This is a genomic window from Stieleria magnilauensis, from assembly GCA_007753675.1.
Taxonomy (GTDB): Bacteria; Planctomycetota; Planctomycetia; order Pirellulales; family Pirellulaceae; genus Stieleria; species Stieleria magnilauensis.
Genome location: CP036432.1, coordinates 453,079 through 568,421 on the forward strand (window position 1 = coordinate 453,079; position 115,343 = coordinate 568,421).

The 115,343-nt window shown below is 58.2% G+C and carries 86 protein-coding genes and 1 tRNA gene (2 of these 87 only partly in view); 41 read left to right on the forward strand and 46 right to left on the reverse strand.

Annotated features, from left to right (window positions below):
• A protein-coding gene (locus TBK1r_RS01695; protein ID WP_419580862.1) for an SdrD B-like domain-containing protein crosses the window boundary here: on the forward strand, nt 1-305 show its final stretch. The gene continues 11,830 nt to the left of window position 1, outside the view; 305 of the gene's 12,135 nt are visible here — the last part of the coding sequence; its start codon lies off the left edge, out of view; its stop codon occupies nt 303-305.
• Nucleotides 306-598: 293 nt separating this feature from the next.
• On the opposite strand, the gene TBK1r_RS01700 is transcribed toward TBK1r_RS01695, so the two are convergent.
• Both TBK1r_RS01700 and TBK1r_RS01705 read right to left on the reverse strand, forming a co-directional pair.
• A complete protein-coding gene (locus TBK1r_RS01700; RefSeq protein ID WP_145207237.1) occupies nt 599-850 on the reverse strand; it encodes a hypothetical protein in 252 nt (83 codons plus the stop codon).
• Between the two features lie 134 nt (nt 851-984).
• Nucleotides 985-2,022, reverse strand: coding sequence for a DUF7305 domain-containing protein (locus tag TBK1r_RS01705; protein ID WP_145207238.1), 1,038 nt, complete (start codon nt 2,020-2,022; stop codon nt 985-987).
• 452 nt (nt 2,023-2,474) lie between these two features.
• Here TBK1r_RS01705 and TBK1r_RS01710 point away from each other — a divergent pair, with 452 nt between their 5' ends.
• Both TBK1r_RS01710 and TBK1r_RS01715 read left to right on the forward strand, forming a co-directional pair.
• Nucleotides 2,475-2,852: a TA system antitoxin ParD family protein gene (locus TBK1r_RS01710; RefSeq protein ID WP_145207239.1), complete on the forward strand. Its 378-nt coding sequence runs from the start codon at nt 2,475-2,477 to the stop codon at nt 2,850-2,852.
• Entirely contained in the window at nt 2,849-3,397 is a 549-nt protein-coding gene (locus TBK1r_RS01715; protein WP_145207240.1) for an ATPase, read from the forward strand. The genes TBK1r_RS01710 and TBK1r_RS01715 overlap by 4 nt, the downstream gene beginning before the upstream one ends.
• Nucleotides 3,398-3,572: 175 nt before the next feature.
• On the opposite strand, the gene TBK1r_RS01720 is transcribed toward TBK1r_RS01715, so the two are convergent.
• Nucleotides 3,573-5,048 (reverse strand): L-serine ammonia-lyase, encoded by a 1,476-nt coding sequence (locus tag TBK1r_RS01720; protein WP_419580863.1) that lies wholly within the window; start codon nt 5,046-5,048, stop codon nt 3,573-3,575.
• Between the two features lie 252 nt (nt 5,049-5,300).
• Here TBK1r_RS01720 and TBK1r_RS01725 point away from each other — a divergent pair.
• Nucleotides 5,301-5,373 (forward strand) — tRNA-Gly (locus TBK1r_RS01725).
• 103 nt (nt 5,374-5,476) lie between these two features.
• On the opposite strand, the gene TBK1r_RS01730 is transcribed toward TBK1r_RS01725, so the two are convergent.
• The 3 genes from TBK1r_RS01730 to TBK1r_RS01735 form a co-directional block, all read right to left on the reverse strand.
• Nucleotides 5,477-5,776 carry a hypothetical protein gene (locus tag TBK1r_RS01730; RefSeq protein ID WP_145207241.1) on the reverse strand — a complete coding sequence of 100 codons (300 nt, stop codon included), beginning with the start codon at nt 5,774-5,776 and terminating at the stop codon, nt 5,477-5,479.
• A 103-nt stretch (nt 5,777-5,879) separates the two neighbouring features.
• Nucleotides 5,880-6,014, reverse strand: coding sequence for a hypothetical protein (locus tag TBK1r_RS38130; RefSeq protein ID WP_419580864.1), 135 nt, complete (start codon nt 6,012-6,014; stop codon nt 5,880-5,882).
• Between the two features lie 12 nt (nt 6,015-6,026).
• On the reverse strand, nt 6,027-7,709 hold the full coding sequence (locus TBK1r_RS01735; protein WP_145207242.1) for an FAD-dependent oxidoreductase: 1,683 nt from the start codon (nt 7,707-7,709) through the stop codon (nt 6,027-6,029).
• Nucleotides 7,710-7,862: 153 nt separating this feature from the next.
• Between TBK1r_RS01735 and TBK1r_RS01740 the strand changes: the two genes are divergently transcribed.
• The gene (locus TBK1r_RS01740; protein WP_419580865.1) at nt 7,863-8,606 is read left to right on the forward strand and encodes a PEP-CTERM sorting domain-containing protein; all 744 of its coding nucleotides are present in this window, start codon (nt 7,863-7,865) and stop codon (nt 8,604-8,606) included.
• A gap of 150 nt (nt 8,607-8,756) precedes the next feature.
• On the opposite strand, the gene TBK1r_RS01745 is transcribed toward TBK1r_RS01740, so the two are convergent.
• The 3 genes from TBK1r_RS01745 to TBK1r_RS01755 all read right to left on the reverse strand — a co-directional run bounded on the left by TBK1r_RS01745 (nt 8,757) and on the right by TBK1r_RS01755 (nt 13,402).
• Nucleotides 8,757-9,971: an acetate/propionate family kinase gene (locus TBK1r_RS01745; protein WP_419580866.1), complete on the reverse strand. Its 1,215-nt coding sequence runs from the start codon at nt 9,969-9,971 to the stop codon at nt 8,757-8,759.
• Entirely contained in the window at nt 9,968-12,067 is a 2,100-nt protein-coding gene (gene pta / locus TBK1r_RS01750) for a phosphate acetyltransferase (protein WP_145207245.1), read from the reverse strand. Before pta ends, TBK1r_RS01745 begins: the two co-directional genes overlap by 4 nt.
• A 159-nt stretch (nt 12,068-12,226) precedes the next feature.
• Nucleotides 12,227-13,402, reverse strand: coding sequence for a Gfo/Idh/MocA family protein (locus TBK1r_RS01755; protein WP_145207246.1), 1,176 nt, complete (start codon nt 13,400-13,402; stop codon nt 12,227-12,229).
• Between the two features lie 376 nt (nt 13,403-13,778).
• Here TBK1r_RS01755 and TBK1r_RS01760 point away from each other — a divergent pair, with 376 nt between their 5' ends.
• On the forward strand, nt 13,779-14,177 hold the full coding sequence (locus TBK1r_RS01760; RefSeq protein WP_145207247.1) for a DUF5684 domain-containing protein: 399 nt from the start codon (nt 13,779-13,781) through the stop codon (nt 14,175-14,177).
• Between the two features lie 196 nt (nt 14,178-14,373).
• Here the strand turns inward: TBK1r_RS01760 and TBK1r_RS01765 are convergent, their stop codons facing one another.
• The gene (locus TBK1r_RS01765) at nt 14,374-16,470 is read right to left on the reverse strand and encodes a Na/Pi cotransporter family protein (RefSeq protein ID WP_419580868.1); all 2,097 of its coding nucleotides are present in this window, start codon (nt 16,468-16,470) and stop codon (nt 14,374-14,376) included.
• A 313-nt stretch (nt 16,471-16,783) separates the two neighbouring features.
• On the opposite strand from TBK1r_RS01765, the gene TBK1r_RS01770 reads away from it, so the two are divergent.
• Nucleotides 16,784-18,544, forward strand: a complete 1,761-nt coding sequence (locus TBK1r_RS01770) for a Na/Pi cotransporter family protein (RefSeq protein WP_419580869.1) — start codon at nt 16,784-16,786, stop codon at nt 18,542-18,544.
• Nucleotides 18,545-18,552: 8 nt separating this feature from the next.
• On the opposite strand, the gene TBK1r_RS01775 is transcribed toward TBK1r_RS01770, so the two are convergent.
• The 12 genes from TBK1r_RS01775 to TBK1r_RS01830 form a co-directional block, all read right to left on the reverse strand.
• The gene (locus tag TBK1r_RS01775; RefSeq protein WP_419580870.1) at nt 18,553-20,430 is read right to left on the reverse strand and encodes a hypothetical protein; all 1,878 of its coding nucleotides are present in this window, start codon (nt 20,428-20,430) and stop codon (nt 18,553-18,555) included.
• Between the two features lie 75 nt (nt 20,431-20,505).
• Nucleotides 20,506-21,117, reverse strand: coding sequence for a hypothetical protein (locus TBK1r_RS01780; protein ID WP_145207250.1), 612 nt, complete (start codon nt 21,115-21,117; stop codon nt 20,506-20,508).
• A gap of 2 nt (nt 21,118-21,119) precedes the next feature.
• The gene (locus tag TBK1r_RS01785) at nt 21,120-22,733 is read right to left on the reverse strand and encodes a PilN domain-containing protein (protein ID WP_419580871.1); all 1,614 of its coding nucleotides are present in this window, start codon (nt 22,731-22,733) and stop codon (nt 21,120-21,122) included.
• A gap of 10 nt (nt 22,734-22,743) precedes the next feature.
• On the reverse strand, nt 22,744-23,130 hold the full coding sequence (locus TBK1r_RS01790; RefSeq protein ID WP_145207252.1) for a hypothetical protein: 387 nt from the start codon (nt 23,128-23,130) through the stop codon (nt 22,744-22,746).
• Nucleotides 23,131-23,149: 19 nt separating this feature from the next.
• A complete protein-coding gene (locus TBK1r_RS01795; RefSeq protein WP_145207253.1) occupies nt 23,150-23,698 on the reverse strand; it encodes a hypothetical protein in 549 nt (182 codons plus the stop codon).
• Nucleotides 23,688-24,131: a hypothetical protein gene (locus TBK1r_RS01800; RefSeq protein WP_145207254.1), complete on the reverse strand. Its 444-nt coding sequence runs from the start codon at nt 24,129-24,131 to the stop codon at nt 23,688-23,690. The genes TBK1r_RS01795 and TBK1r_RS01800 overlap by 11 nt, the downstream gene beginning before the upstream one ends.
• Nucleotides 24,128-24,598 (reverse strand): GspH/FimT family pseudopilin, encoded by a 471-nt coding sequence (locus TBK1r_RS01805; RefSeq protein ID WP_419580872.1) that lies wholly within the window; start codon nt 24,596-24,598, stop codon nt 24,128-24,130. Before TBK1r_RS01805 ends, TBK1r_RS01800 begins: the two co-directional genes overlap by 4 nt.
• 26 nt (nt 24,599-24,624) lie before the next feature.
• Nucleotides 24,625-24,951, reverse strand: a complete 327-nt coding sequence (locus TBK1r_RS01810) for a type IV pilin protein (RefSeq protein ID WP_145207256.1) — start codon at nt 24,949-24,951, stop codon at nt 24,625-24,627.
• 148 nt (nt 24,952-25,099) lie between these two features.
• Complete coding sequence (locus TBK1r_RS01815; protein ID WP_145207257.1) at nt 25,100-25,444, reverse strand: prepilin-type N-terminal cleavage/methylation domain-containing protein; 345 nt, start codon at nt 25,442-25,444, stop codon at nt 25,100-25,102.
• On the reverse strand, nt 25,441-26,598 hold the full coding sequence (locus tag TBK1r_RS01820; protein ID WP_145207258.1) for a type II secretion system F family protein: 1,158 nt from the start codon (nt 26,596-26,598) through the stop codon (nt 25,441-25,443). Before TBK1r_RS01820 ends, TBK1r_RS01815 begins: the two co-directional genes overlap by 4 nt.
• 5 nt (nt 26,599-26,603) lie before the next feature.
• The gene (locus TBK1r_RS01825; protein WP_145207259.1) at nt 26,604-28,310 is read right to left on the reverse strand and encodes a GspE/PulE family protein; all 1,707 of its coding nucleotides are present in this window, start codon (nt 28,308-28,310) and stop codon (nt 26,604-26,606) included.
• Nucleotides 28,307-28,729: a response regulator gene (locus TBK1r_RS01830; protein WP_145207260.1), complete on the reverse strand. Its 423-nt coding sequence runs from the start codon at nt 28,727-28,729 to the stop codon at nt 28,307-28,309. The genes TBK1r_RS01825 and TBK1r_RS01830 overlap by 4 nt, the downstream gene beginning before the upstream one ends.
• A gap of 339 nt (nt 28,730-29,068) precedes the next feature.
• On the opposite strand from TBK1r_RS01830, the gene TBK1r_RS38135 reads away from it, so the two are divergent.
• Nucleotides 29,069-29,797: a hypothetical protein gene (locus TBK1r_RS38135; RefSeq protein ID WP_419580873.1), complete on the forward strand. Its 729-nt coding sequence runs from the start codon at nt 29,069-29,071 to the stop codon at nt 29,795-29,797.
• 52 nt (nt 29,798-29,849) lie between these two features.
• Nucleotides 29,850-32,975: a right-handed parallel beta-helix repeat-containing protein gene (locus TBK1r_RS01835; RefSeq protein WP_419580874.1), complete on the forward strand. Its 3,126-nt coding sequence runs from the start codon at nt 29,850-29,852 to the stop codon at nt 32,973-32,975.
• 165 nt (nt 32,976-33,140) lie between these two features.
• Here the strand turns inward: TBK1r_RS01835 and TBK1r_RS01840 are convergent, their stop codons facing one another.
• Nucleotides 33,141-34,430 (reverse strand): polysaccharide biosynthesis/export family protein, encoded by a 1,290-nt coding sequence (locus TBK1r_RS01840; RefSeq protein ID WP_372895840.1) that lies wholly within the window; start codon nt 34,428-34,430, stop codon nt 33,141-33,143.
• A gap of 206 nt (nt 34,431-34,636) precedes the next feature.
• Nucleotides 34,637-35,737 carry a hypothetical protein gene (locus TBK1r_RS01845; RefSeq protein WP_145207263.1) on the reverse strand — a complete coding sequence of 367 codons (1,101 nt, stop codon included), beginning with the start codon at nt 35,735-35,737 and terminating at the stop codon, nt 34,637-34,639.
• A gap of 412 nt (nt 35,738-36,149) precedes the next feature.
• Here TBK1r_RS01845 and TBK1r_RS01850 point away from each other — a divergent pair, with 412 nt between their 5' ends.
• The 19 genes from TBK1r_RS01850 (at nt 36,150) to TBK1r_RS01940 (ending at nt 61,276) form a co-directional block, all read left to right on the forward strand.
• Nucleotides 36,150-37,733 carry an MraY family glycosyltransferase gene (locus TBK1r_RS01850; RefSeq protein WP_145207264.1) on the forward strand — a complete coding sequence of 528 codons (1,584 nt, stop codon included), beginning with the start codon at nt 36,150-36,152 and terminating at the stop codon, nt 37,731-37,733.
• Between the two features lie 527 nt (nt 37,734-38,260).
• On the forward strand, nt 38,261-38,845 hold the full coding sequence (gene nusG / locus TBK1r_RS01855) for a transcription termination/antitermination protein NusG (RefSeq protein ID WP_145207265.1): 585 nt from the start codon (nt 38,261-38,263) through the stop codon (nt 38,843-38,845).
• A 44-nt stretch (nt 38,846-38,889) separates the two neighbouring features.
• Nucleotides 38,890-40,299, forward strand: a complete 1,410-nt coding sequence (locus tag TBK1r_RS01860; protein ID WP_145207266.1) for a UDP-glucose 6-dehydrogenase — start codon at nt 38,890-38,892, stop codon at nt 40,297-40,299.
• Between the two features lie 126 nt (nt 40,300-40,425).
• Nucleotides 40,426-41,394 (forward strand): GDP-L-fucose synthase family protein, encoded by a 969-nt coding sequence (locus tag TBK1r_RS01865; RefSeq protein ID WP_145207267.1) that lies wholly within the window; start codon nt 40,426-40,428, stop codon nt 41,392-41,394.
• Between the two features lie 84 nt (nt 41,395-41,478).
• Entirely contained in the window at nt 41,479-42,510 is a 1,032-nt protein-coding gene (gene gmd / locus TBK1r_RS01870) for a GDP-mannose 4,6-dehydratase (RefSeq protein ID WP_145207268.1), read from the forward strand.
• 176 nt (nt 42,511-42,686) lie between these two features.
• Entirely contained in the window at nt 42,687-45,455 is a 2,769-nt protein-coding gene (locus TBK1r_RS01875; protein WP_419580876.1) for an O-antigen ligase family protein, read from the forward strand.
• Nucleotides 45,456-45,470: 15 nt separating this feature from the next.
• Nucleotides 45,471-46,220 carry a class I SAM-dependent methyltransferase gene (locus tag TBK1r_RS01880; protein ID WP_145207270.1) on the forward strand — a complete coding sequence of 250 codons (750 nt, stop codon included), beginning with the start codon at nt 45,471-45,473 and terminating at the stop codon, nt 46,218-46,220.
• 75 nt (nt 46,221-46,295) lie between these two features.
• Nucleotides 46,296-47,399, forward strand: coding sequence for a glycosyltransferase family 4 protein (locus TBK1r_RS01885; RefSeq protein ID WP_419580877.1), 1,104 nt, complete (start codon nt 46,296-46,298; stop codon nt 47,397-47,399).
• 2 nt (nt 47,400-47,401) lie between these two features.
• Complete coding sequence (locus TBK1r_RS01890) at nt 47,402-48,694, forward strand: hypothetical protein (protein WP_145207272.1); 1,293 nt, start codon at nt 47,402-47,404, stop codon at nt 48,692-48,694.
• Between the two features lie 54 nt (nt 48,695-48,748).
• A complete protein-coding gene (locus TBK1r_RS01895) occupies nt 48,749-49,876 on the forward strand; it encodes a glycosyltransferase (protein WP_145207273.1) in 1,128 nt (375 codons plus the stop codon).
• Nucleotide 49,877: 1 nt separating this feature from the next.
• Complete coding sequence (locus tag TBK1r_RS01900) at nt 49,878-50,726, forward strand: glycosyltransferase family 2 protein (protein ID WP_145207274.1); 849 nt, start codon at nt 49,878-49,880, stop codon at nt 50,724-50,726.
• The gene (locus TBK1r_RS01905) at nt 50,723-51,811 is read left to right on the forward strand and encodes a glycosyltransferase family 4 protein (RefSeq protein ID WP_145207275.1); all 1,089 of its coding nucleotides are present in this window, start codon (nt 50,723-50,725) and stop codon (nt 51,809-51,811) included. Before TBK1r_RS01900 ends, TBK1r_RS01905 begins: the two co-directional genes overlap by 4 nt.
• A complete protein-coding gene (locus TBK1r_RS01910) occupies nt 51,808-52,578 on the forward strand; it encodes an FkbM family methyltransferase (RefSeq protein WP_145207276.1) in 771 nt (256 codons plus the stop codon). Before TBK1r_RS01905 ends, TBK1r_RS01910 begins: the two co-directional genes overlap by 4 nt.
• Before the next feature lie 76 nt (nt 52,579-52,654).
• Nucleotides 52,655-54,817, forward strand: a complete 2,163-nt coding sequence (locus TBK1r_RS01915) for a bi-domain-containing oxidoreductase (protein WP_145207277.1) — start codon at nt 52,655-52,657, stop codon at nt 54,815-54,817.
• A gap of 18 nt (nt 54,818-54,835) precedes the next feature.
• Nucleotides 54,836-56,179: a flippase gene (locus TBK1r_RS01920; RefSeq protein ID WP_145207278.1), complete on the forward strand. Its 1,344-nt coding sequence runs from the start codon at nt 54,836-54,838 to the stop codon at nt 56,177-56,179.
• On the forward strand, nt 56,176-56,934 hold the full coding sequence (locus tag TBK1r_RS01925) for an FkbM family methyltransferase (protein ID WP_145207279.1): 759 nt from the start codon (nt 56,176-56,178) through the stop codon (nt 56,932-56,934). Before TBK1r_RS01920 ends, TBK1r_RS01925 begins: the two co-directional genes overlap by 4 nt.
• A 2-nt stretch (nt 56,935-56,936) precedes the next feature.
• Nucleotides 56,937-57,872, forward strand: a complete 936-nt coding sequence (locus TBK1r_RS01930; RefSeq protein ID WP_145207280.1) for a hypothetical protein — start codon at nt 56,937-56,939, stop codon at nt 57,870-57,872.
• Between the two features lie 137 nt (nt 57,873-58,009).
• Complete coding sequence (locus tag TBK1r_RS01935; protein WP_145207281.1) at nt 58,010-59,422, forward strand: glycosyltransferase family 4 protein; 1,413 nt, start codon at nt 58,010-58,012, stop codon at nt 59,420-59,422.
• Nucleotides 59,423-59,437: 15 nt separating this feature from the next.
• Nucleotides 59,438-61,276, forward strand: a complete 1,839-nt coding sequence (locus TBK1r_RS01940; protein WP_145207282.1) for a heparinase II/III family protein — start codon at nt 59,438-59,440, stop codon at nt 61,274-61,276.
• A 146-nt stretch (nt 61,277-61,422) separates the two neighbouring features.
• Here TBK1r_RS01940 and TBK1r_RS01945 read toward each other — a convergent pair whose 3' ends face one another.
• The 4 genes from TBK1r_RS01945 to TBK1r_RS01960 all read right to left on the reverse strand — a co-directional run bounded on the left by TBK1r_RS01945 (nt 61,423) and on the right by TBK1r_RS01960 (nt 65,884).
• Nucleotides 61,423-62,586 carry an acyltransferase family protein gene (locus tag TBK1r_RS01945; protein ID WP_419580879.1) on the reverse strand — a complete coding sequence of 388 codons (1,164 nt, stop codon included), beginning with the start codon at nt 62,584-62,586 and terminating at the stop codon, nt 61,423-61,425.
• Between the two features lie 52 nt (nt 62,587-62,638).
• Nucleotides 62,639-63,214, reverse strand: coding sequence for a molybdopterin adenylyltransferase (gene mog / locus TBK1r_RS01950; protein ID WP_145207284.1), 576 nt, complete (start codon nt 63,212-63,214; stop codon nt 62,639-62,641).
• Complete coding sequence (locus TBK1r_RS01955; RefSeq protein ID WP_145207285.1) at nt 63,211-64,353, reverse strand: M24 family metallopeptidase; 1,143 nt, start codon at nt 64,351-64,353, stop codon at nt 63,211-63,213. The genes mog and TBK1r_RS01955 overlap by 4 nt, the downstream gene beginning before the upstream one ends.
• A gap of 202 nt (nt 64,354-64,555) precedes the next feature.
• The gene (locus TBK1r_RS01960; RefSeq protein ID WP_419580149.1) at nt 64,556-65,884 is read right to left on the reverse strand and encodes an IS4 family transposase; all 1,329 of its coding nucleotides are present in this window, start codon (nt 65,882-65,884) and stop codon (nt 64,556-64,558) included.
• A 225-nt stretch (nt 65,885-66,109) separates the two neighbouring features.
• Here TBK1r_RS01960 and TBK1r_RS01965 point away from each other — a divergent pair, with 225 nt between their 5' ends.
• From TBK1r_RS01965 to TBK1r_RS01975, 3 genes are all read left to right on the forward strand, one after another.
• Complete coding sequence (locus TBK1r_RS01965) at nt 66,110-67,216, forward strand: SGNH/GDSL hydrolase family protein (RefSeq protein WP_145207286.1); 1,107 nt, start codon at nt 66,110-66,112, stop codon at nt 67,214-67,216.
• 140 nt (nt 67,217-67,356) lie between these two features.
• On the forward strand, nt 67,357-68,631 hold the full coding sequence (locus TBK1r_RS01970) for an outer membrane protein assembly factor BamB family protein (RefSeq protein ID WP_473772483.1): 1,275 nt from the start codon (nt 67,357-67,359) through the stop codon (nt 68,629-68,631).
• Complete coding sequence (locus TBK1r_RS01975; protein ID WP_145207287.1) at nt 68,631-70,205, forward strand: BNR-4 repeat-containing protein; 1,575 nt, start codon at nt 68,631-68,633, stop codon at nt 70,203-70,205. The genes TBK1r_RS01970 and TBK1r_RS01975 overlap by 1 nt, the downstream gene beginning before the upstream one ends.
• A gap of 85 nt (nt 70,206-70,290) precedes the next feature.
• On the opposite strand, the gene rsmA is transcribed toward TBK1r_RS01975, so the two are convergent.
• Together rsmA and TBK1r_RS01985 are read right to left on the reverse strand one after the other, a co-directional pair.
• Nucleotides 70,291-71,202: a 16S rRNA (adenine(1518)-N(6)/adenine(1519)-N(6))-dimethyltransferase RsmA gene (gene rsmA, locus TBK1r_RS01980; protein WP_145207288.1), complete on the reverse strand. Its 912-nt coding sequence runs from the start codon at nt 71,200-71,202 to the stop codon at nt 70,291-70,293.
• Nucleotides 71,199-71,831, reverse strand: a complete 633-nt coding sequence (locus tag TBK1r_RS01985) for a riboflavin synthase (protein WP_145221928.1) — start codon at nt 71,829-71,831, stop codon at nt 71,199-71,201. The genes rsmA and TBK1r_RS01985 overlap by 4 nt, the downstream gene beginning before the upstream one ends.
• A gap of 161 nt (nt 71,832-71,992) precedes the next feature.
• On the opposite strand from TBK1r_RS01985, the gene eno reads away from it, so the two are divergent.
• Entirely contained in the window at nt 71,993-73,276 is a 1,284-nt protein-coding gene (gene eno, locus TBK1r_RS01990; protein WP_095738579.1) for a phosphopyruvate hydratase, read from the forward strand.
• A gap of 214 nt (nt 73,277-73,490) precedes the next feature.
• Here eno and TBK1r_RS01995 read toward each other — a convergent pair whose 3' ends face one another.
• Nucleotides 73,491-74,084: a hypothetical protein gene (locus tag TBK1r_RS01995; protein WP_145207289.1), complete on the reverse strand. Its 594-nt coding sequence runs from the start codon at nt 74,082-74,084 to the stop codon at nt 73,491-73,493.
• 118 nt (nt 74,085-74,202) lie between these two features.
• Nucleotides 74,203-74,901, reverse strand: a complete 699-nt coding sequence (locus TBK1r_RS02000; RefSeq protein WP_145207290.1) for an ATP-binding protein — start codon at nt 74,899-74,901, stop codon at nt 74,203-74,205.
• A gap of 417 nt (nt 74,902-75,318) precedes the next feature.
• On the opposite strand from TBK1r_RS02000, the gene TBK1r_RS02005 reads away from it, so the two are divergent.
• From TBK1r_RS02005 to TBK1r_RS02015, 3 genes are all read left to right on the forward strand, one after another.
• Entirely contained in the window at nt 75,319-77,145 is a 1,827-nt protein-coding gene (locus TBK1r_RS02005) for a cyclic nucleotide-binding domain-containing protein (RefSeq protein ID WP_145207291.1), read from the forward strand.
• A 222-nt stretch (nt 77,146-77,367) separates the two neighbouring features.
• A complete protein-coding gene (locus TBK1r_RS02010; RefSeq protein ID WP_145207292.1) occupies nt 77,368-78,198 on the forward strand; it encodes a hypothetical protein in 831 nt (276 codons plus the stop codon).
• A 21-nt stretch (nt 78,199-78,219) separates the two neighbouring features.
• On the forward strand, nt 78,220-80,256 hold the full coding sequence (locus TBK1r_RS02015) for a hypothetical protein (protein ID WP_145207293.1): 2,037 nt from the start codon (nt 78,220-78,222) through the stop codon (nt 80,254-80,256).
• Nucleotides 80,257-80,356: 100 nt separating this feature from the next.
• On the opposite strand, the gene TBK1r_RS02020 is transcribed toward TBK1r_RS02015, so the two are convergent.
• Nucleotides 80,357-81,475: a hypothetical protein gene (locus tag TBK1r_RS02020; RefSeq protein WP_145207294.1), complete on the reverse strand. Its 1,119-nt coding sequence runs from the start codon at nt 81,473-81,475 to the stop codon at nt 80,357-80,359.
• 441 nt (nt 81,476-81,916) lie between these two features.
• Here TBK1r_RS02020 and acnA point away from each other — a divergent pair, with 441 nt between their 5' ends.
• On the forward strand, nt 81,917-84,625 hold the full coding sequence (acnA, locus tag TBK1r_RS02025) for an aconitate hydratase AcnA (protein ID WP_145207295.1): 2,709 nt from the start codon (nt 81,917-81,919) through the stop codon (nt 84,623-84,625).
• A gap of 12 nt (nt 84,626-84,637) precedes the next feature.
• Complete coding sequence (locus TBK1r_RS02030) at nt 84,638-84,976, forward strand: tetratricopeptide repeat protein (protein ID WP_145207296.1); 339 nt, start codon at nt 84,638-84,640, stop codon at nt 84,974-84,976.
• Between the two features lie 123 nt (nt 84,977-85,099).
• Here TBK1r_RS02030 and TBK1r_RS02035 read toward each other — a convergent pair whose 3' ends face one another.
• The 5 genes from TBK1r_RS02035 to uvrB all read right to left on the reverse strand — a co-directional run bounded on the left by TBK1r_RS02035 (nt 85,100) and on the right by uvrB (nt 96,527).
• The gene (locus TBK1r_RS02035; RefSeq protein WP_419580880.1) at nt 85,100-87,880 is read right to left on the reverse strand and encodes a hypothetical protein; all 2,781 of its coding nucleotides are present in this window, start codon (nt 87,878-87,880) and stop codon (nt 85,100-85,102) included.
• Nucleotides 87,881-88,533: 653 nt separating this feature from the next.
• A complete protein-coding gene (locus tag TBK1r_RS02040; protein ID WP_145207138.1) occupies nt 88,534-89,928 on the reverse strand; it encodes an IS4 family transposase in 1,395 nt (464 codons plus the stop codon).
• 388 nt (nt 89,929-90,316) lie between these two features.
• The gene (locus TBK1r_RS02045) at nt 90,317-91,189 is read right to left on the reverse strand and encodes a hypothetical protein (protein ID WP_145207298.1); all 873 of its coding nucleotides are present in this window, start codon (nt 91,187-91,189) and stop codon (nt 90,317-90,319) included.
• Between the two features lie 249 nt (nt 91,190-91,438).
• A complete protein-coding gene (gene mutS, locus TBK1r_RS02050; RefSeq protein ID WP_145207299.1) occupies nt 91,439-94,078 on the reverse strand; it encodes a DNA mismatch repair protein MutS in 2,640 nt (879 codons plus the stop codon).
• Between the two features lie 307 nt (nt 94,079-94,385).
• On the reverse strand, nt 94,386-96,527 hold the full coding sequence (gene uvrB, locus TBK1r_RS02055; RefSeq protein WP_145207300.1) for an excinuclease ABC subunit UvrB: 2,142 nt from the start codon (nt 96,525-96,527) through the stop codon (nt 94,386-94,388).
• A 269-nt stretch (nt 96,528-96,796) separates the two neighbouring features.
• Between uvrB and TBK1r_RS02060 the strand changes: the two genes are divergently transcribed.
• The 3 genes from TBK1r_RS02060 (at nt 96,797) to TBK1r_RS02070 (ending at nt 102,387) form a co-directional block, all read left to right on the forward strand.
• Complete coding sequence (locus TBK1r_RS02060; protein WP_145207301.1) at nt 96,797-99,133, forward strand: GMC family oxidoreductase N-terminal domain-containing protein; 2,337 nt, start codon at nt 96,797-96,799, stop codon at nt 99,131-99,133.
• Nucleotides 99,134-99,311: 178 nt separating this feature from the next.
• Nucleotides 99,312-100,631, forward strand: a complete 1,320-nt coding sequence (locus tag TBK1r_RS02065) for an MFS transporter (RefSeq protein ID WP_145207302.1) — start codon at nt 99,312-99,314, stop codon at nt 100,629-100,631.
• Nucleotides 100,632-101,013: 382 nt separating this feature from the next.
• Nucleotides 101,014-102,387: a Gfo/Idh/MocA family protein gene (locus tag TBK1r_RS02070; RefSeq protein ID WP_145207303.1), complete on the forward strand. Its 1,374-nt coding sequence runs from the start codon at nt 101,014-101,016 to the stop codon at nt 102,385-102,387.
• Nucleotides 102,388-102,404: 17 nt separating this feature from the next.
• Here the strand turns inward: TBK1r_RS02070 and TBK1r_RS02075 are convergent, their stop codons facing one another.
• Complete coding sequence (locus tag TBK1r_RS02075; protein WP_419580881.1) at nt 102,405-104,141, reverse strand: proteasome accessory factor PafA2 family protein; 1,737 nt, start codon at nt 104,139-104,141, stop codon at nt 102,405-102,407.
• 143 nt (nt 104,142-104,284) lie between these two features.
• Complete coding sequence (locus TBK1r_RS02080) at nt 104,285-105,907, reverse strand: 30S ribosomal protein S1 (RefSeq protein ID WP_145207305.1); 1,623 nt, start codon at nt 105,905-105,907, stop codon at nt 104,285-104,287.
• Between the two features lie 117 nt (nt 105,908-106,024).
• Here TBK1r_RS02080 and TBK1r_RS02085 point away from each other — a divergent pair, with 117 nt between their 5' ends.
• Nucleotides 106,025-106,543 (forward strand): hypothetical protein, encoded by a 519-nt coding sequence (locus TBK1r_RS02085; protein ID WP_145207306.1) that lies wholly within the window; start codon nt 106,025-106,027, stop codon nt 106,541-106,543.
• Nucleotides 106,544-106,608: 65 nt separating this feature from the next.
• On the opposite strand, the gene TBK1r_RS02090 is transcribed toward TBK1r_RS02085, so the two are convergent.
• The 6 genes from TBK1r_RS02090 to TBK1r_RS02115 form a co-directional block, all read right to left on the reverse strand.
• Nucleotides 106,609-108,081: a DUF3681 domain-containing protein gene (locus TBK1r_RS02090; protein WP_145207307.1), complete on the reverse strand. Its 1,473-nt coding sequence runs from the start codon at nt 108,079-108,081 to the stop codon at nt 106,609-106,611.
• Nucleotides 108,082-108,303: 222 nt separating this feature from the next.
• Nucleotides 108,304-110,736, reverse strand: coding sequence for a dermokine domain-containing protein (locus TBK1r_RS38140; protein ID WP_419580882.1), 2,433 nt, complete (start codon nt 110,734-110,736; stop codon nt 108,304-108,306).
• A gap of 143 nt (nt 110,737-110,879) precedes the next feature.
• Nucleotides 110,880-111,908 (reverse strand): DUF4261 domain-containing protein, encoded by a 1,029-nt coding sequence (locus tag TBK1r_RS02100; protein WP_145207308.1) that lies wholly within the window; start codon nt 111,906-111,908, stop codon nt 110,880-110,882.
• A gap of 491 nt (nt 111,909-112,399) precedes the next feature.
• Nucleotides 112,400-113,341: a cysteine synthase A gene (gene cysK / locus TBK1r_RS02105; RefSeq protein ID WP_145207309.1), complete on the reverse strand. Its 942-nt coding sequence runs from the start codon at nt 113,339-113,341 to the stop codon at nt 112,400-112,402.
• Nucleotides 113,342-113,393: 52 nt separating this feature from the next.
• Entirely contained in the window at nt 113,394-114,404 is a 1,011-nt protein-coding gene (locus TBK1r_RS02110) for a 2-oxoacid:ferredoxin oxidoreductase subunit beta (RefSeq protein ID WP_145207310.1), read from the reverse strand.
• A gap of 129 nt (nt 114,405-114,533) precedes the next feature.
• On the reverse strand, nt 114,534-115,343 hold the end of the coding sequence (locus TBK1r_RS02115; protein ID WP_145207311.1) for a 2-oxoacid:acceptor oxidoreductase subunit alpha. The gene runs 1,050 nt beyond the window's last position; only the last 810 of its 1,860 coding nucleotides appear in the window; the start codon falls outside the window, past its right edge; it ends in the stop codon at nt 114,534-114,536.

A 115,343-nucleotide genomic window follows, 5' to 3' on the forward strand; every position in this document is an offset into this window, starting at 1 on the left:
CCCTTCAAGTGATCAACTACCTGGCCAGAAACCAAGGCGACGGTGAATTCATCGCTGCCATGGGAGAATCGCTTGTGTTCCTCGATGTCAACGTCGACGATCGCGTGAGCCCACTCGACGCACTCGCCGTTCTCAACGAAATCGCAAGAAGAACCTCTCCGATGACCGAGGCTGAAATGCCACCACCGCTCGCGTCCGACTGGCTACGCCCCTATCAATCACCGACCGATGACGAGGAGTTTGAGCATACGATCGGACTACTTGCGCACGAGTTGGTCCGGCGCAGCCCACTCGCACCGCTCTAGACGACTCACCAACGCAATGCGGCCCATCACAACAAGCGTCGAGTCCATTGTCGGCAGGGAGATTGGTCAAAAAATTGGGTGGTCAAAAAATGTTGGGGACCCAGAAGTCGTGGCCGCGAGCTGGCTGCATTTTTTGACCAATCAATTTTTCGACCCTTATCCCAAATGCCCTAGCCTTGCCCGCAGCTGGGCTGGGACAAGTCTGAGCCTCCTGCGATTGAACGTCGTTTCCAGGACAGGGGCGCACAACCGGTCTTCTCGTTATTTCTCATTGATGGGCAATCGACCGGCTACTAGTTCGCGATCTGTTCGAGGTAGTCGGTGCCGTGTTGCTGGTACCACTGAGCCACTGTTTCCAAGTCGCGGCAATTGATCAGCATGTCGGCTCCTGGTGCCTGCTCGGAAACAAGCATTTGCGAAAGCCACCAAGCAACCGTTTCCTCTTCCCACCAGTATTCGCTCTGCTGGTACTCCGTCGCCCACTTCAAGCCGTGTGCGCCACGCGTCTCAATGACGACGCGTACTGCGGCCAATTGAAGGGCCACCGATCACGAACGATGGTGTGCAAGCACCGTCCGAACACGAGTCCCGTGAGGGCTTCGTCGACACTATCAATCAGCGTCGTCGTTGCATCACCTTGACGATTCCACGTGTGTCCATCGACTGGACAGCGTCGCTATCACGACACCCTGCGCCGTGAACGGATCATGGTCATGCCGCCGAGCAGCAGTACCAGCGCGGCACTGGGCTCGGGAATGGCCGTCAGGCGACTGGAGGCGTAGTGTTCCAAGTAAAAGTCTCCGCTGACGTTGCGGCCGGCAATCATCGAACCATAAAAAGATTGTGTATCGACCGAGATGTTTCCGGCGGGCGTGTAGACCGTGCCGAGGAACTCGTTCAAGAACCCGCTGCCAATTTCGAAATCGCCATGGACTTCCCAGGTGACTTCACTCGCCAAGTCGACAAACGACGGGGGCGGGTTGTCGCCGGGATCGACGAATTCGGTGCCGTTGACGTAGAGCTGCAATCCGGTTCCCAGATCGACATCATCTTCGACGTAAACGTTGATCTGGCCACCGGTCAGATCGAGATACAGATCGGTCGAAATGCCGAGTGTCAGATTGCGGAGAAAATAGTCTCCACTGGTCAGGTGCAACTCTTTCAGCGACGAACCGCTGAGGTCGACCGATCGATAGCTTCCGGGGGTCAAGTTGACGACCTCTTGACCGGCCAAATTGTAATCCACTGATCCCGCGACGAAATCGGTGGTGTGCGGCATGGCGATCGAGGCAACCGTATTGCCCGCTTGCGTCACCGTTCCCGTGACCACACTGGATGCGTTGGCGGAAATGTCACGCCCGTAGGTCGCATTTCCGACGACATCGGTCCCGCTACTAAACGTGATGTCTCGATTGGCAAACAGATCGCCGTTGATATCGATCAAGCTGGCTGTGGTGACGATGTCTTCGACGGCGTAAAAATTGCCGCGGTTTCGCGTCGGACGCTGAATCCCGTAACCAAACTCGACAGAAATATTCTCGCGGGCATAAACGTCGCCCAGCACGGTGCTGTACGTATCGAGCGTCACCATCTGACCGGCGTAAATCGCGAAGTCGGTCGCTTTTGCGTCCGCCGCGACTTGCGCGGATACCGTTGTTTGTAGACAAGAAACCGTCGCACAAAGAACTGCGACGACAATCAGAGATCGTCGAAACATGAGAAAATGACTCCGAAGCAAAGTGTGAAAGGACCAGCCAACGATCGGACGCGAGTCAGAGCATAGTTGGGGCTATGATTCGGGTTTAGTCCAAAATCAGCCGGTCCAGCGCGATCAAATACTGCTTCTGGGGCCAGCGGGATTGATCAAAAGGGAGCCCGTCCGTCCGGGTAGACTGCCCGGACGAGGACTCGCGCGTCGCGCCCGTCTTAATTTCGGAGAATGGTCAAAAAATAGGGGTGACCGAAGAGTCATTGCTGCGAGCTGACTCCATTTTTTGACCAACAAAGTTTTTGACCCCCATCCCACCCTCCCCGACCCGCGCTTGCATGCGGACTCGGGCACGTCGAAGCAACTACTCGGTGGGCGGCATCGAATCGCGGCACCAAATCGCCGCACTAACAACTGGATTTGCAGGTAGCGAAATGATACCATTTGGTCTGAGGTGATTTATGGGTCAGCCAGTCAAGCTTTCGGATCAACTTGTCGACGACGCGCGTGCGGTCGTGCCGTTCTCCCAGCGGAGCATTGCCGGGCAGATTGAATTCTGGGCCGGGCTTGGAAAATCGATCGAACCACTCCTGCGTGGCGACCGCTCGTTATTGTTGCAGAGATCGGGTTCCGAGCGATCCCTTTCGCAAGCGGTTGCGGAGGTCGACACCGTCGCGGGTCGCAAGCGTGTCGAGGCCTATCTGAAGCAACGTCCCTATCCGCATTACAAGCCGGTCCCTGGTGACCCGGAGTTGCTCCGACGCATCGAAGCAGACGGATCGGAAGTGATTGGCCGATTTGTCGGCCGCGACTTTGTCGAAGTCGAGGGTAAACGTTGAGTCTGCCGTTTGCGTTCCTGGACCGGCGACCCATCGTCATCGCGATTGCTGGATCCAATGGTGCGGGGAAATCGACCTTCTTTGAGACGTTTCTTTCCGACTGCGGCCTGCGTTTCATCAACGCGGATGTGATCGCAGAAGGGCTGGAGATCGGTGCATACGAAGCAGCCGAGTTGGCAGCGGCCATTCGTTCGTCGCTCGCAGCCCAGGGAGAGAGTTTTATCTTTGAAACGGTGCTCTCCGATCCTGTCGGCGACAAAGTCGACACGCTCGCGACGTATGTTGAGTCAGGTTTCACCGTCGTGCTATTGTTCATCGGCGTTGATAGCGCCCGCGAGTCGATCCGTCGTGTCGCGATGCGTGCTAGCCAGGGAGGCCATGACATACCCGATGAAAAATTGAAGGGCCGCTTCGCACGTACCAAAGCGAATCTACAAAGAGCCATCGCACGTCTTCCGCATGTCGTGGTCTACGACAACAGCAACTTGGAAGAACCTTTTCGGTTGGCGGAGGTCTACGAGAACGGTCAACGAGTCGTCGTCTAGCGAGAACACGATGGAGAATGGTCAAAAAATTTGTTGGTCAAAAAATTCAGCCATCTCGCAACGACGACTCCTCGGTCACCCACATTTTTTGACCAACCGATTTTTTGACCCCTATCCCTGCCGCGAGAATCGTGGCCTCGATTACCAAAAAGACGGCGCGGTTGCGAAGTCTCGTTCAGCACTCGCTGAGGTTGACGGAGATCTGGCTGGCCAAGCCGCCTTCGGAGGTCTCTTTGTACTTTGAGTTCATGTCCTGTGCGGTTTCCCACATCGTGCGGACCACGTCGTCGAGTGACACGCGGGCATCATCGGGGTTGCGATCCAGCGCGATTTGCGACGCGGTGATGGCTTTGATTGCGCCGAAGGCATTGCGTTCGATGCAGGGGATCTGAACCAGTCCGCCGATCGGATTGCAGGTCATCCCGAGGTGGTGTTCCATGGCAATTTCGGCGGCCATTGTTGCTTGACGTGCTGAACCGCCGAGTCCTTCGGTGAGCGCCGCGGCAGCCATGGCTGAGGAGACCCCGATCTCGGCTTGGCAGCCACCCATGGCCGCCGAGATCGTTGCACCCTTTTTAAAGATGCATCCAATCTCCGCCGCCGTCAGCAGGAAATCGATGAATGCGTCGGCTGCCGTGTCGCAGAAACATTCGAAATACATCAACACGGCGGGAATGACGCCCGCGGCACCATTGGTTGGCGCCGTGACCACTCGTCCGAATGCCGCGTTCTCTTCGTTCACCGCCAAGGCAAAGCAACTGACCCAAGCCATGACACGTTGAAAGTCTCTTGGCTGTTGGTGAATCGCTGCGAGAAACTCCTTTTGATCCGTCGGACACTCGCGACCGAGTAGGCGGCGGACCGTTGCTGCGGCGCGTCGATGAACATTGATGCCGCCGGGAAGGACGCCATCGGTTAAGCATCCGCGATGAATGCAGTCCAACATCGTGTCCCGTATCGCGGCCAACCCGTGTTGAATCGCAGCGTCATCCCGCCACGCCCGCTCGTTCTGCATGACGACCTCGCTGATGCGAAGGGATTGCCGATCGCAGTGACCCATCAGATCGCGCGCCGAGTCAATGGGAAAGGGAAGGTTCACCGAGTCGTCCGTCGACGCTTCGTCGCCCGCCTTGACGATGAAGCCACCACCGATGGAGTAGAAAACAGCGGCTTGCTGTTCGTCATCAGTCAGCACCGCAGTGAAACGCATCCCGTTGGGATGTTCGGGAAGCTGCTTGTCAAAATGAAATCGAATGTCAGTGGTTGGATCAAAAACAATCTCGTGACCGCCCAGCTGAATCGTCCGGCGGGATGCGATCTCGCGGATCGACGGGGCGATCAACTCCACGTCGATGGTCGTCGGGTCGTGACCACACAATCCCAGTTGCACTGCAACATCGGTCCCGTGCCCCTTCCCGGTCTTGGCCAACGAGCCGTAAAGGTCGATGGTGACCCGCTTGACGGAACCCATTTTTGAACCCAGTTCATCGACGAACTGACGAGCCGCACGCCATGGACCCATCGTGTGCGAACTCGATGGCCCCACGCCGATCTTGAACATGTCAAAGACGCTCAGTGATTCCTGTTTGATCATCTCGGTGACCGCTGCGGTCCAGTTCCATCCGTTTTCAACCCTTGAGTGCATGCTCATCGGAGATCATACCGAGAATTTCCGACCAAACCACTCGATGGGTTGTTTAGAATTTCCTCAGCGGTCTGATCCACGCCATTGTCGTTGGTTTTCCGGGGCACCGTAAATCTAATAGCTGACGGAGCACGATCGGTTGGCAAGACGATGGGGGCAAGACGATGGGGGCAAGACGATGGGGGCAAGACGATGGGGGCAAGACGATGGGGCGTGCTTTGACGGCCGTCGTGGGATCACCTAAAATGCGGTCGCTCTGCGGGTGTAACTCAGTTGGTAGAGTGACAGCTTCCCAAGCTGTTTGTCGCCGGTTCGAATCCGGTCACCCGCTCTGACGTGACCTGTTCTCTCGGCCGGCGTTGTCTTTCAGTGTGGGGCAAGACGCAGGCGAGTTGTCAGCGACAATCTTGGTGCCACGATTGGACGGGGCCGTGCTAGATCACAAAGTGACTGCGCTCGCCATCGGCCGCGCGAAGCAGTTCTTGAAGTTTCACCATGTCGAGCGTGTAGTTGCTGATACGGTCAACAATCTCCAGCTTTTCGGTGTTGTGGCAGACTTCTGCGGCTTCTCGACAGGGAGCCAGGGAATCAACCGGCTCGCTTCCCGGAGCGATGTAAACGCCACACCACCCGGCGAGGTCGCGGCATAGATCGTCACGCCGTTCTTTCAGTTCACAATACCTCTGTTCCAGCCTGTCGCGAGTATCGCCCGCGATTCGCGAATCGGGTGACATGGCTCTGCTCCTCGAATGCCTGTCGATAATGGATCGTTCCGCGTTCATTGAAGTGGCAATTTTCGTGCCAATGGCGGTAGCCCCGTCATCCGGCTGTCCGGTTTCAAAAAAACAGCCAACGACGATTCGTTTCGGCAAACGCCGTGCATCGACGCACAGGTTCCCGCACGATAAACGTCTCGGTGTGCAGACAATCGGCGTGCCCGGTGACGCGAATCGTCAATTGCATTGTGGGCACGTGGATGCTACCTCAGAGTTGCCATTCCGTCTGGACACCTTGGCTGCGGATCGACCGCTGGAAGTCGGCCAGCCGAGTCGGAGTGTCTGCGATGGCATGCGGCGTTAGATTGTGCGTGATCGCGAAGTCAGCCAGACAGCCGACCGCTTCGCCGATGCCCCACTCCACCGGATGCAACCTGTAACAACCGTTGGTCACGTGCGTCGTACCGATGTTCTTGCAGGCCGGCAACAGGTTTTGCATTCGCACGGGCAGCAACGCGCCGAGCGGAATCTGAAACGGCAACGACGCAAAGTCGATGTAGTTGTCGCCTCCACTGCTGGGATGAAGATCGATGTGATAACTGCCCACGCCGACCGAGTCTGCGAATCTGGCAGCGCTGACTTCGTTGATCGGTTGACCGGTCACCAGACTCCGATTCTGTCGCCCCACGTGTTCCTCCAACACGGTGAAGCGTGCCCGGATCCGGCGTGACTCGCGAACGTAGGGCATCTTGGCGAGTCCGTCGCTGCTGCCCATCAGGTCACCGCGGAGCCGCAGTCCTGCGAAGCCCGTTCCTCCGTCGGGGCGAGGTGCTTCGGTTTGCAGCCAGTACAGCAGACACAGACTCAATTGTCGCGCCCGCTGCAGATGCGTCTCGGCCGCCTCGGGGCCTTCGCCGAACAGGTTCCCCAGCAAGTAATCGTTCTGCGGCCAATTGATCAGACTGACATCACTGTCGAACCGTCCGGGCTTGAACAGCGACGCGTCGATGATGCGGCGATAGGTCCATAAATTCAACACACCGTTGACCGATCGACCACCCAGCGGATCAAAACCCAACGTCTTGGGATCGCCGGACGACGGATGGGTGTACGTCAAATCGAGTAACTTACCAGGCCACGGCGGAGTGAGTTGGGGCACGAAGTCACGCCAAAATTGCCACTCCGCGGGTTGCTCGATCACATGATTCTGGTCCGGTAAATAGTCCACGGCGAAGCAGACGGTAAACGCCTGGTGGTTGTCAGGATCGGCCACTGCTGCGGCATGTAGCTCGCCGGTTTCCGAACGCGCTTCCGAACCGCTGACAAATTCGGTGTTGGTCAGTGGCAACAGGTCACCCGTTTCGCTGGCGTCGACAAAATACGTGCCACGCAACACGGTCGAATCACCTGTGAGGGTTGATCGAACCGTGACCGCTTCGACGCGATCATGCGTCACATCCGCTGAGACGGGTGTGGTGTCGAGTAACAGTTGCAATTGCCCCGAATGCCGGTAGGGAGCGAGCTGGCGCAGGAGGATTTCCAGAGAGACTTTCGGTTCCGAACACAGCCGCGAAACGTTGCCGTTGCCGGGGTTCAAATGTGGATTGTTTCGAGCCGCATCGGTCAACGGATAGTTGTCGCGATAGTAGTCGCGGATCTGCGATCGAAACTCACGGTAGGACCGGTTAGCTCCCGTGGTTTCAATCCAACGATGCTCATCCGGCGGCACGCCCTGGCTGGTCAGTTGCCCGCCGATCCAATCCGACGGTTCCGTCATGACGACTCGCCTGCCGTTGCGAAGTGCGGCAAGTGCGGCGGAGCATCCGCCCAGGCCTCCACCGATAATCACGATGTCGGCCTGGAGTTCGGTTGCGGCATAAGCGGGCGTCAATGTCGCAGCCAGCGACGTGAGCGCAAGGGAAGAACAGAATTGTCGTCTTTTCAAATTCATGAAATTCGTTCGTGAAAGGCGGGAATGGTGTGGGCGGGCGTGATCTGGAGTACCATAGCCAGGGGAGCGGGGACTGTCGTACCTGCGACCAGCCAAGACTCGATTGATTCTCGCCAAATTCTATCTGATCTCATTTATTCCTGGATTGGTTTCATGCAAAAGTATGCGGTCCTGTTCTTGATGACACTTGTCGTTTATTCGTCAGCCCCCGCTGCGATCATTACTTGGGGGGCGGTGCAGGACACGACTGCGAGTGCCGCAAACGACGTTGTTGATGGCGGCGACGTTGTTCTTGCGATCAATGGCCAGAGCCAAAGCAATACCAGTCCGCTGCGGCAAGGATCTGTGACGCTTGATGGGATTCTCTTTGAGTCGCCAGACGCCCAAGACTTCTTGGGAAACGTTGCAACGCCGACTCTCAACGCACTCTCGCTTCCCAGTGGGCGAACCGCCGGCGATGCCGACTACGATACCTTTCTTACACACGTCGCCTTTGCCGACGTCTCGCAGGCCGGATTGGCGGGGACGGATGTGGATTTGATCTACCCCATCGCTGGGCTCTCGGTCGCAACCGATTACCTGGTCCAGTTGTGGTACACCGATGAGCGGCCGACCGGAACGAACCGATCCGCGATCTTCGGTGACAACGAGACGCCCAATCACACGGTCGTCGTTCCGGGCCAAGGGGCGAACGGATTTGGCAGTTTTGTGGTGGGAAGCTTTACGGCGGATTCGAGTACTCAAGACTTGCGAATCGGCATCGAGAATGCTCCTCGGGCGCATTTGACCGGGATACTCGTTCGCGCCGTCGCCATTCCCGAGCCGTCATCGTTTGCGTTTCTCGCGTTGGGCATGACGGTCGCCGTCGGTCGTCGCAGACGCAGGTCGATTGGCTAACCGTCGACTGACTTCAGCAACGATCATACCCGTCAGCGGCAGGTACATTAATGCATTGCCGACCAGTGATTGCCAGAAAAACGGTGGGCAGGAAAACGGGAGTGTCGGGTAACGGGGCGACAAGAAAATGGCTGACAAGAAAATGCGACGCTAGTTGCCGGCATTCTGGACGCAGGCGAGGGTTTGTTCGGCGATCTCGAACTCTTCGTCGGTGCTGACGACGACGACTTTCACTCGGCTCTCGGAGGTTTGGATTTCGCAGATCGGTGGCTCGACCGAAGTGTTGCGCGCCGCGTCGATCGCAATGCCGAGTGATTCCAGATCGCTGCAGCTGCGGGCGCGGATCTCGTGTGAGTGTTCGCCGATCCCGGCGGTGAAGGCGACGGCATCCAATCGTCCCAGCACCGCGTGGTAGGCGCCCAAGTATTTTTTGATTCGATAGACGAAGATCTCCACCGCCAAGGCCGCCGCTTCATCGCCGGCGGATTCCTTCGCCAACACTTCGCGCATGTCGTTGGCCCCGCACAGTCCCTTGAGACCGCTCTGCTTGTTCAGCACCTCGTCCATCTGGTCCAAACTCATTCCGGACTGTTTCCCCATCTGGATCAGAATCGCGGGATCGAGATCACCACAACGTGTTCCCATCACCAGACCTTCCAGCGGCGTCAAGCCCATTGAAGTGTCCACACTGACGCCGCCGCGAATCGCAGTGGCGCTCGCCCCGTTGCCGAGATGGAACACGATCGTGTTCACGTCGGCCAAGGGACGCTTGAGATGGCGTGCCACCTGCTTGGCGACGTAGGCGTGGGAGGTGCCGTGGAATCCATAGCGGCGCAGACCAAATCGCCGGTACCAGTCTTGTGGGACGGCATAACGATACGCAAAAGCCGGCAATGTCTGGTGGAAGGCGGTGTCAAACACGGCGACTTGGGGGACATCAGGAAACGCCGATCGCGCGACTTCCATTCCGATCAGGTTGGCGGGATGGTGCAGTGGCGCCAGTGGCACCAACTGTTTCATCGTCTCAATCACGCGATCATCGATCAAGGTCGGACCGGAGTAGGTTTCACCGCCGTGCACCGCCCGGTGGCCGATGCCAACCAGATGCCGGCCACCGGCAAAGCTTGCGTTTTCCGACAGCGCACGCCGAATCAACTCCATGCCCTGCTGGTGATCGGGAACCGAGACGTCGATCGAGCGCGACGGGGGTGTGGACGTGGACGCCGGAAACGACTGTTTCAGGCAGCTCTCGTCTTCGCCGATTCGTTCGACCAGCCCGGATTCGAGCGGGCCAGCGGAATCCATGTCAAACAGCTCGTACTTGATCGACGAGCTGCCGGAATTGAGGACCAGGATTTGCTTCACAATTCCGCTCCGTTGCGTTGAGCCTGGATCGCCGTGATCGCGACGGTGTTGATGATGTCGGTGACGGTGCAGCCTCGGCTCAAGTCATTGACGGGTTTCTTGAGGCCTTGCAAAACCGGTCCGATCGCCACTGCGTCGGCCGACCGTTGCACGGCTTTGTAGGTATTGTTGCCCGTGTTCAGGTCGGGAAAGATGAAGACCGTCGCGCGGCCGGCAATCTGGCTGTCGGGGAGTTTGGTTTTGGCAACGCCCAAATCGATCGCCGCGTCGTACTGAATCGGGCCTTCGATCAATAAATCCGCTCGGGCCTGGCGGACCAGCGCGGTCGCCTGCTTGACCCGCTCGACCTCTTCGCCGCTGCCCGATTGGCCGGTGGAATAAGACAGCATGGCGATGATCGGTTCGATGCCGAACACTTTTGCGGTGCCGGCGGAACTGATCGCGATGTCGGCCAGTTGTGCGGGGTTTGGCCTCGGGTTGATCGCGCAATCGCCGTAGACGAGGACGCGATCTTTCAAGCACATCAGAAAGACGCTTGAGACGATCGAACAACCCGGCTTGGTTCGAATCAGTTGCAACGCCGGACGGATGGTGTGGGCGGTCGTGTGTGCGGCACCGGAAACCATTCCGTCGGCGATGCCCTCGTACACCATCATGGTCCCAAAATAGCTGACATCCTGGACCGTATCGTGGGCCTGATCTTCGGTGACGCCCTTGTGTTGACGCAGTTGGAAGAATCGCTGTGCGAACGTTTCAAGGTAGGGATTGTTGCCCGGATCGATGATCTCGACGTCCGCCAAGTCAATTCCCAGTTCGTCGGCCAGCGTGCGGATTTTGAGCGGATCGCCCAGCAAGACAATCTCCACGACGTCACGCCGCCGCAAGACCTCGGTGGCCCGCAGAATTCGCTCGTCGTCTCCCTCGGGCAAGACGATCCGTTGGCGGCGGCGTTTGGCCTGTTCAATCAACTCGTACTCGAACATCGCCGGTGTGACGACGGTTGAGCGTGCGACGTCGATTCGCTGGGCCAAGGCGTCGGGGTCGATCGACGATTCGAACACACCCAGAGCGGCTTGGATTTTGCGATCGTTGTCGGGGCTGATCGCTCCTTCGACGGCCATCACGTTTCGGACCGTTTCGTAGGTATCGGTCTCGACGGCAAAGGTCGGAATCAACGGGCGGCGAATGCCTTCGATCAATCGGGTCACGCTGTCGGGAGGACGCATGCCACCGGTCAGTACAATGCCGGAAATTTTCGGATAGTTGTCCGACGCGACCGTGGCCAGGCATCCCAGCAGAATGTCACTGCGATCCCCGGGAGTGATCACCAGCTTGCTTTCCTGGACCCGCTCCAGAAAATTGGGCAACTGCATGGCCGCGACCGAGATCGTCAGGATCTCTCGATTCAGATCCGCTTCGCCGTCACGAATCGGGACCGCCCCGAGCGCCTCGGCGACCGCGCCGACGGTGGGGGCTTCCAGCGTCGGTTCATCGGCGACCACGAACACCGGATCGTCGTAGTTCCAACTCTTTTGCACCTCGCTCCGCACCGCTTCCATGCGTTCGGCCGCGACGCGATTGACGAAATTGGCCATGACCGTGCACCCTTCGTCGACCATCGCAATGCGTGTCGCATGCAGGGCACCGCGGATGCTTTCGGGGGACTTGTTTCGTCCCGACAGCACGTTGACAACTGGGGTCCCGAGATGGGTGGCAATCTGCGCACTCAGATCGAACTCAAACGCGGAGGTGACCCCTTCAAAATCGGTGCCCTCACAGAGCACAAAATCGGAGCGTGATTCGATCGCCTTGTACCTTTCCAAGATGATGCGTAACAGCACCGACAGTCCTTTCTCGGTCGCGATCGCTTGTGCGTCATCCGAGGTGACCGCATAACTATCTTCGTAGTCTTGATCGAGCGAGTACCGATTGAGCAGCAGTTCGGTATCGTTGTCGCGTTTGCCGTGGCTGCGAATGATCGGGCGAAAGAAACCCAGACGCTCGACGCGTCGCGACAACAGCTCCATGATGCCCAGCACCACGAGGGACTTGCCGCTGTCGGGTTCGGACGCAGCGATGTAGAGGTTTTTGGCCATTGAATTCGATCCGGATGCGGCGATGACGGTCGCGGTTTCAATGGTTTTACCGCGTCACCGTCGACGGCAACATCGGGTGTTGCCGATTCCTGTCCCGTCGCACCCTGCGCCCTCCACGCTCTGGCGCGAGCGTGGCGACGTCGAAGTGGCACGATCCGGTTACAGATCGACCCAGGTGGATCCGCTGGCGGAACTGTTGACCGCGGCCTGGATAAAGTTCATTCCGTTGAGTCCGTCTTGCACGTTGGCGTACTTGCTTCCGTCACAGCTGAAGGGTTTGCCATCGTTGTAGGCTCGCACATCTTGCTCGAAGCAACGATGCAGGCGTGCATAGGCATCGTGGAAGGCTTCCGGGTGACCGGCCGGGATGTTGGGCTCGGCCATCAGTTCCTCCGGCAAATCGCCGAGGAATCCGTCGTTGGCCGAAACCGCACCGCGGAAATACGTGCGGTCCGGCTGATCGGGCAACAAGATTTTCAGCTGTTCGGGGAATTCCTGGTCCCAGATCAACGTGCCCTTGGTCCCGTTGACCTCGATGCCCAGATCGTTCTTGTGGCCGATGGCGATCTGTGACGCGCGGACGAGCGCCTTGCCGCCGTTGGACAGTTCGCAGTAGGTCGTGAAGTGATCATCCAGCAGCCGCCCACCGACAAAGGTAACCAGGTTGGCCTGGACCTTGGTGACATCGAGTCCGGTGACGTACCGCAATTGCATCAATGCGTGCGTTCCGATGTCGCCACCACAGCAACTGATCCCGGACTTTTTGGGATCGACACGCCACTCGGCCTGGGCGACGCCCGCATCTTCGGTTCGCCCGGCCAGCCAGCCCTGCAGGTAACGTGAATCGGCCCAACGCACCTCGCCCAGCAAGCCGCTGGTGACGATGAAGCGGGCGAACCGGCTGGTCCAGTGACCGAGATAGGTGTGCGCGACGCCGAAGGGGATTTTGGCTTCTTCGACCGCATCGACCAACTGCTGAGCTTCGTCGAGATTGAGCGTCAGCGGTTTTTCGCAAAACACGGGAATCCCCGCACGGACGCATTTAATCGACGGATCGAAATGGACATGGTTGGGCGTGACGACGACGACATAGTCGACGCGTTCGCCGATCGGTTTCTTGGATTCCGCCTCGATCATTTCGTCATAGTTGGTGTATCCCGTGATCGGATAGTCCCAGTTGGCCGCTTCCTCCAAGGCCACTTTGGGATCGGGATGCAGTGCCGCGGCGACCACGCGCCGGGTACCGTCGAAATGGATCGCGCGTTGATGCGGTTGGACGATGAATGCACCACCGCCACCGCCGATCAAACCAACATTGAGAGGTCGTTGACTCATGAAATTCGTTGCCGTTTTACGATTAGAGAGGAGTCTTGTTCGTTGCCCACCGATCTTGGGGGCTGCTAAGTATAGGGCTTGGCGACGACGGTCAACAAGCCACCGGGGCGATCGAGTTTCATCGGCAACGACTCGATTTTCGGTTGAAGTCTTGCTGCAAGTCGCCATCGACGCAGCCGAAACAAATCGCGGGGAAAGTCGAACCCTGGGTAACCAAAGTGAAATTCTTTCGATGGTCCCTCAAAAATTCGATACAATCGAGGTAGGCGATCGTCACCGACACTGGTGGGGCGTGTCAGTCTTTCCGGCTTCGAATCGACGATTGCTCGCAGCGCAGAGGGGATCGAACGAAACCACCGAACGATGAGACGCCGAAATGAACCTTTTTAATTTCAATCTGCCATTGGCTCAGGACGACGGAGGAGGCGGCGTCGTCGGCTTGCTGATTTTGGTGATCCAACTCGTGATCATCGTGGTTATTGTTGCCGGGCTTTGGAAGACCTTTGAGAAAGCCGGCAAGCCGGGCTGGGGAGCGATCATCCCGATCTACAACGTGGTCCTCCTGCTGCAAATCGCCGGCAGACCGATCTGGTGGATCCTGTTGCTGCTGATCCCGTTGGTGAACTTCATCATCGCCATCATCGTCTCGATCGATATCGCGAAGCATTTCGGAAAGGGCGTGGGGTTCGGGATCGGGCTCGCCTTTCTCGGCTTCATCTTCTACCCGATCCTCGGATTCGGCGATGCCAAGTACCAGCCTGTCGCAGCGACTTGATCGGAGGCCGAAATCAATGGCCCGATGCGGGGCTTGGCCGACACCGCTAAATCGACATTGACGGGCGCCAGATCGCCCCGGGCGCTCGCGCGAACCGGCTGATGTCAATCGACGATTAGCCGTTTGGCGCAAGCCTACGGGCCCTGCCCTGGTCAAAACCTTGTTGATTTAGCAGTCGCGGGGCATGGGCTGGTCGCTATTTTTCACCCGCGAGCGCTTCGGCGATATTGACCAGGTGGTCGCGGACGCGTCGGTAGGCAGCCACCATGCGGTTGTACGAGACCAGCGAGCGAACTTCGAGCTGCTCTTCGGGCGGTTTAGAAATCACTCCCTTGTACAGCGACTTGGCATGCTTGGTGATCGACTCGCCGTGCGGAAGGGCTTCAACGGCCCCGCCGGCGTGGCCGAGTTGCTCGTAATAGTGGCTGACGAGACTCAGGTAGTCGGACACCATCGTGTGCAATTCCATCAGTTCCTGTTGCTGATCGTCGGGCAATCGCAATTCGTGTCGTTCCAGGTGGCGATGCGCTTTGACCACCGTTGCGATGCAGTCGCTGATCGATTCGTATTCGTCGACCAATCGCAGCTGCCGACGGGATTCGGCGACCACATCATGCGGTACATTGCCTACCAACAAGTTGGACATGAAGGTGACGATTTCGTTCTGCATGACATCGAGTTCTTCCTCCATGTCCAGGATTTGTTTGCGCAGCTCCTTGCCCGGGCCGTCGATTTCATGCAGTTCCTTTAACCACGCCATCATCTGCTTGCAGGCGTTGACCATGCGGAGAACTTCGACACGGGATTGCTCGACGGCAACGACAGGGGATTCGAGCATCCGAACGTCGAGATTGGTCAGATGTTCTTCTTCGTCCGACAACCTTTTTCGGTCGGGGACCACCCGTCTTAGTGCCGTCGCGATGTATCCGGCCAGCGGCAAAAACACAATCGTATTGGTCACGTTAAAACCGGTGTGCGCCATCGCAATCGCCGCTGTGATTTCAGCGCTAGAGATCACCCCCAGCGTCATGTCCGCGCTGGTGTCTCCCGCGACGACATAGCGAACCAGCATCAGGTAAAGGTGGAACACGGCGGTGATCCAGGCAACGCCCAAAACGTTGAAAACGATATGGAAATAGGCCGCCCGTTTGGCGTTGGTGTTGGATCCGAAGGAAGCCAACCACGCGGTGATGGTCGTGCCAATGTTCTCACCGAGCACCAGCGCCGCCGCGGTTTCAAAATCGATCACGCCGATCTGGGCCAGGCCGATCGTGATACCGAGCGTGGCCGAAGACGATTGCACGATGAAGGTCAGGACACAGCCGACCAGTGCGCACTTCAAAACGCCAAGGTAGGTGTCTGCATCGAAAGCCTTGAACCAAGCCTCGAACTCGGGCAACTCTTTGACGATCGCGAAACCGTCTTTCATCAGTTCCAAACCCAGGAACACGAGCCCCAGGCCCATCACGGCCAGGGCACAGTATCGCAGCCGATCACGCTTGGAAAACAGGTAGAAGAACGCTGCGGCGCCGGCCAACGGCAGACCGTATTTTCCAATTTTTAGAACCAGGATCCAGCCGGTGATCGTGGTCCCGATGTTTGCCCCCATGATCACGCCGACCGCTTGGGTGAGTGTCATGAAACCACTGTTGACGAACCCCACGACCATCACCGTCGTGATCGAACTGGATTGCACCAGCATCGTGACCAAAACGCCGACCCCGGTGGCCATCAAGCGATTGTCCGTGATGATGCTGATCATCCGCCGCAGCCCATTGCCCGCGATCGCCTGCAGCCCCTCAGAGAGGTTCTTCATCCCCAGCAAGAACAGCCCCAGTCCACCGAGCACCGTGAAAATCAACTTCCAGTAATCGGGTTCCCACAGCTCGACGTAGAACTTGGTGTCGACGGTTTTTCCCGAGGCACTCGTCGCCCGCAGCAAGACCTCACGCTTCTTGGCCGTTTTTCGTTGCCAATTCAATTGAAGCCGGTGTCCCTCGACCACCGCCTCGGCAACATCTTTCTTGCTCCGCAGGACTTCGATTTCGAATGGTTCGTCGCCGATCTCGGTTTCGGCAAAAATTTTTGATAAATCGATCAGCGTGGCAGGGGATCCGAGAAACGCTTTCTGGTCCGGGATCAGCTTGATCGTCAATCCGTCTGAGTCGCCCGGAATGTCGGTCGCCGGGTCGTCCGAGACAGTCTCCGATGCGCTGTCCGATGGACTGTCCGTCTGCGGCGCGGCGACCACTGCGCGGGCGAGTTGACCGGCAAGGATTGCCGAGACGAGCAACGCAAGACCAACGCCCCTCCAACCCCGGCAAACCGATCGCAAGCGTTTGAGAAACCAACGAGCCGTTGAATCGAGAGGGAGGAGCCGACCGAAGCTGTTTTTGGGGTTGCGCGTCACTGTCATGCTACGTTGTGGGCGAAGGCCGAAGAGCCGGTGTGGTTGCGACGAGGTGGTGGCCAATTAACCCGTGCGTATTCGCCCGCCGTTCTGCCGACAAGAGCGTCCGAACGGACGACGGGCCAAATTGCGATGAAGCTTGTGCTAGACTCACGGCAATTTCCTGGAAATCTTAATCTCTTATCGGACCGCTGTGTTGCTGGCTGAAGTCACATCCGACTCGTTGCAGATCGGGCCTCTTTTGATGGGCTTGCTCGGCGGATTGGCATTGTTCCTGTTCGGGCTGGAGCAGATGTCCGATTCGCTGAAGTTGATCGCCGGGGACGGTTTGAAAAAACTTTTGGCGGCGCTGACGACGAATCGTTTCACCGCGGCATTGGCCGGTTCGATCGTGACGGCAATCGTGCAATCCTCGTCGGTGACGACGGTGCTGGTGGTCGGTTTTATTTCGGCCGGCGTCATGACTTTGACGCAATCGATGGGCATCATCATGGGAGCCAACATCGGCACCACGATCACCGCTCAGCTGATTGCATTCAAGATCACCCACTACTCCCTGCTGTTGGTCGCGATCGGTTTTTTTACGCTGTTCGGGACGAAAAACGAAACCGTCCGACACTACGGCCACCTGATCATGGGTTTCGGACTGATCTTCTTCGGCATGCAACTGATGAACGACGGAACCGCACCGCTGCGTTCCTACGCCCCGTTCGTCGAAATGATGCACCAAATGGACGATCCGCTCTGGGCGATCGCGCTGGCGGCGGTGTTCACGGCATTGGTGCAAAGTTCGTCCGCGACGACGGGGCTGGTGATCACGCTGGCCGGCCAAGGGTTTATCTCCTTGGAAGCCGGCATCGCGCTGATTTTTGGTGCCAACATCGGTACGTGCGTCACGGCGGGGCTGGCATCGATCGGAAAACCGCGTGAAGCGGTGCGCGCGGCCATCGTCCATGTGCTCTTTAACGTTGCCGGCGTTGTCATCTGGTTCGCGTTTATCCCCCAGTTGTCCCAGATCGTCACGTGGATGTCGCCGGCAAGTCCTGAGCTGACCGGTCTGGCTCGCGTCGCCGCCGAGACGCCGCGTCAGATCGCGAACGCGCATACCGTCTTCAATGTCGCCAACACGGTCTTGTTGATCGGGTTGACCACTCCGCTGGCCTGGCTGGTCACGCGTCTGGTGCCCGAGAGGCTGGTGGCCAAGGTCGAGCCGGATCACGCCAAATACCTGGATCCGATCCTGTTGCAAACACCGGCCCTGGCGATGGATCTTGTTCGCATGGAACTGGGGCGATTGGGTTCCGCGGCGCTGCACATGATGCGGGGCGCGTTGGAGACCGTGATCCACGGGTCACGCCAGGAAATCGACGCACTCCAAGATCTCGATGACCATGTCGATGCGCTGCACGGAGCCATCGTGACCTATCTGGGGCGACTCTCGCAGGAGCAACTGACCGATCGCCAATCGGAACAGCTACACGACTACCTGGCCGTGGCCAATTATCTGGAAAGCATTGGCGACATGATCGAATCGAACCTGATTCAGGCGGGGCGCGAACGAATCGCGAACCATTTGACCATCAGCGAAGAGACCGAAGCGGTCCTGAAGGCGTTGAACACCGAGGTGATCTGGGCAACCGAACGGGCGATCCGATCGGTCGTCTCCGGCGACGTCGAGATCGCGCAAGAAGTCTCCGCGGCGAAATCGACGATCAACGCTCTCTCCGACAAGGCCGAACGCCATCTTTCGTCCCGTCTGGCGGCGAAGGCACCGAATCGATTGGCCATGTATCGACTCGAATCGGAGATCATGGAATACATCAAACGGATGTATTACTTTGCCAAACGTATCGCCAAAATCACCATGGTCGATCAGGCGGAAGGTGTTGTCCTGCAACAGCCGGAAGCTATGGAACGGGATGAAGCGGCGATTCGTGATCACGACCCCGTGGTGTAACCGCTACGTCACTGACCGACCGGGTCCGACAAACCGATGTCGATCGGTTCGGCCTGGTTTTGGAAGGCCTGAGTCCAAGGGATTTCGAAGCATTCACAAGCGTTGGTCGAGCTTGGTAATTGCCGTGTGTGGTCTGGTTTCTGGTGTTTGAAATGATCGATCTGTTTCGCGCGTGCATCCAGTTCGGCACGCAACGGTTCGATCCCAAAGGGCACCGGGTCGGTCGGCGTTTGATTGATTTGTCCTTGAAGGATTTGATTGACGCAGTGCTCGCGAGCCGTACCGATGCTTTGGTCGAGGATGATTTGCGGCGTGATGAAGACGAGCAATTCGCTCTCACGCGTGGTGGCCGAACGGTGCCGAAATAGTTTTCCGATGTAGGGGATCTTGCCAAAACCGGGGATGGAGCTGCGTTCTGCAATCCGCGTGCGTTGCCGCAGACCGCCCAACACGATTGTTTGATTGTTGGCGACTCGAACGGTGGTTGTCGTCTCGCGTCGGTCGATGATCGGTGCGTTGTCCGGTTCGCTAAATCCGGTCAACAAACTGAAACGCGGATTGACGACCAACGCGATCGTGTCATCGTCGGCAATGTGCGGCACCACGTTTAACGTCACGCCGGCCTCGCGGAATTCGGTCGTGCCGATGGTGCCTCCCTCCAGCCCTTGCGTCAATTGTTGATAGGGCACCTCGGTCACGATTTGAATTTCCGCCTTCTCATGATTCATCACAACGACGTTCGGATCGGCGAGCAAGCGAGAATCGCCGGCGGTGTCGAGCGCTTGAATGATCGATTGAATGTTCATGTAGCGATTGAGGCTGGTCAGGGTGACCACGCCGTTTGCGCCTGTGGCCAGCGGCGACGTGACGGCATTGATCGCAACCGATTGCGCCGCGGCGCCGGTCGCGGCGGAGATGGACGCACTGTTGATGCCGGAGTTCCAATTCACCCCCAGTCGTTCCAGGTCATCGGTGCTGCAGTCGTAAATCAATGCCCAAATCCTGACCTGCGGGCGGGGCTGATCCAACTCGGCCAGCGCCAACGCGATCCGCTGGACATTGGCTGTCTTGTCGGCAACCACGACTTTGTTCTCGAGCACGACGGCCGTGGCTTGTCCACTCTCGCTCAACAGCGGTGTGATCGCTTCGGTCAAGATGTCTGACGCAACGTATTGAGTTTGAAAGACGCGGACGATGTCCCCGTCTGGGGAAGTCAAATCGCCATCGAGCACCCGCTGCTGAACGTTCGCCGAGCGTTGCTCCTTGCGATATCTTGCGGCCGCGGTCTCCAAGGATTCCAGATGCCGCCGCACGGTGTCGATGCGTTCGGGATAATCGATCACGACGATCGAGTTGCTTGATTCGACGCCATGGGCTCGGCCCTCGGGCGAAAGCATCGATTCGATCGACGACAAGACGTCACCGGGAGTGCAGTGCACCAAGCCGATGACCTGGGTTTGAAAGAGCGGCAATTGATCGCCCAGATTTGCCAGCGGAACGATCGCCAGACTGCTGCCGACGACACGGTAACCATACCCCCGCGTGATCAGCAGAGAATCCAAGATGTCATAGACAGCCGTGTCGGCGAACGACGCATTGACCGTTCCGGTGACTTCATTGCCAACGACGATGTTCAGCCCACTGACGTCGCGAACGGCAAACAGGGCTTCCAGCAATGTGGCGTCGCGGAGGTCCAAGCTGAATCGCTTGGACAGCTTTTGCTGGATCTCCGCCGAGACCTCTTTCTTGACCGACAGATCGGTCTGTGCGGAAGCCCCACCCATCAAGCACAGAGACAGCGCCAGCGCAATCGCCGACGCCAATGGCCATCGCGATGCCTTGATCCGCCTACGTTCGACTTGAACACACGTGGTGTGGGGATCCAAAATACCTCTCCGTGGAATGGTCCGGTCTGGTGCGAAAACACCGATCGGCGCGTCTGAGCATCCGTGCCCACCTGCTCAATCGAACGTCTCGGCAAGGTTGAACAAAGAAATCTCAACGTCCAAGATCAAATGTCCGTCATTGCCCTCACGCTGCAAGGTCATGTTTGACGGTACGGCAAAACGGTCCAGTCGGGTCAGCGCGATTGTGAGCTTTGTAAGCTCTGCGAGACTTCCTCCGACGGACAACGTCAGCGTCCGTGTCTCCAGCATGAAGTTCGTTTCTTCGGCGTCACGCGCGACGTCTTCATCGAAGGGATTGTCGTTGACATGCCAGTGGCGAATCACGGGGTGGCTCATCGTCAAACGCCTCACCCGACAGCCCATCTGCTGGGCCAGTTTCGTCACTCGCTCGCGGACCTGTGCGGCCGCGTCGCCGTCAAGCATCTGGTTGCTAGCATTGGGCTTCGACTCGACTTCTTTGAGCTTGGCACGCAGCAGATCCAGGTTGGACAACGAGTAGGAGATCTCGCGGAGTTCGGTGTTGTACCGCGCCACCTCGGCTCGGCTTCCGGTGTAGTGGTCCCAGGCGGGGATCACCAACAGCAAGGCCAGCACGACGGCGGTCGCCCATACGATGGTGCCGCGGCGCGGATGATCGAGAAACGCTTGGACGAATTGGTGATCCACGATCAAGTACCCCCGACAGTGGTCGATGCAAATCGGATGGACGATTCCGGTTGCTGCTGCGGCTGGACGATCGCCGAGACTTGGAATCGAAATTGGGCGCCGACGCTATTGCGAGTCGCGCTGGTGGATTCGAGCGCGACGTGCGAAAACATCCCGGTCTGTTTCAGTCGATCGATATAGGTGTAGACGGCTTCACCGGAGTAGCTGGCGCCGCTGATGCGGACGGTCTCATCATTTTCGATCCGCACGGATTCCAACCAGGATCCCTGGGGAAGGCTTCGACCGGCTTTGAGGAACACATCGGCCCAGTCACGTGTCGGAATCCCGGCGGCCAGGGCGTCGACCTGTTCGGCTCGCTGCATCCGCCGCTGCAGGGTCAAGCGAATCTGGTTTCCCTGAGCGTTTTGCAGCGTCAGCGTTTCGATTTGCGCCTCGGTGCGGAGCGCCAAGCGACGGGTGTGTTGGCCCATCAGAAACAGTGCCAGGGCGATCGATGCGGCCAGCGTGATGGGCCAGGTGTACTGGATCAGTGGAATCCATTGAACTCGACGTCCGGTGCGCAAGGTGGACACCAAATCGTTCGTTTCTTCGGCAAACCTTGCATCATTGTTCAGCCGCGCCAGTCCGATCGCCGCGATCGTACCGGAGTCTTCCGAGATTTCGCCTTGGACCTGAAACCCTTCGCACAACTCTTCCATCGGAAAACGTTGGCGGCGCAGGATCGAAGGTTCATCCAGACTTTGATCCAGCGATTCGTGGTCGGAATGTTTTTGGGTGACAAACAACGTCGACAAGTCGGCCGACGCGGTGGGCAATTGGGCATGGATATAACGCCGCAAACACTTCAGGTGTCGCTGGACGATCGATCCATGGGTCACCGACGCCTCTGGAATGGCCGGACGATAATCCAGCAACAACCGGCCTTGGTAGGAGATGCCAAGGTCAACCCGGCCCAACTCTTCAACCATAAACAAGACCGGCTCTTGGCTATCTTTTTCATAGGCGTGCAGGATTCGGCACAGGACCAACATGCTGTGTTCCAGATGGGCCAATCGCATCCCGGCGGACTGGACCGCCGCGGCGATCGCATCGACCATCTGCCGAATCGCGATCGTGACGCAGACACGTTTCCGTTTGGCGTCGATGCGATGGGTGCTCTGGCAGCTGACCTTGCTGCCCAATCCCATCCCGATATAGCGTTGGGTCCGGTGCGTCAGTTCGCGAATTTCGTTGTCGACTTCTTCGTTGTCCCCGGCGACCACGCGGGTCACGCAGGGGTTGCCGCCCAGTCCGACCGTGACGGCTTGTCCGCCGAGGTTGTATTTGGAGGCCAGTTCGTTGAGTGCACCGGTGAGTGTGTTGTCACTCCAGTCACCATGTCGCGGGCCACTGTCGGCGGGAAACGCGATTCGCTCGACGATCAGCTTCGATTCGCCGCCCGATTTTTCGACGACTGCGATCGCGATGCCCGACGGCGAGACATCCATGCCGACCGTTCGGCTGACGCCTTTTCGTCGATCGCGACGGACGCGCCGTCGCGGGGACTGTCGTCGTTCAACCGTTGCGGGTTCGCGATCCGCGGCCTTCAATAAATCGCTTTGCAGTTTGCTTGCCATGGTCGCGTGTTCAACCTCCCTGTTTGACGGTGACGTGAAGTGTTCGCGTGAAGTTCCCGACGGTCCCGGTGGACAACAGATCCACGGTCCCGTCGGAACCATCGGTGACGGTCACCCGGTAGGTCCATCCGCTTCCGGCCGGAAACTCGGTACCCGGAATACCGCCCCGCCAGGAGATGTCTTTTTCCAGCTGCGCGAATGCGTCATTCAGCCCCGCCTCGGCCAGATAGCGAGCCTCATCCCATTGGCGTGTATTTCGTAGTGCCATGTAACGCATCATTTCGGCATCCAGTGTCGCCACGGCCAACGTGCTGACCAGCGTCATCACAAAGATCGCCAGCAACAACGCGGCACCGCGTCGCACGGGATACTGTCGTGGGAAGATCGTTGCGTTCATTGACTGACCCCTGGTCGGTTTACCATGATCGGATCCACACCTTGGAATGGGTGGTCCGCTGTGCCACGGCAGACCTGGGCAAGGTCACTGTCACAGAAACCTGTAGGACATGAATGACGTCGGGGACATTGGTCGCGGTCACACCATCGGCGGCGAAGCCCGAAAAACTCAGATCGTCAACATGTTGAGCGAGCATCGATTCCGACGGATTCGAAAAATCGCGAAACGTCACCACGCCCACCTGTCCGCTGCGATTGGGGTACCACTGCCAGGTCGCGGTCCGGTCGTCCGGCATTTTTAACGTGATGGCATTGCCGTCGGCCGAGATCGATTCGACACCGACGGCTTCACGTGCCGCGCGAACAAAGTGCCGTGAGGTGGCATGCATCTGCTGCAACACCGCATACTCGCTGTCGATGGTTTCCCAGGACTGGCGGGCGGTGCGCATCACGAGCGACAACCCGGTCATCACACCGGCCAGCATGCTGCCGGCGATGACCAGTTCCAACATGCTGACACCGCGGCGTCGCTGGTGAGCAATCGATAAGGACGGTTGTCTACGGATCACTGAACTCGCTCTGGTAGGCGACAAGTTTTGCAATTTTGGTTGCCAATCTGACACGCTGCTCGTCTGCGTCGAGCGTGGCGTCGGCATCTTGATCGTGCCAGACCGTGACATCGATCGTCGCCAGTTCGCCGGGCCGTCCGCCGGCCGCGATCGCATCCGATTTCGAGACTTGGAACCACACGCCGGCTTGCCCGATGCTGCCGAAATTGCCGCGATGAGAGTTCAGTTCCCAGTTCGCAGCCGTGTACGCCAACTCCTCTTCCAGCTTGCTGGTGCACAAGGCCAGACGCGTTTCGGCGCGTTCCAGGTCTTCCGTGTTGGCGATCCGTGCGCGCGTCAATCTCAACGCCGGAACCAAGGCAATCGTGATCACGATCGTTGCGGCAATCAGCTCGAGCATGGTTTGTCCCGACCGCGGGTTGCTTCGGTTCATGGCGAACCCTCTTGCGTTCGGATCATCCGCGTCAGCGGTTCCACTTGGACGGCGAACGAACGATTGGGACCTCGCAGTTGGGCCGCAAACGGTTGCGAACCGACTCCTTCAAAGTCGAACCAAATTTCACTCGCAGTGGCGGACACGCGGACCCGTTCGGCGACGGGGTGGGGGCCTTCCACGGTCACCCGAGAGCCGTCTTGGCGCCGCCCGATGACCGACCAACTGGTCGCGGCCGCCGCGGGGCCTTGCATCACCACGCCGTGCGGATCGCCCGTGCGAATCGCCGCGCGCTGTGCGTGAAGCATTGCCAAGGACAGCAACCTTGCTTCCGATCTCGCGCCGGTGTCGCCGAAGGTGTCACGCCCGAATCGCATCAATGCCGCGGTCGCAAACACTCCCAGGAGTGTGACGACCACCAGCAACTCGATCAGGCTGAGGCCACTACGTAGACGTCGACGTGTCAACACGGAATCATTCTGGTGCTCGAATGCTACTTGATCACACGGTGCGTCGTTGCATCGAGCTGATACGATGAATTGTCCACCGGGTTTTGCGGGATTCCCTCAGGGAAGTACTGGATGTCCGCGGCAATGTCCGACAGATTCAACTGCGGGTAGCTTCCTTTTTCGAAGTACCAGCGTTCAACCGCAGCATTGATCTCGGCGATGTTTTGCTTGTTCACTTCTTGTTGTGCGGCAAGTTTTGAACTGGAGATACGTGGCACAACGACGGCAGCGATCACTGCGAGGATTGTGACGACGGCCAACAGTTCGAGAAGCGAAAAACCGGATCGTTTGACGTTTCTTGCTCGTTGCATGATGTGCCCTACTTTCGAGGCTATCGGGGGGATCAAATGGCGAATTGAATCGATCGAGTCAATTTCGGTGGGTGTGAAAGTCCGCGTTTTGGCGGACCTTCGCTGCTCAAAGGTAGGTCAAGGCATCCCGTCGGTTCCCTCCTTTGGCTCAGTGATGATGCCCGTTTACCCTCCCCGTTGATTCATCGATCGTGTATCGCGTTGAGTCCACGGGACATCGAAGCAGACCATCTGGAAAATAGCGGACATTCGAACCGATGTCCGAAAGGTCCCCCATCGGCCAGCGACCGGTTTCCCGACGCCACAACGAGACTTGCACCTCGATGACCGCCTTGCGCAGTTGACAACTGCTGTCATTCGCCTGGCGTGCACCGCCGCTGATCCGCGGCACGATCGCGATTGCGATCACGCCCATGACCGCGAGCGCGGCGAGTAATTCGAGTAACGAAAGCCCGCTGCGTTTGGGCCGCCATGATCTCGGTGATGTGATCACTGATTCACCTTTCCGATCAAGTCAAACATGGGCAGGTAGACGGCCAGCAAGATGCCACCGACGGCGACCGCCAAAACGATGGTCAAAATGGGCTCAATCGCACCCACGATCGCATCGGTGCTGTCTTCGACGTCGCGTCGAAGGTGTTTTCGGATCTGATGCGTGACCGGTACCAGGCGTCCGGTCCGCTCACCGACAATCACCAATTGATTCACGACCGCGGGAAAGAGATCGCCCTCGCGCTCCAAGGACTGGCTAAACCGTTCGCCGCGCCGAATGGCGGTGTAGAGCCCGAGGATTTTTTCGCGGACATGGCGGTTGCCGATCGCACGTCCGGCCGGCGGCAACGCTTCGGCCAGAGTGAATCCGCTTTCCATCAGGTTGCCCAACACGTCGGCGAACTGCAGGATCGCCAGATTGCGAAACCACTCACCGACGATCGGAATGCGTATCAGATTGCGATCGATCCAGCGTCTCGATTGGGCGTTTTTGAACAACGTGATGATCGCGATCGCCAAGCCGATCGATAACCCCAGCAGATGGAAGCCATAGACCTGAACGATTTCGCTGGCGTCGATCAGCAGTTGGGTGATCGCCGGAAGCGTGGCGCCGGCGTCTTCATACATCTCCTGAAAGGTCGGAATCACGCACAGCAGCATGAAGATCACACTGCCGGTACCCGCGACGACCAGAATCGCCGGATAGGCAAGCTTTTTGAGGATCATCTTGCGGTGCCCCGATGATCGCTCCAGTTGCTCGGTCACCCGAACCAATGCCTGATCGAGTTTGCCCGAACGTTCTCCGACCTCGACCTGGCTGATCAACGTCGCGTTGAATGCGCTGGGAAACGTCTTCATCGCCGCCGACAACGACTCGCCGCCTTTGAGTGCCCGTGAGATCGAGGCCAAAATATGATGGTACTTCTTCAGCGAACGATCACGCGACACGGTTTCCAAGGCATGTGTCAATGACACGCCGTTTTGAACCAGCGTCGTAAGGTTTCTTAAGAACAGAATCAGGTCTTTGCGTTTGAAGCGGCGCTGGGGATCGTTGCCGAACTTGATCTCGTGCAGCGTCTTCAGAAACGCAAGCGATTCGCTCTGGTCGCCACCAGTGACGGCACCTGCACCACTGCGGCTCGATGCGGTACTCATTGTGATTAACCTGACAGTTTGAAGTAAACTTCTTCGATGGACGTGACGCCCTGTTGGGCGAGGTCCAGTCCCATCGTGGCCAGATCCACCATCCCTTCGGAGCAGGCGATGCTACGGAGGGTGCTGCCGGGCATGCCGGATTCGATGGCATGCTCCAGTTGAGGCGTCACGACCATGATTTCAAAGATCGGGGCGCGTCCGGAGTATCCGGTTCCGCCACACTGCTCACAGCCGACCGCTTCAAAGAATTTGCCGTTCAGATCGAGCCCCGCAGGGATGTCACGGCCTTGATAGATCAGTTCTACCAGTGACCGGTTGAGCTGACACTCGCGTTTGCAATGCTCACACAGTCGTCGCAGCAGACGCTGTGCGATCGAAGCGACCAACGCCCCGGCGATTTTAAAGTTGTCGAGTCCCAAATCGCTCAGCCGGGCAACGGTCCCGACCGCGTCGTTGGTGTGCAGCGTGCTGATCAGCAAGTGCCCGGTCAGCGAAGCTTGGACGGCTGTCGTGGCGGTTTCGTGATCGCGAATTTCTCCGACCAGAATCACGTCCGGGTCCTGTCTCATCAAGTACTTCAGTCCGTTGGCGAATCCCATACCGAATTCGTTGTTGGCATGAACCTGATTGATTCCCGGTAGTCGAAACTCGACGGGGTCTTCGATCGTGGAGATGTTTTTCGACGCCGAGTCCATGCTGCACAGCATGGAATACATCGTCGTCGTTTTTCCGGAGCCCGTCGGCCCGGTCATCACGATCATTCCGTGGGGGCGGTCGAGCAATTGTTTGACGGTTGCCAGTTGACGCTCTTGCATTCCGAGCAGCGAGAAATCGAACGTCTTGCTCGATTCATCGAGCACCCGCATGACGACTTTTTCCCCACGGACACAGGGGATGCAGCTGACTCGAAAACTGGCGCGGGTCTCTCCATCTTGGATCGTCAAGTTTCCGTCCTGGGGACGTCGTTTTTCCGCGGTGTCCAGATCCGCAAGTACTTTCACCCGTCCGACCAAGGCGTCTTCGGAGTCTCCCGGCACCGTCATGATCTGATGCAACTGACCGTCGATGCGATAGCGGACACGCATCTGCGGCGAGTCCGGTTCCAAGTGAATGTCACTCGCTTCGGCACGAACCGCCCCCATCAAGATCGCGTCGAGTAATCGCACCACCGGTGCGTCGCTGTCCTCCAGGTTCTCATCACATTGAACCGTCTCGGAGCCGCGTTCGTCTAGCTCTTGGATGCGGATGTCGACCGCGGTTTGTTTGGCTTTGATCTTGTCGTCGAATGCCGATTCAAGCATCCGATCGATGTCCGCTTCCAGACAGATCGCAGGTTCGACTTGATAGCCGGTCATCAGCTCGATTTCACTGATCGCCTCCATGTCGCTTGGATTGACCATCCCGAGCCGCAACACTTTGTTTTGAAGCTGGACCGGGGCAACCTTTCGTCGACGTGCAAAGGACTCGGGCAGCAATCGAACCAATTGCCCGTGTGTGACGTGTTCGTCAAACCCGCAAAACGGTAATTCGTATTGTTCGGCGAGCGCCTTGCCCAACTGTTCCCGCGTGACCAAGCCGCGTCTGAGCAAGAAGACGCCCAGTTGCAATCGCGTTTGACGTTGGTCGACCAACGCGGTCTGCAACTGTTGTTCGGTGATGACACCGTGTTCCAGCAAGATGTCTCCGATGCGACGAATTTTCACGCTGCTCATGTTCGTTCTGCTGGATCTCGGAGGGTCGCGATCGGTTCCGAAACAAGGTTCAGCAACGCCACCAATTTTGACTCCAGAACGACCGGATCGTACGGCGAGATCACAAAGCTTTTCGCGCCTGCCTTGTAGGCATTTTCGACCTCGACCAAATCCCCGCGGCTGGAAATGCAAATGATCGGAATATGGCTGGTGCATTCGTCCGATGCGATTTTCTCCACCCAGCGAATTCCTTCACCCGTCTCCAGATCGAGATCGATCAAAACGGCATCCGGCAACCCTTCGGCGAGCGCCTCGGTCATCTCGTCGCTACTGCTGACTCCCGTCGTCCGCATCCCGAGCAGTTCGAGACGAAACACCGTGACCTCCAACACCGTTGGATGGGCGATGTAGACCAGGATTTTCTTTGCTTCTGAATTCATTGCAGGCACGAAAGGACGCACTGACAGGGTGACACTGTCAAAACGCTAGGTTGCCGAAACCTTCGGTCAAACGCGGACCTGACAGTTGGCAAAGATCGCATAGAAGCCACCTGAGATCGCCCTCAAGCGAGGGAAAACCGTCAATTCGACATCCGAGTCGGCCGCCGCATGCGGGCGTGTCACAGAGTGCGACAGAGAGAAACGTTTTGATCCATCGACAAGTCCCGCGCTGTGCCACCCATGCAACCCTTCGCATCGTCCATCCCCCGGCGTCACATCACGTCAGCCATCCTTGTGGCTCTGATCTGCGTCTCAGGCTGCGGACCGGAGCAGCCCACCGTGACGGCACAACCTGAAGCCGCTCTTCCGCTGTCCACCGTCGATCACCGCGCGTCGGTTGGACCCGCGATCTCGGATGCCGATGCGGAGACATCCACAGAAGAACGCGTGACGGTGCAGCGGCGGCTGGATGAACCGCCGGTGGAGGTTGCACCTGAGGAACGTGACATCTCACCGATTCCCGATCACCTCAATTTCTTCCTGCCGCCGAAGACGGCGACCGTCAAAGTTGAGGTTGCGACGCCGGAGCCGGAGATTGAGCAGTCGACCGTGCGGTTGATCGGATTTGTGACGTCGGATTCAGATGATGAACGTGCCACCCTGGCGCTGCTGCGGGTCGGAGGAAAACTGATTCCGATTCAAGCAGGTGAGGAGTTTGACGGCATTTCATTGCTTTCGACAGATATGAAAAACAGGTCCGTCGAAATCCGGCACCTGGAGGAGTGCATGACGTTGGCGATGATGGACCAACCCATCGAAAACCCAGCGGTGCAAGGTCTCGCGGTGCAACCCGTTCGACGCCGTGCGACACCTCCCAAACCAACCACGCGTCACTCAGCGGCGCGCGACGACTTTCATTTGTCAGATTCAGGATTTGCGACTCCGCCCGAGCCGGACCTGGGACTGGGGGCAATTCCCGCAGGCATGGACCTCGAGCTTCCCGACGAACTGCGGCTGCCCGAGATGCCTGAATTGCCCGAGCTGGAGGGATTGCCGGCCTTGCCCTGAGTCGACTGAGCCGCCAGCGAATTCAACCACACCACTTCACCGGCCCAATCCCGTGACGCACTGCATTCCACGTTGTCGACCACTGATCCTGATCGGATTCCTCGCGCTGTTGCCGATCACGACGGCCCAGGCGACCAACTATTACGTCCGCGCGACCGGCAACGACAGCAACCCGGGAACCCATCGCAACCAAGCGTTTCGCACCATCACCAAAGCGACTTCCATCGCCGTACAGGGTGACGTTCTGTTTGTCGGTGCGGGAACCTATGACGAAAACGTCGTGATCAAGGGTGGCGGTGGCGCCACGTCAAAGGCTTGGTTGGTGCTGTACGCGGACCAAACGGGCACTTACACGGGCGACAAAGGATCGGTCGTCATCCGGCCCCAAGCCAAAACCTGGACGGTGCGGGTCTTCAACACCGGCAATGTCTTGTTTTACGGGTTCGACTTCGAACGCAATGCAGCACTCGACGGCAGAAGCTACGGCAGTCTGGTCACCAATACGACCGGACACGCATACTATCTGAACTGCAGTTTCAAGGATCTGACCTATGCCCTCCGTGATCTGGGCACGCACCAATTGCATGTCAGCGGATGCACGTTCACGGGCGTGACGTACGGCGTCTACGCGACCAGGATTGAAGCTGCCAACGTCAGCAACTGCCAATTCATGGCGACACAATACGGATGCATCGGATACGACGGGAATTCCCTGGCGGTGACCGGTACGCGTTTTTCGGATCGGATCAACGCCAGCGATGCACCGACGAAAACACGTGGCGTCTACGCGGTCCGCACGGGACTGTCGGTATCCCGATGTGAGTTCAACGGCAGCACGGTCGGTGTTTATGGGACGGCATTAAAATCAGCCGCCATCACGCGCAGCAACTTTCTGGACACGACGTCTTATGCGGCGCGTTGCGATGGCGAGTCGCTTTCGATGAGCCGCTGCACGATCAGGGGTGGGAACTATGGCGTCACGCTTGGAGACACGACCGGGAAATCAGCCGAGCTTTCTGATTTGCAAATCGAATCGATGCGCGTCGGCATCACCGCCCACCAAGGCGATTATGATTTCCGAAAAGTCACGTTGCGCGGGAACCGATTCGGTCTGTACCAACGGTCGGGAAACAAACGCTTGACGTTGTCGAAGAAGGATCGCATCGAGTTCGTCGACAACGATTACGCCATCTATTCCAACCACGCCAAGGGAGAGGACGCCGAACTGATCCTGTCGGACGTGGACTTGAGCGGCAACAACCGAGGGCTGGTCAGCTATCGAACGCGCGTTTCGATCGACAAATGCACGTTTGGTGGCGATAAGATGGGCGCCTACCTGTCGGACAACCTGTCGGCCACCATTTCCGACAGCACATTCAACGGAAACCCCGCCGATGCCAACGCATGCACTTATGGGTTGTACGTCCGCTCGGACGACATTGAGGTCGAAAAGTGTCGTTTTGAAAACTCGCGATACGGTGTGATGGTCCACAACACCTCCGCAGCAGCTCCCGTTTTGAAGAAACTGACCTCGGAAGATCATACGGCCGCGGCGCTTTACATCCGTGGCGGCACTTGGACATATGACGGGGCCGACAAACATACGTTTCGCAATTGTCCCCGCGGCGTGATCGCCAACACGGTCAAGTGGACGATCAACGAGGTGACCACCAGCGATTCCTGCAAGTACCCGATCACGGACTACTACGGGGATTGCACGGTCACCGACACGACCGCACAAGGTACGACCAGCGGTTTCTATGCTTACCAGTCGCAAGCCGTCAACATCGACGGGTTGGCGGTGGCGGATTGCGGTTCCTACGGCGTGGTGCTGAACGATTGTGCGAGCGTGCAAATCAACCGCTGTGTTGCCAATCGCAACGGTCACGGGATGTACGTCTACAGCAAACGAAACCTTCGCCCGGCGATCCGCGATTGCGAACTTTCCGGCAACACCGGATACGGCCTGCTGATGACAGGGGCAACGCTTGATCCGTCATCCACCGCCAATCTCGAGCTCAACAACAACCGTTACGGCCTGCGGGTGAACGATCAACCGTTGACGCTGCTGCCGGCGATGAATGTCGCAATGACCGGCAACCAGTATGGCGTGCTGTGCCAAAAAGAGAAGCTGACCATGACGGGCATCGAGCTTGCCGGCAACGAAATCGCCGCGTATTGCTCCCGCGGCAGCCTGTCGATTGCGCAATGTTCATTGACCGCGACGCGTTACGGTGTTTTGGGTTACCTGGACGGTGAGTGCGATATCAGTGACTCCCGTTTCAATGACGCTGCCTATGGCATTTATCTGCGAGCCGTTGGAACGACGAATCTGCCGGTCCAGATCTCCAAAGCCGTCGTGACGGGGGCAACCGGTGCTGGGGTTTATGTCCGTGGCGATCCGGCGAACCCGTTGCCCGTGTCGATCCGCAACAGCAGCATTCGGAACGGCCGACAGGGACTCGTGTTGAATCACACCCGAGCGACGGTGGACACGTTGAATGTCGCGGATTTGTCCAGCATCGGCATTTACCAAGCAAGTGGATCGGCGGCGATCCATGGCTGCGCGTTCGCGCGGCTGACAGGCAGTTGGGCGATCCTGGCCAGGGGCGACCGTTGTGACGTCTCTCAATCCACGATCCGTACGGGGCGATACGGAATCGCATTGCAGACCGATCGGGGCGCGGTCACCAACACGGTGATCGCGGGAACGGACTACGGGATCTACTTGCGGGCCACCGACGCGGATTACTCGATCGTGCACACGACCGTCGCCGCTGCGAAGTTTTACGGGTTGATTCGTTACGAGGGCTCGACCACGATCCGCAATTCGATTTTCGACGCGGCGTACTTTGGCCTCTACAACGCCCGGCCCGGCGGCACGTTCGACCACCAGTACAACGTGGTTCATGCGTTGCGTCGCCCTTACGTCAACAGTTCCGTGGGAATCGGCGAGACCAATGACCCGCCGCTGTTTGCCGATCCAGCGACGGGCGATTTTCATTTGTCGATGGGTTCACCGGCAATCAATTCGGGCACCGACTTGGCGGGTTTGGTTTCGATTGACCTGGACGGAAATGCCCGCCCCAGCTTTCAGGGTTATGAGATGGGGGCGTATGAGTTTATGGAACCGAGCGGATCGATTCGTGTGTTGAAATGGGATGAAGTGGCGCGGTAGCGTGGCGTGGGGAGAGACGCACCTGACCTGTTTTACGGAGCGTCAACTTTCACGGAGCGTCGACGCAGGCCTGCACGAAAGACGACGTGTTTGCAACGAACGATCGCCGCGAAAGTTGCCTTTCGCGGCGATCGGTAAAGCGAGGACGATCGGGTTGCGGACGGTTTAGTTGTTCCGCAACAGTTCTTGAATCCCGTAGGTGAAGAACGTTCCCAGACCGAAGTTCAGCAGTTCTTCTTCGGGCTTGTACTGCAGGATCAGCGTATCGCCAGCCTGAATGAGCGGCCGTGATTTGGGATCGTTGATGGCCTTGGTCAAGTCGATTTCGATGGCGACTTGTCCGTTGCAGTCGGTTTTTCGAAGGATGAACAGTCGGCCCGGTGGAATCGTCGCGATCTGTCCGCCGATGCCTCCGATTCCTCCTCCTCCGCCGCGACCTACTGATCCATAGACGCCTTGTCCGGCCAGAGCCATCGCTCCGAGGACGTCGAGGTCATAGTCACGCGGCAAGGGGAATTGGCCACCGGGTAGCAATCCGCCCGTGTAGAAGATTTCCGTTGCTCGCGATTCGATGTAAACAATGTCTCCATCTTTCAGAGTGATTTGCTCTGGGGTCAGGTTGGGCGATTCGCCGGGCGGAAGCCGCAACGGGATCTTCAAGATATTGGGATCCTCGGGCAACTTCGGCAGGCAGGCACAGGGGTCAAGCATCGCCGCTTGCCGTTGAGCCCGAAATTTCTTCAAGAACGCTTCACGCGCCGCCTTGTTCTCTTCGTTTGCACGAAGCACTTTGACTTGATTTTTTGCACTGAGGCCTGGCAGACCGCCGGTTTCAACCAATGCGTGCAGAATGTCGTTCTGGTAGGCTCTCAGTTTGACAAGTCCGCCGGTCGCACTGCGGTCGCTTCCGCCCAAGACGAACTGGGCTCCGACGCTCTGGTTGGTCAGTCCTCCACTGCTTCCGCCGTCTTCACGAACGACGATGACATCGATCGTCCGCTCTTTGATGACGGTCACGATGGGACGTGCTTTCTCGGGCCGCAGGATATCGTTATCGATGTAGGCATCGCGAATCGCGTCGCGGACCTGATCGAGGGTCAACCCATCGACGTTCAGCGGTTCGATCAAAGGCAGCGCCAGTGACCCGTCTTCCTGCACGGCGATCGGGTATCCGATTGACGGCGGCAAGGTGCTTTCGGCATCGGGGAAGTTGACCGGCGGCGGTTCCGGTGGTGCGTTGGGCGGATTGAACGGCAGCACACCTTCGATGTACACACCGAGGATGTCGTCTGGACCGATCAAGTATTCCCGCGGCGGTTCGAGCGACAGAGCCGAGATGTCCACCGGTACAAGATCGTTTTTGGGTTCGGCGAAGTACTGTTGGGGCAGCCGAGCGGCGGGCACACCATCAATCGGCTGTGTCAACGCGGAGCATCCGGTCAGCGAGCCCGCCATCAGCACGGCTGCAACCGCCTTGGCACTGAGACACCGAAGGCCAGTGCGAAGGGATCCGAGCAGACCGCCGCGGCAGACTCGGTGGTCACCGAGGTCATGTCCGTCGGTCCGTGACAGAACTGGCCCCAAGTTAGTAATACTTTTATTCATCCCTGCACTCGTCACTGTAGGTTTTCAGCGTGGATTGAAGCGACCACTGGCTGCTGCTATTCAAACTTAAATGGAATCTCGTCCGAGGCGGCACTGGCCGTCTCGACGACTGCGTCAGCGTTGTGGGAAGGCCCTGATTGAGCTTGTGACGCACTTGTTTCCAAAGCGGCGCCACTTGAAGGGGTGGGCATTTCGATCGAACCGAAAATCCCCTCGATCGCATCTTCACCCAAGGAACCGGTCGGACGACCAAAGTCTTCCAGGGTGTAGGTGGTTGACGATTGACGCGGCACCAGGGTCGCCGCATCGACCAAGCTGTCCACCTCGCTGCCGGTGCCCGGCCGATCGGAATTCGATTTCAACGCGGCATCATCCCCGATTCCCGGGGCACGAAACGTGTCCGGATCGAGTTCCGGTTCGCCGAGCTCGATGGCCGGCGGTGTCAGCGTTTCGGCCGGCAACGACTCAAACGGCGTTGTCGTCTCAATGATACGCGTCGATCCCGGGACAATGATCTCCGGTGGAATCGGTTTTCCATCGGGACCGAGCACAGGCTCGGCTTTCTCGGGCATCGTGTCGGTATCAGCGGCTGGCGGGTGATGGGCCACCATCGGGGCTCGGCCCCAATACCCGACGCCGTCCTGTTCGGCCGCCTTGACTCCCAGCGGATAGCCGGCGAACCAAGCGTCGATCGCGGCCTGTCCACCGGGGGACTGGTATTTCCACCCCCAGTATTGGCTCGGCGCGACACAGGGGATGCAGCCGTCGGAACCACTGGCCACGTCGGCGTATCCTTCCAGGAAACCTGCTTTGAACTCAGCCAGGTGTGGACGGTTCTTGTGGCAGTGCTTTTCTCGCAACCAAGCTTTTGTCGCGAAGACCTTGTTGCGATGGGCGAGCATGAACTCGTCCAGGTACTCCGCTTTCCGTACCTGTCGATATGCGTTGGAGACCAACGAACATCCCGAGGCGCCGGCGAGCATGAAAGCTGCGGTCCCGGCAATGAGAAACGATCGCAGCTGGCGCCGGGCCGTCCTGCGACGCTTCGGTCGTGCGCCGCGATCGCAGGTCGATTGCGGTGGTGTTTCGGAGTTGCGTCCCGACGGAATCGGGTGGTGTTCGGGTGCGCTGGCCGCACGTGTTGAACGAATCGCCATTTGGCCCCCCTTGGCTGCTGGCGGAATTCGAAATTGGGTCAAGCATTTCGGGCAGCCCACCGGTTCATGGCGTACCGTCCTAGGGGTGTTTATCGCCGTAACGGTCGAAAGGATTTAGCCAAAACTGACGGAAACGTCAGCTGTAGGGGTTCTATCGCCTTTGTGGACCGTTCTTTTAGTGATGAATCCACCGCCCGGGAGGGGATATCCGGGCGGGCTTTCCCTCCGATCGTTGCAAAGAACACCCAAAATGAAGATTCAAAGCATTCTCCAAAACGGGTTCCCTTTTACACTGAGTGCTTCTGTAATCGTCGGGTAAACTGTGATGACCAACACGTTTTCCCCACGGGGGGGACGAGTCAAACGGTCAGCTTCGACGTTTCGACTTTTTTAGCCGCATGATAAGACACCAATGATTTGGTTGACCCTGGTTTCGCTCCTTTGCTCCATCCTTGCTGCGACAGTACTGGTCCCGGTCGTTCGTTTCATGGCACGCCGCGTCGGAATGGTCGATGCGCCTGACGACGAGCGCAAGCTTCACCGAGAGCCCATTGCGCTGTGTGGTGGAGTGGCGGTGTTCGGCGCCCTGTTGGTGGGATTCGTCAGCACGATCCTTTACGACCGGTCCTTCGGCGACTTTGACTTGGGATATGTTACGTCGCGTTGGTACGGGTTGGTCTTCGCCGCCGGCGCAATCCTGGTCGTCGGATTGATCGACGATGCCTGGGTGATGCGAGGACGCCAAAAGCTGCTGCTTCAGATTCTGATCATCTCTGCACTGGTCGGCAGCGGCACGGTGGTCGACAAGATCGGCCTGATGGGCTTTGAGATCTACCTGGGGTCGCTGGCCTTTCCCGTCACCGTGCTGTGGTTGCTGGTTGCCGTCAATGCGCTCAATTTGATTGATGGGGCCGACGGGGTGGCGACCACCGCCGGATGTTTCATCAGTCTGGGCCTGGCAGTCCTCAGCTGGGAACACGGCACGCCGCTGGGGTGTATTTTTTCCTTTTGCCTGGCGGGCAGCTTGATCGGGTTCCTGTTTTTCAACAAACCTCCGGCAACGATCTTCCTCGGAGACGCCGGCAGCATGGTCATCGGATTGCTGGTCGGCGTCCTCTCGGTGTGGGGCAGCGTCAAAGGTTCCACATTGTTGGCATCGGCGCCGGTCGCCATCCTGGCAGTACCGCTGTTTGACTCCGCCGCCGCCATTGCCCGCCGCTGGTTGACCGGCAGAAGCATTTACGCGACCGATCGCGCCCACCTACACCACCTGCTGCAGAAAAAATACGGGCATTTCGGCATGCTATTCATCGTCGCCGGCCTCTGCTCATTGACCACGGTTCTCGCGATTGCATCGGCCCACTACTCCATGCCTTGGCTGGCGTTGCTCGGAATGATCCTTGCCGGCACGTTCCTCGTGGTGACGCGTTCATTCGGTCACGCGGAATGTCAGCTGTTGATGATGAAAGCCTCGCACATGACGCGATCGTTCTTTATCACGCCGCGGCAATCTTCGCTCGAAAAGAATCACCGTTGTTTGCCGCTGCAAGGTAGCGGCGACTGGAATCTGATTTGGGAGCCGCTGGTGGATTTTGCCCAGATCCACAACCTGGCCAAGATCAGCATTGATCTTAATTTGTCGTGGCTGCACGAAGGCTATCACGCCAGTTGGTCAGACGTTCGGATGCCCGATCGAGACAAACAGGTGCAAGTCCGATGGCCCATCGTGATCACGGTCGGTCGCAGTAAAAACACGGTGAATATCGGGACGCTTCATGTCGTCGCCTCCGCCACGTCGCCGAGAATTCATGAACGAATCGCGGATTTGAGTTTAAGGTTGGTGGACCTTGAGCCGCAGATTCAGTTGATCATCGCCGAACTGGAACGGCAGCACGCCACACCCGCCGATGTCCGAGTGGTCGGAGTTGTGCCGGCACCCCGGTACGCTGACACCGAGCGCACGGCGGGTCCGCCGCTTGTGCCCAGCCGTCACTGATCTCTCGCCACGATTGAACCGGCTCTTTGATTCGTTCGACACACTTGAGCACGGCATGTCGACGAAAACCCCGCTGGGTATCTTCACCCCTGTCCTTCTCCAGTTCACCGGTCTCTGGGACAATCCTAAAGGACCGGGACGCCGAGACTCGCACCTCAGTTGGGGGTCATTCCCGCACGATCGGCACAGCAATCAAAAGCGTTTCGCTGCACATCGAAGGCGGGATTGAATGGGTTCGGCGGTCGGGTTGCTCATTGAAGTCTGGCTGTTACGCCGACACAATTTGTAGCCGACAGGCAAAATCGGCCGACTACGCAAACTTGTCGTTGTAGATCGGCCCAATACACGATGGAAACAAAGGTCGGGTAATCACACGCTACCCCCATCCAAGGGCTGTGTGTCACCCACGTGGACGAAGTCCGCGCTAATCGCAGCGCCCCTTCACTTAACAATCTCCGCCGCCTCGTTCAAACTACGTCCATCGCATTTCCAGTCCACCCGCCCAAACATCACCGGGGGTGATCCCAATGCCAATACTCGCGAAAGAACCCGATCGATTTCCAGACGATCTGCTCGCGTCCGACCAAGCGAAACTCTCCCGCTGGTGGTTGCTTTACACCAAGTCGCGGCAAGAGAAGCAACTGATGCGTCAGCTCCGCCAGTTGCAGGTCCCGCACTACGGTCCCCAGATCGAGCAACGGCGGCGCTCTCCCAACGGTCGCATCCGAACCAGCTACGTGCCGCTGTTCAACAACTATGTGTTTCTCTGTGGCGGTGATGAATCACGCTACCAGTCGATCTGTACCGGTTGTGTCCAAAAGGCGACCGAGATCACCGATGTGGAGCCGCTGATTTACGATTTGACCCAGATTAGCGAGCTGGTCGACATCGGCGTCCCGCTTTCGGTAGAAGGTCGGTTGCAGCCGGGACAGCAGGTTCGCGTCAAGAACGGTTCCTTCGCAGGGTTCGAAGGCGTGGTGATTCGCCGCGATCAAGAGACTCGACTGCTGGTTTCGGTCCGATTCATGGACCAAGGCGTCAGCGTCAAATTAGACGATTGCCAATTGGAACCACTCGGCAGTGCCCCCGAACCCCAAGGCAGCGACGCCTGAATTCCGCTACTGGTCTTTGAATCTCCTTTCGCGATGGACAAACGATGACAACAACGATCGATCCCGTTTCTAAGATTTGCTGCATCGGAGCCGGATATGTCGGCGGCCCCACGATGGCAATGATCGCACACAAGTGCCCTCATATTGATGTCAAGGTCGTCGACATCAACGCCGATCGGATTGCGCAATGGAATTCAGACCGTCTGCCGATCTACGAACCGGGCTTGGACGAAATCGTTCATTCCAGCCGCGGCAAGAATCTGACGTTTACGACCGAGATCGATCAGGCGATTCGCGCCGCCGACATGGTCTTCATTTCGGTCAACACACCGACCAAAACGTTTGGTGTCGGGGCCGGTCGAGCGGCGAACCTTGAGTTCGTTGAGAAATGTGCCCGACGCATCGCCGAGGTTTCCGAAGGCCACAAGATCGTGGTTGAGAAATCGACGTTGCCGGTGCGTACCGCCGAAGCGGTCAAACGGATCCTGTCCAACACGGCCAACAACGCGACCTTCGACGTTTTGAGCAATCCAGAATTTCTGGCCGAGGGGACGGCCATCGAAGACTTGCTGGAACCCGATCGAGTGCTCATCGGGGGGGAACGTCCTGAATCGATCGAAGCGCTTGTCGACATCTATGCCAACTGGGTGCCACGGGCCCGCTTGCTGACGACGAACTTGTGGAGCAGCGAACTTTCGAAGCTGACAGCCAATGCGTTTCTCGCCCAACGCGTCTCGTCCATCAACGCCATCAGCGCCCTGTGTGAAGCAACCGGTGCGGACGTCGATGAAGTGGCTGCAGCGATCGGAACCGATTCTCGCATCGGACCCAAGTTTCTCAAAGCCTCGGTCGGTTTCGGGGGCAGCTGTTTTCAGAAGGACATTCTGAACCTGGTTTACCTGTGCGAGTACTTCGGTCTTCCCGAAGTCGCAGCCTACTGGGAACAAGTCGTTCGGATGAACGATCACCAAAAACAACGCTTCGTCACGCGAATGGTTCGAACGATGTTCAACACCGTCTCGGACAAGAAGATCGGCATTTGGGGATTCGCGTTTAAGAAAGATACTAACGACACGCGTGAATCGGCATCCATCTATGTCTGCCGCGACCTGTTGTTGGAAAAGGCCCGCCTTTGCATCTACGACCCGCAAGTCAGCGAGCATCAAATCCTGAACGATTTGGAATACGTGTTCACCGAGGGCGACAACAAAATCAGTGAAGCCAAACGCGAACTGATCGAACAACACGTGACATTCGCCTCGAGCGCTCAAGAAGCTTCCAGTGACGCCCATGCCATCGCCATCTTGACCGAATGGGATGAATTCGCGGACGCCGATTTTGAAGCGATTTATTCAACCATGAAAAAGCCGGCGTTCGTGTTCGACGGCCGCAACCGACTGAAAGACCTGGGGCTCAAGGCCAAGGGATTCGAGTATCACGGGATCGGATTCTAAACCTTTCGATCCGATCAGTACCTCTGCCGCGAAAGTCATCCCGGCTTTCGTTTTCGTCTTGATGACCTTTCGCACACCGAAGTCGTAGTGGCTTCGCGAATTGACCTAACGCAATCGTTTCAGCCAATGACTTCGGAACAACTTCCCAAGGGACGAATCTATGTCGCCGGTCATCGTGGGATGGTGGGCGCCGCGGTTGTTCGTCATCTGCAACAACTCGGCATCAATGACGATGACCTGATCACCCGCGACCGGAGCGAATTGAATTTGATCCGGCAAGCGGACGTTGAGTCATTCTTCGACGCCGAGCGGCCCGATGTGGTCGTGTTTGCGGCGGCCAAGGTTGGAGGCATTCACGCCAACAACACCTATCCGGCCGAATTCATCTATGACAACTTGATGATGGCGGCCAACGCGATTCATGCCGCGTATCGGTTTGGCACCGCCAGATTTCTGTTTCTCGGCAGCACATGCATCTACCCCCGCATGGCTCCCCAACCGATGCCCGAAGACTGTCTGCTGACCGGTCCCTTGGAATCGACCAACGAAGCGTATGCGTTGGCGAAGATCAGCGGATTGAAACTGTGTGAGCACTACCGAACGCAATACGGTGTCAAGTTTCATTCCGCCATGCCGACGAATCTTTACGGCCCCGGCGACAATTATCATCCGGAAAACTCACATGTGATGCCGGCGATGATTCGTCGTTTTCACGAAGCGGTGCGTGACGGTTTGGATGAAGTGGTGGTCTGGGGGACCGGCACACCGCGACGCGAATTTCTGCACGTCGATGATCTGGCCCGCGGGCTGATTCACCTGGTCAATCTGGACCAGCCGCCAAATCTGGTCAATGTCGGCACCGGAACCGACATTTCGATCCGGGAATTGGCCGAATTGATTGCCGAAACGACCGGATTCGACGGTAAAATCTCTCAGGATACCTCCAAGCCCGACGGCACCCCGGTCAAACGCACCAACATCGATTTGATCAAATCAACGGGTTGGCAGCCGCGCATTGATCTGGAAACCGGCGTCCGAAAAACCTACGAAGACTTTTTACGTGCGAGCCAATCCGGCGCGCTGCGGGCAGTCTGACCTGTCCGGCGGCACAAACGTGACGCGCCCCGCCGTATCCAAAAACCACACATTCTTGCTATCAATTCGACGGCGAAACGAACCATGAGCAACGCATCAGGCAATTCAAAGACGGCACTGATCACGGGAATCACCGGCCAAGACGGATCGTATTTGGCCGAGTTGTTGCTGGAGGAAGGCTATGTGGTGCATGGCATCGTGCGTCGCAGCAGCACGTTCAACACCGATCGGATCGAACACATTTACACCGATCCGCACAACGCCGACGCGCGGTTGTTTCTGCACTATGGCGATCTGACCGACGGACAGAATCTGACCAATCTGGTTCTCAACATCGAGCCCGACGAGATTTACAATCTGGGTGCCCAGTCACATGTCCGGGTCTCGTTCGACAGCCCGGTCTATACCGTCCAGACGACGGCCGTCGGGGCGTTGAACGTGCTCGAAGCCGCCCGCCAACTGAACCGCAAAAAGCCGACTCGGGTGTACCAGGCATCGAGCAGCGAAATGTTCGGCGATGTGTTGGAGACGCCTCAAACCGAAAAGACGCCGTTTCAACCGCAAAGCCCGTACGCCTGTGCCAAGGTATATGCGTTTCACCAGACGGTCAACTATCGCCACGCCTACGACCTGTTTGCCTGCAACGGAATTCTGTTCAACCACGAGTCGCCTCGTCGTGGAGAGACGTTTGTGACGCGGAAGATCACGCGTGCGGCGACGCGGATCAAACTGGGGCTGCAAGACAAACTGTACTTGGGCAACTTGGACGCCAAGCGGGATTGGGGCTATGCCAAGGACTACGTGCGTGGGATGTGGCTGATGCTGCAGCACGACACGCCCGATGACTATGTCTTGGCGTCGGGCGAAACCTACACGATCCGTCAGTTTCTCGATTACACCTTCGAACACCTCGAGCTGGACTGGAAAGACTACGTCGAAACCGACCCACGCTATTTCCGTCCGACCGAAGTGGATCTCTTGCTCGGCGACTACAGCAAAGCCAAAAACGTGCTCGGATGGCAACCCGAAACCAGCTGCAAAGAACTCGCCAAACTGATGGTCGACCACGATTTGGAATTGGCGAGAAACGAAGCGGTGCATCGCGCGACTTCGTGAACTCGTCTCCAAACACTCCGTTGATCGATGCGGCCTTTCGGTTGGTCAGCGACCGCATTGATGACGTCACACTGCAACGTGGGTGAACGTGGGTTGCTGGTACTGACGCGAGATCGATCACTGCTCGTCGATCAAGCAGCATGCTCGGTCGGACGTCCGCTTTTCCAAATCGTCACGTGAAGCGTCTCAAGACACCACGAGCCCAATCGCTTCACTTGGCGATGCTGAGCGTCTTTTCGGTGTTGCTCGCATTGATCCCTGTCGTTGTCAGTTTTGACTTCGGCGGGCACCTTGCGTGGACACAGTATTGCTCGGCACTTGCGATTGTGACGCTCACCGTCGCTTTCCTGGCTCTCTTGGCGGCCGGCAAAATGATCGGGTCGCGATGCCTAAGTGGTGAAGAGAGCTCCAGCGTTCGTCAACGCCCGTCCTACGCTCTGCTTTACGTTGTCTCCGCGTGGGTTGCACTGCTTTACTGCCAAACTGTTCCGCTGTCTGACAATACTGTGGCTTGGGCCAGCGCGGGTTCCTACGATGCCTACACCCACTGGCTAGACGCTCCGCTATCGATCACAGGGCCGGCGGACCGACCCAGTGCTCCGATCTCCATCATTGTGTCTCAGACTCGGCATGCGGTTGCATTTTTTGTGATGTTATTGCCGCTGATGTGGATGGCGATTGAACTGGTCCGAACTCGACGACTCACGCAGTTAATTCTGGTCGCCATCGCCATCGGCACGTCGCTTCACGCCATCTATGGAATGGCGTGTATTCTTTTTCCTGCGATCACAGGTTTTACCGTTGGCCACGGTTTTGGTGGGTTCATCAATCGAAACAACGCTGCTTTGTTCATGAATCTAGGACTCGCAGCCAGTTTGGGGTTGGCCCTTGAACATCATGCGGAACGATGTCGAGGGAATTTTGGGCCGACCTCGATGACGGCGATCGACTGGGCGGCGGATCCAAAAAGCTGGATGGTTTTTGGCTGCGTGACGCTGAACTTGGTCGGGGTCATGACCAGCGGATCACGAGGTGGCGTTCTGGCGATGGCACTTGCACTCCTCATCGCGATCGGGTTTCGCTCGCGTTTACGAAGCTTCGCAGTCACCTTGGCGATGATGGTGATACCGATGACGATTGCGGTCATCGTCGTCCTCACCCCCAACGTCGGCTTCAATGCAATCCGCCGTGCGACCGATGCGTCTTCGGGTAACACCATCGAGCACGCGCTCAGTAATGCACGTGTTAACCACTGGTGGGATGGGTTGCGAGCGTCATTGGAGTATCTGCCGTTGGGGAGCGGGTTAGGCACGTACGGGTTCGCTTACTTGCCGTTTCAGGATTCTGGTGGTGAGCTGTGGTTCCAACACGCCGATAACCTTTGGCTTGAAGTCTTCGTCGAGCAGGGCGTCATCGGCCTGTTGTTCGTGGTTGCCATCATGCTGATGATTGTAAACGCTTGTCGTCGGCTGCAATCGTCCCAGGACGAGTCTGATCAAGCGATGGGCACGATGGGGCTGTACGTCCTGGTCGTAACGGCCATCAGTCAGTGCCTCGATTTTGGACTGATTCTGTCGGCCAATGCCTATCTGTTTGCGATCCTTGCATCCATCGTCGTGACTCGATCCGCACTGGTGTCGAGCCGAAATGCTCAAAGTGGGATTGGACGCACCAACACGACTCGCAAACCCGTCGCCGACCGTTCTGGCGAGATAGCGTTTGTTGCCGATCAAGGCGTCGATCAGGAACACGCGTCTCGCAAGTTTTACAAACATTTTCCGTTTCGTTTACCAGACGCTGCAATCAAGGTTGTCTGGGGGCTTGTGCTCGCGGTGCTCAGTCTGCTCTCCCTGCCGGTGTTGCACAGCGACGCGGCGTCGGAGTCGGTCGCGCAGCGGTCGCTGACCGAATTTGATTCGATCAAATTGGAAATTGACCAACTCCGTTCGTCCGAGGATCGTATCGCCGCCCAAGTCAAGAAGAATCCCACGGCGGCATTGCTGTACCAGCAATGCCGAACGCGATTTCAGATCGCCCGACTTAGAGAAATCGAGAGTCTTGTTGCGGAATCGGAACTCGAGTTTGCTGAAGCTTACGCGGCGACACGACGCGGAAAGCGAACCGTACCGTCGCTCGCCCCCGACATTCGTGACGACTACCTGGCCGCTGTTGACAGTGCGGTCCAACTCGCATCCCTGAACCCATTGTCGATCAACGCCAGGGCGGAGTTGATTTATCTTCATTTCGCCCATGGCGATGAAGTCGCGACGCGCGAGATGATTGATCAACTGGGTAGGCTGCAGAACCGGAATCCGAAACAATTGATTCGGCTCGCTGAAATCGCTGCAAACCACCAGGAGGTGCCGTTCGTCGAGTTCGCTTGTCGCACGGCATCGAATCTCCGCATTCAGACTGCTCCGCAAGCCATCGACATTGCATTGCGATGCGAGGGGGCTTCTTTGGACCAAGCCGTTGCATCGTCTGCGCCGGCACGACGGCGGGCTATCGCACATGCGTTGTCGTTGTATGACGGTATCAGCGACGCGCAATCACGTGATCGATCGCAACAAGGCACCCGGGACCGGCTGGCCGAGTTTATGAAGCAATCGTTGCCCTTGCTGCAATGCGATGAGTGTCAGGTGCGAGTGGAAAAAGCATCCTGCCTGCGGTTGGCCGGACTTGTAGCGATCGCTTTAGGCGACACCGACATCGGCTTGGATCGGCTCCAGCAATCGACACGTGTCGCGCCGGAGAACAAAGCTTTCTTACTCGATTACATTTTGCAATTGCGTCAGGTCGGACGGTCGGCTGATGCCAAGGTGGAAGCAAGTCGGGGGAGTGAACTGTTTCCGGAGGACTCCCGTTTCCAGCGATTATTCGAGCTCCTTCGCTCCATCGAATCCGAACGGTCCGTGCCGCAATCAAGGACTGAACACGACGTTTGAGATGGCCGACGATCAATGACATTGCCTGAATGCAGCCGTATCACCGGAGGTCCCACCGATGTGGCTTATCAAGCCAAGATCCTCGACAAGTATGAGATTCAGTACTTCAGATGTCGAGAAACGGGATTCATCCAAACGGAAACTCCGTATTGGCTTGACGAAGCGTACCGAGACGCGATTACAGCCCAAGACAGCGGCCTACTGCAACGATGCATTACGTACGCTGAGATCATGGCCCTGCTGATCAAAGCCAATTTTCAGCCGCAGGAACGCTATCTCGATTTCGGCGGTGGATACGGGGTGTTCACACGGTTGATGCGAGACCGCGGATTGAACTACTTTCATTGCGATCCCCATTGTCAAAATCTGTTTGCGAAGGAATTTGAGGTTCAAGTCGAAGAACCGGGAAAGTACACGCTTGTGACAGCATTCGAAGTGTTTGAGCACTTGGTTGATCCCGCGAAGCAATTGAAGCAACTTCTGGAGCTTGCTGACACCGTCGTTTTCTCGACACTGATTGTTCCCGAGCCGCCGCCCAAGGACGTCGATGAATGGTGGTATTTCCTTCCCCAAACCGGCCAACATGTCTCGCTCTACACGGTCAAAGCGCTTGATCATCTGGCTTCCAGCCACGGGGCCACGCTCTACACGAATGGCAAGAACCTGCATTGCATTTCCAGACGCCCGATCAACTTTTCAATCGCCGGTGACAACCTGTGGGCGAAACTGCGTCGTCGTCTACATCGCGTTCTAAGCGACCGCTAACCAAACTTGCTTGGTCAGACCCAATGCCGTCTAGCGACGAGACTCGCTGACGCGTCCCCCCTTCACCACGGCACCTTGAAGCGACTACTCGTTACCGGAAGCGTTTTTTCGACCCAGCAGTTCGGGGGCGTTTCTCGTTATTTGGTCGAACTGGCACGTGGTGTCGAAGCCTCGTCGGACTGGAACGCGCGCGTCGCGGCACCACTATACGTCAACCACTACTTGCGCGAATACAAATCGCCGCTGCATCATCACGGGATCTACTTTCGCCATCGCAAACGTGGACTTTCTCGTCTAAACGATTTCATTGTCAAGACGCTGATGCCGTCGTCGCTGCACAATGCGGACGTGGTTCATGAAGGTTTTTTTGACGCTTCGACACTGCGTCAGGCTCGGGGCGCGCGAATCGCAACCGTTTACGACATGATCAGCGAGCGTTTCTTCCCCAGCGAATCGTCTCTGAGAAAAAAACAGCAGACCGCAGATGCCGCGGACCGGCTGGTCGCCATTTCGGAAGCGACGAAGAACGATGTTTGTCACTATTTGGATGTCGCGCCAGAGAAAGTGGAAGTAATTTATCTCGCCGCGAACATGAGACCGAACACCGCCAAATCGAAACTCGTCCCCGACCGTCCGTACCTTTTGTGGGTGGGCACTCGGGAGGGTTACAAGAATTTCGGGGCATTGATTGAATCACTGGGGAAATCAAAGCGATTCGGTTCTGATTGCGTTCTGGTTTGCGCCGGAGGGCCGCCGCTGTCTCAGCAAGAGCAGCAGTCTTGGCATGATGCGGGGCTGGACGAGCATTCCGTGTTGCATTGCAGGCCGCAAGAGCATGAACTGGCCTCCCTCTATAGTCACGCGGAAACGCTGGTCTATGTTTCGCAGTTCGAAGGGTTTGGCATTCCACCATTAGAAGCAATGCAGTGCGACTGCCCGGTCATCGCGTCGAATCGCAGTTCAATCCCGGAAGTCGTCGGTCAAGCGGCTGAATTAGTGAATCCCGACGACACCGAATCGATTGCTGATGCGATCGATCGAGTGATCGAGCAGCCCAGCTTGGTCGAGCACCTCAAAGACAAGGGGCGTCTGCAAGCATCGCGTTTTACCTGGGAAAAGTGCGTGTCGCAACATCTGGGTCTCTATCAAGAAGCATTGCAGCAGCGCGGAGGACTCTGAAGGTGCAACTCACGAAAGTCATCGGCCATCTTCTGGCGTTCGCCGTCGGTTTGACCCTGGAAATCGAGTATGAATTCATCGGGACGCTGCGGATCTCCGAGATCATGCTGTTGGTCTATTTGATCCTCATGCTGCCGTTTGGCAAAGTGAAAGACCTCTTTGCGACGCCATTTGCGGTTCCCGTCGCGTTGCTGGGATTGCTTTGGTTGGGCTCGCAATTCATGAGTGACGTAGCGAATCACACGTCCAGGGTCAACTTGCTTAAGGGCCACGCCAACATCGGAATGATCCTCGTCTCCGTGGCAGCCTTCGTTGTCCTGTTCAAGCCGGATCCCAACCGTTTCGCGTCGTATCTGCTAGGGCTGTTCTTCTGTCGCATCATCAACCGTGTTCGGGGCGTCGTTGATGAAACAGCGACCACGGAATACTGGGACCGGTTCGTCGCCAGTTGGGCCTCCTGCGGGCTGATCCTGTTGATGCTGTTTCTGCTTCATCGAAAGTATCGAGGAAGTTACGTTGCATTGCTGACCATCCCCTACGGCTGCGCGTCGATCCTTTTCGGAGGTCGGTCCCACGGACTGGCGTATTTGTTGACCGGTGTGGGACTGTGGTACGGAACCCGCGGCAGCACAACCAATTTTTTGAATTACACGCGGCGGCAATTCATGTGGGGAGGTGTCGCGTTGTTTGTGGCGGCGTTTCTGGTCTTCCAGGTGTATGTCTTTTTCGGTCTAAGTGGGATGCTGGGCGATAAAGCGAGGATGCAGCTCAAGTCGTCCAGAAATCCGTACAATCCGATTGCGGTGGTCAGCGCGGGCAGAGGTGGATTGCAGGTCGCATTTGAAGCGATTGCCGATCGGCCCATCCTGGGCCATGGTTCCAAGGCGTACAATCGCAAGTACATCACACGGGCGATGCGTGACACGACATCCGAAGAGTACTTGCGTTCCATTCCGGTCCACTCTTGTATCTTCGGTGCCTGGGTATTTTCGGGTATTCTTGGTGTGCCGTTTTGGATTGCAGTCCTGTGGATTCATGTGCTGTTTTTCCGGTCTGCGATTAACTCCAATCATCCCCAATTCGTCCTGCTCTCGGCTTTTCTGCTTGTAGATGGCGTTTGGAACATTTTCTTCTCGCCCCACGGATACGCTCGGTATGCGTGGCCGCCGTTTTTTGTTGTCAACATTCTGCTCTATCAGGCGGTAGAACAAAAACGGCTCGTGTCGGAAAGCGAGACGGTACAGCCCGAACGAGCAACGCCATCGACGCCCCAGTGGGTTGCGAGCGAGGTCTGAGGTGGGGCACCGCTCAGCGTCGATCCGAACAGATTGTTCTGTGAAAAGTACACCTTGAAAATCCTTGTCACCGCCGACTACTTTTATCCCTCGATCCGCGCCAGCGGCCCGATTCGGTCCTTGGTGAACTTTGTTCAGAAGTTTTCACCAATACACGAACTGTTTGTACTCACCCGTGATCGTGATCCGAATGCATCGGAGGCCTACCCGGACATCGTTGCGAAACAATGGAACGAGGTGCTGGGCATTCAAGCACGCTACGTGTCGCCAAGTGAGAACCTGGGACAAGTCATCAGGGAAACCATCCGCAGCGTCGGCCCCGATACGATCTACATGAACAGTCTGATGTCGCCGCTGACACGATCGGTATTGCGATTCGCATGTCGGCAAGGCACAGCAACTCCAGACTTGTTGTTGGCGGTGCGGGGTGAACTCAGTCCCGGGGCACTGGCCATCAAACCGATTCGAAAACGGATCTTCTTGCAATCCGGAAAGGTCTTGGGGCTGTTCAAAGGCGTTCGTTTCCAAGCCTCCTCCGCCGACGAGGTACGATTCATTGAACATTGGTTTCCCGACAACAAGATTCACACCGCGATGGACATTCCATCCGAGGTCATCGGTCAGCCGAAAACACGCCCCTCTGGCGATTGCCGGTTTGTGTTCAACTCAAGAATCGCGCCGATCAAAAACCTCGAAATTGCAATTTCGGCATTCGAATCGTTGAACGCGTCTCATCGTGGATTCGAGGGGATCTTGGAGATCCATGGATCTCCGACTGATCAGGAGTACTTGGTAAAAATCTTGCGGCTGCTTGGGCGATGTGGCAGCCATGGCCGACATTGTGGTCCGTACCGGCATGATCAGATTTGGGACATTTTGGGCGACGCGAGTTTTTCGATCTTGCCGAGCCGTGGCGAAAATTTCGCGCATGCGATCTATGAATCTGCGGCAGCGGGCGTTCCATTTCTAATCAGTGACCGGACGCCGTGGACCGCCGCGGCACACAACGGCTGTGGCTGGGTGATTGACCCCGACGACCTGGACGGTTGGAAAAACGCGATCATCAACGCCATAAATATGTCACACGACGACTACCTGCGTGCATCCGAGAAGTGCATTGAAGCTGCTCGCGAGATGCAATCGCGGGCCCATCATCAGCACGAAGCTTTATTCCTGAGTTGAAATGTCAACGGCGCCCTTGTTTTCTATTGTCACCATTTCCTTCAACCAGCGGAAATACCTGCAACAAGCGATTGACTCGGTTCTATCACAGGACTCCGATCTGTTTGAGTACCTGATCATGGACGGCGGTTCGACTGATGGGAGTGTCGAGGTGATCGAGCAGATCCAGGATCGATTGACATTTTGGCAATCCTGCCCCGACGGTGGACCTTCCAATGCGCTCCGATCGGCCGTCGAACACTGCAAGGGTCGCTATCTGGTTTACATCAATTCCGATGATCTACTGTTGCCTGGCGCGATGAGGACGCTTGCAAACTACATCGCGCAATATCCTGACGTCGACGTGATTTACGGTCACGGTGTGACGTTCAACGAAACCGACGGCTCGATCACAAAGGTTTACAGTGATCGCTGGGGAACGCGTGCGTTCGCAAAAGGATTGGTGTCGGTCTTCCAGCAATCCTGTGCGCACAAATTGTCCGCTGTCCGCGAAGCGGGGAATTTCAATCCAGAAAACCGCACCTGTTGGGATGGCGAATTGCTGTTTCAAATGGGTCGGCATGGCGCAACATTCAAGCGCATCGATGAGGTCATCGGGATGTTTCGCATCCACCAAGAATCGATCACCGGCAGCCAGCAAACCTCTGATCGCTATCTACAAGATCGCAAGGAGATGGCCGCGCGGGTTGGCGTTCGAACCCCGTTGCGGGGTGGTCTGCAATCTTCGATCCTCAAACTGCTCCGGGACCCGATGTTGATGGTTCGCAAGTGCCAAAGTCGATTGGTAGGGGCGAATGAACTGGTGGTCCGCGGCATCGACGTCCGCGACGTCGCCGGGATTCCGCGATGAAGAAGCGACGTGTCCTGTTCCTGTGGTCACGCTACTCTGGCTACATGGCGGCGTGCTGGAAACGGCTTTCCGCCATCGAGTCGATGGATCTCGAAGTCGTCGCGATCGAGTCGAATCCGTCCGACCGCAGCGATCCTACCTTCATCCCGAAAATGCTTGATGGAGTGACGGCACGGCTGATCCCGCACGCCGACGCGGATGATTATCCACGTCTGAAACGGCATCTTCCCGATGAAACCCCTGACGTGTTGGTTGTTTCGGGATGGCAGCATCCCGGCTATGTCCAGGCCATCCGCCAGAATCATTTCGGATCATCTGCATTGATCGTTTGCTCCGACAATCCGATCCGACACACTTGGCGACAGCGATTGGGCATTCTGAAGATCCGTTGGCTGCTGGACCGGGCAAGCCGCGTGATGGTGCCCGGCGATCGTGGATATCAGTTGATGAAATCGTGGAAGCTGCCGGACGAAAAAATTGCCAAGGGCCTGTACGGCGTTGACGAATTGTCGCTAAAGCCTTGCATTTCGGAACGGGAGTCTAACGGTTGGCCAAAAAACTTTATCTTCACGGGGCGGTACTGCCAGCGCAAAGGCGTCGACATCATGTTGGAGGCCTATGCCGACTATCGGGCACGCCATGATGATCCATGGGACTTGGTCTGTTGTGGACGCGGTGAGCTTGGCACGTTGCTGCAGTCGCAACCAGGCGTGATTGACCGAGGATTCGTGCAGCCCGAAAGACTGAACACCGCACTCGCCAACGCGAGTGCATTTGTGTTGGCAAGCCGGTCTGACGCATGGCCACTGAGTCTGGTCGAAGCCGCGATGGCGGGCCTGCCGATCGTCTGCACCGCGGCGTGCGGAAGTAGCGCGGAATTGGTGCGGGACAGGTTCAATGGTCGGGTGGTGCCAACGGCGAACCGATTGGCATTGAGTGACGCGATGTCGTGGATCCACGCCAACGAAGCGGAGCTTACGGAGTTTGGGCGAAGATCAAGTGAATTGGCAAACGCCTTTTCGGCGCACCAATGGGCGGAACGATGGGCCGACGAAATCGAAGACATTTGTAGGAACTGCGAGTGAACGAGAAGCCCGTTCCCGTACGATTTTCGGCCCTGAAGCGTTGGGCGGCATTGGTTTTGTGCAGCAACGTCGTCGGCTGGTTGCTGGGCGTCTTCTATCGCAACCGAATCCCGTTTCGAGGCGTCTCAATCGATCTGCGTACCGCGATGATCCGAAACAGTACGAAGGCGCGGCTATTCTTTGGCATGTATGAGTCCGCAGAATATCGATTCGTCAATCAGTATCTGATGGAGGAACTCCCGACTGTCGAACTTGGCGCCAGTATTGGAGCGGTAAGCAGCCAAATTGGAAAACGACTGCGACCGGGAACCGAACTGACGTGTGTGGAAGCCAATCCGAATTTGATTGACACGTTGAGCACCAATCTCTCAATCAACGCCGGGCATTTGAAAACGCGAATTCTGCCCGCGGCCATTGCTTACGACAGCGAGTCGATTGAGTTTGCCGTTTCCGAGGACAATCGCGTCTCCTCGTTGCAATCGGATGAAAGTTCCACGATGATGCCGGTCGACGCCATTCGTCTTGGAAATTGCATCCCCGAGGGTGACTTTCAGCTCGTCTGCGATATCGAGGGCGCCGAGGCGGAGATTCTAGCCGCTGACACGGAATCCTTGTCCAGATGCCGTGTCGCGATCGTCGAATTGCACGACACGACACTTCATGGCAAACAGGTGTCCGTCCAAGAATTGGCATCCCAATTTCAGGCGACGGGATTGGAACCGATCGATCGCTACGGCAGCGTTTATGTTTTTCGCCGGTCCTCATGATCCAGGCATGGTGCCGATACGTCTTGCTCTCTCAACCTGAAATGAACATTCGAATCAATGTTCTGCAATCGTTAACGTGAAACAAATTCTGCAAAACCTCGGCAATGGGGAAACATTGTTGGCGGACATCCCTTGTCCGCGTCGCGCCTCGGGGAACGTCTTGATTGACACCTCGCGCTCTTTGGTATCGCTCGGCACCGAGAAAATGCTGATCGATTTCGGGAAAGGCGGGTATTTGGCCAAAGCGAAATCCCAGCCGGACAAGGTCAAACAGGTTCTCCAGAAGATCAAGACCGATGGTCTTTGGACCACGGTCGATGCGGTCAAGGCGAAACTCGATGCGCCGATTCCACTCGGCTACAGCAACGTCGGAGTGGTGTGCGAGTCGTCGCCGAACTCCGTTTTCGCGATTGGTGATCGTGTTGTCAGTAACGGGCCGCACGCCGAAATCGTCAGCGTTCCGGAAAATCTGGTCGCAAAAATCCCCGACGGCGTGAGCGACGAATCCGCGGCGTACACCGTGGTTTCGGCGATCGGGCTGCAGGGCATTCGGCTCATGAACCCGACGCTCGGCGAACGCATCGTGGTCAGCGGACTGGGATTGATCGGCTTGCTGAGTGTGCAGATGCTGAGGGCGCACGGATGTGAAGTGATGGGCATCGATTTTGATCCGAAAAAACTGGAGCTGGCCCGAGCATTCGGTGCCACAACCGTCGATCTGTCCGCCAACGAAGACCCCGTTCGCGCGGCCGAACACTGGAGCGGCGGGAACGGCGTTGACGGTGTGCTGATCACGGCTTCGACGAAAAGCGACACACTGGTCCATCAAGCCGCAACGATGTGCCGAAAACGAGGGCGGATCGTTCTGGTCGGAGTGATCGGCCTGAACCTTCGACGGGCCGACTTCTACGAAAAAGAACTGACCTTTCAAGTTTCATGTTCTTACGGACCGGGCCGGTATGACCCCCAATATGAACAGCGCGGTTTGGATTATCCGATTGGGTTTGTACGCTGGACTGAGAAACGCAATTTCGAAGCTGTGTTGCAACTGCTCTCGACAAAACGAATTGACACGTCGCCATTGACCACGCATCGCTACCCATTTGACGAAGCGCTGAAGGGTTATCAAGCGATTCATGAACAGGGAGCGATGGGAATTGTCCTTGAGTATGCGAGCGAGAATGAACAGGATCGGCGGCGGAACCTGATTCGGACCACGCAGGCGTCCGACGACGATTCCACTGTCCCGTCCGGCGTCGGCCGGAAGGTCGACGGCGGAGTCCCCGTCCTTGCATTTATCGGGGCCGGAGCGTTCACCACCCGCATGCTGTTGCCGCTGCTGCGGAAAGAGAACGTGGTGCCTCATTCGATCATCAGCGGTACCGGAGTTTCGGCGGCGCACGCGGCCAAGAAGTTTGGTTTTGCATGGTGCGGAACGGAGATGGAGAGCGTTCTGGTTGATCCCACGGTGGATGCGGTCGTGATCACCACGCCCCACCAGACGCATGGTGAATTTGTGATCCGGGCGTTGGAACACGGAAAACACGTGTTTGTTGAAAAGCCTCTGGCAATGGATCACGAGGAATTAGGTGCCGTGCAAACATGCTTGCAGACGCGTCCCTCACAACGACTGTTTGTCGGCTACAACCGACGGTTCTCGCCTCATACCGATGCCGTCAAAAACTGGCTCCGATCGGCGCCGTGTTCCAAGGCCCTGATTCTGACGGTCAATGCCGGCATGATTCCGGCGGACCATTGGACGCAAGACTTGGAACTTGGTGGCGGGCGGATTCTCGGCGAAGCCTGTCACTTCATCGATCTGGCCCGTCATCTCGTCGACCACCCCATCACCGATGTGAAGGCCACGGCGATGACGGGTGGCGATGGTGCGTTGGGAGATTGCGTTGCCATCCATCTCTCGTTTGAGGATGGATCCATCGCAACGATCCACTACCTGGCCAACGGCAGCAAAGCGTTTCCCAAAGAACGAATCGAAGTCTTCGCTGGAGGAAAGGTCGCCGTGATCGATAACTTCCGGCGATCGTATCTGATCGGCGAAAAACGCTCGCTCAAAACCCGTCGTCAAGACAAGGGACATGCGTCCGAACTGCGGACATTTCTCCAAAAGGCTTGTTGCGAAGGCAGTTGGCCGATTCCTCCGGAGCAATTATTCGAAGTGAGTCGTGTGACGATCGACGCGCACCTGCAAATTCGCGATCAACTGGCTCGATCCGGTTAACCGAAAGCAAAGCACAAATTGAACCGCTTTCAACAATGGCGCCTGCGTGGATCGGCATGGGGCACCCCACACCGAAAGAAGCTGGCGGAAAACCTGTTTTGGCTGACGGCCGACAAGGGAGTGCGGATCTTTCATGGGATTTTCATCGCGGCGGTCGTTGCGCGTTACCTGGGGCCGGCCGATTACGGACTGATCGCAGTTGCCGCATCATTTCTGGCGATCATCACCCCGCTGATCACGCTCGGTTTCGACAGCGTTGTCGTTCGCGAGTTCGTGACATCGGAGGACCGAAGTCGCCTCTTCTGGACCGTCTTTGCAGCGCGTCTTCTGTTTGGAGTGCTTTCATATGCGGTGCTTTGCGTTCTGATCCTGACTCATCTTTTGCCCACCGAGTCCAGAACCGAAGCCATTGTCTTGCTAATCGGTTGCATGCCGTTGACGACGCTCGCCTTCGACGTCCCTCGGCTGATCTTTCAATCCGAGGTCCGCGAGAAATGGGTGGTCTGGATTGCAAATGCCGCATTGGCCGTCGCGGCCATCGTCAAGCTCATCCTGGTCGCGGTCGAAGCCGACGTGACGAGTTTTGCCGCGGTCAATGCCTGCGCTGTTTCAGTGACGGTGGTGGCGACGATGGCGTCGGCCAGAATGTTGGGCATCCTTCCGAAACTCGTGCATCCGCATTGGCAAACGTTCCTCAAACTGACCCGCGAGTGCTGGCCGCTGATTCTGTCGGGGCTCAGCATCGCCCTGTACATGAACGTCGACGTCGTCATGCTTCGGCTTTTGGAAGACCCCGAGGTCGTGGGGATCTATTCCGTTGCCGCTCGACTATCGACGTTCTGGTTCTTCATCCCCATGGCGCTTGCGCAAACCTTGTTCCCGGGTTTAACCCGAGCGTATGCCGAGGATCAGTCCCAGTACAAAGTTGCGCTCTTTCGCTACTTGCGGCTCAATACCCTGGCAGGCTATGCCACGGTGGTCCTGGCGGAAATGTTTGTTCCACCCTTGATTTACCTGTTGTTCGGCAGTCAATACGTCGAGAGCGTTCCCTGCTTTCGGCTGCACGCGTTGGCAATTCTGTTTGTGTTTCTTGGCGTCGCGCGGGCACAGCATTTGAATCTGGAAAAACTGCATATTTACGGAATGTGGGCGACCGTGGTTGGCGGCATCATCAACATACTGCTCAATTTCGCGTTGATCCCCGTGCTTTCAGCTGCAGGCGCTGCCGCCGCGACGGTATTAAGCTTTGCCATCTCTGCCTTTGTGATGAGCTTTGTCTTTGAACGCACGCGCTGGTTTGCGAAGCTTCAGTGGCTTACGCTTCGAAAACCTTGGAAAATGAACCCTAGCAGCGAAGAATGAACGTGACGAAATCGTTTCGATCAGCCATCCGTAAGTGCTTGTTGCTGATCCGTAATCAGTTGCTGCGCCCGCTGACACACTTGATGGGTAAGGGGCCGTTTTCATCGGTAGCACTTGACTACCTTGACTTGCAACTCGTTTCACTGATGGGACGTCGACGCGGCGGCGTGTTCGTGGAAGCGGGCGCAAACGACGGGATTAGCCAGAGCAATACCTATTACCTGGAGAAAGTGCTTGGATGGAGCGGAGTGCTTGTCGAACCGATGCCAGAACTGGCATCGCTGTGTCGCAAACGGCGTCGGGGCGCCCGTGTGGTCAATGCCGCCTTGGTGAGAGAGAATTACCCGAATCCGACTGTCACGCTTGAACGCGCCGGATTGATGAGTGTGATCAACGACGGTGTGTTGCAGGCATCTGCCGTCGAAGACCACATCCGGCAAGGCCGCGATGTGCAACAGCTTGACGAACAAGCGGCCGTTGAGGTTCCGGCGCTCACACTTCAGCAGATCTTAACGGATGCAAACATTTCACATGTTGATTTTCTTTCGCTCGATGTCGAAGGTTATGAGCTTGAAGTCTTGAAGGGAATCGCGTTTGACCAGACCACCTTCGATTGGATTCTGGTGGAAGTGCGCCCGTCCAATGAGCAGGAGATCGACGCGTTGCTGGGAGACCATGGCTACGTTTGGGAGCGGATCTGGCGCACTCCTTCGTATGCGAACAAAATCTATCGCCGTGCGAACCGGAGCAACTAGGCATGCAGTCATTTCCGGTCCTGTTTACGATCTTCAACCGTCCTGAGCAAACACGCCAGGCGTTCGACGCGATTCGGTTAGCCCAGCCTCATCGCCTCTACGTCGCCGCGGATGGTCCCCGGCCGGATCGCCACGACGACGTTGTCGGCTGTGAAGCGACACGAAAAATCCTCGATGAAGTGGATTGGGATTGCGAAGTCTTCACGCTTTACCGTGATCATAACTTGGGCTGTAAACGCGCCATGTCGGAAGGCATCAGCTGGTTTTTCGAGCATGAACCAGCCGGTATCGTGATCGAGGATGACTGCGTCGCGGATCCGAGTTTCTTTTGTCTCTGCAGCGAGTTGCTGGAGCGGTATGCCGATGATCAGCGGGTCGGAATGATCAGCGGGATCAATCACTACCAGGTGCAAAGCAACCCGGGGGACTCTTACCACTTCTCGAAACTCGGTCGCATTTGGGGCTGGGCGACCTGGCGTGATCGCTGGGCACTGTATGATGACACTCTGAATGCGTACGCCGGAAGACTGAATGAACTGAGACGCTCGATTGGCCAGACCGAGCGTTATCGTCAAATGTTTTTTGCCATTCTGGATGCGGATCAAAGCGGAGCCATCTCGACCTGGGATTGCTACTGGGATCTCGCCCTGCACGCCAACGATCTGTTGACCGTTCGGCCGAAATGCAATTTGGTCTCTAACGTCGGCTTCGGTGACGGTGCCACACATACCGGTGGAAAAGCGCAGCGGCATATTCTGCAACGTGATTCGCTGGATTTTCCACTCCATCATCCTGCAGCCGTCCAACACGACAGGCAAGCGGACCGGATTCACGAGCAGCGGCTTTATCCCAATTCCTGGGTCCGCCAAGTTGCCCGATCGTTGGGGGCACGCAAGTTGCTCAAGAAGATACAAGGACTTTTTCCTTCTACCGCGTGACTTTTGGGGAAGTTTTTGGTCGTGTTGGTTTGTCCCGTCTGCACCAGCGATGAGAGCTCCTTCATCGATCGCGGCAGTTCGAAAACAATCCCTGTCGAGGGGGTGTTCGCTTGTGAATTGGCGGGCGATGAACGAGGATGGGGATCGTCCTGTGTGACCGCCTTGGGCGTTGGCCCGCTGCCGAGCTGATAGTTGTACTTCCAGTGAACATCGTTTTCTTTTCTCACTACTACACTCCCGAGGGGAACGCCCCTGCCTCCCGCACTGCAGATCATTGTGCGCGGTGGGTGAAGGATGGTGGTGGGACGCGAGTCACGGTGATCACGTGTGCTCCGAATGTGCCCGATGGTCGAGTTTATCCGGGTTACCGGAATCGCTGGTTGCCACAGCGAGAAACGATCGACGGGGTTGATGTCGTTCGCGTCTGGACGTTCATCCAGAGCAATCCAGGCCGGGCCGGACTGATCCTCAACTACCTCACTTATTTGTTTTCTGCCCTGTTCGCGTTCGTGTTCTTCGTGCGGCGTCCGAATGTGGTCGTCGCGACCACTCCCCAGTTTTTTTGTGGCGTCACCGGGGTCCTCGCCAGTTGGTTGAAGTGGTGTCCGCTGGTGTTGGAAGTGCGCGACATTTGGCCGGAGTCGATTGTGACCGTCGGTGCAATACGACGCGGAGTCATCATTCGAACGCTCGAATGGATGGAGCGTTGGATGTACCGCAGTGCCAATCATATCGTCACGGTCGGTCCGGGCTACCGCGACAACATCCTTTCAAAGGTTGACGTCGCGAATCGAATTTCGATGGTGACCAACGGCGTGGATCCGAAACAATTCAGCCCGGAAACCGAGAGCGTTTCGTTCAAGGAACGTTACGACCTCATGGAGAAATTCGTTTGTTCCTACGTCGGAACCGTCGGCATGGCGCACGGATTGGATGTGATCATCAATGCGGCACGGCGTTTCAAAGCGGTGGGTCGAGGAGACGTCGTTTTTCTGGTGGTTGGTGGCGGAGCCAAGCTGGAGCAAATGCGACGAACCGTGGCCGAGCTGGGGCTCGGTGATCTGATCCGATTGACCGGCCGCCTGGATAAATCCGAGATCCCCCAGGTGCTCGCGGCCTCGGACGCCTGCCTGGTTCATCTCAGTAAAGTGGATTTGTTCGAGCATGTTATCCCGTCTAAGATCTTTGAAACAATGGCCATGGAGCGGCCGATCATCATGGGCGTCCGCGGGCGGGCTCTGGACATCGTGTTGGCCGCTGAGAGTGGTGTTGCGATGGAACCCGAAAATGACGCCCAACTGTTTGAGATTCTCGACTGGATGGTCGGCGCACCCGAAGCCGTCGGGCAGATGGGACGAAACGGTCGCAAGTTCGTGATCGAACACTTCAACCGAGACCAACTTGCGCTGGAGATGTTGTCGATCATCCGACGTACCTCCGAAGGTGAAGTGTTTTGTCTTGAGGATCGGGACTGGGGTGGAGAGTCCGGCGACCATTCAGACGACACGAACCTGACCCCTGTTGCCTCCTCCGGCGGCACTCGTCGCTGACCGGCCGGCATTTCAATGGCACCACGCCGCCTGTCTCGCCTGGCCGCGCTTCTTCGCCATCACCGCCCCGGCCAATTTGCCTGGCGACTCTACCGGACCGCGCAGCGACACCTTCGTCGACGTTTGCCCGAGCGATTGGTCTTTCAAGTCGGCCGCAGCCAAGCCGGCTGGAAACCCGGCGCCCAGGCCGCTTTCCAAGCAATCGCCACACGAAGGCTACAGCTTTGGCCGCAGCGCAACGCTCACGCCGCCGATATCTCCGACGGGCAGTTTCGGTTCCTTAATCAATCCCGCGATCTGCGGATCCATGCCTCCGGCGATGAACCCGACATCGACTGGAACCCAGAGGCGCCACGGTTGTGGCGTTTTCATCTTCAGTGCCAGGAATACCTGACCGATCTGGCGGACCAGCGCGGCGCGGATGCCGCTTACAGCATCGTCCGATCCTGGCTCGCGCAGCCGCGTCATCAGAGCCCGACGCGCGACCCCGATGCCTGGCACCCGTTTTGTATTTCAAGACGTTTACCTGTCTGGCTTTCCCTGGCCGCGGCCCACGATCCACCCGTTGAAATCGCGGGACTATTCTGGCGCTGTGTTGGCGATCAGGTCCTCTGGCTTCGTCGCAATTGTGAATGGGACCTTGGTGGCAACCATTTATTGGAGAACTTGTCCGCGCTGTATCTCGCAGAATCGTATTTGGATTTAGGGACTGCCGCCGTTGGGCCTTCGGTACAGCCGAGACTGCTGGCCGAGTTGGACGAACAAATCTTGCCGTCGGGCGAGCATTACGAGCGGGCGCCGACCTATCACGCATTGATGATGGTCTGTGTCTTGCAATGTGCCGAAGCGGCCCGATTCGCTCAGTCGAACGTCTTGGATCGGCTGCGAATCGTGATCAGCCAGATGCTTCAGTTTGCGCAATGGATTCGCCAACCCGACGGCCACTTTCCCTTGTTGGCCGACTCGGCACGCGGCGAAACACCGGATCTGGACAAGCTGTTTGCATGGGCGGAGAACTTTTGGGAGCCCGACGCCCGAGGCAATCCAACCGTCGACTATTGGGCGACGCAAACCGATCGCGGTGATCGACTGCTGTTTGACGTCGGCCCGCTCGGCTGTGATCACTTGCCGGCCCACGCTCACGCCGACCTGCTCCAGATCACCGCTACGTTAGGCGGCCGCGACGCCATCGTCGACACCGGCAATTACGAATATGAACCTGGTCAGCTGCGTCAACGTTGCCGCAGCACGTCGGCCCACAACGTGTTGCAACTCGGATCGCGAGAACAATGCGACATCTGGTCCAGCTTTCGCATGGGACGGCGAGGGAAGCCGCTTTGGCAGCGTCATGGAACGACGAATGGGTATTCGTGGTGCGCTGCGGCGCACGACGGTTTTGATTGCCCGACAGGCCGCGTCATCGTCTCAAGCGGATCCGCCTGGACCGTGATTGATTGGTTCCATGGCTATCCCGGTGAGGTCACTGCGACTTCTCGGTTGCACTGGCATCCCGACTGGCGGCTGGCGCTCGGCCGCGATCCATCACATGTCTCCGCGTTCCATCCCGACGCCCCCGAGTCGATCTACAGGATTGAAAGTCTGGGCGAATCGGCGGAACTATCCATTGATGAAAGCCTCTACTGCCCGGACTTTGGCCGACAGATCAACAACCAGATGATCGTCAACGTCAAACGCTGCGATTCGAACGGATGGCTCGGATTCCATCTTCCACTGCAAGCCGAACAGGCGTCTCCGGTTCCGCAAGTCCGCTTAGAGGGCGGACGCTTAAACGTGACGTCTGGCGACGGCGGCGAGATCTCAGTTTTCGTCGAAGAAGGACGGTGGCTGGGATAGGCATTTGAGTTGGTCGGGCCTCAGTGGGCGCGCATGGGAGTGCCGCTATCTGGACGTTTCGGGCAAGCGTTCGTCGTCCTGTATCCCCTGAATACAACTTCATCAGCCAAGCCTCTTGTTTAGCTCGCTGAGGATCGCGCAGATAACTAGTGTCGCTCTCGCCGAGGCTTCAATAGTTTTTGTCGAAGAAGCGATTGAACGGGTCGTTCAAACCAATGAAACGATGCCAAGGACAGCACGACAAGGGCTGCAAAGTAGAGCAGAAAAGTATTTGCTTGGGAGAAGATTTCGCTTTTCAGACCAAACGCCGATACACCTAGCACAAAAACAAGTTGTAAAGGAAAGTGCAGCAGATAAGTCGAATACGTAATGTCACCTATCCAAGAAACTTTCTTCAAGGCTTCTGGCCGATGTATTTCAGCAAGAACCAGTGAAGCAATCGTCGGCGGATAGAGTACAAGCAGATAGATGTACTTGGAAAAGATGGCGTGCGCCGCGTCGCCCGACAGAAAGATAATGCACCAAAGTGCAAGAGTGAGTGCCAGGATCGTGCGATCATGACTGCGGAACTTAGACCGCAAATAGATGTCGAGCGTCTTAAATGTCAATCCACCCATGAAAAACGCAAGGACCGCTGAAGCCCATCGCAGTTCAATTCCGAATTTGAGCATGACCAATGCCGTTGCGAGCGTTGAGATCAGCTTCAGCCAGACGTTTCCTCGCAACCAAGCAAATGCAAAGAACATGGCGTACAATCCCACTTCGATCGAGACTGACCAGATTGGTCCATTGAACGAATCGCCATTTTCGAAGCCCCAGCTTGAAACGAAGAAAAGTTGCAATAAAAGATGATAGCCGTCGTTGAATCCGTAGACGAAGAAATGACCGTTTAGAAAATGGAAATAGCCTTGAAGTAGGATGGTCAACAACAAGGTCGCGAAGTGTAGCGGATACAACCTGGCAAAACGGTAGACCCAGAACTGATAAAGCGAACATCGATTGGTCGCAATCTTGTCGTGATATAACCAAAAAAAGACGAATCCTGATAAGATGAAAAAAAAGGAAACGGCGAAATGTCCGCCGTGTTCGTAGAACGGCGAAAGGATTGAGTACAGTGGCTGGCTGTCGCGTTGGAACGTATCTGCGAGTCGTTCACGCGAGAAAAAGAAGTGTTGCCAATGCCAGACGACCACCGACAACGCCGCAAGTCCCCGAGAGACGTCCAGGTTGTAAAGTCTTTTGGGATACATCGGACGTTGAGAGTTGCGTGCACTGTGCCAAGATGAATGATGCACTCGATCATAGGTCACTTCCCGGTTTAGCGTGACCTGTTTCCGAGGACGTGAGCCTCGCATTGCCAGCTTACGATTGTGCTTTCGGCCTAAACGCGCGGATTCGTTCCGGATTTGTTTCGAGTCGGGGGCCGTGCATCAGGTCGATGCAGTAGGGGATGGCGGGGAGGACGGCGTCGAGACACTCGGCGATGGCTTTGGGTTTTCCCGGCAGGTTGACGATCAGACTGTCTCCCAGTAGGCCGGCGGTCTGTCGTGACAGGATCGCCGTGGGAACTTTTTCCAGCGAGACCTTCCGCATCAATTCTCCAAATCCCGGCATCATCCGATCGCAGACCGCTTCGGTTGCTTCCGGTGTCACGTCTCGCTGCGACGGCCCGGTGCCGCCGGTGGTCACGACCAGACAGCAGTCTTCGATTTCGCAGAGCTGTTGCAGCGTCGCTTCGATCGTCTCGCGATCATCGGGAATCACCCGCGCGATCGGCTTCCAGGGGCTCGTCAACACGTCGCGCAGGTAGGCGTCGATCGCCGGGCCGCCCAAGTCTTCGTACTCGCCCCGACTGGCGCGATCCGACACGGTCACGATCCCGATCTTGGCGGCATCGGGTTGATCGGCATCGGGTTGATTTTGATCGGTTGGTGTCATGTCCAGTCGAGTCCTTCATGCAGTTGGTTCAGTGACTGAGCGTCGCCTTCGCGAACGACCAACATGTTCTCGACGCGGACGCCGCCGTCTTGGCGACCGTACAGCCCTGGTTCGATCGTGAACACTTCACGTTCCAGTACCGGTCCCCCGCCGATGTCCAGCAGGATGGGTTCATGGACGTCGAGACCGATGCCGTGGCCGGTGCCGTGTTGAATCGTGGGCTGGTCCGAGACGGTTCCACGTGACAATTCAAATCCGGCGTCGAGCAATGCCTGGTCGGCCGCCAAGTGCACCGACTCGGCCGTCTGGCCCACGCGAAGCAGCTTGGTGGCCGCTGCGTTGGCAGCGACAACGGCGTCGTGCATCTTGCGGACGGTCGCACTCGGTTGGCCATGAACGACGGTCCGCGTGCAATCGCCCCAGTACCTCGTTTCGTTGTTCATCGGAAACAGGTCGACGATCACGGGAACGCCCGTCCGCAACGGCCCCGTCCCGGCGTGATGGCAATCGGCAACCTCCGGAGCAGTCGCCACAATCGCGCCGTGCGACATCGAGTAGTCGCGTTTGAGAAACTCGGCGGCCGCCATCGCTCGGGCGCGTTCGCTGGTCAAGGCTTCACCCTCATGCACCAGCGTTCCATCGGCCGCGACGGTGCATCGGGCAATGGTTTCGCAGAGGTAGCGCATCACCGATTCGGTGACCGACTGGGCTTCGGCCAACCGCTCGATTTCCTGTTCCGATTTCTGACGCCGGTCGATCACGCCCAGATCGGGATCATATGACAATTCAATACTGGCCTGTTGAAGGTGCCACGCAAAGACGAAGGGCAGGCTGCGATCGACTCGGACGGCCGCCATGTTCTCGCGTCGACAAAACTCTGCGACGGCTTGCGCGGTCGCGGTCTCGCGATCCGCGTCCAGCTTTCCCGCCGGCTCATAGTCCATGGGGCAGACGACTCGGTCGGCGTTGCTGAGACGACGGACGCGGTCCATTTCGATATCGCGCACCAAAGCCACACGCCGATCCGTGGTTTCGATCCAAGCCGCTGGGTCTCCCAGTGGTACACCGATACGGCGGAAGAGCGACGGGTTTTTAAGCGGAATGCCGGCAAAAATGGCCGGCAGCGAAGCGTCAGGCATCCTGGTATCTCACGGGAAAAACGTATGAACGGTTTCAGCGACGTTATAGCCGATCGATGCGGGGCTTCGCGAGGCGACGTGGCGTCGGAAATCAACGGATGAAGCCGAGGATGCGCTGACGGACGTGAGCGGGGTAGACGGTCGCTTTGACCCTCCCTACGCCGCCTCAACCCTCCCCTCGCGACACACGACCCCATAGGCATCAAGTTAAGGAATATTCGAGCAAGTTGGGATCGCGGAGCAATTCCGCAGTTCCCGGCTTTTTCCGCCTTTTTGTTCGCTTGCAGATCGGTAGGACTCGGTTTCGGATTTTTGCGAGATATTCGCAAAGTCTTGAATGCGATACGAGGCAACTGGCCAATTCATCCATCCAATTTGCAAGCCGCTTAGCTATCTTTGCGAAGCTTAGCGATGAATTCTCGAACCAGCCCGCCAGTATGACCAACCACTGCTGGAGAAGTGCACCACAGAGGCGGACCCAAAACCGGGCCATCGAAATGGTGTCCGTGCGCCCATCCATCAGATCGATCTGGCAGTACGTTTTCCATCGCTTGAAGAGCAATTCAATTTGCCAGCGGCTGCGGTACAAAACGATCGCCTCTTGGACGCTCAATTGCTCTACTGCAAGATTGGTGGCTAAAAAGTTCCAGTCGCAAGCCGCCAAGCGGTCCTGACTCGGTGTACGGCCCTTCTTTTTCGCCCGTTTGCGAACTTCCCTGCGACGTTTCGCGGCGATTGCCTTGGGGATTCGCCATGCGATCAATCGGCAGTCCAGCGGAGTGCCTTGGCCGACTGTGACGTCGCAGTCGATCAGTGAGTCATTTTGTCGGCTCAGCCAAGCAACTAGCCCTTCGGAGTGATCGTCCACCTTGATTTTCACGTTGTAAAGCAATCGCGTCAGGAAAAAGGCTCCCCACGCTGCATAACACGAAAGGACGGCGGATGAGAAATAGCCGAGGTCAGCGATTCGAAGTGAGCCTTTCTGGAGTGGCACGACTTGACGGTTTGTTGCCTGATCGGGCGACTTCCCTGGTTCGAGTTGAATGCACTGCAACTCCCCATTGGCCAGGTCAAGTTCGGTTTGAAGCTTCACTGCAGCGGTATTGTGCTCCCCTACACCGCCACAACCTGCAAATTCTGCTGCCAAACTCGGCGGCAAGCTGATCACCGAACTGTCGATCAGCTTGACCGACGTAAATCGTTCCAAAAGCGGGGCGAGCTTCGACTCGGAGTGCATGACCTGCATACTCATCTTGGCAAACAGCGAACGAAAGAAGGCGACCAATTGATCGCTATATCGTTGCTCAACGGCCTGGGGAGAAATCGTCAGCCCCACAGAAGCAGCCATGCTGGCAATGTCCTCCTCGTTGGCGGTCGGTTTGGCTAGCATGGCCAAAATGAACGACTTCGCGAGCGTTGAGGCATCAAACTTTCGTCGTCGTTTGATGACCTTGGATTCGGCGGCAGATTGCTCGGCAAGTTCTCCGAAACTGGTCTGTAACAAAGTGGCCAATCGATCTATGGTCTTCACGGCGGAAACTCCTTCTTCCGAGGTTGTGGTGATAACTACCTCATGAAGGTTTTTCCGCTTTTTTTCTACCTCAATTCCTTAACTTGGTGCGTATGCCCCTCGCGACACACGACCCTCCCTGCCAGGGAGGGTGATTGAAGATGTGCAAACACCCGAATGCCGGATCCGAGCTTCGGTTATCATGTGCGGCTCCCACCTTCCTCCCCACCTCGGAAAGATTCTCATATGAAGATCGATTACTCTCGACGGCGTTTCCTGTCTCTCACCGCGGCGGGCGTTGCGGCTGCGACCGCACCGCTGGCACTGGCAGCCGACTCTGCCGAAATCCAATGGCATGATGTCCGCGACTGGGGAGTCGAAGGCCGCGGGTTCGACGACACCGAAAAATACTTCGATCGCCTGCCGGCCCGAGCCAAGGGTGTTGTTCGCGATGCCGTCTGGAACCTGAGTCGACATTCGGCCGGAATGCTGGTCCGATTTCGAACCGACGCCCGCGAGATTCAAGTCGACTATTCGGTCACGTCGTCCAGTCTGGCCATGCCACACATGCCGGCAACGGGAGTCAGCGGTCTGGATCTTTACGCCAAAGACGAACAGGGAAATTGGAAGTGGGTGGCGGTTTGCAAACCCACCGCGCAACACATGAAGACGACGCTGGTCCAAGGATTGCGTCCGGGCGCGCGAGACTACTCGATCTACCTGCCGCTCTACAACGGAACCGAATCGCTGAAGATCGGCGTCGATGGATCCAGCCTGTTTGAACCGATCGCACCACGCAGCGAAAAACCCATTGTGTTCTATGGCACGTCGATCACACACGGTGCGTGTGCGTCGCGACCGGGCATGCCCCATCCGTCGATCCTCGGCCGTCGACTTGATCGCCCGGTGATCAACCTTGGGTTTTCCGGCAATGGCAAGCTTGAAAAAGAGGTCGGTCAATTTTTGGTCGAATTGGATCCTGCCGTTTACGTTTTGGATTGTCTGCCCAACATGGTGGCCGCCGAAATCACCGAGCGAACTGAACCGATGGTCAAACAGCTTCGCGCTGCCCATCCCAACGTTCCCATCGTGCTCGTCGAAGACCGTTCTTATTCGGGATCATGGTTGTTGCAGTCACAAGAGACCCGCAATGAAACCAGTCGCGCCGCATTCCAGGCGGCCTACCGCAGACTACTGGACGCCGGCACGGAACGGTTGTTCTATGTCGACGGTGAAAGTCTGTTGGCGGACAATCGTGATGACACCACCGATGGATCCCATCCCTCGGATCTCGGTTTCTTCAACCAAGCCAACGCGATCGAACCGGCGTTGCGTTCGGCATTGGGGGCGTAAACCCCTGACGGTCTGTCGATTGAATCAGCCGTTTTGGCGCGAGCCTACGAGCTGTTCACAACACGGTCCGCGCACGGTCATTTGCCCCGCTATGCTATTGCTCTTCCAAGCACACAATCGTCCCTGAGTTTTTTACACTGATGATGTTCAAGACATTGTTTTCCGCCGCTGTTCTGTTGACGCTCGCGATGAACGTCGCGTCCGCCCAGACCCCCTCGTTTCCCGCGACCGATTGGCCGTGGTGGCGGGGGCAGCAGCGCGACGGCAGCGCCGCGCCCGACCAGAACCCGCCGCTGCAGTGGAGTGAAGATGACAACGTGGTCTGGAAAACCGCGATTCCCGGTCGAGGCCACGGATCGCCAATGTTGTTCGGGCGACATGTCTTTCTGGCGACCGCCGATGACACGCGCAAGGTACAAGTGGTGCTTTGCTTCGATCGCCAGACGGGATCATTGCAGTGGGAATCGGTGGTGCACCAAGGCAACTACGAGTCCAAAGGCAAACGTAAAGCAAATGAAAAAGCATCGTGGGCTTCATCCACCGTCGCCACCGATGGCGAGCGGTTGTTCATCAACTTCTTCAACGACGGAGCCATTCACACGACGGCGCTCGATCTGAAGGGAACCATCCTTTGGCAGCAGAAACTGTCCGACTACGTCATTCACCAAGGTTATGGTTCCTCGCCAGCGATCTACGAGCATTTGGTCATCTGCTCGGCGGACAACAAGGGAGGCGGCGCGATCGTTGCCATGGATCGTGCGACGGGTGAAATCGTTTGGCGTCGTGATCGTCCTGAAAAACCGAATTACCCCTCACCGTCGATCGTAAACGTGTCGGGCAAAGACCAACTGGTGTTGACCGGTTGTGACCTGGTCACCAGTCTGGATCCCGGCACGGGCGCCACGCGTTGGGAAATCGAAGGGGCGACGACAGAGTGCGTGACGACAACACTGACCGATGGCAAGCACGTGTTTACCAGCGGCGGATATCCCGACAACCACGTCTCGGCCGTCCTCGCCGACGGATCGGGAAAGGTCGCGTGGCGGACCAATTCTCGTGTTTACGTCCCCTCGATGCTGCACAAAGACGGCTACCTGTATCTGACGCTCGACGCCGGAATCGCCGAATGTGTCGACTGTGCAACCGGCGAGACCGTTTGGAAAGCCAGACTGGGAGGCGATTTCAGCAGTTCGCCGGTCTTGGTTGGTGATCTGATCTACGCGACCAACGAGCAAGGGCAAACGTTCGTGTACAAGGCAAGCCCAGAAGGATTTGAAAAGGTCGCCGAAAACAAGCTGGGTGAGAGCGTGTTCGCCACGCCGACGATCTGTGACAGTCACATCTTCATGAGGATCGCCCACTACGACGGTGACCGTCGCCAGGAATTCCTCTACTGTTTGGGAGCCAAGAACTGATGACTAAAACGAGTGAAGCGAGCACCAACGGTCGGTGTCCAGGCTTGAACCGATTTCTCGGCAGTACGAATCGATTGACCGGCAGTGCGGAACGCCTGAAGGCTGCACACCAACGTTGGCTGTCGCTGGTGATCGGCGCCATTCTTGCCAGCAACGTTGCGGGACAAGCCCCCGTTTTGAACGGGCAGCGGATGGATGGATACAAGGGCATCTGGTTCACCCTCGGGCAGTTCTACGGCAAAGGAAGCGATGGTCAGCCGTATGCAAAAGCGTCGCGAGAACCGGTGTTTCCCTATGGTGACAAATACTCCGGCGGACTGGGGACCTACACCGCCAAACACACACCGCTCGCAATCTATTGTCCCCAGGTCGAGAAGACGTTTTTTGTCTATGGCGGAACGACGGGACCAAACGATCGGCATCTGCTGTGCATGGTTTCGTATTACGATCACGCCTCGGATCGGGTTCCCAGGCCCGTTGTGGTTCATGACAAACAGAGGGTCAATGATCCACACGACAACCCCAGCATCGCCGTCGACGATGCCGGCTACCTCTGGATTTTTGTGAGCGGTCGTGGACGCGTGCGACCGGGATTCAAGTACAAGAGCAACAAACCCTACAGCATCGATGGCTTTGAATTAATTTCCGAAGAAGAGATGACGTACCCGCAACCGCATCACGTCGCGGGCGAAGGATTCTTGCACCTGTTTACGAAGTACACCGGCGTCCGAGAGCTGTACTGGGAAACCAGCGATGACGGTGTCACGTGGACTGCCGATCAGAAACTGGCCGGTATTCGTCAGCCTGGTGATAGTCGTGGCGGACACTACCAGACCAGCGCGACGCGCGACGGACTGACAGGTACATTCTTCAATCGGCATCCCAACGGCGTCGTCGATCAGCGCACCGATCTTTATTATGTCCAGACACCGGACCGGGGGCTGACGTGGACGACGGTCGATGGAGCACCGGTCCAGCCGCCTCTTGAGGATGTCGCCTCGCCCGCCCGTGTGATCGACTATGCCTCGCAAAAGTTGAACGTCTATTTGAAGGACATGGGGTTCGACCGCGAGGGACATCCGGTTCTGCTGTACGTCACCAGTCCCGGCCACGAGCCGGGGCCGCCGAACGACCCACGTCATTTCCGTGTGACCCGCTGGGATGGAGAGGCATGGAAAACCTCGATTGTCTGCGGCACGGACCATAACTATGACATGGGCAGTTTGTATCTGGACGAGCAAACTTGGACCTGTCGCGTCCCGTCCCAGCCGGGACCGCAGCCGTACCAAGGCGGTGGCGAATTGGTGACGTGGACGAGCATGGATCAGGGGGCGACGTGGCAGCGGGAAACGCAAATCACATCCGATAGCGACCGCAACCACAATTACGCGCGCCGTCCGATCGCAGCCAAGGATCCGTTTTTCGTTTTTTGGGCCGACGGGGATCCGACGAAGCTGAGCGAAAGCCTCCTGTACTTTGCCGATTCAACCGGCGAGCGTGTCTGGGAGTTGCCCTATGAGATGGAGGGTGAGTTCGCCACGCCGGTGCGGGTTGAGGCGTCTGTTGACGAGTGAGGGGCGCGCGCGCCGGTCGCTGACGCTTCCCGCTGGATCACGGGCCGGTCGCTGACGCTTCCCGCTGGGGTGACAGGCTGGACGCCTATTCCGCTTTGCCTTCGGCGATCCGCAGGGCTTCGACCAGTTGTTGGATTTGTTCGACGGACAATTCTTCCGCACGCGCGGTCTCGCCGTGCCCGAGTGACTGCAGGACCTCGTCGACTTGGGACTTGTCCAGCCGGTTCTTCATCGCGCTGATGACGTTGCTGCGCAAGAACTTTCGTCGGTGGAAGAACAGCGCGCGGACCGTCTGGTGGAAATAGTCCAGGTCGGCGATGGCGTCGCGTTTCTGCCGATCCAAATCCAATCGGATCACCGCGGAGTCGACTTTGGGGCGGGGCCAAAACACTTTGGGGCCGAGGATGCGTACGATTTCGGCGTGACACATCGACTGAATCCAAATGCTCAGTGCGCCGTAGTCCTTGGTCCCGGGCGTGGCGACGATCCGCTCGGCCAGTTCTTTTTGGATCGTCACGACCATCGCGTCGGGCGGCGGCGTCTGATGCAGCAGATTAGAAATGATCGGTGTGGCAACGTTGTAGGGCAGGTTGGCGACCAACAAGAACCGCGCGTCCTGGCCGATGCGTTGCATGGCATCGACGACCAAGCCTTTCAAATCATCGCGTAGGGAATTCTTATTTCGCAGCGCGTCGCCTTGGAGCAGTTTCACGTTCGGCCGCCCGGCCAATTCTTCGCTGGCCAGTTGGTGCAGATTCATGTCAATCTCGATCGACAACACAGCACCGGCAGCATCGGAGAGTCGCGACGTGAGTGATCCGACCCCGGTTCCGACTTCTAAGACGACGTCGGTTTTTCGCAGCTCGGCCGAGTTGGCGATCAGGTCGACCAGGTTCAGGTCGATCAAAAAGTTCTGGCCGTACTTGGAAACGGGCCGTAACCCGGCTTCGGCGAGTCGTTTGGACAGGTAGCTGGCTGTTTGACGTGGTTGATTCATCCGTCTGCCTTGCTGTTGGGATCGTGAATCTGGTCGTCCGAGAGCAATCCCAGCGAACGTTGCACGTATTTGGCCAGAATGTCGGTTTCCAGATTCACGGCATCACCGATTTTGCGAAATCCCAGCGTGGTCATGGCCAGCGTGTGCGGGATCAAGGCAACGCTAAAGGAATCTTCGTCGGCATCGACCACCGTCAAACTGATTCCGTCGATCGCGATGCTGCCTTTGCTGGCGACTTGGCTGGCGTACTGGGCGGGAATCCGAAACCGCAGATTGGCCCAGGGCGGGTCTTCGCTGCGCTCGATCAGCTCGCCGAGGGTGTCGACGTGACCGCTGACGTAGTGGCCGCCCATCCGGCTGCCGACGGCGAGTGAGCGTTCCAGGTTGACGCGGTCTCCGGCGACGAGTTTTCCCAAATTGGTCCGCGAAAGGGTTTCCTGGCCGGCCTCGAAATCAGCGACGTCCCCGTCCAAGGCGACGATCGTCAGGCAGCATCCGTTGATGCAGATGCTGTCGCCGATTGCAGCGTCACCGGTGATCAGCGGCGATCGGATGCGAAGCCGCTTGCCGGGGGGATCGTCGACCATTTCGACGAGATCGCCCATTGTTTCGACCAGACCAGTAAACATTGCAGATAGCAGAACGGCGGAAAATGCGTCAAAAATACTCGGCGGGTAGCCACTGTGACCCGCATTGGACAGAATGCCGACCAATCGGACAAGCGATGGCACGCGCTCGTCATCAACAAAACACTTCCCGCCACACCCCCAACACCCTCGAGAGGTCCCCGATGACCCTGATCGAAGCGATTCACGCCCGCCAAATTCTGGACAGCCGCGGCAACCCAACCATTGAATGCGAAGTCCTGCTGGAAGACGGCGCCCACGGCCGTGCGGCTGTCCCCAGCGGCGCCAGCACCGGCGCCCACGAGGCTTGGGAATTGCGTGACGGCGACAAGTCCGTTTACATGGGCAAGGGCGTTCAAACGGCCGTCACCAACGTCAACGAAAAAATCGGCCAAGCCCTGCAAGGCATGGACGCACTCGACCAAGCCGAAATCGACTCGGCGATGTTGGCCTTGGACGGTACCGAAAACAAAAGCAACCTGGGCGCCAACGCCATCTTGGGTGTTTCGCTGGCCACCGCACACGCCGCGGCCGCATCAACCGGACAACCCCTGTTCCGCTACCTCGGCGGCGTCGGTGCACGCCTGCTGCCCGCGCCGATGATGAACATCATCAACGGTGGCGAGCATGCCGATAACTCGGTCGACATCCAAGAATTCATGGTCATGCCGCTCGGTTTCGAACGATTCAGCGATGCTCTGCGTTGCGGCACCGAAATCTTCCACAACCTGAAGAAGGTGCTCAGCAGCAAGGGCTACAACACCGCAGTCGGCGACGAAGGCGGCTTTGCGCCGGACCTGAAGAGCAACCAAGAAGCTCTCGACGTCATCATGCAAGCGATCGACCAAGCGGGCTACAAAGCCGGCGAACAGGTCTGGATCGCACTCGATGCGGCATCGACCGAATTCTATGACCGCGACAAGAAAAAGTACGCGATCGACGGCAAGGAATTGTCCGGCGACGAAATGGTCGACTTCCTCGCCGACTGGTGTGAAAAGTACCCGATCTGCAGCATCGAAGATGGCTGCGACGAAGACGATTGGGAGACCTGGAAGAAGCTGACCGAACGCGTCGGCGACCGGGTCCAATTGGTCGGCGACGACTTGTTCGTCACCAACGTCACCCGCTTGCAAAAAGGGATCGACGAAGGAATCGCAAACAGCATTCTGATCAAAGTCAATCAAATCGGTTCGTTGACCGAAACGATCGATGCGATCCAGTTGGCCGGACGCCACGGCTACACCGCCGTGACCAGTCACCGCAGCGGCGAAACCGAAGACAGCACGATCGCCGACTTGGCCGTCGCCCTGTGCACCGGCCAGATCAAAACCGGATCCGCCAGCCGTAGTGACCGGATGGCCAAGTACAACCAGCTGCTCCGCATCGAAGAAATGCTCGGCGACGCGGCGCTGTACGGCGGACCCCATTTCGCCGCAAAGTTGCGTTAGAAAAGAATGTCAGCGTGAAGCGTCAGCGACCGGCGCGTGGGGTGTTTTGGCACACACGCGCCACTGGCCGACGCGCTCAGGGCCACCTCGTTTGACACCAATCGATGTGTTTTTTTAGCGGTAGGGCGCGAGCCCTCCGGTACGTCACGATGTTCTTCAACTGAGACCGGACGGCTCGCGCCGTTCCGCTATCTTGCTTGCGCTGGACCGCGCACTACACGTCCAAGTCGTCCAGCTGGTCGATCAGACTGTCCAAGTTTTCGTCCGACCGGGGTGACGCAGCGGCGACCGGAGCCGGTTGGCGAGGTGCTGCGGTAACCGGGACCGGACGTGCCGTGGTTTCCGCGGGCTTGTTCGCAGCGGGTTTAATTGTCGTCGAGCCGCCCGATCCCAGGGCACCGAGCGAAACGGTTTTGACACTCAACGAAGCCCTCAGGCGATCCAGCTCCGCGATGATCTTTTGAACGTCGTTGTGTTTGGTCAGATCGAATAGAAACAGACGTCGCGGTGACTGTCCCGGGGCGAACGGTCCGTCGGGATCGAGCTGATGCGGACAACGCGATCCATGAAACTCGATCGCCGCGAGCACGTCTAGCATCTCCGGTTCCGATCGCCAATCGAGAACTGCCGAGGGCACCGTGATGGAGTCCAAGGTCATGCGGTCGGTGGAATCGTCGGCGAGGGAATCGAATCGCCCCACCAGGGTCAAGTCGAGGCCGGCTCGTCCGATCAGGTGACCGACCAAGGATTCCGCAAGATTGGCAGCCGAGGCGGGCGGGTTTTGGACAAGGATGACGGGCAGTCGCATCGGTGCAGGCCGTTGGGGAGCGGGGGCGGAATCGGGAGGGCGTCTGGAGCGGTGCGTCCAACGTGGCATGCTGGGAGCGATACGGTTGTAGCGTTACCGTCGCAGCGAGTGGTCTACGTCAGCTGTGGAATTTCAGTTCGTGCGCGTGGGCGTCTTCGACCACATCATACATCTCGAACCAGAGTTCCCTGACATTGGTCGTCGGCGTCAGTCGTCGGTCTTTCAAATGGCCATCGATCATCTTGCGAAGCTCGTACGGCGAATCGGATAGCAGATCGTCTGCCAGGGAGCGAATCAATTTGGAGTTCGCGCGAGTTTCGTGGAGCACCGTCCATCCGGGCATGCGATAGTGGCACGTCGCGAGCAAGGTCAGCTTTCGATTCGAGGCTATTCGTGCGACGCGCAGCCTGGACAGGTGTGTCATCTGTTCCCAGCCATCGACGACCAACAGCCCGTCTTGGGGAAGTTCCATCAGCCCGTCGCGAATTCGCTTGCCGGCACGAAACCGTTCCCCCAAACGTTTCCAAAGGCTCATCGAGGGATCATTATTGAGCTGATGGAACGCGACCTGGGGAAAGCTCCGTTGAAGCTTGGGCAGAAAGGTATGCAGCAGCGTCGATTTTCCGGTCCCGTGGGGGCCGACGATCAGCGCACGGCGGGAGCTTTTCAGCTTCGCCAGCAGCGATTCCAGATGCGAGTCCACGTTGTGTGGACTGGTCGCGTTGGCTCCGTGGGAGAACCGATACACGACCTGTGACGGCGCAATGAACGACGTCGAAAATGGATTCGTGGGCTGGAATTCAAACGACGACTTCAAGGAACGCTCTCTCGATCGTTTTCGGGAACAAGCTGATTTGCGGCCATCGGTCGGAAATCACAGAGACCGAACGGCCCCACACACCGATCTCCATCCGGATCAGTATAGCCGAAACGCGATGGTGAGCGTCTATGGGCTCAAATCCAATCCCGCTAAGTGAAGCGCCGTTGCCTGAGGTTGTGTCCCGTAGGCCCCACGCTAAACGGTTGATGATCGTCTGGCATCAGCCGGTTCGCGCCAGCGTCCGGGCCTTCTTTTTGATGGTCAATGGACCCTACAGGGCTGGAATCAGCAGGCCGCTCGCCAAGGTGTGCCCTCCCCCCCTTTTCGCTACCCAAGTGGCCTACCCCGCCCAGCCGCCGTCAATTCCCGGATTAAGCTTGACCTTGTCTTTTGCTACAGCCTATGGAAGGGTCGATGGACTCGACCCCGACAATTCCGGTACAGCGTCCCAGTCGATGGGACGAACCGCTCGACGCATCCATGACGGATGCCGATGTCGCATGGCTGCGCACGCGCGGCCCCTTCAATCAGATGGATCAATCCGCGTTTCCCCGTGCGACACCGCTGTCGGGAATCTTGCGCTACGATTGCCGGCTACATCGCGTCGAGCCCGGCGAGGTGATCGTCCGCGAAGGCGATTACGGAAACAGTGCATTTTTGCTGATCACCGGCAACGTGCGGGTGCTGGTCGATTCGTTGACCGATCAGCAACTCGGTCGCCAACCGACTCGCTCGATCGGCTGGGGCGAAGCCTTGTCGCGGTTCTTGCGACGTTCGCGCCACCCGGAAACGCGAACCCCTGAGCAGGTCAGCATCAATGCCGCTGCGGGCGGCCACCAGGCGATTCGCCAGGTCGATGATCGCCCCGCAATCTTCTTGCAGGACATCGAGGGCGTGCTGCGGCGACACGAGAGTGTTTCGCTGGGGCCTGGGGAGTTGTTCGGTGAAGTGGCGGCGATGTATCGCTCGCCACGAACGGCCACCGTGATCGCCGAAACCGAAGCGGCGTTGGTCGAGATCCGTTGGCAGGGATTGCGCATCCTGCGTCGCGATCGACGTTTCGCCGACACCTTGGAACAGCATTATCGCCGGCATTGGTTGCCCATCCACCTTCGTGAAATCCCATTGTTGCGTTACCTGCCGGAAGAAAACATGCAACGGGTGATCGAGGCGACGGAGCTTCGGTCGTACGGCCGGATGGAATGGAACGCCGATTACAAGAAGACCCGTAAGCTGCATCCGGCAGACCAAATTGCAGCGGAACCCTTGGTCGTCGATCAAGGGCAACTGCCGACCGAGTTGATTGTGGTGCGGAGCGGTTTCGGGCGGATGTGCGTGCGTCACGGTGCGGCGCATCGAACCGTCGCCTATCTAGGCAAGGGCCACTTATTCGGAATCGATGAGATCGCCTACAACGCAATGCGTCCCGAATCGATGCGTCCGATCCATTACCAACACTCGCTGCGCGCCGTCGGTTTCTTGGACGCACTTTCGATCCCAATCGAAGTGTTTGCGGCGGAGGTGTTGCCGCATATCCGCAAATCCGAGTTGCCCGAGAGCGCCCGGTCGCTGCAGAAATCCTTCACCGAAAAACGATCGGATCGGCGTCGCGTTCGCAGCGACCAGCGGAGCGAAGCGGCGGATCGTTTTTCGCCAGATCCGACGCAAGACATTGAGCACGCTGCCGGTGTCAGTTTCGAGTCGACGAGCTTGTTGGAGTTTATCGTTCAGCATCGTTTGAACAACGGTCGCGAAGCAATGGTGATTGATTTGCATCGCTGCACCCGCTGTGACGATTGTGTCAAAGCCTGCGCGGACGTCCACGACGGCAATCCGCGATTCGTGCGACAGGGGATCGTTCACGATCGTTTGCAGTTCGTTCAAGCCTGCATGCATTGCAGTGATCCGGTTTGCATGATCGGCTGTCCGACCGGAGCGATCACGCGTGATCAGACGACGGGCGTGGTTTCCATCCACGATCCGATCTGCGTCGGTTGCGGGGTTTGCGCTGCAGCATGCCCCTACGAGAACATCGCGATGGCGGAGGTCGTCGATCGCAAGGGGCGACCCTACGTCGATGAGAAAAGCGGTAACGCGATTCGCAAAGCGGCCAAATGCGATCAGTGCAGTGGGCTGCCGTCGGGACCGGCGTGCGCGGCCGCCTGCCCGCACGATGCGCTCGTCCGAATCGACTTAAGCGAATCGCCACCGCTTTCTGATTGGCTGGAAAAACGGAGCTAGTGCTTTGTCAACTCTCAAACTCAAGGGATTCAGCAGCCGTTGGTGTCCAGCCGTTAGGCGTTCCCATTCGCTGCGGAGCAGCGACACCGGGCGGCGAAAGCCTGCACACCAACACGCATGCCCGTACCATTCATGTTTGACCCCTTTGCCGCTCGTTAGAGCGATGGTGGGCAACCTCAACATGGGTCGTAGTGATTCGTGGACGCCAGGAGAGTTGCAAGCGTGAATCGTTCGCAGGGTCCCCGTTTGAGAACACGTCGCCTCGTCGCTTTGTCGGTGACGCTGGTCGTGATCGCGATCTTTTGGGGAATCACCCGCTGGGAAACATCACGTCTGGGGATGCCGGCCTTCTTCACCGGTTTCACCCTGTTGGCGGGACTGTTCCTGTTGATGCTGCTGGGCGTGCGTCGTCGTTTGCCGTTTTGGCCTCTGGGCAGCGTCAGCACCTGGACGCAGATCCATCTTTACGTGGGGATTTTCACGACCGCAATCTATGTGCTTCACGTTCCGGCGCTGATCGCCGGTGGAGTCCTGGAGGGTTGTTTGTCGATCATCTTCCTGATGGTCACCGCGAGCGGTTTTTATGGGATCTATGCCAGTCGCACGCTGCCGAAAAAACTCACGGCGGTCGAAGGCCAACATCGTTTCGATCGCATCGATTGGGTGCGGAATCAAATCGCCGCCGCAGCCGACAAGGCCTGCCGCCAAATCAGCGAAACGTCGGCCAAGCAGGTGCTGGAAACGTTCTACCAACAGGCTTTGTCACCGTTTTTTGTCAGCCGTCCGACACTCGCCTACGTGATCGCGCCCAACGGAAATCGCCGCCGCAGGTTACTCGGTGACCTGAAAGAATTGGATCGCTATCTGGAGGAGGACGGGCGACGCGTTGCGGGGCAGTTGGCGGCATTGGTGCGTCGCCGCGACGATCTGGATTATCAATTTGCCCTGCAGCTGCGACTGCGTTGTTGGGTGGTGTTTCATTCGCTCCTGTCGCTGGTGTTGTTGGCTGTGTCGCTGATTCACATGGTGATCGTGTTGCGGCTGGTGGGTTGAGGACGAGGCGCAAAGCAAGTCATGCGAAGAGACAATCTTGAAATCCCGCAACCGCCCATCAACGATCGCCCCGGCGATTCGTGGATGCCGGCCGTCGACGGGGCTGGATCGGACGGCGCCGCCCGCGTTCGCACCTGGTCGGGGCGACGCCGTCGCTGGACCATCGTTTTCTTCACGTGCGTTTTGCTGGGTGCGCTGGCAACGTTGGCGATGATGCCCGCGGAGCAATTGTTCAAGCCAGGGGAATTGTCGACACCGCACGCCCAGATTCTGGCGGGTTCCGTTTCCGGCGAAAAGTGCGCCGCGTGTCATCATCAAGCTGCGTTTTCATTGGCTGCGTGGTTTCATTCGGCAAGTGATTCGCATGCCGCTGATTCGCATGCCGCTGATTCGCATGCCGCTGTGACGCAGTCGGATCTGTGTATGGATTGCCATCACCGTACGATCAACGCGAACCTGGCTCTCGCGGCACACAATCTGCCGGTTTCGGTTCGCGATCAGATGACCGAGACGATTCGGCTGGCTTCCAAGCGTTCTGACGCCGCCAGCACCGGCTTGTTGCCTCGATGGATCCCCGATGCCGCCGTTGACCAAAACGATGTCGCTTGTCGAGCCTGCCATCAAGAGCACCATGGCGCCGAGGCAGACTTGTTGTCGCTGTCAAACAACCAATGCCAAACCTGTCACAGCGAACGCTTCGGGGCGTTTGCCGATTCACATCCGGATTGGGAGGGTTGGCCGTATGGCCGTGGCGGAGAACTCTCGTTCAATCATGCCACTCACCAGCAGACACATTTCCCGTCGTGGAAGTCGGGGGCGGAAACGTTCGACTGCTTGATCTGCCATCCCGCGGGACCGACGGGTGAACTGGTTCGCGTGGCAAGCTACGAAACCAGCTGCCAAACGTGTCACGATGAAGCGATGAACGTGCGGGCAGGAAAGGGCATCGATTTTGTTGCTCTGCCATCCTTGCCGCGAAACGCCTTGAACAACGTCAGCGGTTGGCCGGAGGGCGCGACCGGGTTCGCCGACGGAGTGATCTCGCCGCTTGCCGAGTTGATGTTGCGCGCCGATCCGGCGGTGACCAAAATCGTGCGTAGTGTCCCGGGGGGCGATGTCAGTCGCTTGTCGATCGAAGACCCGCAAACCGATGAGACGCTTGCGCGTCTGGCGAACGGTTATCAAAGGTTGATTGACGACGTCGGCAGACGGGGCCAATCGGCGATCCAAGAGCGGCTGTTGCAATTGGGGATTTCTCCCGGTCCCTTCCAACCCGTTCTGCGTTCTCTGTCGCCGCAGTTGATCGAGTCGGCCGGCCAGAAATGGTTCGCGCAGACCGACTTGACCGGTACACAAAGTGCCACGATCACACGACCGCGACCAAAGATTCGATTGGTCATCGCGGACGATGATGACTTGTTGGGAGCCGAGCTATTGGGATCAAGCCTGCTGGGCGAGCCGGGCGATGAAGACGCATTGTTGGACGATCCGCTGCTGGAGGATCCGCTTCAGCAGGATCCATTGGCCGGTTCAAACGAACGCTCGTCAACGGTCGTTTCCGCTGTGCCACCATCCGACCTGGTGCAAGTCGGCGGCTGGTATCGCAATGATCAACGATTTGCGATCAGCTATCGAGGCAACGGGCACGGCGATCCCGTGATGGTCGGCATGATCGAAACGTTTGCGCAGTTAGCCGAACACGATCCGCTGAAGCAGCGTTTCTTCGACGGACCCTTTGTCGCCGCGTGTGTATCCTGCCATCCCGGTGCGACCGCGATTCCCGCTTCTTGGCGGGCGAAACGTTTAGTGGGACAACGCAGCGAGTTCACCAAGTTTTCGCATCGCCCCCATCTGAGTGTCTCCGCGCTCGGTGATTGCAGTCACTGTCACCAAGTTCGTGATCGACAGACGATGCCGGACCATGAATTCGTCTTTGCCGGGTCGGAGTTCAAAGCGTTGGAGCGTGAATCTTGCGCGGCGTGCCATCACGCCAACGCTGCCGGTGAGGATTGCACCCAGTGTCACCGCTACCACATCAGCGATGGCGGTCTTCGATAGTGGCGTAAGCTTCCAGCTTGCGCGTTCGGCTGCGACCATCCATCCCATCCGGGATAGATGAAGATGGGGCGGTCACAGCACGTCTTAACGCGAGGCCCGGTTAACGCGAGGCCCGGTAGGGTGCCAACACACGTCGGCTGGTCATCGGACGCAGTTGGATCGGTTCTTCGTGACTGACCGGTCGCAATCCGCTGCCCACCGCTCGTTCGGGCTTTTGGGGCAATTGCGTCGGTGTCTTGGGCGCGGGGTAAACCGGTTGGTAGGTCTTCGCGATCATTCGGCTGGCACGTTCCAGCATCGGCCGGATGGAACCGTATTGCCGTCGCAAACGAGCAGCGTCCTCCTCGAAGGGATCATCCAAGTCCTCCAGATCATCCAACGCATCAAAGATCGAACCTTCTTTTTTCGGTTGCGTTGGGGGTTCGACCGGGTTCGGCGTGGGCGGCATGTCCGGTAGCGAGGGAGGCGTGAACTGCGGATCGCTGAGAGGATCCGGCGAATCGGAGCCCGGTTCGGGAAGGGGCATCGCAGGCGTTGCCGGGCGCGGCGTCGGAACCGGTTCGGCAGGGATCGTCGGCGGTGGAGTGAGTGTGGGGCGGCCCGTTGGTTCCGCTGCTGGTGGGACGGCGGGGGTCTCTTGACGGCGCGACGATTGAGTGGGGTCGGGGGGGGCCGGCGCGGCAGGCTTGGGTGTTTCAGGATTGGGCGTTGCTTGCTTCGGAGCAGCTTGTCTCGGCGCCGGCGCCAGTGGCGGGACGGTTGGCAATCGAGGCGCCGCGGTCGAGGGTGGCGCCAAGGGTTTGGTTGCCGCCGGTGGGTTGGGGATTTGCAACACCGGCGGAGTGGTTGATTCGAGGTCCGTCATCCAGGGGGCCGAATCACATCCGCCATCGCAGCCGTGCGTCGTGCATCCGGCGTTGCCGCAACGGTCCAGTCCCAGCAGCTTCTCGATGCCGCCGGCGACCGTGTCGAGTGTCTTGTAGATCGGGTTGGATGTCCGCCCCGTTTGTCCGCAGCTGCCACAGTCGCACGGGCCTTGATTGCCACTGGCGGAATAGGCATCACATGCGGTGTCGGCTGCTGACGCGTGGGGCTGGCCCAGCATCGAAAACGCAGGAATTCCAGTGGCAAGGCTGGTCAGCACCAGGGCTTTGCCCACTTGCCAGCCGCGTCGGCGTGACCGAGACGACACACGATTGATGGGGGAAGTCAAAGTCATGGGGATCAACGTCTCTCGTTCCAGCCGGAAACCAATTGGGAATCAGTCCTTCGTCGAAAAACCTTATCGACGAGAAACAATCCGGATGACCAAAAGAATCGGCACGTCCGGCACACAGGACGCAAATCGCCCAGCTTGCCAGCTGCGGTTTTTGGGATTTTCCTGCGTCGGGTGACGGAACGGGGCACCGCTGGCAGGGCGATCGGCTCGGTTTGATCGAACTGCATCCCAGCGACGACAGGCTCTTTGGGCGGCCGCCGGCCCCAAAACAGCGATCTGAGGCGGCTAGGAAAACATTCGTCGCGGGAGACCGTCTCGAGGGTCGGTTGTGTTCTGATTCGGTCGGTGACGGCCTGTCGCAGGGGCGATTTATTCCGAGCAAAACGCTAGACTGTGCGCGTTGACCGTCCCACTTCCGCTTTGCACTCAGAGACACACGCAGTGAGTTTTGACCCGTTTAGCGTCCGCGACCAATTCGAAACCGGCAGCGGAGCAGCCACCATTTACCGGCTCAGCAAATTGCAAGACGCCGGACTCGGACAGATTGATCGGATGCCCTTCTCGATTCGAGTGCTGCTCGAGTCGGTGTTGCGCAACTGCGATGGTTTTTCCGTCAGCGAAGAGGACGTGAAAAATCTCGCCGCCTGGAACGCGAAGGCGCCTGAGAAACAGGAAGTGCCGTTCAAGCCGTACCGCGTCGTGTTGCAGGACTTCACCGGCGTGCCGGCCGTCGTCGACTTGGCGGCGATGCGCTCGGCGATGCAGCGGATCGGCGGCGACCCCAACAAAATCAATCCGCTGATCCCGGTGGACCTGGTCATCGACCACAGCGTCCAAGTGGATTTCTTCGGCAGCGAATCGTCGCTCGGCCAAAACGTTGAAATCGAATTCCAGCGGAACCGCGAGCGCTACGAATTCTTGCGTTGGGGTCAACAAGCGTTCGACAATTTCCGTGTCGTTCCGCCCAACGTCGGAATCGTACACCAAGTCAATTTGGAATACCTGGCCCACGTCGTGGCGATTCGCGATACCGGTGACGGCCCGGTCGCCATGCCCGACACCCTGGTCGGAACGGACAGCCACACCACAATGATCAACGGCCTGGGCGTGCTCGGTTGGGGCGTCGGCGGAATCGAAGCCGAAGCGAACATGTTGGGCCAACCGTTGTACATGTTGATGCCGGAAGTGATCGGGTTTGAATTGACCGGCAAACTGCCGTCGGGTGCGACGGCGACCGACATGGTACTGCGCGTGGTCGAACTGCTGCGTGCCGAAGGCGTGGTCGGCAAGTTTGTCGAGTTCTTCGGTACCGGGATGAACGCGATGAGCGTTGCCGACCGGGCGACGATCGCCAACATGGCACCCGAATACGGTGCGACGATGGGCTTCTTCCCCGTCGACGACGTGACACTGACTTATTTGCGTCAAACCGGTCGTCCAGAAACCGGCGTGCAACTGGTCGAACGTTATTGCAAAGAACAGGGGCTGTTCCGCACCGATGATGGTCCCACCCTGAACTACACCAAGACGCTGTCGCTGGATTTGGGCACCGTCGAACCGAGCTTGGCCGGACCGAAGCGTCCGCAGGATCGGATTTCGCTTTCCAACATGAAATCGGCCTTCAACGAAGCCCTGACGGCGCCGATCGGCAAGACCGGGTTCGGGCTCGATCCGGGCGATCTGGACCACAAGGGCACGATCCAAGACAACGGAAAAAGTAGCCAGATCGGACACGGCGCTGTCGTGATCGCCGCGATCACGTCCTGTACCAACACCAGTAACCCGTCGGTGATGATCGGCGCGGGGTTATTGGCCAAGAAAGCGGCCGAGCGAGGTTTGAAGGTTCCGTCGCATGTCAAAACCAGTTTGGCGCCGGGCTCCCGCGTCGTCACCGAGTACTTGGACAAAGCCGGACTGACCGAGCCGCTCAAGACGCTCGGGTTCCACACCGTCGGCTATGGATGCACAACCTGTATCGGTAACAGCGGTCCGCTGCCGGCACCGGTCGCCGAAGCGATCGAGTCGGGTGACCTGGTCGCGTCGGCCGTGCTGAGCGGAAACCGTAACTTTGAAGGCCGCGTCAATCCGTTGACACGGGCCAACTATTTGGCGAGCCCGCCGCTGGTGGTCGCCTACGCTCTTGCCGGAACCACGGACATCGATCTGGTCACCGAGCCCTTGGGCAAAGACGCCAAGGGCAACGACGTCTTCTTGAAAGAGATTTGGCCGTCGGCGGAAGAGATTTTGGAGACCATCCAAACCTCGATCGATCCTGAGATGTTCACTCGCCAGTACAACGAGGCCGTCGAAGGGAACGAGTTGTGGAACGCGATCGATGCCGCCGAAGGTGCGATTTACCCATGGAGTGAAGAGAGCACGTACATCCATCATCCGCCATTCTTGGATCACGTGACCGGGGATGCGGTTCCCCCGATCGGTCCGATCGAAGGCGCACGATGTCTGGTGTTGCTGGGCGATTCGGTCACCACCGACCACATCTCTCCGGCCGGTGCGATCGCTTCCGACGGCCCTGCCGGTAAGTTCCTGCAAGAAGTCGGCGTTCCGATCAAGGAATTCAACAGTTTTGGTTCACGACGCGGTAACGACCGTGTGATGGTTCGCGGCACGTTTGCCAACATTCGCATCCGCAACCAACTGGCGCCGGGAACCGAGGGCGGTGTCACCCGATACTTGCCTACCGATGAGGTGACCAGCATTTACGACGCGTCGATGCGGTACCAGAAGGAAGGCACTCCGTTGGTCGTCTTGGCCGGTACCGAGTACGGCACCGGCAGCAGCCGCGACTGGGCGGCCAAGGGCACGATGTTGTTAGGCGTCAAAGCAGTGATCGCGGCGAGCTACGAACGGATTCACCGCAGCAACCTCGTCGGCATGGGCGTGTTGCCGTTGGAATTCGCCGACGGAAAAACGTGGCAGGCGCTCGGCTTGACCGGCGAAGAAACGTTCTCGATCCCCGATCTGTCGGATGACCTCGAGCCCCGTAGCACCATCACGGTCACGGCAACTGCCGAAGACGGCACCGTCAACACCTTTGATTGCATCGTGCGGATCGACACCCCGGTCGAACTGCAGTACTACCGCAACGGCGGGATCCTCCCGACCGTCCTCCGAAATCTGGCCCAGGCTTAATTTTTATCAACCATGAGTGACATTCACAGTCAGTACAACGACGTCGAAAAACTGATCGACGACGAGAAGTTCAGCGAAGCGATCGAAGGTTTGAATTCGATTCTCCAGGAAGACGATTCGTTCGTGCTCGGGCACCTCGCCCTCGCCCGCGTCTACACCAAGACCGGACAGCACGACGAGGCGATCCGACACGGCGAGAAAGCATGTGAATTGGAACCGAACGATCCGTTCAACTTCACCGCCATGAGCGTGACGTACCAACGCGCCTGGGCCGGTACCCAGGAGCAGCAGTACATCGCCAAAGCCGAAGAAGCGATGGCGAAGGCTCAGATGCTGCAATCGCAGTCCTGAGATGTTAATCGCTAACGATTGAGCACGCGCCACTGGCTGACGCCGCGTGCTGGGATTGAGCACGCGCCACTGGCTGACGCCGCGTGCTGGGAGGAGCGGACGCGTGCCGGTGAGGCGGCTTGCTTACTGATCCGAGACGACTTGGGTCGTCACTTGATACCGCGCGCCCAACGGCTTTCCGCGACTGACCGCTTCGGCGGTGATCGTAAACGTCTTCGGTTGATTGCACGTCAACAAGATCAGGTAGTCGATCGATTCAAACGGTCTCAGCGTCCCGATGTCTTTCAGATAGATGTATCCTCCGTTGGGACTGAATTCGCCCAACTCGGGGCTCAGCGGTTGTGTGACACGCACCACCTGCACGCCGTCGGGCAGATTAAATCGAATGCTGACGTTGCCGTCTTGCTGTGACGACGGATTGGTGACGCGCAAGTCGTAGCGGATCGGTTGATTGACGAACACGGCTGTGCTGGGACCCGTGATCGACAGACCCAATGATTGCGGCTGGGCGGGCTGGCTGGGAGCCGGCCGCGGCGTAGGATCCTGATTCGGCGCGGGCCGTGTTGGCGGTCCGGGGATCATCGGTGGAGCGGTCGCCGGGGGCAGTGTGTTGGGAGCGGCCGGAGCGGGTTCAGGTTGTCGAACCGCCGACGGCAAGATTTCAAACTGCACCTGTTCGCTGGCCCGGGCGCCTTGTTGCGACTCAACCGCCAACACCACGCTGCTTCTTGGATTCGTGCCGATCACCTGGAAATTGGCTTCCAGTGTTTCGCTGGTTTCGGGTTCCAGCCGTGGGATCACCCACTCGATCATGTACTGACCGCTGCGCGGCTCGGAGAGGTATTGGTCCGTTGCACCGACCGGGCGGAGCTGTGGATCATAGGCCAGCGTGACGCGGACATTGTCCAGCGGCACACTGCCGGTGTTGACGACGATGCCACGGAAGAGCGTTTCGCTGCCGACCGAAGTCCGACTGCGACCGGACAGCGTCGCGGTGACCGCGGGCGTGGGCGGCGGCTGATTGATGACGGTAACGCAGGACTCGGTCGTGGCCCGCTGTCCCGCATCCGCGGTCGCTTCCAACTGGATGCAGCGGCGGCCCGGATCGGTCGGAATGAAGGTCACCGCGACCGGCCAGGTCTCGCCCGGTTGAAGCGGGATGTCTTCCTGTGTGTTGGGATCTTGTTTGGGTTTGACGACCCGCTGCAGGTTGCTCGGCGTGTGCAGCATCGAATCGTCGCCATTGGCGATCAATTGCAAGTTCGTCAGCGGGCGGTCGCCGGTGTTTCGGACGTGAATGTTGAACGTCACCTCTTCGCCGACCTGATAGCGTTCTTTCTCCGGTGCTACGCTCAATACCAGCGAGGGACGAAAGACGTCGACGGCGACGGATGTTGTCGCCACCAACGGGCCGTCCGCTCGCGCTTCAAAGTTCAGCGTCAAGGAGGATTCGGTGGTGACGTCGAGCAACAGATCCAATTCTTGCTGGGGGGGTAATTCACCGATGTCCCACACGATCGCGTTGGGCAGATTCTGGGCAAAGGAATCCTGACTCGATGCTTGCACGCCCGGCGGAATCTGCATGATCACGCGGACGTTGGCCGCGGGTTGATCACCGGGATTGGAAACCGCGGCGGCGGCCTGGAAGGGGATGCCGAAGGAAGCGATCTGAGGCGCGCCGGCGCGAATCGCCAGCTGCGGCGCACTCCACGTGACAAAGGTCTCACCGGTGAACAGCGTCAACGGCGGCATGTTGTCGGTTTCACCACCAGGGCGAATCACCCGCATCGCGATCGCCGCTGTGCCCGACGTGCCCGGTGTCGGGATCAACTGCACCGTCGCATTTCCGGCGTCATCGACAACGGCTTCGACGAACGAGGATCCGGTCGACGCGAACGAGCCGAGTTCGGGTTGCATGATTTCGTAATACACCTTCCATCCACGCGCCGGCAACATGCCTTCGGATCGAGTCACCCGCGTCGTCAACGTGACCGGTGTTCCCGCCGGGACGATTTGCGTCCCCGGAAACTGTCGTGCCGCATCGACCCAGTAGATCGTCGCCGTTGCTTTTCGTTGATCCCAGCACTCGCTTTCCGGTGCCAGCACGGTGACTTTGCTGGTCCCTTCACTGGGGCTGCTGACGGTGATCCATGTTTGTCCCTTTTCCAACTGGACATCATCATTGGGATTCAAATTTCCACGGGTGATCTTCGTGCGTTTGGTGCTGGTCACGCCGAACGCATAGGCGGGATCTTGCTTGGCCGCTTTTTTAATCCGCGCCAACCGGTGCATCACACCGGGGTCATCGTCACCGACTTGGATAAAGGTGCCGACGCTTTCCGGCGTCAGCATCCATTCCAGCGGTTCGCCGACTTGCAAATGTCCCTCGTCACCACAGATTCCCGACAACAGAACCACTTCCCCGCCGACCGGTGCAACAATTTTCTGGGGCGAGAGCAGGATGCAGCCTCGCTTGCCGCGTTTGGGAAGCCGGCAAAGCTCGCGCATCTGACACTCGTTGCCGTACAGAATGGCGGGCGGACCGTTTTGGCAATCCGACGGGCACGGGGCGCTTGGCACGCACGGTTCATTGGACGCACCACCGATTGAAGTCAGCGGTGGTGTCGCCGTGCTGGGCACCGGCGTCAGGCAGGGCGGCGGAGCGACCGGTTCGGGAAACGCCGGTTCGGGCAACGAAAACGGCCGCGTGTTCAACGGGTCACCGAGTTTCCGCAGGCAGTTCCCCAGCCGGCCTTCACCGGCCGAACCGGGCAGCGCGATCGTCGTCGTCGCAGGCAGGGGATTGAAGATCCGTTGCCCCGTCGGATCGATGGCGGGAAGCCGCAGTCGCGAACAACCGACAGACTGCAGCAGCGAGACCACCACGATTGCTATCGCACTCACCTTTCGCCATGCGCAGCCATCGCGGGCCGTCGCAGGGGAGGTTGAGGTTGAAAACAAAGCGAACATCGGCTTGAGTCAGGCGCATGCGGGAAGTCGATCCGGGTCTGAGTCCATACAGACCTCGTCCGAGGAACCCTAGCACGCAGTTGGCAGCGATGATGCGAAAATGCAACCTCGTATGATGCGGAAACGCAACGAAGGTGTACCGGTTGTAATCCTTATGTCGAAAGTTCCAAGTTCCAAGTTGTTGGATCTCAAATCTGAAACCTGAAATCTCCTGACACTAACGTTTTCTATGTTTGTTCGCGATGAAGCCCGGAGGGCTGGCACAATGCTTGCTGGTGGCGTCACGGCTTGCTGATTTAATCAGCCGTTTGGCGCGAGCCTACGGGCGCCGGTGAGCAATCGACAAGATGAATGCCCGTACGCTTGCGCGCTCGCGGCTAATCCCACGTGCGATCGAATTAAGTCAACAAGCCGGTCAGCCACCGGAATGGAAAGACCTCGATCACGGAGGCCTGAAAGGCCGGCACAATCGGTCTCATGAGCTGCGGGTATTGCAAAAAGCTGGGGAACTGTGTCGGCCCGCTGGGCCTCAGAGACTCCTTGAAATCATCTCCGGTGGCTCACGCCCAATGCCACCTACTTTGTGGTCATTCGGGTGGTATATCATCGGGCTGCTGTTTTTTTCTTCGAAGTGACTTCTGGAATTTCGTTGTCTTTTGGCGCCGCGGGTGGGCTATGCGTGGGTAGCTGCGAGGCAATTTTCGATTGGGAAGTTTGCGGCCCGCTGCGCTCACCAAAGCGCCGTGATAAGCCAGCCTCCATTCCTCCAGGGTCGTAAGCTTTTCACGTAGCAGATGATGCTTGAACGTCGTCCAAACTCCCGTGAAGCTGAGCTCGCGAGGGTCAACTCGAATCAATTTCGCTGCTTGTTTGCGTAGCTGAGCGACAAGATTATAAGCGATGATCGATCCCATTAGCTCCTTCATCACCGTGTCGACACTCTTGGCGCGAATGTTTTCTGTGTCCATCGTCACTTTGACATCGCGGATATCGAACTCCACATCGTAGCGACGAACGTACAGGGCAGCGGCCGAGTGAGCGTCCGTCTCAAGGCTCGTCACGATCTCCAGCGTGTCTCCATTTTCAAGTTCAATTTGGTGGAGAAAGACTTCGATAGACGTGTCTTTACTAAGATCGAGATTGGTTCGGCGGTCCTTCGGTGTCGGCCGCCAAATCAAGTGAAACGTCTTGTACCCGTCCCCTTGGTCGACCAACGTAGCCGACTTGCGGTACGACCTGAATCGCTGTTTGGTCAGCCGCAGCACGAAGTCTTGATGATGTAATTGGCAGTGGTGGGCGACATTAAAAATCCCAAAACCGCTATCAGCCAGAACGATCGAGCGTTTCGGGAGTCGTTCAATAATCGGCTTGGCTTGCTCAAGTTCACTTTTGTTGTCCGCTCCGTACATCGGATCGACTTGCGGCAACAACGCGCACCCGGTCTGCATTTCATTTGCGACCAGCAATCTCGCAATAGGCCAAACCGTCTCTCCGTGTTGGTTGGACGCCGGCGGGAACGCTTTCTGAAGTGCTTCGGTCGGAGGAAGCGTGATCGTCGTCCCATCGATAATGAATACACGTCGATCGAGAAAGGCTTTGGGAGCGCGGGAAGCAAGGTGATCGCAGATTCGATGGGAAAACTCTTCCACGACAGCGAGCGGAATCCTTTTTCTGGCGGCGTTGTAGGCCGAATTGTTTTCGGAAAGGCGATTCTCTTGAACCCTTCGATTGTCAGGCAAAATATCCGTATGATTTTTGAGCAAATCTGCGACGGCATCGGTTAGTGAGATGCCTCCTTCGAGCCGTTGTAAAACGAGTAGCCAGAGGGTCGGGGCCTGCGTATAGACCATCCGCGCGTTGGCACAATCGTGATCTTCAAAGACCCGTTGTAGTTTGGGTAATTCAAGAAGCTCAGCCAGCAACGCTTTGGCTTTGCCAAAGCGAGACTCTTCATCGGCACCGAGTGTCGTCGGGTCGACCATGGCGATTCCCAGTCAGAAAGGCAGTAAGTGTAAACTTACCTGCCAGGCGCAAAAATCGTGCCAAAACCGGGTTTTTGGGACCGCGCCACCCGATAGGGTCCAGAATAGGTGGCATTGGGCTCACGCCACCGGCATCCACTCTGCCGGCCCTCCGGGCCTGAAGGACTTCGCCTATCCGGCAAATTTCGGTACATAGAAAATGTTAGATTCAGCAAATCTCAAATCTGAAACCTGAAACCTGAAACCTGAAACCTGAAACCTGAAACCTGAAAAAAAACGGGACAGATTCTCACGTGGAGAACCTGTCCCTGGTCGGTGCAGCGGAGCGCTTCGCTGCAGTCGACGTTTCAATTCGAGCAGCGAACTCGTCTAGCTTCGGTCAGTCAAATCACTCAGCCGCCGGGCGTCCGCCTGGGCGTCCACCTCGATCACCGCCTCGGTCTCCGCCCGGGCCACCGCGACCACCGCGTCCGCCGCCGGGGCCGCCACCGTCTCCGCCGCGGCCGCCGAATCCGCCACGTCCTTGGGGTGCCGGCATTTCGAAGGGCTCGCCCTTCATTTCTTCAAACTCTTTTTTCTGCTCACTGGTCAGCACGCTGACCAGTTTGGTTTCCATGTCCTTTTGAGCTTCCTCCATCTTTTCCCGCATGTTTTCGCGGTCACCGCCTTGGAACAACTCGCGCATCTTGGACATCATTTCTTCGCGAGCTTCTTCAGCCATCTTTGCCAGTTCTTCTTTCTGCTTGGCGGTCAGCTTCAGTTCGGTTGCGACGCGCTCATTCATCAGCGCCCCGGCCCGCATCTGCTGGACTTCGATTTGTTCCAGCCGTTCCATTTGCTCTGGCAACAGCACCTCTTCGAGTTGCTCGCGGATCTTCTTTTCGCCTTCAGCAACCTGCTTCATGTACGCCTGCATTTTGGCGACATTTTCTTCGCTGTCGCGATTCTCACGATCGAAATCGCGTGGGAATTCGACGCGTTCGCGGTTCTCAGCGACCTTCTTGACGGCCTCTTCCTGGTCGGGCATCAACTCGATTTCTTCTTGGACTTCTTTGACTTGCAACAGTCCCAGGATGGAACCACCGCCGCGTCCGCCGAAGCCGCCGGGGCCTCCAGGACCGCCACGAAATCCGCCGCCGCCCGGTCGGCCGCCCCCACCCCCCGGTCGGCCCCCGCCACCGCGTTGAGCCATAACATCAGTGGCGACCATCGCCAAGATTGCCGCGAACAACAGGGCCATTGGGCCGCTTGTGATCTTCATTGATTTCGATTCCCAGAGATTACAGAAAGAGAAGTTGGCTGCGGAGAAGTTCCGCCGTGCTTTGAAGCCGTACATCGCCCCACGACATTGCCCCAGACACTGCGATCGCAATGGATGGAATTCGTCGAGAGTTACCCTGTTCAAACCACGCCAAGGCGGCAGGGTTTCACGAAAGATCGAGTTTTTTGCCAAAAAGAAAGGCAAAAAACGATGCGGCCAGAAACGCGGCGGCCGATTCAGGCCCGGCCGCTACGACTTCACCACCGGATTGCTCCGTAATTCACGCTGGGCCCGCTGCAGAAACTGCATCGCGTCGATCGGGGTCATCGAATTCAGGTCCAAGCTCTGCACCTGGCTCAGCACCGGATGGTCGGAGAACCCGAACAGGGTCAGCTGGTAGGAGCCGCCGCCGCGGTCGCTGTGTCCCTGGGGTGGAGCGATCGAGGGCCGGTCCAGAGCGTCTCGGTGGTCGATTTCCAATTGCGCCAGCACGTCTTTGGCACGCTCGTTGACTTCGCGAGGCACGCCGGCCAGGCGGGCGACGTGGATCCCATAGCTCTTGTCCGCGCCGCCGGGAATGATCCGGTGCAAAAAGACCACTTCGTCATTCCACTCTTTGACGGCCACGTTCAAATTCGACACCCGCGGCAGCGACTCTTCCAACTGAGTCAGCTCGTGGTAGTGCGTCGCAAACAGGGTCCGGCAACCGATCTGTTCGTGCAAGTGCTCGGTGATCGCCCAGGCCAGCGACAGCCCGTCATAGGTGCTCGTTCCGCGGCCGATTTCATCCAGGATCACCAGGGACCGCGACGTGGCGGTATTGAGAATCCGCGCCGTTTCGACCATCTCGACCATGAACGTACTCTGCCCGCGGCTGAGTTCATCGCTGGCTCCCACGCGGGCAAAGATCCGGTCGGCGATCCCGATCAACGCGGATTCGGCGGGCACAAACGACCCGGCTTGAGCCAACAAAGTGATCAAGGCGACTTGGCGGATGTACGTGCTTTTGCCCGACATGTTGGGGCCGGTGATCAGCAGGATCATCCCGGTCTCGGGGGCGTGAACGCAGTCGTTGGGGACAAATTCTCCCTGCGGCAACGTCACGTCCAACACCGGGTGCCGGCCCGCTTCGATTCGCAACACCGAATCGTCGGTCATCTCCGGCCGCACCCAACTTCGCTGTGCGGCCAGCTCGGCCAGGGCCGCGAGCACATCCAGTTCCGCCATCGCAACGGCAACTTCCTGCAACGTCGCCAGATGATGGTGGGTACGCGTCCGCAAGTTATGAAAGATCAACTGTTCCCGTGCGGCGGCTTTTTCATCTGCGGCCAGGACTTTCTCTTCGTATTCTTTTAACTCCGGCGTGATGTATCGTTCGCAGTTCTTCAGCGTTTGTTTGCGAATGAAATCCTCGGGCACCTTGTCCTTGTGAGCGTTGGTGACTTCCAAGTAGTAGCCGAAGACCTTGTTGTAACCGACTTTCAAGTTGGGAATGCCGGTCACGTCCATCTGACGTTGTTGGTATTCCAGAATCCACTGTTTTCCGCCGGCGGCCAACTCACGCAGCGAATCGAGTTCGGGGTCGAATCCCTTGCGGACGAAATTTCCGTCGGCAGCATTGAGCGGACATTCATCGGCCAACGCCGCTTCCAGTTCGCTGCGCAACTCCGGACACAGGTGCAAATGCGACTCCAAGTGCATGATCCGCTTGGGTTTGCGTCCGGCCAACTTGGCTTTCAGCGTCGGCAATCCCGCCAGCGTTCGAGACACTTGCTGCAGATCCCGCGGCCCCGTCCGACCGGTGGCGATTCGCGCCAGCAGTCTGGTGATGTCGTAGGTCTGTTTCAGGGTCGACCGCACATCGCTGCGGAGGGATGCTTGGGTAAAGAATTCTTCGACCGCATCGTGTCGCTGGCAAATCGCATCGATTTCGACCAACGGCGCGGCGATCCAATCGGCCAACATCCGCGACCCGGCCGACGTGCACGTCAAGTCGATCGCATCGACCAACGACCCGGCCCGCGACGAGGTTCGTAGCGTTCGTGTGATCTCCAGACTTCGCCGCGTCGACGCATCGATCTCCAGCACGCCGCTGCGGTGGTGCGCCGAGATGGATCGAAAATGATCCAGCCCAGCGGGTTGTGTTTCCTGCAGATAGGTCAGTGCCGCGCCGGCTGCTCGAACTGCCGCGGTGTCGTCGTCGCGAAAGCCAAACCCTTCGAGCGAACCGACCGAGAACTGCTTGCACAGTAACTCTACCGAAGCATCTTCGGCGAAGCTCCAAGCCGGCCGCGCCGTCCAGGACCACGGGGCGGTGGAATCCGGCGAAAATTTGGCGTCGTCTTCGCGGTAAATCACTTCCGCCGGACCGATCCGCGCCAATTCGTCTTCGACTCGCGAAACGGGAAATACCCCGGCGCAGAACCGTCCGCTGGAAAGTTCCGCCCAAGCGATTCCCGCGACCGGTTCATCGGTTTGCTTCTTGCCTTTTCGAGGCGTGTGCAACACCACGGCGGCCAAATAATTCGCTTCCCGCGGATCGAGCAAGTCATCGTCGGTCAGGGTCCCCGCGCTGACCAGACGGGTGATTTCTCGTTTGACCAGCCCCTTGGCCTGTTTCGGGTCTTCGACCTGTTCACAGACCGCGGCCCGGAACCCCGCTTGGATCAGTTTGCAGAGGTAGGAATCGAGTTGGTGATGGGGAAACCCTGCCATCGCCGTCGGGTTCGCACTGTCTTTGTCGCGGCTGGTCAGGGTCAGCCCGAGGACTCGGGCGGCCGTCTTGGCGTCCTCCAAAAACAGTTCATAGAAATCGCCCATGCGAAAAAGCAGCAATGCGTCGCCGCAAGCCGCCTTCGCCTCGTGGTACTGTTTCATCATCGGAGTCATGGCGGAAATCGTACCTGTCGGGGACGCCGATTAACAGCCTGCCAGCGGCAAACTTCGCGACGTTTCCCCCAGTTCACGCCACCCGGATTCCGGTCAGCGAAACTCTGCGGGACACGGACGGCGCTGCCTGGCGGAGCGGTAGGAAGATTTTGGAGGTAGGAAGATGGGATCTGTCGATCGGATGGTGCGTTCCGTCATTTTCTTACCTCCGAAATCTTCTTACCAGCATTCCACAACGGCTAAAAACGGGTGCGCGAACGCCTGCACCCATCGATTGACGCCCGTTGTGATTTGATGTCCACGCCGATCAACCGCGTTTGGGTCTCGGGATCTTGCTGCGGCTCCCCGTCCCCTTGGTTCCCTTGCGTCGCCCGCGTTGACTTTGCCGGCCCGTTGCACTGGACGGTTTGTCGACTTCGACGTCCGCCAACGGTTTGCCGATGTTTTCTTTCAGTTGCAGGACTCGGTCTCGCAGCTGTGCCGCACGCTCAAACTCCAAGTCCTCCGCGGCCGACAACATTTCTCGCTCCAACGCTTCGACGAATTCGAGCGTGATGTACGTCGTTTCGGATTCCTCCTGCGCCTTTGCGATCGTTTTTCGTCGTTTGGCCGCGTCGGTCTCGATCCCCGCCTTGATCTTTTTCCGCACCGTTTCGGGCGTGATCCCGTGTTCTTCGTTGTACGCCTGTTGAATCGCGCGACGCCGTTCGGTTTCACCGATCGCCAATCGCATCGATTCGGTCACTTTGTCGGCATACAAGATCACTTTGCTGTTGGCGTTGCGAGCCGCCCGCCCGATGGTTTGTATCAAGCTGGTTTCGCTGCGCAAGAAGCCTTCTTTGTCGGCGTCTAGAATCGCCACCAAAGAGACTTCGGGCAGGTCCAAGCCTTCGCGAAGCAGGTTGACGCCGACGAGACAATCGAAATGCCCGGCCCGAAGTTCTTGCAGCAGATCCACTCGCTCGAACGCATTGAGTTCACTGTGCAGCCAACGGCAACGAACGTTTTGCTCTTGGAAGAAGTTCGCCAAATCCTCCGCCAACCGTTTCGTCAACGCGGTGACCAGTACCCGTTCGTCTCGTTCGGCTCGGATACGAATTTCGTTGATCAAGTGATTGACTTGGCCACGCGCCGAAACGACTTCCACCTCGGGATCCAACAATCCCGTCGGTCGAATGATTTGTTCAACCACTTCGCCACCGGTGCGTTCCAATTCGTAATCGCTGGGCGTCGCGCTGACGAAACAAATCTGACCGGTTCGCTCTTCCCACTCTTCAAATTTCAACGGCCGATTGTCCAGCGCACTGGGCAGCCGAAACCCGTGATCAACCAGCGTCAACTTTCTGCTGCGGTCACCGGCGTACATCGCGCGCACCTGGGGCACCGTGACGTGCGATTCGTCGACGAAGGTGATGAAGTCATCGGGAAAGAATTCGTACAGCGTGTCTGGCGACGAACCCGGTGCTTTGCCCGACAGCGGCCGAGAGTAGTTTTCGATACCGGGGCAATGGCCCACTTCGGCCAACATCTCGAGATCAAATCGAGTCCGCGCCGACAGACGCTGCGCCTCGAGCAACTTGCCTTGCTTTTGAAATAATTCCAACTGATGCTTTAATTCCGCACGGATCACGCTGATCGCCCGCTTGATGCGATCGTCGGGCATCACAAAGTGTTTCGCCGGGTAGACGAAGACCTGGGAGAGTGTTTTGACGGTTTCGCCGGAGACGGGTTTGATGATCGAAATCTGGTCGATCTGGTCCCCCCACATTTCGATCCGATACGCAAACTCTTCGTAACTGGGCCACAATTCGATGCTGTCGCCACGCACACGAAACTTGCCGCGTTCAAACGCCATGTCGTTGCGTTCGTACAACACGTCGACCAACTTTAATAGCAAGTGATCGCGGCGAATCGATTCGCCCCGCGTCAGACTGACGACCAGTTGCTTGTAGTCCTCGGGTGAACCCAATCCATAGATGCTGCTGACCGAGGCAACGATCACGACGTCGCGTCGGCTGACCAGACTGCTGGTGGTGGCCAATCGCAGTCGATCGATTTCTTCGTTGATCGAGGCGTCTTTTTCGATGTAGACGTCGCGCTGGGGAATGTAGGCTTCGGGCTGATAATAATCGTAATAGCTGACGAAATAGTGGACCGCGTTCTCGGGAAAGAACTCTTTGAACTCGCTGTACAACTGGGCGGCCAACGTCTTGTTGTGGCTGAGCACCAACGCCGGGCGGCCGACGTTGGCAATCACGTTTGCCATGGTGTAGGTCTTTCCGGTTCCGGTCGCACCGAGTAGCACCTGCGCGGACGAGCCGGAGTTAAACCCCTTGGTCAACTGTTCGATCGCTTGGGGTTGGTCACCGGCCGGTGGAAACGGCTGGTTGAGATGAAACTCGGCCCGGGGCAGCTCCTTGGCGGTTTGCAGCTCTGTTTGTTCGTCCATCCTGTTCGTCACCGGGGTTGTCGCCAAAGGGTTGGTTTCACGTCGAATTATCACCCACACGGGGAGACGGCCCAAGGCCACATCGACTCCGGTGGCGTTGTAATCGGCAAGATCACTACCGCAGAGCGGTTCTGGCGGATCACCCCGCAGACGCGACAATTTGGCTCGAAATTGACTCTGGCGTGGACGATGACGAGCGAAAACGGGTTGTTTTCTCCCCAGCAGAAGCAATCGATTCAGAAACAGACCATGGACCAAGGAAGGCCCTGATGGACGATTTGTCTTCGCTGGAAAATCTGTCAGAACTCGGCACCGCCGCACTGGCGAGCGAAATCCCACGGCGGCAATTCGGCAAGGGAGCCCTGGCCGCCGGCATCGTTCCGCTGAACCTGTTCGGCTGGGGAGAAAAACCGAAGCAAGATTGCCCGATGAATACGATTCGCGAAAAGCGTTTCGACACACTCGTGGCCGTCATGGCCGCACAAATCGATGCGCTGTGGTGCGGACGCCAAGGCGACAACGCCTGTCAAGTCGCCAACGATTTGCTGCGGTACGCCGACTACCTGCCCCACCGGATGCAACTGGGCATCAGCGTCGCGCTGCTGTGGCTCGATGTCTACAGCGTCAAACACACCGCCACGCGGCTGAAGCACCACACGCCCAAGGGGGTGCAGCGGGTGCTCAATCAGGGTGAAACCCCGAGGCGAAACGGGGCGCCGCCGTTGATCTTGTGGGACGAGGATCACCTGCTGCACCTGGCGGTCAGCGGATTGGCGATGTTGGGGCGATTGGTGATCCACTCGCGCGCTCCCGCCCGCCGATTGATCGGATTGGGCTGGAGCAAGAAATGCGAACGCGTTTCCAATTTGGTCTCACTGCCCGCGCCGCCGTTGGCTGATCTGAGCGAGCACTATGACGTGGTCATCATCGGCAGCGGCGCCGGCGGCGCGACCGCAGCAACGCGGTTGACGGCGCAAGGGCGAAAGGTCTTGATTTTGGACTATGGTGATTTCGTCAGCCCCGATGCGCTGGTGCAACGCGTCAAAGACTCCGACGGAAACGTGCGGCTGGCACCGCCGCGAAGTGATGAAGTGCTCGCCCGGCTCTACAAAGACGCCGGCGGCCAGATCAGCGGCGGGCTTGGCAAGGTCGATTCCAAGTTGGAATTGATCGTGCCCCACCTGCGAAAGAAGATTCCGCCGCGACAGACCATCAACATCTGTCAGGCCAAGGTGTTCGGTGGCGGTCCGTATGTGAACAACGCCATCCACTTGCCGATTTCGCGGGAGATCTACGAAACCCAGTGGGCCGGACGACAACCCACTGGCGTCGACTACGATCAGCTTGCGCAACTGATGGAAGGCATCAACCACGAACTCGGGGTCAACACGGCGGTCACCGAATCGCAAATCAGCGACCGCAGCATGCGCTTCGCCGAAGGCTGCCGTGCGGTCGGCGAAGAGGTGCAACCGCTGCCGGTCGCCATGCGCCGGCAATGTTTGGGATGTGGAAGCGACAATTCCGTCGACAGCTTTGGCGACCACATCGGCGATCTGCATCCGTACTCTCCCGGCGGTGCGAATAGTTTTCTAGTCCAAGCGATGCACAATCCCGAGCCCGCGCGGGTTTCCTATCGGACCGAAGCCACGCGGATTCGTGTCCAGGCCGATGACAGCGGCCAACCCATCGTCACGGGGGTCGATGTCACACGCGTGGAAGACGACGGGTGCCGCACCCGCGCGACCGTCACCGCAGACCAATACGTCGTTGCCGCGGGCACCGGGCCGACGACCAAGTTGATTGCCCAGGGCCTGAAATCCGCCGGCTATCGGAATCGAAACCTTGGCAAACGATTCACCGCAAACGTCGGCACGGCGGTGTATGCGATGTTTGACAAACCGATTTGGCCGTCCGACTCCGATCGCCCCGAACCCGGAGTCACCCAGTGTTTCCTCGTCGACCGGCGAATGGTCGAGCGAGACGGCCGGATCGTGGAAGAACCGACGCTGGAGAACTGGTTCCATTTTCCCGGCACCGTTGCGCTGGCGCTGACCGGATGGTTCCAGGAATTCGCTTGCACGATGCGCCGGTTCAATCATCTTTCGATGGCCGGTATCGTCGTGCCGACCCAAGTCAGACCGTGCAATTCGATCGATGCTTGCGGCAACATTCACCTCTCTCTGGACTGTGATGAATTTGAGATTCTGTTGCTCGGTATCCGACGCATCGCCAGAATCTATTTTGCCGCAGCGACGCCCGATGACGGAGTCACGCTGCATCTGCCGACCAAAGCAATGATGCTGCGCGGTGTACGCCCGCTGCGGATCCGTGATATGAACGATTTGGATTGGGCGATCGGCGAGATCCGACGGCGCGGTCCGGCGTTCATCAATTTGTTGACCACACACGGACAGGGTGGCGCTTCGATCGGAGACGTGGTCGATCCGCAATCCTTCCTTGTCAAAACGGATTGTGGCCGGCACGTCTCGAACCTGGCCGTCGCCGATGCGTCTCTCTTTCCGGCCGGTTGTGAAATCAACCCCCAGCTGACGCTCAAGGCCTTGGCCACGATCGCAGCCGAACAGGTGATCCGGCGGACGGCGTGAACGAGTGCTTCGCCACCGATTCTTTTGATGGAGTCGACGAGACGAACCCTGCTACTTCATGATGAACACGCACTCGTCGTCTGGCGTCGACGGGCGTGGCGGATATGATCCCGGTGAGTCGCCCGTTACTCTCTCGATCCGGCCTCCGGTCCGCCGGGAATTTTCCTGAAGCCTTGTTATGAATTCTCTTTCCGACCGACTCGCGCGACGGCTGCCATTTTTTTATGGCTATTTGATGCTGCCGATTGCGATGCTGATGCAACTGGGAACCAGCCCCGGTCAGACGTTCGCGGTCAGTGCTTTCACGCCGTCCTTGCTGGAAAGTTTGGACCTGACGCAAAGCCGGCTCGGTTTGGCGTACATGTTGGGAACATTGTTCGCCGCCATCCCATTGACCTTCGTCGGCCCCGCGGCCGATCGTCACGGGCTCAAACGGATCGCATCGATCGTCATCGTCGCCCTGGCGTTGGCTTGTCTGTTCGCGTCCAGCGTCAACGGGTTTTATGGTTTGTTGGCTGCGTTCTTTTTGCTGCGGTTTCTCGGTCAAGGCTCGCTGACACTGTTGAGCGGCAACACGACGGCGATGTGGTTTCGCAACCGCATCGGACGTGTCTCGGCGGTGCTCAGCATCGGTTCGGCGATCGCGTTTGCTTGGGTTCCCGATTTGCTGGCGAGCACGATTGAGTCCATCGGCTGGCGGTCGACGTATCAGACGCTTGCAGCCATCCTCGTTCTGACCTTGCTGCCGCTTGTCTTGCTGCTCTATCGAAATCGGCCGGAAGACTTGGGTCAGTTTGTCGATGGACACGCCGGACGCCTGTCACCCGGTCACGCCACCACGAGAATGGACACCAGCGCATCGGAACGGCAGATCGAAGTCGACCCCGATTCGCTGACCCTGTCTCAGGCGGCGCGGACGGGGTCGTACTACATCCTCGGCCTGTCCAATGTCATTTGGGCGATGGCCGGTACCGGCGTGCTGTTTTATTTGTTCACCCTGTGCGAGCAGCGCGAACTGCCGTCGGACACCGCCAGTGGATTGTTCAAGATCCTCGGCATGACGATGCTGGCGATGCAACTCGGCGGAGGCGTCTTGGCGGATTTCGTGCGACTGAACCGGTTGCTCGGCGTTGGGACCGCCATGGTCGCCGGTTCGCTGATCTGGTTGTATCTGGATCCTTCGGTTCGCGGAGCCCAAGTGTTCGCGGGTCTGTTCGGCGGCGGGCAAGGGATGCTGATCTCGGTCAGTGGTGTTGCCTGGGTCCATTTTTATGGGCGGCAACACTTGGGCAGCATTCGTGGAGCGGTTTGGTGCGGCACCGTCGCCGGCAGTGGATGTGGGCCATTGATCATGGGGTGGGTCAATGATGCGACGGGCAGTTATGACCAAGCGATTCTCTGCTTCGCCGCAGCCATGACGCCGCTGGCGATCGCGGCCTGGTTCATCCGCCCACCCCAGCCGATCGACGTCCCATCAGCGGCTCCCAATCAATCGTAATCTGTGGGTGGCTGTTGCTCCGTCAGCTTTTCGATTTAGCGTGCCGCGGAAAAGGGTCAGGCTGCAACTTGCGGAACGGTGAAACGATTGCTGGTCCCACGGATGGCAGCGCGAACCCACGGATCTTGATCGCCCTGTCATCCGTGGGTTCGCGCTGCCATCCGTGGGTCTATCTATTAATGGTTAGCCCGGTGGAAATCGTGAAACGCCCCGTCCAGATTGCATCAACCAACCGCCACGGCATTCGGCGGTTCGATTCCCGGATCGACGATCGGCTGGACACCGACACGCTTGCCCCCGGCGGCTTGCGGATCGACTATTCTATTGGGCTTCCGATCCATTTCCCTTCCACCGCTCTCCTTCTTCCCAACGGATTTCTGACATGTCAACGACTCGTCGTCAGTTCATCAAGACCGCGGCCGCCGGATCGGCTGCTGCTGCAACGGTTTCCGGCTTGCCTTTCGAAGCCCCCGTGATCGCGCAAGACACACTCCCCAAGCTGCGGCTGGCATCGATCGGCGTCGGCGGGTCGCGGGGACGCTACAACCGCGGCGGCCAGATCGCCCGCGAGGCGGCGAAGTTTGCCGAGATGATCGCGGTCTGTGACGTCGATGATCGCCACACCGAAGAATTCAATCAAACGTTCGGCGGCAAACTGGCCAAGTACCGCGACTATCGCGAGATGCTGGAAAAGGAAAAGCCCCAAGTCGTGACCATCGGGACCCCGGACCATTGGCACGTGCCGATCGCCATCGCGGCCCTGCGCAGCGGCGCCGATGTGTACTGCGAAAAACCGCTCACCTTGACGATCGACGAAGGCAAGCAGATTCGCGCGGTCGTTGAAGAAACCGGTCGCGTTTTTCAAGTCGGCACGCAACAACGCAGCAGCAAGAGTCTGTTCTTGATGGCGATCGCCATGGTCCACACCGGACGACTCGGCGAAAACGTCAACGCCTACGTCGCCATCGGCGGCGCTCCGGGGGACGGCCCGTTCGAAACCACCGATGCGCCCGACGATCTGGACTGGAACCTGTGGGTCGGGCCGGCACCAGACGCGGAGTACTGTGAAGAGCGGCGAAAGATGTTCCGCTGGTACTTCGAATATTCCGGCGGCAAGATGACCGACTGGGGGGCCCACCACATCGACATCGCGCAGTGGGCTCTGGCGCCGGGTGAAGACGGACCGACTCGAATCAAAGGGACCGGTCAATTCCCCAAATCGGTTCCCAGCGACTTGGACTGGGCCGCGTTCCTCGATGGCGACATCTCCTTGCCCAACGCGTTCAATACCGCGACCAAGTTCAGCATCGATCTGAAGTACGACAACGGTTCGTTGATCAGCGTGAACGATCATTACAAACGTGAAGCTGATAACGTTGATTTCCCCAACGGGATCCTGTTCGAAGGCGACAAGGGACGGATCTTCGTCAACCGCGGAAAACTGGAAGGTTCACCGGTCAACAGTTTGACCGACAGCGACAAAGCTGAGTTGAACGATTACATCGTCGAGTTGTGCAAAGGCAAAAAGCCCGGCAGTCACATGGGCAACTTCTTTGAGTGCATCGGCGATCGTGGCAAGCCGATCTCGGATGTCTGGTCGCATCACCGCACGATGACCTCGTGTCACTTGTGCAACATCGCCCTGATGACCGGTCGCGAACTGACTTGGGATCCCAAGCAGGAAGTGTTCGTCGGCGACGATGACGCCAACAAACTGCTCGGCCGCAAGTCCCGAGATTTCTCGACCGTCGGCTGATCGCAGCCGAGGAGGCGTCAGGCGTCGAAATTGATTCGCTTCGTTTCGCTGCCCGCACGCAGCATCGCGTAGCTCCATTCGGCGGTGACGGAGTCACCGCTGTCGGCGAATTCGCGAATCAACCAGCCCCGTTTGGCCGCCGGTGAATCTGCCGGCGGCGAGCGGCGTCGACGCTCGATTCGTTCCAACGCGATCAACGCCAGCGACGGATTGGTCGCCGCGAGTTTCTGGAAATAGCCGTCCGGCGATAATTCGTGATACCGCAGGTCCGTCTTCTTTCGCTCCAGCCACTGAGCATCTTGGCCCAGTTGATCGATCATCCAACGTTTGCTCAACCAATCCACCCTGCCCAGCGCCGGGGTCACGTTCCGCGAGTCACGTCGAAATGCGGAAACGACGTTGACCAGATCCGACCATCGCTCGATCACCAACGTGGCTTCACCTCGATCTCGAATCGGCGTCTCGGCGACAAATCGTTTTGCGGCTTTCAGATAACGACGTTGGATCTCCAACGCACTCAACCGGCCGCGACAGGTCATCACGCGACGGACGAGGTTCCAGTCCGAAGCGATGCCATGCAAGGCAGCGATCGGGCGCGGGATCGTGACAAATTCGCTCGTCGCGCCGGATTCAATCATGTCCAACACCAGCGAGACCGAACCGAATTTGACGTACTCGGCAAGTTCGGAAAGATTGGAATCGGACAAACCGATTTGAAATCGTTGGCGTCTGGCGAACATCGCCTTGGTCGATCCCAATGACAAAAAAGATCGCTCGCAAAACTGTGCCAGCCAATGGCCATAAACGTAAATCGGTCGTTCACCGCGATAACCGCCCATGTCTGCAACGACATCGATCGCCATCGCTTTGGGACTCAGCCGATAACATCCGTCTTCATCCAGATCTCCGGCGCCGCAGAGGGCGACGCGGGAAATCAACAGTGCGGTCAAGTACTTCCGCTGCTTTCGAAACGCAACGTGGCGGACGACAAACCGCAACACGATCACGGTCGGCAGATGGATGCTGCGGAGCAACCCCATGAAGATCGCCTTGGCCCAAGTCGGCAATGTTTCAAAGAGGACGGCGGCCGATGGAGTGTTTTGCGATGCATCCGGAGCAGTCAACGGCTCGTCAACCGAACGCGTCGGTTTTTGTCGACGTTGAATCAAAAAGATGTACGCAAACGCGCACGCAAGCACCGGCAACGAGATCACCACGCTGATCAGTTGAAGCATCCACAACAGCGCGATGCAGACGCGGTAAACGCAAAGCCAAACGCCGCTGGCCACGACCGCTTCATAGTTCTCTTGGCAACCGTAGACATGGCCCAATGCGTCGGTGCTGTTCTTCAAAATCCTCACGTCCCATTCCCCGGCCGCCTCTTCCGCTGCGCCGGCGACCAGTTCATCAATGGAACATTGGCAAGCGAGTAATTCATCCGGGCTGGCCACCTCCGGTGTCGCGATTTCGATCAAGCCACCGGGCAGAGCGTGCAGGGAAGGATGCGTTTCAAACGTCACCGCGCCCCCGCTGGCGAGAAACATTTGGTCTCGATCGAAGACACCGGGGACCGTGGGCTGATTCCGACGAATCGCCGCGCAGATCTGTGTGTAAATTTCGGTTGAACTCGGCAGATCCGCCGTGATCAGACGCGGCTGATTCAGAACCAGCGTCGCGTACTCGGTTTCCATGCCCAGCAATCGCGACACCAGTCGTCGCGCCGGGACGCACCGACGAGAAGAAGTTGACTTCACCAAGCACTCCCAGCCGAGGTAACGCATGGGCTATAGCCCGTCGATTGCCACGACTCGATTGTAGCGGATGGAAGATCCCGACACGAACGGCGAATCGATAAACCGTGGGCGGTTTCCGCGACTGGAAAACGACGCGTGGCTCGTTACCAGCGAAGGCCGAATCGTTCGCCGCCGGTGTCGCGGTTGTTACCGCCCTTGAGCGGCCCATCGTGAGCGGGTTTGACGGCCACTTCGCGTTGGGGTTCCTCGACCTCTTCTTCTTTCGGTTTGGAATCCTCGGCGATCTGCTGTGCCGCTTTGATCGACAAGCCGATTTTTTGGCTGTCGCGGTCAAACGACAGGATCTTCACGTCGACTTCTTGACCTTCGCTGACAAACGCATCGACCTTTGAAACGCGATGGTGGGCCAGTTCGCTAACGTGCACCAAGCCTTCGACGCCGGCACCCAAGCGGACGAAACAGCCGAACGACGCGATCCGCGAAACCGTGCCCTTGTGAACGCTGCCGATCGCGAATTCTGCTTCCGCGGTGTCCCAAGGATTCTCCAACAGGTCTCGATACGAAAGCGAGATCTTGCCGGTTTCCTTGTTGACCGAATCCAGTTTGACCTTCACTTTTTGGCCGACTTCCAACACCTCGCTGGGATGCTTGACTCGATCCCAGCTGAGTTTGCTGACGTGGATCAACCCGTCGAGTGCGCCGAGATCGACAAAAGCCCCGAAATCTTTGACGCTGCGAACCACGCCTTCCATCACATCGCCGGGTTCGATTTTGGCGAGTTGCTCGGCGCGTTTTTGTTCGCGTTCGCGTTCCAGGATCGCGCGACGGCTGAGCACCAAGTTGCCGCGACGCTCATTGGCCTCGGTCACCAGACACACAAATTTCTGGTCGACAAATTCGCTGGCGTCTTCGACGCGGTACTCGGCGATCTGGCTGATCGGCATGAAACCGCGCACCCCACCGACCTTGCATTCCAGCCCGCCGGTGTTGTGACCGGTCACGACGGCTTCGACAACCGAGCCTTCTTCCAAATCGCTCCAGTCGGCGACGTCGATCGTCGATCCCGGCAACGAGCACATGTACAAGCCGTCGTCGCGGTTGAATCCACGCACCATGACTTCCACGGAACTGCCCACCGCCGGTTCGGCGTCTTTGAATTGCTCAAACGGAATCACGCCCTCGTCGGGTCCGCCCAGCGCGATGTACACACTGTCTTGATGGATCTTCAGCACCTGGCCCGAGATCCGCGTGCCCTCGGCCAAGGCTTCTTTGCGATCGGACATGCCCGCCGAACCGCTCAACATCGATTCGATGTCCGCGGCGGCCAGCTCTGCGTCCAGTTCCGCCTGCAGGTCGTCGCTCAGCCCCGCACGCAACGAGGGCACGGCAACACGCTGCGGTTTCTGGGTCGCCGGAGCCGCAGCGGCGGGCGTTTCTTTGTCCCCCTTGATCCGCGGTCGAGGCGGCTTTTTCTTCTTGTTCGGTTTGCCGGCTTTCTTTTCTACCGCTTCGAGTTGCTCGGTGGAGACGCTCGGAGAGGCCGGTTTGGCGATCCCCAAGCCCCGGGCGGCAAGCGGTCCCGAACCGCCGCGTGCGGCTGGGGCCGTCTGGCCGGCTTCGGCAGGCGCATTGGCTTCAGCGGGCGCGTTGGCTTCAGCAGGCGCACTGGCAGCCGATTCAGCCGCGGGTGGCGCCGCCGGTTCGGCCGGCGTGGGGGCAATGTCGGTGGCAGGATCGTCCGTCACAGGCTGTGGTTCGTTGCTCATCGAAACAATCGACGTGGGGAAAAGTGAATGGGGTCGATCCGGCAGTCTAGCACCCCGAAAACATTGTCGGTAGTCTTCACCCCAGGTTTGTCCGCTTCTGATGGAGAACAACGCCAGATGCCCGAATTTACCGATTTTGCTCAATCGCTCAGCCAGTCCTTCTCAACTGAACTTCAATCCGCGATCCAGGCCGCACCGCTGCCCCCACTCGGGGACGGTACGCTTCAGAAACCCCTGTTGACGCTTTTGTCTGGCGGAATCGGCGATCATTTGATCGATGTTCCCGCCGCCCGCCAGATGGAAGTGATGAGTGGACTGTGGCTGGTTGCCGGTGACATTCACCGCAGCCATTCGATCAGCCAAGATCTCGGCAGTGCCGAGGGCAGCTTCTTGCACGGCATCATGCATCGGCGCGAAGGCGATTTTGGCAATTCGAAATACTGGTTCCGACGAGTCGGCTCGCATTGTGTGTTCGATCAGATCAACACCGAGACCGATGGCCATTACGCCGATCCCTTCGAGTTTGTCGATCAGTGCCAGCGAACTCTTGCCGGCGGATCCCACGAAGAAGTCGACCAATGCGTCGCCTCGCAGTGGATCGAATGGCAAGCACTGATGATGTATCTGGTGCAATGACGCTGCTGCGTTGGGACTCGCTGCGGATACCGTCACTCCGCCGAGACTGAAGCTGCGACGAACGACTAATGCTGACCCGAGCGGGTTTTGAATTCGCTCAATCCCAGCGGACGTTTCGCAGCCGTGTTGGCGACTGACAGAAAGATGCCCACCTCAGGCGACTGGCCCAACGCCGTCACCCCGATCGTGCCCATCTGAATCTTGTCGTCCGATTCGACAAACCATTGCAACGTCTCAGGCTGCTTCACATCGCGATAAATCGACAGTGTTGCGGTTTTGCCATTGGTCGTGATCTTGTTCACCGGATCGACGCGAGACTCCTCGCCACGGTCGCGGGCGAACACTTCGACGCCTTGCTTGAACGATCGCAGACCGATCCGAATCCCGTCGATTTCGAAACCGACCTGTGTTGCTGCGGGCATACCCGCCGACAGCGAGGATTTCAGCGAGATCGCCGACCCCGCGGTCAGCTTGAATTGCTTGTCGGACAATTGGTAGGTCTGCTGATCCTTGGTCGTCTTCGGACGCAGCTCTTCGTCGGTCGTTTCGAACCAGTCTAGCCCCTGCTCCGATTCGAAGCGGTCGGCCAGTTGTGCCGGGAACGCGTCGACGTTGCTGAGTCCCTCAAGCGAGCTGAGTGCCTCCGTTGACTCGGTGAGTTGTTTTCCTGGACCGATCGATAGACCGCCCAGGGGCTGAAATTCATTGGGGCTGCGCGGCGTCGCGTCGGACGGCGTGGCGGATTCGTTCGGTGTCTTGGCAATATCCGAAAGCACCTCGCTAAATTCGTTGCCCAGACCGGCACCGAGTCCGCTTCCCGTCTCTCGCCGTTTCGCGATCGGGGATCGGCTTCGGGGGACCGACACACCAGAGCGCGGTGCTTGCCGACTCGCCTTTCTCGTCCGCCTCGCCGTCCCTTCTTGCCTGTTGGAACCCGACTCGTCGTCTTGATCGGCGACGTCGTCTGACACGGTTGTCGTCAACGAGGATTCGCGGACCGGCGACTCAGGTTGCGACGGACGCGCTTCTGCCGCACGCCTGCCGCCGGGGTTCCGGTTGACCCAAAAAACGATCGCCACAATCGTGAGCAAGACCGCTACACTGATCCCGTGGTATTTCCAATCGCTCGGCTTCTTCCGCGGTCGCGATACCGACGGTTGTTGTTCCGGGGATGTTTCTGATGCTGGTGAGACAGCCGGTTCGGTGGGGACCTGCGCCGAAGTCCCGGATTGGGCATCCGCAGCGGCACTGGATCGCAGCGTTTCGTCATACTCCGACCGCGAATCAGCAGTCAGCAAGGTTCGCCGGGCAATGGCGACCTGGCCCAGCATCTCCTGGACGATCTTGCGCCGCGGACCGGCCGCGATCTGGTGCAGATAGGCACTCCGCGATTTCGCCGCCGATTCGATCAACACCTCGTCGGACTCAAAGTCCGCCAGCCCTAACAGGGCATAGTGGTTCGGAGGCAATCGTTCTGCCGGAATTTCCAGCCACTCTTGGTACAAAGCGTTCAGGTCCGCGGGATCGGAAAACGGCATCGCAGGAAAATGAAAGAAGAGGAGATTGGGGGAGCCCCTTTTATACCACGAAGCCACGGGCGTTCGGCATCGAATTCTCACCCCAGCCGCTCATCGAGAAGGGAATTTTCGCCGACGGCATTCACAAGCCATCCGAGCGGAACACACCGGCGAACGACTTGGTGATCCAGACGCATGATGCGTCGCATCGTCTTTGTAGGCTGCAGATCTTGGTTCGCACCCCTACCGGCTGCGAGCCCCACTCGCCGGTGTCGACGCGTCGTTTGGCTTGGACGCCATCCGCAGGACGCGACGGGATCGTTCAGACAACTCGCGTTTTCGCCGGTCGGCGATCAGCCGATCTTGCGGATCGATCGTCTCGAGTGTCTGGGCAAGTGCGAACGCTCCGGCGGCCTGCCAATAACACTTCGATTCGAGGTCGCCACTGGCGGCGCGTTTGCCAAACCCTTCCCAGGTCTCGGCCAACCAGAACAGGTCCGCGACGGAGAACTGAACACCTGTCGCGTCCAATTGGTTCACGGTTTCACTGAAGTGGAACAATGCCGCTTTGCCGAGCGTCTTGTCCGCATCGAGTTGTCGTGCTTGCAAATAGACCGAGCGCAGGAACTCAGAGAGCTGTGCCGGAGGCTGACGCATCCGCTCGGTGAAGTTCACCGGCTGCGGAACGGCATCCGGCACGCCGCCACGTGCTCTGTCCCCGGAGGCTTGGGGTCTGTCCCCGGAGGTTTGGGGTCTGTCCCCGGAGGTTTGGGGTCTGTCCCCGGAGGTTTGGGGTCTGTCCCCGGAGGTTTGGGGTCTGTCCCCGGAGGTTTGGGGTCTGTCCCCGGAGGTTTGGGGTCTGTCCCCGGAGGCTTGGGGTCTGTCCCCGGAGGTTTGGGGTGGCGCGGAAACCGTTGGATTGGCGGGTGGGATCGGCATCGGGCCGCCGCGTTTGACGGGCTTGGTGATCCCGTTGGCTGCAAGCAATCGGATCCCCAAGCGATCGCGATAGACGAACCCGATCGCGGTCGCCATCAACAGGAATCCCGCCGCAACCATGACGAAATTTGCGGTGAAGCTGGAACGGCGGTCTCGGCCATCGAGTAGGACCGAACGACCTGGGGCCGTTTGAGGCTTGCTGCCGCGAGACCGCTCCTCGGTGTCGTTCACCTTTGTGACGTCACCGGCCACCACTCGGGTTCCGGTGCGATCGATCGCCAACGGCTGGAATGGCATCAAATCGGTGCAAAATGCCGAGTCCAACGCATCGACGTTCTCTTGCATAACAAACACGAATCCACATTGGCACTCCGCCGTCTGCCCCATGTCCGCTCGCGTGATGGAATATTCTCGCTTGCATCCGGGGCACGAAACCACGGCCACATCAACTGCCACCGCCTCCGCCGTCGAGTCTTCCAACTGTTCTTGCCGTTGCGGCGTCTCCTCAGACGGCTGCGTCTCGGATGCGTCGGCTTCTGGCGGATGGACCGACACTTCGCCGGCCTCTGGAACCTGTAGCCGATACAGATCAGGAAACGCCACGATCTGCAGTTCGACGGCACTAGCGTCGTTGGGTTCCGGCAGTGAATCGGCTTCGGCGTCCATCGAGTCGGATGTATCGATCACCGGGACCTGCAGTTGATACAGATCGGGAAACGCCACGATTGGCAGTTCGATCGCACGTGTGTCGATGGATTCCGCCAGTGAAACGGCTTCGGCGTCCATCGAGTCGGATGCATCGATCACCGGGACCTGCAGTTGATACAGATCGGGAAACGCCACAATCGGCAGCTCGATCGCACTTGTGTCGATGGATTCTGGCAGTGAAGCGGCTTCGGCGTCCATCGAGTCGGATGCATCGATCACCGGGACCTGCAGCTGATACAGATCGGGAAACGCCACGATGGGCAGTTCGATTGCACGTGTGTCGATAGATTCGGGCAGTGAATCGGCTTCGGCGTCTATCGAGTCGGATGCACCGATCACCGGGGCCTGCAGCTGATACAGATCGGGAAATGCCACAATCGGCAATTCGATGGCACTTGCGTCGTTGGATTCCGGCAGTGAATCGGCTTCGGCGTCCATCGAGTCTGATGAAACGATCACCGGGACCTGCAGTTGATACAGATCGGGAAATGCCACAATCGGCAGATTGACGGCACTTGCGTCATTGAATTCCGGCAGTGAAGCGGCTTCCGTGTCGATCGAGTCGGATGCATCGATCACTGGGACCTGCAGCTGGAACAGATCGGGAAACGCGACGATCGGCAGCGGGACCGTGGTTTCGGGAGCCTCGTCGACTCGCGGATCGGAATCAAGGGCCGCCGGTTCGGGCGAAGCTGACCGGTCGCTTTGCCCCACCGAGACTTCCGTGAGGATTGCCGTCGGGACTTTGACAACTGCCCCGCAACGGCACGGTAATTCCACGCCGGCGCCCGATCGATCGACGACGTATTTGCTGCCACACTCGGCACACTCTGTCGGAATCTCGGTGACCACCGACAGGTCCGTTGCGATCAACGTCGCGTCGCACTGACAACGCAGGGTCGGTGTCCCGGGCGGCAGCGCAGATAGATCGAGTGAAAACGCATTCGCACCGGGGGGCGCAGCGACGAGCGACGCTTCGGTGAAAGCGAGCGTCGTACGGCAGGCTGGGCATTGGCCCGACAGCGTCATCGCGGGGCTTTGATAGCAAGACGGCTAGGCGAAGTGGATCGCCGAGTCTAGCAATCTGGCGCGGTACAGCCCAAGATTGGTTTGCGATTCTGGGGGCCAAATCATCGCGCAAACCGAAAGTTTCACCCGTCGGCGGTAGTGAGCTAAAGCTCAAACGCCTCGTCATCGAGGTCTTCCGGCTCTTCGTCATACGGATCGTCTTCATCGTCACCGGATCGCCGCATCAGTGCCTCGGGCGGATCGGAGCCGTCGTCGGGAAACCAGCGAATCGTTTCTCGCGGCGGATCGGAAAGACTTTCTTCGCATTCGATCGCGTTCCAGCTCAGGTCGCCGGGCCCATCGGCGACATCACCGTCTTCGAATTCCTCATCGGTGCTCATCAAATACAGCGACGCGTTGCGTAAGAACCTTTCGACTTCGGCCGGTTCATAGCGATCGGTATCGTAGACGGCTTCCATGTCGGGCATGTCCAACTGCCCCATGCCGACGGTGTCCATCAACGCCCAGGATTCATCGACGCGAAACAGTCGCACATTGGTCCACATATCCAGGGGCGGCAATTCGTAGTTCCAGGCGTAGTTCAGCCCTTGTCGCAGCCCATTTTGATCCCGCAGGACTTCGCCGCCCGGATTGAAATAGCAAATCGCCTGGGGCAGTTCCAGGAGCGCCGAAACGGCCTTGGTCAAGAATCGCAGCTCTTCGATCGGATCGTAGTCATCGGGAATCAGCACCACGTCTTCAGAATCGTCGTCCTCCGGCTCCGATTCATCTGCCCCCAAGACGTAGCTGATCAACAGACGAATGTGCGAGGTGTGTTGCTGGGGAACATCTTCACCGTCCTCCCACCCCCAGGACTGTTCCGCGGCCCGCTCCAGACAGCCGGGGAACGCGAGCGGCCCGAACTGACCCAGGGACCAAGCGACAAACACATCGGGAGAGGTTTCCGGATCTCCCATCTGGTCCGGCCACTTTTCCGTCGAGGGAGTGACCAGCAGGTGGCCTCCCACCTCGGGCCGAAAACTCATCACCAGCGTTTCCGGGGACGCACCATCGACGGCCGATTCCTGGACACCAATCATGTCAAACGCCGAGAGTTTGTCCTGCAGCTCCGCCAAAGCGACGGGGCTTCGCAGCAACACGCACATCCCTTGAGTGAACAAACCCTTTGCCATGATCGCCTGTAATTACTCTTCTGCCACAATGAAAAATCGGCGACAGTGTGGGTCGCCGAGGGGTGATTCTTACCGCATCAAGCCGCATTCGACGAGTCCAAAGGATCGCCGATCGCTAAGCAGTGCGAGAAAAAGACGTCTCGCGGGCAATCGTAAGCCATTGTACCCCAGCGGCGGGATGTAGGCCGGTGTCGGGGCGGCAAGTGGTTCCAGTCCGATCATCCGTGAGAGTGTCCGCAAGCACCCGAGCATCCGGCCCACTCCGCGAAGCACGCTCTCGGGGGCAATCTGCGATGGGTTTGGGGGATTGCGACAGCGCGGCGAAGCATTTTTTGCGGTAAAGGGCGCGCGCCGATGACCGCTCGGTCATCACCCATGACGAGACCCGGAAGCTGGCGCGAACCGGCTGATCTCAAACGATGATCAGACGTTTAACGTGAGCCTACCGGGCCCCCTGACTCCAGTGAATACCTGCAGCGCAGGCGGGGTGCCTACAAGCCCAGATCGCCGAACAGCGGAGTGCTCAGGTAGCGTTCTCCCAAGCTGCACATGATCGTGACGATCCGCTTGCCTTTCATTTCCGGACGTGCGGCGACTTGGGCGGCGGCCCACATGTTGGCCCCGCTGCTGATTCCGCCGACGATGCCTTCTTCTTTGGCCAGTCGTCGGCCCCAGGCGAACGCGTCTTCGTCATCGACCTGGACCACGTCATCGATGATGCTGGTGTCCAGATTTTTGGGGATGAACCCGGCACCGATGCCTTGGATCCGGTGTTTCCCCGGTGATCCGCCGCTGATGACCGGCGAATGAACCGGTTCGACGGCGATCGCTTTGAAGTCGGGGTTTTTCTGTTTCAGGTAGCGTGCGACACCGGTGATCGTTCCGCCGGTGCCGACGCCGGCCACGATCGCGTCGATTTGGTGGCCGCTGTCTTCCCAGATCTCCGGCCCCGTGGTCGCTTCGTGAATCGCCGGGTTGGCGGGGTTCTCGAATTGTTGCGGCATGAAGGCGGTTTCGTCTTGGGAAACCAATTCGGCGGCTTTGTTGATCGCGCCCTTCATCCCATCTCCGGCGGGCGTCAGCACCAGGTTGGCACCCATCGCGCGGAGCAGCGCGCGGCGTTCGACCGACATCGACTCGGGCATCGTCAACGTCAGTCTGTAGCCCTTTGCGGCACAGACGAACGCCAGCGCGATCCCGGTGTTGCCGCTGGTCGGTTCGATCACATGGGTTTCCGGCGTGATCGTGCCGTCCTTTTCGCCGGCTTCGATCATCGCAACGCCGATCCGATCCTTGACGCTGTTGAGCGGCTGAAAGAATTCGCACTTTGCGAACACACTCGCGCCACCCTCGGGCACCAAGCGATTCACTTGGATCATCGGGGTATCGCCGATGGCTTTGGTCGCGTTTGAGTAAGTCTTTCCACGTGGCATGTTCATTCCTCCCTGGAACAACCGTTGAATGATGACATCGTCTGTAAACGTTTCAGCCCACGACCCAGGTGTCCCCGGCGTGGAATAGCTTTTCTAGATCACCTTCGCCGCGGGTCTGCTTGGCGAGGTCGACTTGTGCGTTGATCTGTTCGTCGTAGGTCGAGACATTGTCGACGTCACGCAAAATGCCGATCGGCTCGGGCATTTCAGGATAACGCATTCTCGCCAGCATCATTTGAATCGACGGGTTGGGATCTTTTTCGTCGTGGATCAGCAGGTCATCATCGGGGACATCGTTGCGGTTGACGATCTCCAGATGGGTTCCGACCAGTCGGATCGCTTTCTCGTTGTCTTTGCCAAACACCAGCGGCTTGCCGTGTTCGAGTTCGACGACGTTGTCGGCACGCTGTTTCTTTTCTTGGGCGTAGGCCATCGCACCGTCGTTGAACACGTTGCAGTTCTGGTACACCTCGACCAGCGAGGTCCCCTTGTGCTGCGAGGCGCGCTTGAGCACTTCGCCGAGATGCTTGACGTGGGCGTCCAACGACCGAGCCACGAAAGTCGCTTCGGCGGCCAACGCAACCGATAGCGGGCTGAGCGGATGATCGATCGATCCCATCGGCGTGCTCTTGGTGACCTGGCCTTCCGTGCTGGTCGGGCTGTATTGGCCCTTGGTCAACCCGTAGATCCGGTTGTTAAACAGGACGATGTTGATGTCCAAATTACGGCGCAGCACATGGATGAAGTGGTTGCCGCCGATCGACAGCGCGTCGCCGTCACCGGTGATCACCCAAACCATCAGATCCGGACGCGTCGATTTTAATCCCGTTGCAAACGTCGGCGCTCGGCCGTGGATGCTGTGCATCCCATAGGTGTTCATGTAGTACGGGAAACGACTGCTGCAGCCGATGCCGCTGATGAAAACGATCTTTTCGCGCGGCACGCCCAGTTCCGGCAGAACCTTTTTCATCTGCGCCAGAATCGAATAGTCGCCACATCCGGGGCACCATCGAACGTCTTGGTCAGAAGCAAAATCAGCGGCTTTGAGAACAGGCAGGGACATGGCGGAAATATGGGGAATCGTTTTGTGTTTTAAATGGATGCTTCGGCGTTTGGTCGCCTCGCTCGACGCTGCGAGCAAGGCAACGGTGTTGCCGACGAAACGGCCGCGGCGGGTCTAGACCGTGACGATCTAGACAGCGACAGCGGCTGGCACGAGGGCTTCAATTTGCTCAATCAGTTCGCTGACCGCGAACGGCTTGCCTTGGACCTTGTTGTAGCCAATGCAATCGACCAGGTAGGCCGAACGTAACAACATGCGGAGTTGACCCATGTTCAATTCCGGCACCAGCACCCGATCAAATGATTTGAGCAGGTCGCCGAGATTTCGCGGCATCGGATTGAGGTATCGCAGGTGCGCGTGGCTGACGCGGTGCCCGGCTTCCTGGCAACGGCGGACCGCGGTCAGGCAGGCGCCGTAGGTGCCGCCCCATGACACGACCAACAGATCTCCGCTGGTTTCGCCATAGACCTCTTGTTCGGGGATCCGATCGGCGATCTTGGCAACCTTGGCCGCGCGCGTTTCGGTCATCAATTGGTGATTGGCAGGGTCGTAACTGACGTTGCCCGTTTGATGTTCTTTTTCCAAACCGCCGACCCGATGCATCAGGCCCTCGGTCCCGGGAATCGCCCAGGGCCGGCCCATGTTTTCATCGCGCAGGTACGGCAAGAAGGGCTCGCCGTCGTTGCTATCGACCGGATGCTGGATTTCAATTTGCGGCAACGAATCCAAGGTCGGGATTTTCCACGGTTCGCTGCCGTTGGCGATGTAACCGTCCGAGAGCAGCATGACCGGAACCATGCACTCGGTGGCAATCCGCCAAGCTTCGATCGCCATGTCAAAGCAGTCGGCCGGGGACCGCGGTGCGATCACGGGAATCGGAGACTCGCCGTTGCGGCCGAACATCGCTTGCAGCAAATCACTTTGCTCGGTCTTGGTCGG

Bases quoted from the DNA above. Each gene is read 5' to 3' on its own strand.
- TBK1r_RS02080 (WP_145207305.1), bottom strand. From the start codon at position 105,907: ATGAGCAACGAACCACAGCCTGTGACGGACGATCCTGCCACCGACATT.
- TBK1r_RS01995 (WP_145207289.1), bottom strand. From the start codon at position 74,084: ATGCGACTGCCCGTCATCCTTGTCCAAAACCCGCCCGCCTCGGCTGCC.
- TBK1r_RS01845 (WP_145207263.1), bottom strand. From the start codon at position 35,737: ATGGCGATTCGTTCAACACGTGCGGCCAGCGCACCCGAACACCACCCG.
- TBK1r_RS01965 (WP_145207286.1), top strand. From the start codon at position 66,110: ATGAAGATCGATTACTCTCGACGGCGTTTCCTGTCTCTCACCGCGGCG.
- nusG (WP_145207265.1), top strand. From the start codon at position 38,261: ATGCCAATACTCGCGAAAGAACCCGATCGATTTCCAGACGATCTGCTC.
- gmd (WP_145207268.1), top strand. From the start codon at position 41,479: ATGAGCAACGCATCAGGCAATTCAAAGACGGCACTGATCACGGGAATC.
- TBK1r_RS01860 (WP_145207266.1), top strand. From the start codon at position 38,890: ATGACAACAACGATCGATCCCGTTTCTAAGATTTGCTGCATCGGAGCC.
- TBK1r_RS02100 (WP_145207308.1), bottom strand. From the start codon at position 111,908: ATGGCAAAGGGTTTGTTCACTCAAGGGATGTGCGTGTTGCTGCGAAGC.
- TBK1r_RS01955 (WP_145207285.1), bottom strand. From the start codon at position 64,353: ATGCCTGACGCTTCGCTGCCGGCCATTTTTGCCGGCATTCCGCTTAAA.
- TBK1r_RS02085 (WP_145207306.1), top strand. From the start codon at position 106,025: ATGCCCGAATTTACCGATTTTGCTCAATCGCTCAGCCAGTCCTTCTCA.
- TBK1r_RS01810 (WP_145207256.1), bottom strand. From the start codon at position 24,951: ATGCAACGAGCAAGAAACGTCAAACGATCCGGTTTTTCGCTTCTCGAA.
- rsmA (WP_145207288.1), bottom strand. From the start codon at position 71,202: ATGAATCAACCACGTCAAACAGCCAGCTACCTGTCCAAACGACTCGCC.
- TBK1r_RS01790 (WP_145207252.1), bottom strand. From the start codon at position 23,130: ATGAACGCAACGATCTTCCCACGACAGTATCCCGTGCGACGCGGTGCC.
- TBK1r_RS01735 (WP_145207242.1), bottom strand. From the start codon at position 7,709: ATGAATTTGAAAAGACGACAATTCTGTTCTTCCCTTGCGCTCACGTCG.
- TBK1r_RS01850 (WP_145207264.1), top strand. From the start codon at position 36,150: ATGATTTGGTTGACCCTGGTTTCGCTCCTTTGCTCCATCCTTGCTGCG.
- TBK1r_RS01755 (WP_145207246.1), bottom strand. From the start codon at position 13,402: ATGAGTCAACGACCTCTCAATGTTGGTTTGATCGGCGGTGGCGGTGGT.
- TBK1r_RS02015 (WP_145207293.1), top strand. From the start codon at position 78,220: ATGCGAAGAGACAATCTTGAAATCCCGCAACCGCCCATCAACGATCGC.
- TBK1r_RS01830 (WP_145207260.1), bottom strand. From the start codon at position 28,729: ATGAATTCAGAAGCAAAGAAAATCCTGGTCTACATCGCCCATCCAACG.
- TBK1r_RS02070 (WP_145207303.1), top strand. From the start codon at position 101,014: ATGTCAACGACTCGTCGTCAGTTCATCAAGACCGCGGCCGCCGGATCG.
- TBK1r_RS01730 (WP_145207241.1), bottom strand. From the start codon at position 5,776: ATGTCACCCGATTCGCGAATCGCGGGCGATACTCGCGACAGGCTGGAA.
- TBK1r_RS01935 (WP_145207281.1), top strand. From the start codon at position 58,010: ATGGGGATCGTCCTGTGTGACCGCCTTGGGCGTTGGCCCGCTGCCGAG.
- TBK1r_RS38140 (WP_419580882.1), bottom strand. From the start codon at position 110,736: ATGACGCTGTCGGGCCAATGCCCAGCCTGCCGTACGACGCTCGCTTTC.
- TBK1r_RS01880 (WP_145207270.1), top strand. From the start codon at position 45,471: ATGACATTGCCTGAATGCAGCCGTATCACCGGAGGTCCCACCGATGTG.
- TBK1r_RS02040 (WP_145207138.1), bottom strand. From the start codon at position 89,928: ATGGTCGACCCGACGACACTCGGTGCCGATGAAGAGTCTCGCTTTGGC.
- TBK1r_RS01900 (WP_145207274.1), top strand. From the start codon at position 49,878: ATGTCAACGGCGCCCTTGTTTTCTATTGTCACCATTTCCTTCAACCAG.
- TBK1r_RS02045 (WP_145207298.1), bottom strand. From the start codon at position 91,189: ATGAAGATCACAAGCGGCCCAATGGCCCTGTTGTTCGCGGCAATCTTG.
- pta (WP_145207245.1), bottom strand. From the start codon at position 12,067: ATGGCCAAAAACCTCTACATCGCTGCGTCCGAACCCGACAGCGGCAAG.
- mutS (WP_145207299.1), bottom strand. From the start codon at position 94,078: ATGACTCCGATGATGAAACAGTACCACGAGGCGAAGGCGGCTTGCGGC.
- TBK1r_RS01705 (WP_145207238.1), bottom strand. From the start codon at position 2,022: ATGTTTCGACGATCTCTGATTGTCGTCGCAGTTCTTTGTGCGACGGTT.
- TBK1r_RS01740 (WP_419580865.1), top strand. From the start codon at position 7,863: ATGCAAAAGTATGCGGTCCTGTTCTTGATGACACTTGTCGTTTATTCG.
- TBK1r_RS01800 (WP_145207254.1), bottom strand. From the start codon at position 24,131: ATGAACCGAAGCAACCCGCGGTCGGGACAAACCATGCTCGAGCTGATT.
- TBK1r_RS01825 (WP_145207259.1), bottom strand. From the start codon at position 28,310: ATGAGCAGCGTGAAAATTCGTCGCATCGGAGACATCTTGCTGGAACAC.
- TBK1r_RS01840 (WP_372895840.1), bottom strand. From the start codon at position 34,430: ATGGCGGGCTCGCTGACCGGATGCTCCGCGTTGACACAGCCGATTGAT.
- TBK1r_RS02065 (WP_145207302.1), top strand. From the start codon at position 99,312: ATGAATTCTCTTTCCGACCGACTCGCGCGACGGCTGCCATTTTTTTAT.
- TBK1r_RS02020 (WP_145207294.1), bottom strand. From the start codon at position 81,475: ATGACTTTGACTTCCCCCATCAATCGTGTGTCGTCTCGGTCACGCCGA.
- TBK1r_RS02005 (WP_145207291.1), top strand. From the start codon at position 75,319: ATGGACTCGACCCCGACAATTCCGGTACAGCGTCCCAGTCGATGGGAC.
- eno (WP_095738579.1), top strand. From the start codon at position 71,993: ATGACCCTGATCGAAGCGATTCACGCCCGCCAAATTCTGGACAGCCGC.
- TBK1r_RS02060 (WP_145207301.1), top strand. From the start codon at position 96,797: ATGGACGATTTGTCTTCGCTGGAAAATCTGTCAGAACTCGGCACCGCC.
- TBK1r_RS02030 (WP_145207296.1), top strand. From the start codon at position 84,638: ATGAGTGACATTCACAGTCAGTACAACGACGTCGAAAAACTGATCGAC.
- TBK1r_RS01785 (WP_419580871.1), bottom strand. From the start codon at position 22,733: ATGGCAAGCAAACTGCAAAGCGATTTATTGAAGGCCGCGGATCGCGAA.
- TBK1r_RS01760 (WP_145207247.1), top strand. From the start codon at position 13,779: ATGAACCTTTTTAATTTCAATCTGCCATTGGCTCAGGACGACGGAGGA.
- TBK1r_RS01720 (WP_419580863.1), bottom strand. From the start codon at position 5,048: ATGAGCATGCACTCAAGGGTTGAAAACGGATGGAACTGGACCGCAGCG.
- mog (WP_145207284.1), bottom strand. From the start codon at position 63,214: ATGACACCAACCGATCAAAATCAACCCGATGCCGATCAACCCGATGCC.
- TBK1r_RS01865 (WP_145207267.1), top strand. From the start codon at position 40,426: ATGACTTCGGAACAACTTCCCAAGGGACGAATCTATGTCGCCGGTCAT.
- uvrB (WP_145207300.1), bottom strand. From the start codon at position 96,527: ATGGACGAACAAACAGAGCTGCAAACCGCCAAGGAGCTGCCCCGGGCC.
- TBK1r_RS01820 (WP_145207258.1), bottom strand. From the start codon at position 26,598: ATGAGTACCGCATCGAGCCGCAGTGGTGCAGGTGCCGTCACTGGTGGC.
- TBK1r_RS01905 (WP_145207275.1), top strand. From the start codon at position 50,723: ATGAAGAAGCGACGTGTCCTGTTCCTGTGGTCACGCTACTCTGGCTAC.
- TBK1r_RS01940 (WP_145207282.1), top strand. From the start codon at position 59,438: ATGGCACCACGCCGCCTGTCTCGCCTGGCCGCGCTTCTTCGCCATCAC.
- TBK1r_RS01970 (WP_473772483.1), top strand. From the start codon at position 67,357: ATGATGTTCAAGACATTGTTTTCCGCCGCTGTTCTGTTGACGCTCGCG.
- TBK1r_RS01985 (WP_145221928.1), bottom strand. From the start codon at position 71,831: ATGTTTACTGGTCTGGTCGAAACAATGGGCGATCTCGTCGAAATGGTC.
- cysK (WP_145207309.1), bottom strand. From the start codon at position 113,341: ATGCCACGTGGAAAGACTTACTCAAACGCGACCAAAGCCATCGGCGAT.
- TBK1r_RS01975 (WP_145207287.1), top strand. From the start codon at position 68,631: ATGACTAAAACGAGTGAAGCGAGCACCAACGGTCGGTGTCCAGGCTTG.
- TBK1r_RS01930 (WP_145207280.1), top strand. From the start codon at position 56,937: ATGCAGTCATTTCCGGTCCTGTTTACGATCTTCAACCGTCCTGAGCAA.
- TBK1r_RS01925 (WP_145207279.1), top strand. From the start codon at position 56,176: ATGAACGTGACGAAATCGTTTCGATCAGCCATCCGTAAGTGCTTGTTG.
- TBK1r_RS02110 (WP_145207310.1), bottom strand. From the start codon at position 114,404: ATGTCCCTGCCTGTTCTCAAAGCCGCTGATTTTGCTTCTGACCAAGAC.
- TBK1r_RS01710 (WP_145207239.1), top strand. From the start codon at position 2,475: ATGGGTCAGCCAGTCAAGCTTTCGGATCAACTTGTCGACGACGCGCGT.
- TBK1r_RS02090 (WP_145207307.1), bottom strand. From the start codon at position 108,081: ATGCCGTTTTCCGATCCCGCGGACCTGAACGCTTTGTACCAAGAGTGG.